The sequence below is a fragment of the Colwellia sp. MB02u-10 genome (assembly GCF_014077185.1).
Lineage (GTDB): Bacteria > Pseudomonadota > Gammaproteobacteria > Enterobacterales > Alteromonadaceae > Cognaticolwellia.
In genome coordinates, this window is the sequence record NZ_JACGVK010000117.1 from 1 (window position 1) to 115,343 (window position 115,343).

The following is a 115,343-nucleotide window of genomic DNA, read 5'->3' on the forward strand; positions in this document are numbered from 1 at the left end:
AAAGTGGACGATGCCGATAAGAAATTGGAAAACGGCCTTGAATCGTTTTATGATTGAATTTGAAGACCGTTTGAAAGATGTTATTTAAACCTGGCAGTTACACAAAATCTGTTACAGGGTCTGATTCCGCTTTGAATTTATGACCGCTTACTGCCCCTCAACTGTCGTTATAGTACTAATTCCTAAGGTCTTCTTTGTATATGGACTCCTCCTTTTCATCAAGCATTTCTTTATTAGGTTAAGGCGCGTACGTATATTCGGTTTTTATTTGGAGAAGCTATCTCCTAACCCTCAATGTATGCGCATCTCGATTCCTATATGTGGCAGCGGGTTTTTAATCCCTCAAAGCAGAACAGGTTTTCTCAAGATGGATATCTTTATCTAATAATGGCTTACTTGGTGAAACTCTTTTTAAACTGTTTTAATGCAATAGATAACGGTAATTTAAACGATTAATTCTTTTTTATATTCAGTTCCCTGGGTTAATAAAGCCCATGCAGTTCGAACGTTTTTATTAGCCAGTGCTACGGCTGCTTTGCCATAACCAGCACGTTCGATTAAATTGACTAACCACACATCTTTTTTTGTGGTGACTGATTTCATGCGATGTACATAGGCACGAGCACCTTGTATTAATACCGACCTGAGCCGTTTATTGGCAACGAATTTACTGATACCCATCAAGCTCGCTTTACCGCCACTACTGTGCTGCTTGGGTGTTAAGCCAATATAAGCCGAGAACTCACGACCATTTTTAAACGCTTCGCCAGTACCTAATGTCGAAAATAGTAGGATGGCGCTAATTGGTCCAACACCTTCCATTTTAGTGAGATTCGAGCATGCTTCGTTGTTTTTTACTAATTGTTTAACTTGTTCATCCAACAATCCAACATCATCACGAAGGTCAAGTAAGCGTTGATACATTAGATTAAGTGTAGCTCTGAACATATCTGGTATATCATTTTCACCGTCTTCCAAAATGTCAGGTATATTTTTAAAAAGAGAAGCGAAACCTTTAGGAACAAATACGCCAAATTCCATTAATAATCCACGAAGATGATTAGATAAACACGTCTTATTTTGAACCAATAATTCTCTTGAACGTTGAATTGATTGAATGCCTTGTTGTTCAAGCTCTTTTAGTGGAGCTTCTTTTACATTAGGTCTGTTAGCGGCTTCAGCGACAGCAAGTGCATCGTTTTTATCGGTTTTGTGACCTTGGCGAAATGATGAAACAACCTTTGCTGGTAATATTTTTACCTGGTGCCCATAACCTCTAGCTGCTCTGGCCCAATGATGAGCTGTTGAGCAAGCTTCGAACGCCACAAGACTTATAGGCTGTTTAGCCAGGAACTCGGCGAACTTTGTTCTAGGAAGCTCTTTGTTTGTTAGCTCTTTATTTAAAGGCGAAAGAACAGAAACTTGAATAACATTTTTGGCTAAATCTACGCCAATAGTATTAACTTTGTTCATGTATGAATCCTTAATTTGTGTTTGGTAGACACTAATAAACCTAGCTCATAGGTTGGAGGAGTCCATACATTGTGGCATAAGTGATCGAAGAGGTTAAATCTAGTAAACACAACATCTAGTGGTCGGTTGGGCCAAGTGGATAGCCCTTAAAGCCAGCCGCTTTTTTGCGGATATATTGTCGGGCTTACGAGTCGACTATCGAATTAACTTAATGTTGCATTCTTGGGGCTAGTGATGATTTTAAAGTAGTCACTAGCGAAGGCTAAATCTGTGAACCTTGAAATAAATGCCATCATTTTTTAGGTTTATACATGATGTTTTAAATTAATGTATCACTTTGTCTAGATAGCTAAATATTGGCATAAGGTTGTTTTTAACACTACTTGTATTTATGTAATATCTGCTTAGGAATATGACAATAATCATCGGGAAAGCGAGTTAATCTTTCTTGGTGTTCTTCATCGCTTTTCACATAATTAAGCAGCGGTAAAACTTCAACCACCATCTTATCGCCATCGTCGTGGCGGGCAATATACTCGATAGCCGTTTTTAGGTGACTAGTGTGTTGACTGTATATGCCGGTGCGGTATTTTTTGCCAATATCTTCGCCTTGCTTATTGACGCTGTAAGGGTCAATTATTTCAAAAAAGTAACCTATTAGTTCATCAAGATTAACAACGCTTGGGTAGAAAGTTACTTTCACACACTCTGCATAGCCATCATAACGACTTTTGGTGCAATCGGTTAAGCCATTAGCTCGACCTGCTTCTGTGGCAAAAACTCCAGGTAAGTGCTTCATAAATTCTTGCACACCCCAAAGGCAACCGCCGGCGAAATAAATAATTTCTTGCGTCCTGTTAGCCTGCTTATTATGTTGTTGTGTTTGTATCAATTGTTAGCCTTTATAAGAGGTGAATTAAGTTTTATGCGTGATGTTATTGATTATGGTAAAGCGAGTAAACTTTTATTGCTCTGTTTTTTACTCATATGCTTTTGAGTAATATTTTTTTACTACTCTATTTTTTACGGCCCTGTTTGTTTTAAATGTGTTTGTTATGCATCCAGTTGTAAACTGTTATTGATTGAGCATGGTTACCATGTGTAATATTTTACCCGCTAAGATATAATACTGATTCACGTAACGATTACTACCTTTCAAATAAACCTCAACTTTATCTTACGATATTTTCGTTTGGTTGTTCCCATATGTTTAATCCCATTGTTAGCACAAAGATGAGACATGGCTCTTTCTGCTACTGGGTTATATGGTTGGGTGAGTTGGGAAATACATAAAATCGTTTTTACTTAAAGATCAAACAGTGTAAATAGAGAAGATTAACATGATTCGAGTTGTACCAATTGCTTTGCCCGTTTTATTATTTAGCCTATCAAGCTTTTCATCGGCAGCCGACGATACTCATGATGTAAGTAATGATTTAACTCATGATGTAACTAACGATGTAAGTAAAAAAGTCAGTAATAATATTGAGCGAATTACGATTGAGGCTTCAACCACGGCTAATACTAAACCTGTGGGCACCTTTGGTTCGCCAGTTTCAAATCTAGAATATGATCCGCGCGTTGACCTACAGTCGCGCAATATGGCAGAAGCTCAAGCCGATGTAACTATTCGTGGTGGTATTTTCGAAAATACTGGCTTTAGGGTCGGCAGCGCGACCTTACTTGATCCGCAAACCGGACATTACTTTGCCGAAATTCCTATTGCTCAGGAAATGTTATCTAACGCTAATATACTGACCGGTGCAGACAATGCTCTACTCGGTGTTAACAGCTCGGTAGGCACGGTTTCTCGCGACTGGACAGTCATAAAAACCGCAGGTAGTGCTTCAATTGGCGCAGGTAATAATAACTTTAATCTACAACGCGTACACAGTGGCGTTAGTATGGCATTGGCTGATTATACCGATTGGACTATCGGTGCTGAAGCTGAATACTCTCGCTCTGAAAGTGACGGTACAATAGAAAATGGCGACCACGACTTTCAACGTGCTTCTGGTCGTATTCAGTTAGTTGGACCATCATCACAGACTGATCTATTTTTTGGCTCTCAAGAAAAGTTCTTTGGCTGGCCAAATATGTACACGCCATTTAATGTTAATGAAACTGAAGACATTAAAACGCGATTATTAATTCTTAATCATCAACAGCAGTATGCACAAGACAGCAGCTTTGAAATTTCCACTTATTTTCGTCGTAACAATGACCATTATGTTTTTTCGCGTGAAAACCCTGATGTATTTCAAGCCTTTCATGAAACTGAGGTTAAATCGATAGCAGTTTCTGGTCGCCATGCACAAACAGCATCATTTGCCCTGAATTACTCAAGCCAATTTATAGCAGACAGCATTGAATCAACTACGCTTGAAAATAACTTTACCTCTCGCCATTATTACAAACTCAGTGTTTTGCCTGAATATCGAATGGATCTACAAGAGGATCAACAGTTAACCGTTCGTCTTGGTGCTGCTTTTGACGACACTAACCGCGACGACTCACAAGTATCACTAATTGGTGATATAACGTGGAATATCATCAATGCTGATGACAGCTCACAAACACTTTATTTCTCTTATGCAGAAGCGAGTCAAGTGGCCGGTTATACTGCTATAGGGGGCAGTAATAAAGGTGGATTATTTAGAAGTAACTATGATCTTGAGCGAGAAACCACTAAAAATATTGAATTAGGCTTGGCATTAGATCGAGAAACTTGGCGTCTTGATGCGGCTATTTTTTATCGACAAGATGATGATTTAACCGATTGGACTTATAGCTTGAGTTCAAGCTCTGCGCGTTCTGCAAATCCGGTCGATATCGATACGCTAGGTTTAGAGTTATTGGCGGTAAAGCGTTTTGAGCATGCAGAAATTATCACTAGCTATACCTTCTTTGACAAGTCTGAAAATTATGGTGCTGCGGATATCGATGCTAGCTTTTATGCCTTGAACTACCCAGATCACCGCGTAACCTTAGGGCTTATTTGGCACCCAACCGACATTGTTGAAGTTCGCGTTGATAACGAGTGGCGCAAACAAGAAGAAAATATCCTTAGAAACGGTGATGACGATGCTTTATTTACCCACCTTACGGTAAAGATTTCTCCTACGCAGTTTGACGGTTTGGATATTGTGCTTGCAGCAGATAATCTTTGGGATGAATCTTTTGAAGAAGTACCAGGTACGCCTGGACGCGGAGAGCAATACACGCTTAGTGCTACCTACCACTGGTAACATGGTTAAAAGTATTTGCATCGACCCCAGCTTATTGGCTGGGGTCAAATTATTACTCAGTAGCATTTGAACAAAAGCTATTGAATAAACTAACCTTAATTATTAGAGACCTTGAATGATTTATCTCGTGATACCTACGCTGATTTGGGCTTTTTCTTTTGGTCTTATAGGCAACACACTCAAAGGTCTTGACCCACTTCAAATAGCAGATACCCGACTATTATTTGCGCTGATTGCTTTTCTGCCCTTTATAAAACTGGCGAACACCAACCGGCAGGAAAAATGGCAACTGATACTGCTTGGCGCACTGCAATACGGAGTTATGTATACCTGTTATCTTTCCGCTTTTCGTTATATACCCTCACATTTAGTGGCGCTATTTAGCGTGTTTACGCCACTTTATATTGTTATTATCAACGATCTTCGACAGCGTTGTTTTACACCTTGGTATTTAGTGGCGACACTACTTTCTGTTTTTGGCGCCGCGGTTATAAAAATGGACGATATAGACTCAAGCGAAATTTGGTTAGGGTTTTTCCTGATGCAAATAGCCAATATGGCTTTTGCTTTTGGCCAAGTTTATTATCGCGATTGGAAACAAGACAGACCAGATATTAGTGACAGCTCTGTATTTGGTTTTTTATACCTAGGTGCGGCGGTTTTTACTAGCATAGCTACCCTGTTAATTTCTTCGCAGCCTCCCATTCCTTTAGACGCGACACCAACGCAGTGGTTGGTTTTAGTTTATATGGGCTTCATTGCTTCAGGGCTTGGTTTCTTCTTTTGGAATAAAGGCGCAACCCAAACCAGTGTCGGGGTATTAGCCACGTTTAACAATGCGGTTGTGCCACTGGCTATGTTTGCCTCCTTATTTATTTTTGGTGAAGCTAAGGGCGGATCACCAGAAGAACTGCTCAGGCTTGCCATAGGATCACTGTTAATTGTGGCGGCACTCTTGATCGCAAAACGAAAATAAATTCTAAACTCTAAACTCTAAATTCTAGGTACTAGGTATTTGTGGGATATTTATAGCTAAGCTGCTTGAATATCCCTGCATCCTTCTATTATTGGGGGGTAAGTGATATGAGTCGTGCGAAAATAAGCATGAAATTAAGTATGAAATCAAGCCGACACTCACTGATAAAAACAGCTAGGTTGTTAGCGCAAATTTAGGGTGAGTGTCAGAGTAAACTTTCAACTATCGCCCATCTATGCGTTAGGCTAAATTAGGCTATTTTGTCGAAAAATTTGCCAACAAAATAGTTGCTATATTTCAAATCAGCACCTGAAGCGTTAGATTTAATTTCAGGTGCTTTGAACCGACAGATTTTCAAGTAGCTAATGTATCTACCGATAACCCACTGACCGGCTAAGCTTTGTCATGCTCGGTAATGCTATACAAATCATGACGTCTATCTCGCATAGTATGCACAGAGCCATGATTATGTAACTGCTTTAATAAATCTAAATTTACGTCTACGATAACGGTCATTTCTGAATTTGGTGTTGCTTCCGCTTTAATACCTGTAGTAGGGAAAGCAAAGTCAGACGGCGTAAAGACGGCAGATTGCGCATATTGAATATCCATATTATTCACTTTGGGCAAATTACCTACTGCGCCAGCAATGGCGACATAGCACTCATTTTCAATCGCTCTTGCCATCGCACAGTGACGTACTCGCGTGTAACCATTTTGGGTGTCGGTTAAGAAGGGCACAAACAAAATATTCATCCCTTGATCGGCCAGTATTCTCGAGTACTCTGGAAATTCGACATCATAACAAATCATGATACCAATTTTGCCACAGTCAGTATCAAACACCTTAAGATTTTTACCACCCACCATAGACCAGCTACGCACTTCTGCTGGCGTTAAATGAATTTTATCGTAACGTTCCCATGAGCCATCACGACGACACAAAAAACCTGAGTTATAAAGATTGCCATCAACAAAAAACGGCATACTACCGGTAATAATATTAATATTGTAACTAATGGCAAATTCGATAAATTTGTCGCGAATTTGTTCAGTATATTCCGCTAACCGGCGAATACTTTCAGTTAAACGTAAGTGATTAAACTCGGCCATTAAAGGCGCATTAAACAATTCAGGAAACAAGACAAAGTCACTTTTGTAATCTGAGACTGCATCAACATAAAATTCCATTTGTTCAAATAAATCATCAATGCTTTTCATGGAACGCATTTGCCATTGCACTAAACCTAAACGCACTTCTGAGCGTGGGGCATTGATCAGTTTTACCGATTTAGTATAAAAAATATTGGGCCATTCAAGTAAAGTGGCATATTCCATTGATTCCTTATCACCCGATAAGTAACCGGTCAGTAACTTGCGGACATAAAAGTCATTGGCAAGCTGAAAACTTAATACCGGATCATATAATTCTTTAATTTTAACTTTTTCAATGTACTGCTTTGCACTCATTTTGTCAGCATGCTGTGCATAGTTAGGCATGCGACCACCCGCGACAATAGCGCGCAAATTCAAGTTTTCGCAAAGTTCTTTACGCGCATCGTACAAACGTCTAGCCAAACGTAAACCACGATAACTAGGGTGGATAAAAACCTCAATACCATACAAAGAATCACCTTTGGGATCATGATTATCAAAGGTCATGTCGCTCGTAATTTCAGCATAAGTATGGTCATCACCAAAATCAGCATATTCGATTATTAATGAAAAGGCACAACCGACTACAACGCCATCAACCACCACACAAATTTGACCCTCTGGAAATTTAGTTAATAAAGCTTTTACCGTAGATTCATTCCAGGTGGCTAATTCTTTATTAAGGTAAACTGATTCACTCGCCTGTCGAAGCTCTGTCATATCTTGTAAAGTTAAATGACGGACGGTAACGCTATTTGCTTCCATTTATATTCCTAATCGATATTGGTAATAATCATTCCTTTCTCTCATCGTAGAGTGCAAAAAGACGATTATTGTGATTTGTATACCAAAAAATCAACTTATACAAGCATATTAAAAAAATGTAGCACAGCCAAACATCAGCCCAGATAGCACTTAGGAACTTATCAGAGAAACTTATCAGGCCAACCATAATAACTTGTGCATATTTCCCGCAATAAACTCAACTAAAATTCAACGGCTTGGTAAGTAGGGTGGAAAACGTCTAGCTAGGATCACTTTATTAATAAAGGGTTATTATAATAAATCAGCAAGACACCAACTAGCAGGTTATTACTGCTAGATTAAAATGACGGCCTGAGTCAGGAGCATGCTAAAGGGTGTGTATTACATGCTTTCTAACATCTTGCTACTCTTAGGGTTAAATCATAAATAGGACGTAGAATAGATGGGATAGGGGAGTTTATTGGTATTAATGCAACACTTCTAGCATTCGACTATTTTATAGCGACAAAAAAGCCCTAACCTAGGTTGGGGCTTGATGCTTACGGCGAAGGCATGGTGTCGTAAGCCTTGCTTATTTGAACTACTGATTTAATCAGTGTCAGTTTATTTTAGGCAATAAAAAAGCCTCAACATTGCTGTTGAGGCTTCGTTATGAATGGTGCCGACTGCCGGAGTCGAACTGGCGACCTACTGATTACAAGTCAGTTGCTCTACCAACTGAGCTAAGTCGGCACACGAAGAACGTGTGCGATAATTATATTCTATTGAACTAACTATCTTGGCACCGAATCAACATCGGAACTTGTTGATTCTACATTTAACTTAATAAAAGCTAAAAGTGTAAATGGTGCCTCGACCCGGAATCGAACCAGGGACACGAGGATTTTCAATCCTCTGCTCTACCGACTGAGCTATCGAGGCACATTAACAATCATAATGATTGCTCTGTACATTGTCTTCTTGGCTGTGCCTTGAAGACGGGGCGTATTAAACTGTTTTTCGTTTACCCCGTCAACCCTTTTTTTTAAATAAATGTTTGTTTGCCGTTTTTTTCAACGTATTGTGCTTTTATGGAGCAATTCAGGCTGAATCTTTCTATTTCTAACCGGTAATATCGTCATTAATTTGTTTATGCAGTGTCATGAGTAATCAGGATAAATGCTGTTGAGCTGCGATAAAAAAGTTGTTTATCAATATAGACGAGTAAATAGGCTAGTGGACTATTCAGCAGTAAAGCAAAAAATATAAGCAGTAAATCAAAAAAATACATTAATAGTGGCGGTAACCATTAACTTTGTGGCGAAAGCCGGCATTAAAAAATTTATCAGTAAGGTGTTAAATAAAAAACGGCAGAAAAAAAGGGGATATATTTTAACTTATCCCCTTATTCGATCATTATTTTTAGATATTATTTTTTCTCTGGTGTGAAACCTTCGATTTCAGGCTCTTTACCTTCAAAGAGATAGGCGACCATGGCTGATTCTAAAAATGCGCGGTCATCAGGGTCCATCATATTCATTTTCTTTTCGTTAATTAGCATGGTTTGCTTTTTTTGCCAGTGACCCCATGCTTCTTTACAAATGTTATCAAAAATACGTTTGCCTATTTCGCCCGGATAAAGTTGAAAGCCAAGGCCTTCGGCTTCTTTTTGTAAATTTTGGCAAAAAACGGTACGGCTCATAATAAGGTCTCTTTTTGTCTAAGGGATGAATAAATGCATATAAAAATTAAACAGGAAGTTGTTCAAGCTGTTTAATTAATTTTTGTGTCGATGCGGCTAAACCAACTGATGCGACTGTGGCTAAATTGTACCATTGCAATGTGCTATTTTCGCTAATTTCTTTTGCCGGTAACATTTCACAATCTATCACTATGGCTTCTATGTCGAGATGAAAGTGGCTAAAGGTATGGCGAAACTTATCTAAAGCAAATGTTGCTGTTTGCTTTAGGTTTAACTCGGCTAATAAATGCGGTAACTGGTCAAGGTCCGATAACTCTAAGAAGCACCATAAGCCGCCCCAAATTCCTGCTGGAGGGCGTTTTTCCATCAATACTTGTTGGTCAACACGTGGTATCACCATAATAGTGTGTTTTTCTGGTATGGTTTTTTTCGGTTTCTTTTGTGGATAATTTGCTTGTTCATCGCTAGCTTGAGCTAAACAACTGCTTTTTAGTGGACAAATGTCACACTTGGGCTTAGAGCGTGTGCAAACCATAGCGCCTAAATCCATCATGGCTTGGTTGAACTGCGCCACGCCAAGCTTTGGTGTTAATGCATCGGTAATGGGCCATAAGGTTTTTTCATAAATGGCTTGGCCAGTATGCCCTTGTACTTTATAGCAGCGGGCTAAAACCCGTTTTACATTGCCGTCTAAAATGGCGTGATGTTTGTTTAAGGCTAAGCTTAATACTGCGCCTGCCGTGGAGCGTCCGATACCAGGAAGCGCGATTACCTTGTCAATATTTTCAGGAAATTTACCTTGATAATCGTCACGAATTTTTTTTGCTGTTTTGTGTAAGTTTCGTGCTCGTGCATAGTAGCCAAGCCCGGTCCAGTGATGTAGCACGCTATCTTCATCGGCATTGGCTAAATCAATAATGTTAGGAAAGCTTTCCATAAATCTTAAATAGTATGGGATCACGGTTGCTACTTGCGTTTGCTGCAGCATAATTTCTGAAATCCAAACTCGATAAGGTGTTTTGTCTTGCTGCCACGGCAAGTGTTTTCTGCCTTGCAACTGAAACCATGATAGTACTTGGTCGCTAAATTGTTGCGCAGATTTGGCTGAGATAGTAGTTTTATTTGTCATATTCGCGACAGTGTAGCGAATAAAGCTGAAATTTTCATTGCAAAAATTTCTATTGCCTCTATCCTCTCGCAGTTAGTTAATATATACCCGCTCCACTTCAAGCTGTAGATTTCAGCAAATTGAGAAAGGGTTAGCTACCTGGCATGGATTGAAGAGAATAGTGGTTATATTGTCGAAATCCATAAGGCCAGAGATTACCTTTATCGGCTTGCCCGTAGAGAGCTTAGCTCTGAAACTGCACCTTAAAGTGAAACGGCTATCGTGTTTGCTTTAAACCTAACTGTAAGGAATGAAAGATGAAAATAGATGCAAAAAATCGTAGTGATCGTTTACGTAAAAAATTACGTGTTGATGAGTACCAAGAACTAGGTTTTGATATTGCTTGGCAACTAGATGAAGGCGCTGACAATGAAACAGTTGATGCATTTTTAACTAAATTTTTCGATGAAACCATAGATCCAAACGGCTTAGGTTTTGGCGGAGAAGGTGATACTTTGTGGCATGGTTTAATTTGTACTCAAAAATTGGGTAAATGTACTGAAGCACATCGCCAATTAGTAGAAAAGTGGTTAACGGATAATGGCGCAAGCTCAGTTACTGTTGGCCCATTATACGACGTTTGGTGGGCAGAGTAGTCCTTAACAAACGATATTAACCCGAACTAAGGTTAAATAACTTTACGGGCGTACAATTAGATCTTGATAGGCATTATGCGGTGATTGAATTTTAGTCATTAAACAAGGATAATATGCGCCCCAATTTTGATGACGCAATTAAATAATAGATAGCATTATGATAGACAGAAGCCATAAAACCGTTGAACAAGCAGAACAAGAAGGCAAGTACATTAGAAAAGTACGAAGCTTTGTTAAGCGCGAAGGCCGCCTTACTAATGGCCAAGCAAAAGCGTTAGAGCAGTTTTGGGATACGATGGGATTGAAACATCAAGACGGATTGATTGATCCTAAAGTTTTGTTTGGTAATGACAACCCTATTGTGCTCGAGATTGGCTTTGGCATGGGTAAATCTTTAGTTGAAATGGCTAAAAATGCTCCTGAGCTTAACTTTATTGGTGTTGAAGTTCACCGTCCAGGTGTTGGCGCTTGTATTGGCTTAGCCCAAGAAGAAGGTGTTAATAACCTAAAAGTTTATGAGCACGATGCTATCGAGGTTTTAGCCGATTGTATTCCTATTGAGTCGTTAACGACCGTACAATTATTTTTCCCTGATCCTTGGCACAAGAAAAAGCATCACAAACGCCGTATTGTGCAAGCCAGTTTTGTTGAAGCTATTCGTCAAAAGCTGAAAATCGGTGGTGTGTTTCACATGGCAACTGACTGGGAAAATTATGCACAGTGCATGTTAGAAGATATGACATCTTCGCCTGGCTTTAAAAACTTATCAGTGAACAATGATTATGTACCACGACCAGACTCTCGTCCGTTAACTAAGTTTGAAAACCGCGGTCAAGACCTAGGCCATGGTGTTTGGGATCTACAATTTACCAAACTTGATTAATTTTGATGAGTTGGTTATTAGACTGAGTTAGTGATTACTTCGAGTTAGTTAGAACAATGCCAGTGAAAAAAAAGAGCGAATACGCTCTTTTTTTGTGGGTGATCTATAAAGTTCAGTTTGGCTGACGTTTAAGGCTGATGGACTAAAGTCCACCCTACATAGGACTTACGGGTAATCATATAATTTTGGGCAGTTTTGTAGGTCGGACTTTAGTCCGACAACCGCACAGCAAACGCATAACGTGATATTCAAAAAGTAAACAGACAGGTGTTTCTTTGAACTTAAAGCTGAAAGCTGAAAGCTATTTTCACTAACAACTACTGATAGCTGAACTTTAAAAGCTGATGGACTAAAGTCCAACCTACATCGAGCCTACGGGTGATAATGTAATCTTGGGCAATTTTGTAGGTCGGACTTTAGTCCGTCAACCGCACAGCACACGCATAAGGTGATGTTCACAAGATAAACAGACAGGTATTTCTTTGAACTGAAAGTTGATAGCTATTTTCACTGACAACGACTGATAGCTGAACTTTAAAAGCTGATGGACTAAAGTCCAACCTACATCGAGCCTACGGGTGATAATGTAGATTTAGGGCAGTTTTGTAGGTCGGACTTTAGTCCGTCAACCGCACCGCACACGCATAAGGTGATGTTCACAAGATAAACAGACAGGTATTTCTTTGAACTGAAAGCTGAAAGCTATTTTTACTGACAACTACTGATAGCTGACGTTTAAAAGCTGATGGACTAAAGTCCAACCTACATCGAGCCTGCGGGTGCTAATGTAATCTTGGGCAGTTTTGTAGGTCGGACTTTAGTCCGACAACCGCACAGCGCGCACAATAAGGTGATGTTCACAAGATAAACAGACAGGTATTTCTTTGAACTGAAAGCTGAAAGCTATTTTCACTGTCAACTACTGATAGCTGACGTTTAAAAGCTGATGGACTAAAGTCCAACCTACATCGAGCCTGCGGGTGCTAATGTAATCTTGGGCAGTTTTGTAGGTCGGACTTTAGTCCGACAACCGCACAGCACACGCATAAGGTGATGTTCAAAAAGCAAACAGACAGGTGTTTTTTAACTGAAAGCTATGTTCTAGCGGTGTAGTTTATCTTGTTCAATATGAAATAAATGCTGACTGTTACGCAAATTACCGCTTTCTATTAACCATTGCTGGTTAATGATTTCTCGCATTAATGCCGCTTGTAATATTCTGCCGGCAGAAGCGCTCCAATAACTAATAGTTGCTGCTTGATGGGCTGTGGTATTAGGATGTAGCTCTGAACGTGTTTCGGCCATTTCCTCAATAATATTGGCAATAACTTTTGGTTTTAGCTCTTGTATTATTTGACGTTTAAATTTGGTGAAGTGCTTAGCCCGCCGAAGCTGCCAAATTAGCCAAGCTAAAAATAAAACCGCGATAAGTGCAATTATTTCCAAAACTATACTCTAGTATCTCTGTTAAATATCAGCGACATCATAACAGTAAATAGGCTCACGGTTAAATTTTTAATCGCGCTATTTCTTCCGCTGTTTATTTAACAAAAAGGCTATAAATTACGTTGACGTTTTTAGCATTTTCAATATGAAAAAATAAAAATAGCAAGCGGTTAAGCTTCCTATTTTTATCTACAGTATGTCGGTTATGTCGCGATCATATGGATGTGAAGGAGCCGCAATTTGCTAAGCATTAGAGTTTACTCTAATGCTATTGGTGCTGTGCTATTAAGTAAGCCTAATCCTGACCGCTGATACTGCTGTTTAAACTTGGCGACATCTTGCGCTAAAAAGTCATTTACCTGTGTTATCCCGGTTTTTAAAGCGGCTTTACCTCTAATTAAGTGAAGCTCAGCAGTAGGTGAAGATTTACCGTCGCGACTGCCTGCATAACCCCAAGCGGTAAATGTTTTTGCGCTAACTTTATAGCTTTCATCAACAATACTGTTGGTTTTAGGAATAGCGCGTAGGTTTTATCTAGATCGGTTATTGCTTTAAATAATATTAAAATGATAGATGCGTTAAGTGGATGGTTAAATGCGTCATATAGAATAACACTAGACAAAAAAATGCTATTTGTTCCTAAATGGTTAGCAAGCTTTGGCTTAGCCATTAACATAATAGACTTGTGTCACCTATATCATACCTTTTAAACCTACTATAGAAGCATTTTATTTATCTTGTTAATATTGAGACGCTACCTGCTATTTTTCAGTGAGTTATTTTCAATCACAGTATTGAATTCGACTATCTTAAGGCCTTTTATTTGGCTATCATGCGAAAAAAAATGAGTTTTCATGGACGCTTCCTTTGAATTTTTACGTCAAAAATTAAACAATTACAGTCCGCTTTCAGATAAGACATGGCAAGCCTTTAAAAAGTGCTGTCAATTGCGCCCAGTGTCCAAAGGTGAAGTGCTTTATCCTATTGGTGAGGTGCCGAGCAGCTATTGCTTTGTAGTTTCTGGTTTGTTTCGCTCTTATATACTCGATGAACAAGGCAATGAGTTTAATAAAACCTTTTTTAATGAAGGGCGATTTCCTGGGGTGATGACGGCACTACTTAAACAAACACCCATTAACTTAGCAGTACAAGCGATTGAATCATCAATGATTATCGACATCAATTTCAGCCAATATCGTCAGCTGATGTTTACTAATTTAGACTTGTGTCATTTCCAAATTCATTATTTAGAAACTCATTGGTTGCTCGAAAAAGAACAAAAAGAAATGCAAACGCTGCCATTTGAAGCAAAAGAGCGTTACCTTCGTTTTATTGATGAACACGCTAATATTGTTGCTCGTTTACCTCAATATCATATTGCTAGTTATCTCGGTATTACCCCAACACAATTGAGTCGTATTAAAAAAGAATTATAAAACTGAGCCGTTATCAACATATGTAAAGGAAATGAGCAAAGCAAATGGATAACCTGTGTGCATTGAAGCAGCAAGAGGTTCCCCATGACATTATTGCAAGCATTAAACTGGCGCTATGCAGTCAAAGCATTCGACTCACAACGGCTTTTAGATGAACAAATTAATCAACTTATCGAAGCCGTTAGACTTTCACCAGCGGCTTACGGTCTCCAGCCTTATAAATTATTGGTCATAGAGAGTTTAGCCGTTAAACAAGTATTAAACCAGACGATATAAAACAGTTTATTACTGAGCTTGCTAATACCCAAGGTGTTAAAATAGAGCAACTGAGTGGCTATCAACAGGCGATTGAGGCTGATTTATTAAATCTTTCTATATCTGCCGGCACAGCATGGGCAAAAGAGCAAAGTTTTATTGCTTTGGGTACCTTGCTAGCGAGTGCTGCGATTTTAAATATTGATACTTGCCCAATAACTGGCTTCGACGTGACGGGTATTGATAAGGTTCTAAACCTTAGCGAGCAAGGATTAACGGCAACTGTGTTAATTCCTGTCGGTATTCGCTCGACCAGTGATCTTAGTGCATATCGACCTAAACATCGGGTTTCTCAAGCACAGTTGGAGATCAGGTTATGAACACCTTTGCTTTGCTAGCTGTTATTGCCGGTGCGAGTATCGCCTTGCAAGCTTCTATGAATGCGCAACTTGGCCAATTGCTTGGTAGTAGTTTGCTCGCCACCAGTTTTGCTTTTTTCAGTAGTTTTATTCTGGTCGGAGTGGTAAGCGCTATTAATAGCAAGGGTGTGTCAATATCCAGTATTAACCTCTTACAAGTGCCTTGGTATTTATGGGCTTCAGGTCTTTTTAGTGTACTGGGTGTGGCAAGTTTTTATTTTTTAATTCCAAAAATGGGCGCGGGTAATGTCATGAGTTTTGCACTGACAGGACAGTTAGCTATTAGCATTATTATCAGCCACTTTGGTTTCTTTGATAGTCCAGTCAAGCAAGTTGATTGGCAAAAATCATTTGGGATTGTCATGATGATTGCTGGTTTAATTTTAATTAATAAGGAAGCAAAATGAAGGCCTTAATTAGCACAAACATTGCGAATCTAGATAGTTTTTTGTTAACCATGCCTTATAGCATTGAGGGTGACTATGTTTTTCATACCCGTTGGCCTAATAAGTATTGGCAAGCTGGCTTTGGTGCTACTGCTGAGCTTACTCCTAATCAGCTAGGTAAAAAAATATGGCTCAGTATAGATAATATTAAAACCGAGCAGTTTACTCGTTCTCACCTAACATTGATGAATTTAAAGCTAGATACTATCTTAACTGCTAGTTTATCGCCACGGGTAGCGCTTGAAACTGATTCTACTCGCTGGGCTTTTGCTTGTGGATTAGGTTTTAATTATGAGATTGATGCTAATGTGATCAAAACACTGGCTGAAAATGTCAATAATACTCTGTTATCGCTAAAAATTGGCCAAGACATTGCCGTGACTGCCATTCTACATAAAACTGGTGATACCATGGGTTTACACCAAATGACGACGCTACCTGCTTTTCGTGCTCAAGGTTTAGCGAAGGAGATGATGCAGCACCTGATTGCCTATGCTAAGCAAAGCGGTGCGCACTTTTTCAGCTTACAAGCTTCTCAGGCGGGTTTACCTTTATATGAAAAGTTAGGATTTGAAGCCGGGATCCCTTTGTATATGTATCGTAAAAAAGATTAAATTTTTAATCTGTATCAAACCTTAAATTGAGCCCCTTCATGCATTAATAATTTTGCCTTTAATGCCAAACCACCGGCATAACCGGTCAATTTGCCGTTGCTACCAATAACACGATGACAAGGCACGATTAACGCAATGGGATTTGCGCCATTTGCGCTACCGACCGCGCGAACCGCTTTTTCATTATTAATACGCTTGGCAATCCAGCCATAACTTTTGGTTTCGCCACAGGGTATTTGAATTAAGGCTTGCCAAACTTGCTGTTGAAAATTGGTACCACTAGGCGCTAGCGGTAGATCAAAGTGTTTTCTGTCACCGTCAAAGTATTCAGTTAATTGTTGGATGACTTGCTTAAATTTACTTTTATCTTCAGTCAAACCGGCCAGTGTAATTGGTGACTTTCCAGTTTGAAAAGCCAGTGCGCTTAAGCCATTGTCGTTTGCCGTTAAGGCAATTTCACCTAAGGGTGATTGATAAGTACAGTAATACATTTAAAGCTTCCTCAGTGTTAGTGCTGACATTTAGGGCTAGTATTTAGTGATGATATTGAGTAATGACATTTAGTTATGATATCGAGTGCTTAAATGGTGTCATTAGCTTTGAGTTGCCAGCGACTGCCATAAATATATTGCCGCATAAGCGCGCCAAGGCCGCCAACTTTCAGCTAAGGCTAATATATCTTTATTTTTGGGTTTTATCTCATCAGCAGTCAAGGCTTTAATGATGCCTAAATCTGCACTTGGAAAGGCATCAGGGTCACTTAAACCCCGCATGCCAATATAATTTACTGTCCACGGGCCAATGCCTTTTAGTTTTGTTAATTCAGCTTCTAACGCTTCAATCGTTAGGCCTTTGGCAAAAATGCTGTCATGGCTTTCAAAATAGCCGACCCAAGTTTGCAAGGTGGCAATACGAGCACGGGTTAATCCTATATCTTGGTAATCAAGGTTGATTAACGCGGCCACCTTGGGGAAGTATTTTGTCACCTTAATATTGTCAGGCTGCTCAATATCAAGGGCATTATCGCCATATTTCTCCACAATGCGTTGTGCCAGTATTGTCGCGCCTTTGACTGAAATTTGCTGGCCTAATATGGCGCGAATTGAAAATTCAAATATATCCCAACAACCGGGTAAACGTAAGCCGGGAAATTGCTCAATAACTGACGCTAATTTTGGCTGTTTTACTAACTGTTGATGAATTAAGTGCATATCGGCGTCTAAGTCGAACATACGACGAACGCGGGTTATTATTTGATGCAAATAACTATAATCGCTTAACTTAACCGTTAAGTTTAACGCGCTTTTATCTTGATGATGAGTAACTTTTATCCAGCCACGGCAATCGTCAAGCTCGAGCGTACGAAAATAATGTTTTGTACTAATATCTTCAATATTACTGATTTTTCTTGAGTGGAAAAAGCTCAACATTAATGGCCAATCAAAAGGGGCTTTATAAGGTAATAAAATGGTGACTGGCTGCTCAGATAAGCTTGTTTTTTTGCCTCGAATATCACTGGGCGTGGTTTGATAGCTTTGCATGATAACTTCATTAAAACGACGTATGCTATTAAAACCAGCGGCCAAGGCCACATTAGTGATGCTTAATGATGTTGAAACCAGTAGCTTATGCGCGAGTAATAAGCGTTGCTGATGAAAAAACTCACTTGGCGGTAAACCGTAATATTGTATAAACAAACGCCGTATTTGTCGGTCACTGATATCAAGCTGTTTGGCACATTTTTGCAGACTGTAATTATTTTCGTAGTAGGCCTGGGTAATTTGCTTTATTTTTCTGGGTAAAGGCAGGTTGGGTGCTAATTGAGGGAAGCAGCGCTTACACGGACGAAAACCTGATTGTTGAGCTAGTTCAGCACTTGCATAATATGTGACGTTCTCAGGCTTTGGTGCTCTGGCAGGACATATGGGTCGACAGAAAATACCTGTGGTGATAACCGCAGTAAAAAACCTGCCATCAAAGCGCGCATCACGACTTAAGCGCGCACTTTCACATACCTCAACACTTAACATATTTGTCCTATTACTCTGGTTACACTGGTGAGTGATATTTTTTGATAATACGCTAGCTAAGGTAAATCACTGGCGGTAATCGGACAAGACCTAAAATATAAACTTGTGTGTTTATGTTAAAAAAAGTTGGCAATAGGACAATTGCTTTAACGTTATTAGTTCAGCTTAAAGCAACTTAACTAGCTCAGGTTTAAGCTGCTTTGAATGCCAAAGGCTAGCCCATTAGTCTTCACCTAATAAAGTCAGTACCATGTTGGTATAATTGACTAAGCCGAGTATTTGCTGGTCTTTAATGACAGGGGCGGTATTAATACCAAAATTCTCAAATAGGCGTGCACAATAACGCACGTCCATATCGGGTGAAACTGATAGTAATGGCTTAGCCATAATTTCGTATAAATTTACCCGTTCAGGTGATCTATCTTTTGCGATAACTTGCTTCGCAATATCTGACAATAACACTAAGCCATATTCGTCATTCTCATGGCGTTTGTTAATAATTAACGCGGAAACATTATGTGCTTTTGCCAGTTTTATTCCTTCAGCTACTGTGACCATGCCGTCGGTAAACTGATAACTGTCAGTGGTCATCGCATCTTTTACTTGCACTAATTTAGAGTTCATAGTTCTTCCTCAATTTTACCTTTTAAACGCTCAACTTGGTGGGCAACCCCTACGGCATCTTCAATATCAATTTGTATGGCAATACCTTTACCGGGTTCTTCATCAAAACCTGCGATTTTAGCGATACGCTCTAAAATTTTTCGAGACAAATGCTCTTCAACAACAAATAATAATACATCGCGTTGGGACTCTAGTTGCAGACCAAAAAATGTTCTTTGGCGGTTAATACCTTCTCCACGGGCATGATTAATTATTGTCGCACCCGTAGCACCAGCCATACGAGCTTCTTTCATTACCTTTTCGGTAACCTCATCTTCAATGAATGCAATGATCAATTTAAAGTGCATTACTTATTCTCACTTTCAGTTAGTTTTTTGGTTTGTATTTGGCTAATCTGTGCATAGGCCATGACTGCAATTATTGGAAATAAGCTGGCAAAGGCAATTAGGCCAAAACCATCTATTAAAGGGCTTCTGCCAGGTATGGTACTCGCTAAACCTAAGCCTAAAGCCGCGACTAGTGGCACGGTAACGGTTGATGTAGTGACGCCACCCGAGTCATATGCTAAGGGTACAATCATTTTTGGACAGAAAAATGTTTGAATAACCACCACGATATAACCCGATATAATGTAGTAATGTATGGGGTGCCCAACAACAATGCGATAGCTGCCTAAAGCGATACCAATGGCAACACCTATAGCTACCGCAATACGTAAGCTGTTAGCCCGAATGCCGCCACCAGAGACTTCTTCTGCTTTTAATGCCACGGCAATAAGTGAGGGCTCGGCAATGGTGGTACTAAAACCTATGGCAGCGGCAAAAATGTATACCCAAGTATAGTCAGTCCAACTGATGACAGCGCCCGCATTAATAAATTCGCTAGCGGTTAATTGCTCAGCCATTATTTTTCCTAGTGGAAACAAGGCTTTTTCTAAGCCTAATAAGAAAAACGCTAAGCCAATTAAGACGTAGAAAAAGCCAAAGCCAACTTGTTTTATGTTGGGAATAGGGCGGCGTATCACCAATAATTGAAAAATAACAATAATCGATAAAATAGGTAATACGTCAATGACGGTTGATTTTAATATGTCGAAGAACTCTATCAGTAAATTCAAGCTAGTGTGCTCCGAGCTGAAGCAATAAATTTATTGCGCTCATTAGCTTAATACCATGCCGTATAGCATGACAAAAATCATCGGGGTAAGTGAGGCAAAGGCAATTAAACCAAAACCGTCTATCATAGGGTTTCTGCCTTTAATTGCTGATGCTAAGCCGACACCCAGTGCGGTGACTAAAGGAACGGTAATAGTTGAGGTTGTTACACCGCCTGAGTCATAGGCAATGCCGATGATCCAGGTGGGTGCAAATGAGGTCATGATAACCACTAACACATAGCCACCTAAAATAAGGTACTGTATTGGCCAACCACGAAGAATACGTAAAACCCCAAGAACAATCGCTAAGCCAACAGCAAAGGCTACGGTATAACGCAGACCATTAGCGTATTCGTTTTGTGCAATGTCTGTTGCGCCAATAATACCGCCACTAGCAGCAACAGTTGCTGCTTCACTGGCAACCGCAATCAGGGCAGGCTCGGCAACTGTGGTGCCAAAGCCTAAACAAAAAGCAAATATTAGCAGCCAAGTTGTACTGCCTTTTTGCGCAAACGCTTTTGCCATAGACTCGCCAATAGGAAATAAGCCCATCTCTAAACCATAAATGAAAAAGGTTAAACCCAATATCACTAAAATCAAACCAACAAAAATATCACTGAGGTTTGGCATAGGTTGTTGTAACACGGCAAATTGAAAAAATGCGATAACTAGCACTATGGGCAGTAAGTCTTTACAGCTACCAAAAAGCGCTTTGAGGAAAATAATTAACTGTTGTTTCATATCGCTAGTGAAAAATACCAAGGTAAAATTTTATTATACTGAGCGTGGTGAAACAAAGTTTGATCCAAAACAAGCTAGCAGCTCATTGTTAATCAACTGAGCTTTAAATCAGCAGCTTTGCACAACTGAATTGGTATGATATTGATTAAACTGTGATTTTAATAACGAAGAATTTAATAACGAAATTTTTCTGGGTATGAAAGTATTGGTCTTTAGGTATTGGGGTATTGGGGTATAAAGGCAAGGGTAGCCAGTAATAAGTTATTACTGGCTACCCACAAGACTGATATGCGCTAAGAAAGCGTTGCTAGATAAAATAGCTTATGCGCAGTTCAGGCTAAATCAAGAATGACCTAGCTGCTTCAGTTTTTTTGCTAAGGCAAACGGCGTTATTATTACTTTTGCAATAGCCAATAAACTTAAGCAATAATCCATGAGCAATGACCTATGAGTAATGGCCTATGAGTATGAGCTATGTCATATGACTAATACCTTATCCCTAGAAGATTAATTAGGCGAAAAAGTAAGCGGTTAGAGTCCATAGCACTCCTGCTAATGAGGCTGCCAGTGTTGCGGGGACTAATTGAGACTTCACATGGTCCATTAAATCACAGCCTGTGGTCATGGCACTGAGAATAGTGGTATCAGAAATTGGCGAGCATTGATCGCCAAAAACACTGCCATTGAGCACAGAGGCAAAACAGAGCATCATAAATAGCTCAGGATCAGCTACCCCTTGGCTTTGACAAATAGCCCAAGCTAATGGCATGGCTAAAGGAAATGCGATGGCATAAGTGCCCCAACTTGTGCCAGTAGAAAAAGCAATGATCATAGTCATCAGTTGTAAAATAACGGGTAAAATCCAAAAAGGCAGTTTCTCGCCAAGTAAAGACACCAAAAATAAGCCACCACCGGTTTCTTTACTGATACTGCCAATAATCACCGCTAACATTAAAATGACCGACGCGAACACTACGCCCTTTAATCCGTTACCAAAACCATCAACCACATGATTTAACGACATCCCTTTTATTAAGGCAATAACCGCAGAAAGTACTAAAGCCGCACCAAAAGCCCAATTAATTTTAGGTGAGCCCAGCATAACAAAACTGCCAATGGCAATTGTTGTTAAGGTGACTAAAGGTAAAATAAATTCAAGCACATGAGGTTTATAACCCTCAGGTATATCAGTGCTTTGTAATTCTTTGGCACTTAAAGGTTTGGCACTAGGGGCATCTAGTTGATGGGTTGTTTCAGCACGTAGCTTTGCTGCTCGTATACGTTTACCAGAAAAAGTGGTGATATTAAGACTTAAAAGCAAAGTCCCAGCAACCGCAAACATACTGTAAAAGCTAAAGGGAATGCTTTGAAAGAAAAAGCTGATCCGGTCTGCTTCTGTGGCTAAAAAAGAAACACCAGGAATAAATATCAAGGCTTGAACATAGGCGGGCCATGCATTGAAGGCTAATATGGAGGCGATAGGTGATGCGGTTGAATCGACAATGTAACTCATTTCTTCGTGACTCACTTTCGCCTGGTCTGCTAAGGGTCTAACGGTAGTGCCAACTAACACAGTACTCATAGTGCCACCTTGGAAAAATAATATGCCCAAGAACCATGAAACCAGTTTTGCCGATTTTTTGCCTTTAACAAAATGTTTGGTCATAAAATTGGCAAAAGCTTGTGCTGCCCCCGTTTTAGACCAGATACCTAATAAGCCACCCAGCAGCCATAAATACAGTAATAGTAGTGCTGCCGTGCCTTCTTTAGCAAGATTAGGAATAATAACTTTGTCGGTTAAGTCGTAGCGCCCTAACATAATGGCACCCACGACTACGCCGCCGAGTAATGCGGTTAGTGGCTCACGGGTTAATAAGCATAATGCAATGGTTATAAAGGCGGGCAGGAGTGACCAAACACCAAAATGAAAGGCTGGTTTGAGTAGTTTTAATTGCTGTTTTTCATCTCGAACCCATTGTTGTTCAAGTGTGGGTGAATTTGCTGAATTACTCAGGTTACTTTGGTTAAGTGGTGAACTTTGATAGTCAACAACCTGTTCAATAATAACTTTTTGACCTTTATAAATATAACTCGAAACAGCGTTGTTGTTGGTAGTGACATCATAAACATAACTTTGTTCTACCCATTGTGGCGCGATAAATTGTTTAATATAAATTGCGGATAAAATGGCAAAAATAAAGGCCACTAAGGCGATGCTATTGTTTTTTGGCATACAGGTACTCTTTTATTTTTATTGTTATTTGGTTGAGACTTTTTGTTTTTACTTACCTTAGCCAAAGGCAATAGCAAGTGAGTTTAAGGGGCATAATTTCAAGTTTACGATAACAGAATTTTTAGGGTATAAAAGAAAATTAAGCGCAAAATTAACCGAGTAATGAATAAAAACACTCATGCTATTTAGTTTATTGCCAATTTAATGCGCTACAAGCGTGTTTGAAGCACTCAAAAAAAAGCATTTAATAGACGAGATATTGCGCTATTATTTTGTGTTTAACCTGCGGATCTTTATAATAGCGGTAATATTTTTAGGAAGCCCAATATGAGCATTGTATATAAAACTAGAACTCAATTAGTTGTTGAAACACTAAGAGAAAAAATATTAAGTGGCGAGATTAAAGCGGGTCAGCCTTTAAGACAAGCCGCGCTTGCCGCTGAGTTAAATGTGAGTCGAATTCCTGTGAGAGAAGCATTGCTGCAGCTAGAAGGTGAAGGCTTAGTTGATTTTGAGCCTCATAAAGGTGCCACCGCAACTGAGCTCAATGCCGATCAAGTAGATGAGCTTTTTGAATTACGCGCCATGTTAGAGGCTGATTTATTAGCTTATTCGCTACCACAAATTAGCAATGAAAAGCTGGAAGAGGCGACGCAGTTATTGCACAAACTCAATAAGGCCCTAGGTAAAGAAGACGCGGTTAATACTTGGAGTAAGCTCAACTCAGATTATCATCATTGCTTATACTCAGGAGCTGAACGCCCACAAACACAAGCTTTGGTTAGTACCCTGAACAAAAATGCTGACCGTTATATTCGTATGCACTTGCTGTGGGCCGGTGGTATTTCTAAAGCAGAATCTGAACACAATGAAATTTTAGCGCTCTGCAAAGCTCGTGATGTTGAAAAAGCGGTGGCATTATTAAAGCAACATATTCTCGGTTCTCGTGATGAGATCAAAGCTTTTTTAAATGAACGTGAAGCGATAATTAACCGTTAACTATCGCTGTTAAATCCTTAATAAAACAACGCTTTCAAATTTGAGATCGCCCCGTTAACTTTGATGTATTTTTGAGCGAATATTGACTTTTCACCTATGTATCTATAGTATACCCGCGCCTTCAAACCCCAAAAAATAGCGATTTTCGTTTATTTTTCGCTTGAATTGCCGACCATTAAGGCCTTTTGGGGAAACCAAAGTATTTAAATACAAGCTAATTTTGAAAACCAAGCTCGATTGTAAAATTACGCTTGTATTTTTGATGTTCTAATCAAAGTAGAGAAAATAATGTTTGAACTACACGCCAGTAAAGTGGCAAATTTAAAAAATGATGTTTTATCAGGTTTAACGGTATCTTTAGCGTTAGTACCTGAAGCCGTAGCATTTGCCTTTGTTGCCGGTGTTGGACCCCTTGTTGGTCTATATGCCGCCTTTATCGTGGGTTTAATCACGGCTATATTCGGTGGTCGTCCAGGGATGATCTCTGGTGCTACCGGTGCAATGGCCGTTGTGATGGTAAGCTTAGTCGCTATTCATGGTATCGAATATTTATTTGCCACGGTAGTGTTAACCGGGGTGCTGCAAATACTCGCTGGCTTATTTAAGCTCGGTAAGTTTATTCGTTTAGTACCGCATCCGGTTATGCTTGGCTTTGTTAATGGCTTAGCTATTGTGATTTTTCTGGCTCAGTTAGGGCAATTTAAGGTCACTAACGATGCCGGTGTTTTAGCCTGGATGCAAGGCAGCCAATTGCTAGTTATGTTTGGCCTAATCTTGTTAACTATGGCGATTATTCACTTTTTGCCTAAGTTGACTAAAGCCATACCGTCATCATTGGTTGCTATTGTTGTGGTAACACTTTTAGCGCAAGGCCTTGATTTAGATGCTCGTACAGTAGTCGATTTTGTTCGTGATATGACCAATGATCCTGCGGCTTCTATTGCCGGCGGTCTACCACAATTTAGTATTCCAAGCGTGCCATTTAGTTTTGAAACTTTCCAAATAATTTTACCTTTTGCCCTGATTCTAGCGGCTATTGGTTTGATCGAATCATTACTAACGTTAACGCTAATTGATGAATTAACCGGTACACGTGGCCATGGTAATAAAGAATGTATTGCACAAGGCGCAGCAAATACCGTTACTGGCTTTTTCGGTGGCATGGGTGGTTGTGCGATGATAGGTCAATCTATGATCAACGTTAATTCAGGCGGCCGTGGTCGTATGTCAGGTGTTACAGCGGCACTTGCGCTACTGGGCTTTATCTTATTTGGCTCGAGTTTAATTGAACAAATTCCACTAGCAGCACTTGTTGGTGTCATGTTTATTGTCGTTATTGGTACCTTTGAATGGTCGAGTATTCGTATTTTAGGCAAAGTGCCAAAAGCCGATGCTTTCATTATTATTTTAGTATCTGGAGTGACTGTTGCCACTGACTTAGCGATAGCCGTTGTGGTGGGTGTTATTGTTTCCGCCTTAGTATTTGCTTGGGAACACGCCAAGCATGTAGTTGTTCATCGTTCAATAAATGACAAGGGTTCAACGGTTTATGACGTTTCTGGGCCGTTATTTTTCGGTTCTGTTTCTGGCTTTTTAGAGCAATTTGACTTACAAGGTGATAGTGACGACGTTATTGTTGATTTTAAAGATTCACGTGTTGCTGACCATTCAGCCATTGAAGCCATTGATACTTTAGCCGATCGTTATATTAGTCACGGTAAGCAAATGCATTTAAGACATTTAAGTAAAGAATGTACGCAACTGTTAACTAAAGCCGGTAGCTTAGTAGAAATCAACGTTATTGAAGACCCTGAGTACTATATCGCTACTGACAAACTGGGTTAAATGAGCGTTTAGGTTTACATTAAGTAGATACTTAGTAGTATCTACTTAATGGTATCTACTTAATGGTATCTGCCCAATGGCCAAATTTAATTTAATGGGTATTACACAAAGTATTATGAGATGCAGTTAGAATTTTTTGATGTTCCTAGCCCTTGTATTGGTGTTTGTCAGTCTGATGACAAAGGCCAATGTTTGGGCTGTTTTCGTACCCGAGACGAACGCTTAAATTGGCTTTCATTAGCTGCCAATCAGCGTCAAAAAGTCATAAAACGTTGCCAGCAGCGTAAAAACCGTAAAACCAAGCCAGCAAAAATTAAAGTAGTTGAAGTGATTGTGGAAAATAAGCAATCCTCGCTATTTGAACCCCCAAGCCAGTCTCAGATCGATAACAGCAACGATGGTGACTTTGGCGATTTTGAACTTTAAATAGCCACTAGCGCCCATTTATCGCAGATAGTTGGCAGTTCAACGCAATTGCTCAACTCCCCTATATATCCGACTTGTTGTCGAAGACAATTCATCATATCGTAGCTATTAATATTGTGCTAACGCGCTGTAGTTATACCATTAATTTCATTAATTAGGTGGTCTACTTTATAGGCAGGAAAAATGGCCAAATACAAGGCATTTATTTTAATAACTAGTTGTTCTAATTATTAAAATAAATAACGCAGTAGTGGGTTATTTTAACCAGTAAAAATGATCAGGTAATTAGTGATATTGGTATTAACCTCATATTTACGTTAAATCACTTAGACCCAATTATAATAAGCTCATACAAACTCGGCTGAATAACATAATGTTTTTCTACTGTGTGGAGCAAAACAGGATACATTTATGCAAAAATTTCTACCATCGCTAGTGATGGCAGCACTTTCTGTTGCCTTGACCGGTTGTTTGCAAAGCGAACAGCAAGACGAAAAAGTTGTTATTAATAAAAACCCATACCCAAGCACCTATAAAGTATTACCGTTACAAACTACGCTGATTAAAAACGCGACGGTATTAACGGGTACAGGTAGCCGTATGGAAAATGCCGATGTCTTAATGATAGACGGTAAAATTAATAAAATTGGTAACAACCTATCTGCCGAGGGCGCGGTTGAAATTGACGCTAATGGCAAATGGATAACCCCAGGTATTATTGATGTACATTCACACTTAGGAGTATATCCAAGCCCCTCGGTTGAGTCGCATTCTGACGGGAATGAAATGAGTTCGCCTAATACTTCTGAAGTATGGGCTGAGCACAGCGTTTGGCCACAAGATCCTGGCTTTCAAAAAGCGCGCGCTGGCGGCATTACCACCTTACAAATTTTACCAGGTTCAGCCAATTTATTTGGTGGTCGCGGTGTTACATTGCGCAATGTACCTAGTGAGACTATGCAAGGTATGAAATTTCCAGCGGCACCTTATGGCTTAAAAACGGCCTGTGGTGAGAACCCTAAGCGGGTTTACGGTGCGCGTAAAGAATTGCCTTCTACGCGTATGGGCAATATGGCCGGTTACCGCATGGCCTGGGCAGAAGCAACCGAATACAAACGTGCATGGGAGAAATATGATGCTGATTATGCTGCCGGTAAAAACCCTGCCGCCCCTAAGCGTGATATTGAGTTAGATACCTTAAAAGGTGTACTCGATGGTGATATTTTAATTCATAACCATTGTTATAAAGCTGAAGAAATGGCGATGATGATAGATCTAGGTAAAGAGTTTAATTATCAGTCAGGTACTTTTCATCACGCTATTGAAGCTTATAAAATAGCAGATACGCTGGCTGAAAATGGCAACTGTGCAGCAATGTGGCCAGATTGGTGGGGTTTTAAAATGGAAGCCTATGATATGGTGCACGAAAATGCAGCTATTGTTGATGCTGTAAAAAATTCTTGCGCAATAGTACATTCTGACTCGGCTAGTACCATTCAACGTTTGAATCAAGAAGCGGGTAAAGTTATGTATCGTGCCAACGAAAACGGTTTTGATATTGCGCCAGAATTGGCGATAACCTGGATCACGGCGAATGCAGCACAATCTTTGGGTTTAGCGGATAAAACCGGTAGCTTAGAAATGGGTAAAAATGCTGATGTAGTCATTTGGAATCAAAATCCATTTAGTGTTTATGCGCAAGCTGAACAGGTATTTGTTGACGGTGCAAAAGTATATGACCGTTTTGATGAAAAATACCAAGCGAAAAGTGATTTCATGTTGGGTCAAAGAGAAGGTGAATAAAATGAAACAGTTAACATTATTTAAATCATCGCTAATTGCTTTGGCACTAGCGAGTTCAAGCGCAAGTTTTGCACAAAGCTTTGCTATTACTCATGCCACAGTACACACGGTAACAGCGCAAGGTGTACTTGAGAACGCCACAGTAGTCGTTGAAGATGGCAAAGTGATTGCTATTAACCCTGAGACAATTAACGCTGATAGCATTATTGACGCGAAAGGAAAGATTTTAACACCGGGTTTAATTGGCTCAATGAACCAATTAGGCTTAGTGGAAGTTAGCGCGGTTTCACGTAGTCGTGATGCTAGCGATAAAAAAGCTAATATTACTTTTGATGCAAGTTTAGCTTTTAACCCACGTTCTACGGTTATTCCTTATAGCCGTAAAGGCGGTATTACCAGTAATGTTGTTGCGCCTCGCGGCGGTGACGATATGTTTAAAGGCCAAACTTTTGTTGCCGACCTGTCTGGAGAGTTTGATAGCGTTCGGATGAATAACAATAGTGTGGTGATTGACTTAGGCGCGAAAAGTAAAGGTTCGCGCGCATTAAGCTTACAAAATTTACAGTTTAAATTTGAAGATGCTGTTAAGGAATTAGCGAAAGCAAACAAGAAAACTAAAAACGCGAAAGATGAAAAAGAAGCAAAAGAGCCAAGTCGTGAAGCGCAAGTCATTAATGCTCTACTCGCAGGTGAAAAAGCCTTGGTCGCTTATGCTGACCGTGCCACAGATCTTTTAGCTTTATTAAAAATGAAAGAGCAATTTTCACTAGATTTAGTGCTAGTGGGTGCAGCTGATGCCGTATTAATTGCTGATAAAATTGCTGATGCTAAAGTACCTGTTGTGATGACAGCGTTAGATAACTTACCGGGCAGTTTCGATGCTTTACATGCGTCACTTGAAAATGCGGCTAAGTTAACGCAAGCTGGCGTGAGTGTAGTCTTGACGGTAAATGGTGATACCCACAACCTTTATCAATTGCGCTTTCATGTCGGCAATGCGATTGCCAATGGTTTATCACGTGACACTGCACTGGCGTCGGTAACCGCTAATGTTGCCAACGCTTTTAATCTTGACAGTGGTACCATTGCGGTTGGGCAAACAGCTGATTTAGTTTTATGGAGTGCTGATCCATTTGAACTAAGCACCAAGGTTAGTCAGATGTGGATTGATGGGCAAGAATATTCGACTCAAAGCCGCCAAGATGCGTTGCGCGATCGCTATACAACGCCAAGCGATATGCCAAAAGCTTACATAAAGTAATTTGAGTATATAATGTGAATTATCAAAGCCACGTTAATACGTGGCTTTTTTTTGCGTAATTTACGCTTTACTACTGAACAGTTGAACTGCACTACAGAACTAAGCCATTGAAAGTCGATTGGAATACTTTAACGCTTTCCTCCATCTTTTTAATTGTCTAATATACTCATTATTTAAATGCGATAATAAATTTTGTGCTTATCACTCATAGTTAGTTAGTTTCAATAGCTAATGATCAGCTGTAGTTGGGGATTTATGCCGTCAGTTTTGGGTTAACTAACACTTTTCCTGTGCAAGTAGTGCAGAAATATAGGCCATAGCCAGTTAAATGGCGAACATGTAAACCACAAGCATATAAACCACAGACATATAAATTTTAGAGATAAAAAATGCTAGAAGTATTGTTAGAAAATGAATTTGGTCATATTGAGTTGTATGAGTTGGCAAAAGGCCTACAAGCGCTGCGCTTTGTTCATCAAAAGGGTCAAGGCTCGGTAAGTTTGTATGGTGGCCAAGTGCTAAGTTGGCAACCCCACGGCCAACAACCGGTGTTTTGGTTGAGTGAGACTAGTCACTATCGTTCAGGTAAAGCCATTCGTGGTGGTGTGCCACTATGCTGGCCATGGTTTGGTGGTGAGGTGAAATTACCTAATGGTGAGTTACATAAAGTCAGTAATCATGGCTTTGCTAGGCAAAGCCAATGGCAAATCGCTGATATTAAACTGCTAGTGTCTGGCGTTGAAATAACATTATCACTCACCGGCGAGCAACTTTCACCCCATTGGCCGGGCGCTTTTGAATTAACACAAACACTGGTGTTTGATGAGTCGTTTGTGCAAACCTTAACCATGAAAAATTTATCTCAGCAAACGCTAGAATATACCGGTGCATTACATAGCTATTTTTGTGTTGGCAATGCACAGGAGACACAAATTCCAGCGTTAAATGATGTGCTATATGATGACAAACTCAGTGGCAGCAATGGCCAACAATCAGTGTTAAAAAATTGTCTCGGCCCAACTGACCGTATTTATCACAGCAGTAAGAGCATGGTTATTGTTGACCATAAGTGGCAACGAGAGATTGAAGTATCGAGCCAAGGTTGTCAGCAGTGGGTATTATGGAATCCGGGCGAAGAGGCTAAAACCATAGCTGATTTACATGCTGACGGTGAAAATGAATTTATTTGCCTAGAAGCCGCAAATACTCATTGGCAAGCAATAGCGAGTCAAACTAGTGTCAGCATCAGCCAAACCATTAAATTAAAGGTGATAGGATAACTTTTCCTCCACCTTTTTTTACACATTTTCCTGCACTATAGTATCGCGGTGTGATGCACTCAAGCTGATGTTTTGAGCAGTGCTTTTGAAACCACTACACTTGATTTTTATTAGGTAACCTGTTGTTGTTAAAAAGTTTACCTAGCCATATTTTCAGTTGTATTAGTAAAAATAACACTTTTATTTCTGCCATTACTTTTAGCTTGGTATAACGCTTTATCAGCACTTTCAATATAATCTTGGATGGTTTTATTTTTTACCGGTAATTCACAAATACCGAAGCTAATTGTGCTGGTAAATGAATTGCCAGTCGTTGATATAGGAAAAGAAATATCAGCGATATTTTTTCTAATGCGTTCAACAATAATATGTGCCTGTTTGGCGGTTGTTTCAGGTAACAACATCACAAACTCTTCGCCGCCCCAGCGGCCTACCACGTCAACTTTTCGTATGGTTTGGGATAATTGCTCAGCAATAATTCGCAATGTATCATCACCCACTAAATGTCCGTAGGTGTCATTAATATTTTTGAAGTTGTCAATATCAGCTAACACTAGGCAAAGGTTTTCATTGGTTTTAACAATATGATCAAAGCGCCAATGAATATGGCTGCGGTTTGGCAGTTGGGTTAGATGGTCAGTTTCTGCCTGCTTAATTAATCGTGATTTTAAATAATTTATACTATATAAAAGCATCATATAAAAAAGCATGGCGACAAGGAAAAATAGCAGAAAGCGTCCGATAAATATTTTCCAATACTGGCTTTGCTGTTCAGCTGGCGGCGATACAATAAACATGCGCCAATTAAGCTCTTTTATCGGCATTTGAGAAATTAACAAACCTTCATCAGTGGTATAGATGAGTTCTGAGCTTAAGTTTATATCTGTGGCATTATTTTTAAGTAGTGATTGATGCCAAGGTAAATCATTTAATCGCGTCATTAAGTCTTGGCGATGATGGCTTTTTGATTCCAAAATTTTATTGGAGGATAAGGTAATAATATTATTACTATCAACAAAGAATAATTCAAAACCAAAGCGATCACTGTATTCTTGAAATTTACTGGAAAAATAATTTAGGTCAATGGCTACGCCGGTAAAGCCAATAAACTCACCGGCGGTATTGCGAATTTTATTATCAAAATATAAATGTGGGTTTTCAGAATTACCTATGTCAGTAAATTGTTCACCTGGTAATTCTTTGAGGCGATTATACCATTCAGTTTCGTTACTGTTTAATATGGCTTCTCGACCATCAGAGTCGAGCATCAAGTTATGTTTTTCCAAGGCAATAAATGCAACCATATTATATGACTTGGCAATTTTTTCTAGATAAGAAGCAAGGTAGTCTTTTTCTATTTTTTCTTGATTGGCATAATCAATAATAAAATGATTATTCGCCATAAAGTTTGCCACATTTAAAGGGCGAAGTATCTCACTAGCGACTAAAGAAAATAGTGGCGTTATGGCACTTTGTACTTGTTTATTGTGGTTATTAATAACGTCTTTTAAGGTGAAATAAGAGGTTACAATAGCGGTAGCGATTGTAACGAAAAATATTACAGCTATGTAGCGATCAAATTTATTACCAAACTTCATTGGGAGATAATAGTGCCGAGTGTCAATGTTTGAGTGTTTATAACGTGGTTAATCAATTTTAGCTACGAATTTTTACAATTAAATGAGTATTTCAATCGTGTTAGCGATGAGCTTATAGTTAATGCATACCTAATGAATAGCTAGTTAATACGTAAGTACTTATTTAATAGCGCCTGTGTAAAGCTCGTTTTTAAATAAAAGCCACGCGGTAAGGTCATAAAGGGTTGACCAAGACGATTAAATGCTTGGGTTTTCGCCTGGCTATTTGCCGCTTTTGGCCGCAATTGCAAAACTTGCCCATGCTTACCATGAATGTTTTCCACATCCCCTAGCACTATCATATCAGTGAGTTCTTGCCAGTCGAGGGCGAGCAGGTGCTCTTCTTCTGGTGAAGGCGACCAAATAAAAGCTGTGCCAACAATACGATCAGCGATTGCTATGCTACGTTCAGAGATAACTGGTATCCACAACACACGCGCGATTTTATTACGAATATGACTTGTTTGCCATTGGGCGCCGACTAAACCTGTTAACGGGGCAACGCAGACAAAGGTCGTTTCTAAGGGCTTGCCTTGATAATTAATCGGTAATGATTTTAGCTCAATGCCTAAATGTGGAAAGTCGGGCTCTGGTCGAGAACCGGCACTAGCGCCTAATACTTGCTCTAACAATAAGCCTATCCAACCTTTATCACGCTTTAGGTCTTTAGGTACCACAACGTTAATCAATTTTGCAATTTCTCCTAGCGACATACCAGCAAGGTTTTGTGCTCGTGTTAGTAACTCTGCTTCGTTTTTAGGACTTTTATTGCTATTCAAGGCTGGCTCTGTATTAAGGTTGTTTAGCTCATTATCATTCAGTTTTGAGTCTTTGAGCAAGGCAATTATTTTTTGTTACATGTTAAACATGTGAAATGTTATGAACAAACAAGGGTTAATACCGGCATATTGTGCTGCTTTGTGTTAATAAGTGTTTGCCCAAAAGTGCAGAATGTGGAAGAATCAAAGCATTATTAAATGCTGTCAGGAGTTCCTTTGATAGATGCCGAAGGCTATCGAGCCAACGTTGGCATAGTAATAATCAATGACAGAGGACAAGTATTTTGGGCAAGGCGTTTTGGTCAGCATTCTTGGCAATATCCACAAGGTGGCGTTGATGAGGGTGAATCTGCAGAGCAAACTATGTACCGGGAATTAGATGAAGAAGTCGGTTTAAAACCTGAACATGTTAAAATTGTAGCGACCACTAAGAATTGGTTAAGATATAAATTACCAAAAAGATTAATTAGGCACGAAAGTTTACCGGTATGTATTGGTCAAAAGCAGAAGTGGTTTTTACTGCAATTGACCGCACCAGAATCAGCGGTTGATTTATTGCATTCAAATCATCCTGAGTTTGACGATTGGCGTTGGGTTTCTTACTGGTATCCCGTTAGGCAAGTTGTGTCATTTAAACGCGAGGTTTATCGCAAGGTGATGAAAGAATTTGCTTTAGCGGCAATGCCTAGTCATCGTCAAGAGCGTCGTCGACGTCGTGCTTGATTATTGTTCAGCCTAGATTATTATTATGTCTTATAAAATAGCTCACTTCGGTGAGCTATTTAGTTTAAAATTATTGAATGAGTTATGAATATGGATGACATAACAGACTTCATTAATAGCTGCTGAATTAGCATCGGTCACTTCAATCATGCGGCTTTGTATCTCTGTAGCATTGAAGAGTCCAAAACAACTTATCTAAAGGGATGGTAATGCTTACTATTTTGCGTCGAATTGTTCTAGAGTTTAGTCAGGCTTCAGAGCTTGACCAAGCGTTATTACGTTTAGTTAGTCAGGTTAAAAACGCACTCTCCACCCAATGTTGCTCAGTATATTTAGCGGATCATGAGAAGCAGCATTTCATTTTAATGGCCTCTAATGGCCTAGCCGAAAATGCTTTTGGCCGAACTTGTATTGGTTTTACCGAAGGACTAGTGGGTTTAGTCGGGCAACGTGAAGAACCGATTAATATTGCCAACGCTCAGCAACATCCAGATTTTATTCATGCGCCAGAAGTTGAAGAAGAGCATTTTAAAGCTTTTTTAGGTACGCCAATTATTCATCAGCGCAAAGTCTTAGGCATATTAACCGTACAACAAGAACAGGCACGTTTTTTTAACGAAAATGAAGAAGCATTTTTGGTCACGCTATCGGCACAGCTTGCCACCGCATTAGCCAGTGTTGAAGCGCAAGGCATGATTGAATTAAGTTATAGCCAAAATATCGGTAAAAACCTTGCCGGTATAGGCGGCTCACCAGGAGTGGCTATTGGTGAAATGATTGTGGTGCACCCTAAAGCTGATTTATCTAAAATAGCGCTTAACAAAGTCAGTGATAGTCAGCAGCAACTCATGATTTTTGACGATGCAGCAAGTCGCACATTCGCTGAGTTTTCTCAAATGAGTGAAAAACTAAAAGCGATAATTTCAGATAACAGTCTCGATATTTTTGATGTTTATAAGCAGTTGCTTGAAAGTGATAATTTTAAAGCTGAAGTTATTGCTAAAATTAAACTGGCTTGGAATGCACAAAGTGCTTTGAAACTGGTTGTTGATAGCTATGTTATGCAGTTTGAAAGCTTGGAAGATGAGTACTTGCGAGAGCGTGCCTACGATATTAAAGATTTAGGTAATCGATTATTAAATAACATTCAAAACTTGGCAGAGCAGGATCAGCAACTACCTGAGAAATTTATACTTGTTGCAGAAGATGTAAGTGCAGCCATGCTTGCTGAATACCAACATCTTGGGCTGTTAGGCATTGTTTCAATCACAGGCTCAAATAATTCTCATACGGCTATTTTAGCGAAAGCGTTGAATATTCCAGCTATTATGGGCGTTGATTATCTTGCTATTCGTCAGCTGCATAAAAAACAGGCTATTTTAGACGGTTATGCTTGCCAGCTTTATGTTACTCCCGCAGATGCCCTGATTAATGAGTATCGACATATTGTCGCGGCAGAAAATGAATTATACGCGCAAGTAAAAGAGGAAGAACATTTACCAGCATCGACCCAAGATGGTCATCATGTCAGCTTGTTGATTAATGCTGGTTTATCGGCAGGGTTTGAATACTCACAAAATGTTGGTGCCGATGGTGTCGGTTTATATCGTACTGAAATTCCCTTTATGAATCGTAGTTGTTTTCCGTCTGAGTCAGAGCAAACCGTGTTATATCAACAAGTTTTAGCGTCATTTCCAAACAAGCCTGTCACCATGCGAACTTTAGATGTTGGTGGTGATAAGTCGCTACCTTATTTCCCCATTATTGAAGCTAACCCTTTTTTAGGTTGGCGTGGTATTAGAATTACCTTAGATCATCCTGAAATATTTTTAGTGCAAGTGCGAGCAATGATGAAGGCAAATTATGGCCTGGGTAACTTAGCTATTATGTTACCTATGATTTCTAGCATCACTGAAGTGGATGAAGCCAATAGGCTGATTAATCAAGCGTATTATGAGCTTACCTCAGAATTATTTTGTAATGAAAATGACGTTTTAGAACGGCCAAAAGTGGGTGTGATGATTGAAGTGCCTGGCATTATTTTTCAGTTAGAAGATTTAGCCGATAAAGTTGATTTTTTCTCTGTTGGCAGCAATGACTTAACTCAATATTTATTGGCTGTTGATCGCAACAATAGCCGCGTAGCGAGTTTATATGATTTTTATCATCCTGCGGTTTTACGTGCGCTGCACCATATAGCACAAAAAAGTCAACATCGAGATGTGCCATTAAGTATCTGTGGAGAATTAGCCAATGAGCCGACCGGTGCGCTTTTATTGATCGCCATGGGTTACCAAAATTTGAGTATGAGCGCTCATAGTCTTGCGAAAGTTAAATGGGTTATTCGCCATGTTGACTATCAGCAATTAAAACAAATTTTAGTGCGAGTATTGAGCTTCACCAATACCAGTGATGTACATAGTTATATGCATGAGCAATTAGTTCAATTAGGTTTAGGGGACTTTGTGCATGCCAGATTACAATAAGCGTTTCTTAATACTGTTATTGCACCATTATAAAGTAAGTAATTTCGATGTTTATTAGTGTATTTTTAGCCTGCGCCTTGCTGGGTACTGTGGTGGGTTTTTTTGCTGGTTTACTCGGTATTGGCGGTGGGCTTATTATTGTGCCTGTGTTGGTGTATTTATTACCGTTATTAGGCATAAGCGCAGAGCTTGCCTTTCCCATGGCACTTGCCACCTCGTTGGCTTCGATCATATTCACCTCTACTTCGGCGGCTTTCGCCCATCATAAAAACGGTAATATTCCTTGGCCAATTGCGCAACGACTGGTCATAACCGTGGCTATTGGTGCTATGCTCGGCGCCGTTATTGCCGGCATGCTGTCGTTAAAAGCCTTAACGCTAATATTTGCCAGTGCAGTACTTATTTTAGCGGCTTATATGTTTTTATCGATTAAAGTTGAGCGCAGTGTAGCGCTACCTAGCAACTGGGTATTACAATTTATTGGGTTGTTTACCGGTGTGTTAGCAAGTTTGATGGGTATTGCTGGTGGCGCTATATTGGTACCCATTTTAATGTATTACTCATTATCTATGCGCCAAGCAATCGGTGTGGCCACAGCCAGTGGTATTATTGTCGCGTTATTTGGTGCTTTGGGCTATGTTATTATCGGTTTTGGACAAAGCGACTTGCCACCCTGGAGTATCGGTTATATCTATTTACCTGCCTTATTAGGTATTGTATTAACCTCGTCGTTATTTGCGCCACTGGGTGTAAAGGCAGGTGCTAAACTGTCTTTACCTTACTTGAAAAAAGGCTTTGCCATTTTCTTGATGTTAGTTGCCATTAAAATGATGTGGTATTAACCGTTTAGCCTCGCTCATTTTTGTAAAAATAATTGAGCCTAATTGTCGATAATTAGGCCCTGTTGTACCAACAATTTCACGCAAAAAAAGCCAAATACTGATAAACTGACCCTACTGAAATCAGTGGTTAAGTTTATCGCTTTAGCCGTACGGTGTTTGGCATAAACTATTTGTTCTAATTAATAACGTTAAAGGAAAACCTAGTGAAAGCATATCTTGATTTAATGCGCCATGTTAGAGACGAAGGGGTTGAAAAATCTGATCGCACTGGTACCGGCACTAAAAGTATATTTGGTCATCAAATGCGTTTTGATCTTGCGAAAGGGTTTCCGTTAGTAACCACAAAAAAATGTCATCTTAAGTCGATAATCCATGAACTATTGTGGTTTATAAAGGGTGAGTCGAATATCGCTTATTTACAGCAAAATGGCGTGAAAATTTGGGATGCTTGGGCTACTGATGAAGGTGAACTTGGCCCAGTATACGGAGTGCAATGGCGTAACTGGCCGGCACAAAATGGTGAAACTATTGATCAATTAGCACAATTGATTGATGATTTAAAAAATAATCCTGACTCACGTCGCCATATAATTACCGCTTGGAACCCTGCGTTATTACCTGATACCTCGATAAGTCCAGCCGCTAATGCGGCACAGGGAAAACAAGCTTTACCGCCATGCCATACGCTGTTTCAGTTTTATGTCTTAAATGGCAGGTTGAGCTGTCAGCTATACCAAAGAAGTGCAGATATTTTTCTTGGAGTGCCATTTAATATTGCTAGTTATGCCTTGTTTACTATGATGATCGCGCAAGTTTGTGATTTAGAACTGGGTGACTTTGTCCATACTTTTGGTGACGCGCATTTATACTTAAATCATCTTGAGCAAGTCGACGAGCAATTATCGCGCGAGCCTTTGCCATTACCCAATATGTGGATTAATCCTGAAGTAAAAAGTATTTTTGATTTTACTTTCGCAGATTTTGAACTACAAAACTATCAAGCTCACCCACACATTAAAGCTGCTATTTCGGTATAATTGAGTCAATTTTATAGCAAAAGTGTTGTGCACTTTTGCTAACTTTGATTTTCATTTTCCTCATATAATATTACTCTGCCACTGTCTTCATATCTGATTGTATAAAATAACCGCACGAGTAACTGTATTAGTTACTGTATTTCTTAGTTATGCTGCCAATATGAGCAAAAAAATGATACCTGATAATTAGGTTCTGCTTGGGCATTATGGTTAGTTAGCTTGAATTTTGCTAAAGAAAGTTATCAAGGAAAATGAAGGGTTAATATTGATCAGATAAACACCTTGATAGTTGGTAATAAATATCATGTATTTGATGATGTTACTCAGGTATAAGTTAGTTAGAGGTTATTTGACACTATTTTTGTCTTAGCTTTATTGTCAGCCGCCTTTTTAGCTTTCTGCTGGTTATTGTCTGCTTTTTTTATTGGCGTGTTAACTTATTCTTTGGCTTTCTGTTCGTCATTAATTATATTATTTTTCTGCACGTTAACTTCTTTTTTTGCTTTTTTAACACTAGTATCAGTTTGCGCTATGCTCGAGATAAACGCATGTTGATTTTTGGCGAGTAAACTAGGTGAAAAACTCATTATGATGGTAATAACTATAACAAAAGCTATGTACTTCATGTTATTAACAGTTACATGGTGCAGGTATTGATTTAATTACTTGTCCTGAGTAAGTGTTTATTGTTTCATCAAAACAACCTCTACCTTGATATTGCAGACGTCTTAGTAATAAATTTGGACCAATCCACTTTTGACACAATACAACCACACCATTGTTGGATATAGATAAAGTTATATTTATTTTACTCTGGCTAGCCACGGCTTGATTGAATAAATTAAAATGAATAGCGGCTGTTTTAATGCGCGATATTTAATTAATGCTAATTGGACCTATTATTTGCATCTAAGTCTTTATTTAATTGTTTATCAAGTTGTTAATTTAAAATGACAAAAAAGGCGCTAAGTAGCGCCTTTTTAACCCGCTATGTTAGCGATAAACTATGCTTCTAAATAATCACTAGCTTTAAGTGAAAACTCAGCTAACAAGTGATCTATAAAACGGTTTAACTCACCGGTCATTAAAGCAAAGTCGGCATCGAGTTTCGCGACAATATCATCGCTATCAATATCGTCGTTTTGTTCTTGAATAACGTCATAGAATTTAAGACGTTTAACGGCTAAATCGTCACATAATATAAATGACAATGACTCGTCCCACTCTAACGCTACTTTGACAACATATTTATCGGCATCTAAATGTGCTTTGATTTCTTCACTGGTAAGATCTTGGTTTTTAACCCGAACCACTGCGCCGTCATCGCCTAAGGCATTGAATTCAGCTTCCATGCCTAATTGAAAGTTAGCGCCTAAGTTACTTTCGACTAACCATTCGGTCATGACTTCATCAGGGGCTTTTTCTGGTGATGGAGTTGTTACGGGCAATGTACCAAGTGATTTACGTAAAAGTGCTAAAAAGTCTTCGGCTTTACCACGACTACTGGTATCGATAACAATAATGTTATGCACAGCATTAATATAAGCACGAGTATCACTAAAGCGAGAAAATGCTCGCGGTAGTAATTCAAAAATAATATCTTCTTTAAACTGCTCTTTCTCTTTTTTAGTGGCGCCGCGTGATTGCTCTACTTCTAATTGCGCTACTTTTTGTTCGATCATGTCTTTAACAACAGGAGCGGGTAGAATTTTTTCTTCTTTGCGTGCACACAATAAATAATTACCGTTTACCGAGTGAACAGTTGAGTCGCCATGCTTGCCTAATGCATTAACCCAACCAAAATGCGATTGTTCAGTTGAAGCACAGGGGGTAAATAAATGCTCAGATAATTGTTTCTCTAAATCTTCTTCAGAACAATCAAAAGGGCGGGTAAAGGCAAAAAAGTATAGGTTTTTAAACCACATTAAGATAATCCTAGGCCCGATAAAAGTGGGCGAATAATTGAAAAACGAGGGCACTATACCTGTTCTACTTCAAGCTAAAATCAGTATCTTAAAGTTGAACAGGTATGTTAAGCGGGTATATTACCGTACTTGTTTGCATCACGCACGCCTTAGATTAATCTCATTAGGCAAGGAGCACTTAGTGCATATTATCAAACTTGATATCATAACTTAGCCCTTGTTCAAGAGCTGAACTTGCACTAACGCTGCCATTTAAGGTGTCATTTACTAGGTTATTAACGATATAAGTGCCTAAGCCTGTGCCGCCTCTATTTCCAGCGGTAGTATAAAATGGGTCAAAGAGGTGTGTTAATTGTTCGTCAGATAAGCCGTGGCCATTGTCCTTATATGTTATATGCACATGTTCACCGTTGAGTTGTACCAATATGGTAATTACACCGCGCTCTATATCTTTAAAGCCATGGATGATTGAGTTGATGATGAGGTTGGTAAATATTTGAGAAATAGCGCCTGCATGACAATAAACTTCAGCATCTTGCGGGCAATCTACTTCAATCTTGTGTTGGGTGTTTTTAAATTTAGGGTGCAATGAATGGATGATTTCATCAATATATTTTCCCAGATTGACCTGACGAATTTTTTCGCTTATTTGGTCAACCGCCACTTGTTTATAGCTCGTGACCAATTCAGAGGCACGTTCAAGGTTGTTTAACACTAAATTAAGACCTTGTTCTGAATTCTTGGTAAAGTCATTAAGCACTCGTTTCGAAAGTTTATTGTCTTTTATGTCAGCTTTAAGCGCAGTGAGTAAATCTGCCAGATAAGATGTGGAGGTTATACTGACGCCTATTGGGGTATTAATTTCATGGGTCACTTCAGCTGACATACTGCCCAGTACCGCCATTTTCTCTGCGTCAAGTAAGCGCTCTTGCGCTTTGTTTAATTGAATAATAGAACTTTTTAATTCGTGATTTGTTTCAAGCAAAGTTTTTTCTGTGGTGCTTCTGCGAGCATTTTCAGTTTGTAGATTTTTTTGCTGAGTTAATAATTCACGTTGCTGCATTTCCATTTTTAACATCGAAGTACTTAATGATGATGTTTTACGTGCTACCTCTTGTTCAAGTACCAGGTTTTGCTCATCAAGTTTGTTGTTCGCGGATATAATGTTGCTTTGGGCTAGGGCGAGTTTGTCTTTATACGCCACCAGTTCATCAATTAAATTATTATAGGCGTTTTGCAGAATGTTTAATTCGTTATTTTCATAGTTAATTACATGTAATTTAGAGGCTTCAGGGTCATCGATATCAAATTGATTAATTTGTTCGGTTAGTGCGTTAAGTGGTCTGGTCAAAAGGCTTGAAAAAGCTAAGGAAAATAACAACACCAGTGCGGCGGTTTTCACCATTGCATTACCAATAAGAAAATAAATACCTACCTGTATTCGGTTAAAAATGACCTCATTGCTGGATAATAAGGTCACTGAGCCAACTTTAGTGGTGCGACCTGAAAATTCAAAAATTAACGGAAAGCCATGACCAAATAATCCTTCGCTGCGGGAGCTAACATTAAAATACTCAGGGTTGTTAACGTCATGGCCAACTGACTCAATATAAAGCGTTGCTTCGTCAGCTGTTAAGCCTAACTGTGCGATAATGAGATCGTTTTCATCGGTAACCGTGATGCCTTTAATCATTGGAATAGCCACTAAGCCTTCTGCAATAGATATCGCTTGTTGGGTATTTAGCTCCCATACTGCTCGGGTTAAGCTGCCACTAAAGGTTTTCTCTAGTGTGAGTAATTCATTGGCAATGTGATTTTTGGTATTGATGTATTCGGCACCAATTTGTACACAAGTAACAATAAATGTCAGAACAAAATATAATGACAAGACTCGTGTAAGTAACTTTCGTGACAGGCTAGTTGATTTCATTAAAGTTTTCTTTTGTTAGTGTTGCTTTGTTTTGCTGTTTTAAAGTAGCTTAACCTTATTATAAATTCAGCTACTTTAATTAATGATTTGAGTTGTAAATAAGCACTATGCTTTTTTATTTTTAATTTATTTTCAGCATAATTCATTCCACATAAAGGGAACACCATTAATTTACCGCAAAAACACTATAAAAGCTTGATGTAGTGGTTATTAACCATTAATACAAATTATATTTTTTGGCATAATGGTGAAAAATTATTTCTTGATGTCACAAAAATGTCATAAAGGTTAGGCAAACTAAGCGCAATTATTTTTAGCCATACTAATTCTTAAAGGTATCAACATGAAACATACTTACAACAAAATCGCTGTCGTTTTATTGTCTTCTTTATCATTGTCGGCATTTGCAGCTGATGTTGAAGTTTACGGTAAAGCAAATCTTTCACTGCAATCTTCTGATGAAGGTGAAGGGTCATTTACAGAAGTAAAAAGTAATGCGTCACGTATTGGACTTAAAGGTACACATGATCTGGGTGAAGGCTTGTCTGTTATCTATAAAGCAGAGTTTCAGGTTGACTTAGATGGTGATAGTGCAAAAGGTGATAGCATTACTGATCGTAACCAGTATGTTGGTTTAGCCGGTGGTTTTGGTGAGGTTTTATTGGGTAAAAACGACACTATGCTTAAGCAATCGCAAGGTAAAGTTGATTTGTTTAGTGATTTAAATGGTGATATCAAAAGTTTATGGAAAGGTGAAAACCGCATGGCGGACACACTTTCTTATAAATCACCTAAATTTAGTGATTTTCAATTAGGTGTTACTTATATCGCTGAAGATGCTGTTGATGCAGAAGATGGTGTTTCTGTTGCCATATTTTACGGTGATGAAAAATTGAAAAAATCAACTATCTTTGCTTCTGTTGCTGTCGATTCTGACGTTAATGGTTACGATATTACTCGTGCGACTGTGCAGGGTAAAGTCTCTGGTGTTGTGTTAGGCGCCATAGTGCAAAGCCAAGAAAAAATAGATGGTAGCGGTGAAATGGATGGTTTCATGGTATCGGCTAAATATAAAATGGATAAAATAACCTTTAAAGGCCAATATCAAGCGGCTGACTTTAAAGACGGTGATGATAAATCTGGTATTACTCTCGGTGCAGATTATTCACTAGCTAAAAGCACTAAGCTATACACTTTTTACACCACTTTTGATATGGACAGTGGCGAAGACCAAGATTACTTAGCCGCGGGTATCGAATATAAGTTTTAACCATTGTAGTTGTTGATACATTAATGATTAAAAGCCGCTTTGTGCGGCTTTTTTCTTGCCTAATGGTTTGGTATCGATGATCATAACAACAATAACAAACAGATTAATGTTGCTTAGGGCTTAATAAATCAACCCAAGGATAATAATTCTATCGTTGTCATGAAACTGTCACAATAATTTATCACAATGTTTGCTATACGATTAGGCGATTAGGAAGGATACATGAGTAGACAGATTTTGGTTGTTGAAGACGAAGCCGCAATAAGAGAAATGATCATCTTTGTTTTGGAGCAAAATGGTTTTAATGCCATCGAGGCTGAAACGATAGAGCAAGCACAAGCTCAAATTAAAGAACCTTATCCTGACTTAATCTTACTGGATTGGATGTTACCAGGTGGCACAGGGGTAAAGTTAGCAAAATCATTAAAACAAAATGAGTATACCCGTACCATTCCAATTATTATGCTAACCGCTAGAGCAGACGAAGACGATAAAGTTAAAGGCTTTGAAGCCGGCATTGATGACTACGTAACTAAACCTTTCTCACCGAAAGAATTAATTGCTCGCATTAAAGCGGTTATTCGCCGCGTTGCGCCGACAGCTTTAGAAGAGACCATTGATTTTCACGGTATTACCTTAGACCCAGTCGCGCATCGAGTGTCAATAAATAATAAAAATTTAGACCTTGGCCCAACAGAGTTTCGTTTGTTACATTTTTTTCTAACCCATACTGAACGGGTTTATAGCCGAGAACAATTACTAGACAATGTATGGGGCACAAACGTTTATGTTGAAGATAGAACGGTTGATGTCCATATTCGACGTTTACGTAAAGCTATTTCTGGTGACGGCCATGAAGATTTTATTCAGACGGTACGAGGTTCAGGTTATCGCTTTTCGGGCAAAATTCAACCCTCAGGTTAATAACTAATTTATGTTTTTTCGCATTTCAGCTAGAACGCTTTTTACCCGTATTTTTGGCGTAATTATTGTCAGTGGTTTTGTTGGCTATTTGTTTGGCCAAACATTTCTTGCTGTCAGTATTGTCTCACTATGCCTGCTTGCTTGGCATTATAATCATTTGTTTAAATTGATTCAGTGGCTGTGGCAAGGAAAATCAATAGCACCACCACAAGCTAATGGCATTTGGGGCAGAATATACGATGGTCTTTATCGCCGTATTCGCAAACAGCGCTTAAAGCAGAAGCAACTTAATGAACGTATTCGAAAGTTTCGTGATGGCGCTGAAGCCTTGCCTGATGCAGCGTTAGTGCTATCAAATGAACTGATCATTTTATGGGGTAATAAAAAAGCTTCAAAGTTTTTAGGGGTGCGTTGGCCCGAGGATATTGGTTTACGTATTGACAACTTGATTCGATTTCCAGAGTTTTCTAAATACCTAGATGATGGCGATTATAATAGCCCTTGTTTAATTATTTCACCGATAAATAATGAGTTACAGCTTGAGCTGCGGATGATGGCTTACGGTAGTGATCAAATTTTATTATTAGCGCGTGATATCAGTAAAATACAACGGTTAGAGGAAATGCGCCGTGATTTTGTTGCTAATGTATCCCATGAGCTAAAAACGCCTTTAACAGTGGTACGCGGTTACGTTGAAATGGTGCAAGCGAGTGAAACTGCGCTAGACCCACATTGGAAAAAAGCCTTTACCACGATAGAGTCACAAGTGTCACGAATGGATAGGCTAGTTGAACAACTGTTAGTGTTATCACGAATCGAGCATAATGTTGACGCAGATAATCATCAAGAAGTTAATTTGTCGCGCTTAGTCTTAACGATAATTGAAGAGGTGCAGTGGTTAAATCAAGATAAAAATCATATTATTAACAATGATATTGCGCCAAATATAAGTATTAATGGCAATGAACATGAATTAAAAAGCGCCTGCTTGAATTTAATTTCAAATGCCATTGCCTATACTCCGCCTAATGGCATTATTGACATAAGACTGCGTAATGACGGTAATAAAATACGCTTTAGTGTTAAAGATAATGGCCCAGGTATTAAACCTGAGCATGTTAATCGTTTAACTGAACGATTTTTCCGTGTTGATAAGTCTCGTTCACGTAATACGGGTGGCTCAGGGCTTGGTTTGGCGATAGTTAAACATGTGTTGAATCACCACCACGGTGAGCTTTCAATTGAAAGTGAGTGGCATCTAGGCAGCGAATTTATTATCTATTTCAGTCCTGAAATAGCGAATAAATAAGCTTGTTAATATGTCTGCCCGTATGACTAAATCTCATTGTTGGTTATTTTTCTATCTTAAGATTCAAATAACTTATCTAAGCATAATAAAAGTCATTTGTAATTAATTGTACTTTCATTGTCTGTATAGTTTTGGCTACCAAATCTAGCACTTAGCAAGGTTAAAACGCTATATGTTTTGTGCCGATACACTTGTTCAACAAGTCAGTTTTAAACATGAAGCTCACTAGGGCTTTGATATTTTGACGGTAAAATAAAATGTTTAACTTGATACTCAAAAGCCTAATCGTCTGCAAATAAACTTAAAACTAACAGCGATTTTTAAAACAGGGTGGACTAAAGTCCACCCTACAAAGGGCTTGCCGGTGATAATCTAGCCTTGGGTGATTGTTTTTTTAACTGAAAGTTATTTTTAAAACCTGATGGACTAAAGTCCAACCTAAATTAAGCCTACGGGTGACAATGTAAATTTAGGCGATTGTTTTGTAGGTCGGACTTTAGTCCGTCAACCGTACAGCGAATAAAAAACGTAGTGGGATAAAGCGAAACAAACAAGCAATCTGAAAGCTGATAGCTCAAAACATCAAATTAAGAGCTTTCTTTAAAACCTGATGGACTAAAGTCCAACCTACATAGAGCCTACGGGTGACAATGTAGATTTAGGCAATTGTTTTGTAGGTCGGACTTTAGTCCGTCAACCGCACAGCGAATACAAAACGTAGTAGGATAAAGCCAAACAAACAATCTGAAAGCTGTTTCTTATAGCTGATAACTGACAGCTAAAAACATCAAACTGACAGCTGTTTTAAAACCTGATGGACTAAAGTCCACCCTACAAAGGGTTTGCCGGTGATAATCTAGCCTGGGTGATTGTTTTGTTGTTAACTGAAAGCTATTTTTAAAACCTGATGGACTAAAGTCCAACCTACAAAAGGCTTGTCGGTGATGATGTAACCTTGGGTGACTGTTTTGCTTTTAACTGAAAGCTGACAGCTATTGCTTTTCAATTGACAGCTTTTTTAGGTTTGTCATACAAGTGTCACAAACTTTACTTATTATTGTCATATTCACTTTCTATAGTGTTGTCAAATTAATTATAGTTCTCATCGGAGAGTAACATGAGTTTAAAAAGTACATTAGGCGTTATTGGTTTATCAAGTCTTATCAGTTTTTCTGCATTTGCAGTTGATAATGAGTTACCAATCTATAAAAAAGTCAGTGGTGTTTCAGGCAATGTTTCGTCTGTTGGTTCAGATACCTTAGCTAATATGATGACATTTTGGGCGGAAGAGTTTAAACGCATATATCCTAATGTTAATGTGCAAATACAAGCGGCAGGTTCATCTACAGCGCCACCGGCATTAACGGAAGCAACATCTAACCTTGGCCCAATGAGCCGTAAGATGAAGTCAAGCGAAATTGAAGCGTTTCAAAAGCGTTATGGTTACAAACCAACGGCCGTTCGAGTCGCTATTGATGCTTTAGCTGTGTTTGTTCACAAAGACAACCCGATAAAGGGTCTTCGCATAGATCAAGTTGATGCTATTTTTTCAAATAACCGTAAATGTCGCGCTTTAAAAGATGTTGAACGCTGGGGAGACCTAGGGCTAACAGGTGATTGGAGCGCTAAGGATATACAATTGTACGGTCGTAACTCAGTGTCAGGCACTTACGGTTACTTTAAAAAAGAAGCACTATGTAAAGGAGACTTTAAAAATAGTGTTAACGAACAGCCTGGCTCAGCATCGGTTGTACAATCGGTTTCTGCCTCATTAAACGGTATTGGTTATTCAGGCATTGGCTATAAAACCTCAGGCGTTCGCGCATTGCCATTGTCTAGAAAAGGCGAAAACTTTATTGAAGCTAATATGGAAAATGCAATTTCTAAAGAGTATCCATTATCACGCTTTCTATATGTTTACGTTAATAAGCACCCAATCAAGCCTTTAGCACCTATGGAAGCTGAATTTTTGAAAATGGTATTGTCAAAATCAGGTCAAGACATTGTAGAAAAAGATGGTTATATTCCATTACCTGCCTCAGTTGCTGCAAAAGAATTTAAAAAGTTAGGCTTATAAAAAACTAGCGTATAGCAGTTTAGCGCCTAGAAAATTAGCAAATAAAAAAGTCCGCAATCAGCAATGAGTGCGGACTTTTTATGTTTAGGACGAACGGTATGCTGCGCTCACATGGAAGTGAAGAGCAGCGATGTTCAGGACGAACGGTATACTGCCATCACATTGCCATTCTTTGCCATCTTGGTCATTGCGCTATGTATTATGCTACGGACTTACCTTTAGATAAGAACATAGCACTAGGGTATTAATAGAGAGCTTAAGTCGAGATAAAAGAGTAATAATATTTTTATAAAGCAATATGAAAAAGTATAAAAAAAGCTGAGATATTACTAGCGTGTTGGGTCATAGTTATTTTTTTAGCGAGAAATATCTACCATCAAGTCATCAGCGAGGTTTTCAAGCGCATCAATCATAGAGTCGATAGCTTTTTTATTAGTCGAAATAGTGACTTTTGCTTTGAATAGTTCATGGCCGGCATGTGGTGCGCTTTCTTGTGTACTCACCAGTTTAAGTAAATTACCACCATGATGATGAATAGTAGAAGATATTTCTTGAATTATGCCTGCTCTATCGTTTGCCGTTAGTTCTAAAACAAGTAAAGTTTCAGGTACTGAGTCATTAGGTTGTACGTGTTCTATTTGCATTTTAAAGCCGGCTAAGGCGGCGAGTTCACTCGATAATGCTGCTGAACTTTCAGGGGCAACTGCAATGTCGATCACGCCGGCAAAAACACCTGATATCTGATGTAAACTAGACTCTTGCCAATTGGCTTTATGCTTACTGATAAGGTCAGATAATACTTTTACTATGCCAGGACGATCCGCGGTGATGAAAGATATAATAAGATGATTCATAATAAATCCTTTGAAAAATTAGTTGAAGTTGAGCGTATTAATTAAGGTCGAGTTAGCTGTGACAGTTCTTTATTAAATTGCTTATCGTCTGCAAGGTTTAGTTCAATTAAACGCCGTAATAAACTCACACTCTCAATATCAATGCCATTGCATTGCACACCAATTTTATTGCCTTTGTGATGAGCAACGGTGACTTTCATTATGATTTTGGCACCAAAGTCATCTAATTTAACCGATAGTAAACCCAATTTTTTTTCAAGGAATAGGCCTTTAGTATCAACAAAAAGTAAAACACCTTTTAATGATATATCATGAATAGTGACATTAAATACTTGCTGCTCTATTGCTAATTCTGCCGGTATAGAACAAAGAATACGTGTAAATTGGCGTCTATTTTGCATTGAGTTTAATTATCAAAAAGTGATTTACTCAGCATAGCCCGATTTTAATAAAAAGGCACCTTAATTAATTTATTAAGGTGCCTTTTACTTGTTGTTAACTCATTAGTTAACCTATTTTTTTATATTTTATTCTATGTGGTTCAGCGGCTGCTGGACCATAAGTTTTCTTCAGCCATTCTTCGTATTCTGTATAATTCCCTTCATAGAAATTAATGTGGCCTTCATCACGATAATCTAAAATATGGGTGGCGATGCGATCAAGGAACCAACGGTCATGGGAAATAACCATGGCACAGCCTGGAAATTCTAACAGCGCTTCTTCAAGTGCACGCAAGGTTTCAACGTCTAGATCGTTGGTCGGTTCATCGAGCAGTAATACGTTACCACCTGTTTGCACTAACTTGGCTAAATGAACACGGTTACGCTCACCACCAGATAAGTCACCAATGATCTTTTGTTGATCATTACCTTTAAAGTTAAAGCGGCTAACGTAAGCACGACTTGGAATTTCAAAACTACCAATTTGTAAAATTTCATGGCCTTGAGATATTTCTTGGTATACGGTTTTACTGTTGTCCATGTCATCGCGAAACTGATCAACACTAGCAAGCTTAACAGTATCACCGAGTTCTACATTACCGGAGTCTGGCTGTTCAGCACCTGACATTATTTTAAATAAGGTTGATTTACCAGCACCGTTTGGTCCGATAATACCGACAATAGCCCCTTTAGGTACGCTAAAGCTTAAGTTATCAATTAGTACTCTATCGCCAAAAGATTTGGTTAAGTTATTAACATCTAATACTTTATCGCCTAAACGAGGCCCTGGTGGGATGTACAGCTCGTTTGTTTCATTACGTTTTTGATGATCTTGGTTATTAAGCTCTTCAAAGCGTGCCATACGGGCTTTGCTTTTTGATTGACGCGCTTTTGGATTTGAGCGTACCCATTCAAGTTCTTGCTTAATGGTTCTTTGCAAGGCACTTTCAGTTCTACTTTCTTGTTCTAAACGGGCGTTTTTTTGCTCTAACCATGAAGAATAGTTGCCTTCATAAGGAATACCATATCCTCTATCAAGCTCTAGAATCCAGCCAGCGACATTATCTAAGAAATATCTATCATGAGTAATAGCAACGACAGTACCAGGATAGTCATGTAAAAATCGCTCTAACCAGGCAACAGATTCAGCATCTAAATGGTTGGTGGGCTCATCAAGTAGCAACATATCAGGTTTTTGTAATAACAAACGACAAAGTGCAACACGACGACGTTCACCACCACTAAGTACACCAATTTTTTGTTCCCACTCAGGTAAACGTAAAGCATCAGCGGCGCGCTCTAAGACGTTGTCAATATTGTGGCCGTCTTGGCTATTGATAATATCTTCTAATTGCCCTTGCTCCTTTGCTAAAGCATCAAAGTCAGCATCAGGCTCTGCGTAGTCTGAATAGACTTGGTCTAATCGTGCTATGGCATTTTTTACTTCAGAAACGGCTTCTTCAACAATTTCACGGACGGTTTTTTCTTCGTCTAATATTGGCTCTTGTGGCAAATAACCTATGTTAGTCCCTGGAAGTGCTTTTGATTCACCTTCAAATTCGGTATCAAGACCCGCCATAATACGCAGCAAGGTCGATTTACCTGAGCCATTGAGGCCTAGCACACCAATTTTTGCACCAGGAAAGAAAGAAAGCGAGATGTCTTTTAAAATTGTGCGCTTAGGTGGAACTACCTTGGAAACGCGGTTCATCGACATGATGAATTTATCGGGTAATGGTTGTGCCATGAAAAACCTTTTTGAAACAGTGTAAGTAATGTCGCTATTCTAGGTTAATAGTGACCTTGTTGGCAATGAGGTTTTATGGGCTTGATGTCCTTAGGCTAAAAGCTATCTGTATTTGGCATCGCAAATTAATCACTTGAGTTTTAATGCGCTTAAGGCTTTGATGGTTAGTCGATTAAAGATACGTGATTCCTCCCCCGAGACTTAGCTTGATATAAAGCACTGTCAGAGCGGGCATAGAGATCTTGAAAGCAATTGTCGTTGGCTTTTAACACCGAAATCCCAAACTGATTTTATTGATAACATCATATTTGTGTTAATAAGTATTAGGTTTTTATCTAATAAATCGCGCAATTTTTCTGCGGATTGCCGGCTTTGAGACAGGCTGATGTTGGGTAGTAATATTGAAAAATTTTCTCCATCTATTCTGGCATAAATATCTTCCGCTCTAATAATGGAAATAATGAGTTGCGTAATCTTGATTAACACTTGATCGCCAGCAGGGTAGCCATATTGATCGTTAACAGTCTTAAAGTGGTCAACATCTAACGAGATAACAGCTAGTGCTTGTTGGTGTTTTTTCGCTCGGTTGAACTCTCAATTAGCATGGTGAAAAAATAACGACGGTCGTAGATACGGGTCAATACATGGGTATTAGCCAGTTGTTCAAATTTTTCTTTCAGTTGACATGGCTCAGTTACATTGCTGGAAAAGGCTATCATAGTTCTTATATCGCCTTTTAATTGCAAAGGTACTTTTGTGCAGAGGTACTTTTGTGCAGAGGTAATATTGCGTTTTTTGTCAGTTTGCCAAAAGTGATCGGCATAGCTCGGCGAAACACAAAGCTGGTTGTTTGATGTTATCTTCTAGCTGTTAAGTTTCTATAACGGTTTTACTGTTTATTGCACTAGAGTTGGTAATAAAGCTTGGGTATTATTACTTGACGTTGTCTTGATTTTTTCGACGATATTGCTCCGCAATGACCTTGATGATATCGCGCCAAGTAATAACACCAATAGCACATTTATTTTCATCGACAACAGGCAGGCAAGATATTTTGTGATCATGAAATAGCAATACTGCTTCAGATAAGCTGACATCTTCTGTTGTGGTGATCAGATCTCGAGCCATGATTAAATGCACTTTTTTATTCAATATAAAACTATCTTGCGGGGTTTCTTTACGCGTACCTATCGTAGGGCTTAAGTTTTTCCATAAATCACGATCGGTAATAATACCTGTTAAGGTGGTTTTATCTTTGATCAAAATATGATGGATATTATGTTGATCAAACAAGTTTTTAGCACTCTCTAAGCTGTCATCTAACTCTAACGTTATTAAATTACGTTGCATTATTTTATTAATATTCATGTTGTTATATTTTTTCCTTCTGCTCAATGCGCGGTTATTTTAATAGGTTTGGTTATTTCATTGATAACATTTAATAAGTCATAACATAACTAAAAACTAGCAAATTGTCGCTGTTATTTTTAATGGCGGTGTGAGATAAAAAACACCTTGTCACAAAACTGTCATGTTGCTGTCTTACAATAGCCGCAGTTATAAAAATTATCATAGTTGAAGGTGTTTTTAAGTGGCCATTGCTTCTAAATCAGCAAATTATCGCAAGGTGAAAAATTCATTAGCAAAATGGATGATTACCTTAGGCGGTATCAGTGTTTTATTTACGCTAGTATTAATATTCATGTATTTACTCTACGTAATTAAACCTATCTTTGAATCTGCAAAAGTTGATGTAATAGCAAAATTTGTTATCAACGAAGAATATAAAGTACTAGCAACAGGTGTTGATGAATTAAAAGAAGTCGCCTATAGCATTACTGAAGAAGGCAAGATTAACTTTTATCAATTAGTTGATGGTGACGGGCATAAAGCCGGTGACAAAATACTTTCTCAACCATTGGTTGCTGATGGCGAAAGTCTAACGCAGCTGATTAATGTGGGTCAAAAGCAAAAGCTATTAATTGACAGTGCTGGTAATGTTCAGCTTATTGTCCCCAGTTTTACGGCTAATTTTACCAGTGGTAAAAGGGTTATTATTCCTAGTATTCGTTATCCGTTAGGTAAAGAATATTTACCCATTGATGAAAATAATGCAGCAATTACCAAGCTGTCGTTTGCTATGGATGATGAAAAAGCAATTTTCGTTGCTTTTACCCAAGATAAGCGCCTGATTAAAACTACTTTGTCAGCTGAAGATGACTTTAATTACGACACGGCGTATGACGTGCAATATCAAGAAATTGATTATGAGGCAAAGCAGGTTAATGATATTTTGGTATCGTCAGGTTTGTCTATGGCGTTTATTCGCCAAAATGATCAAGTCGCTGTGTTTTCTTTAGATTATGAACCCGAGCTAAAAGCGACCATTATTCCACAACTGGCACAAAATAAATCGACACCTAATCATATTACCAGTATGGCGTTATTATCAGGTGGTAGCTCAATTTTATTGGGCGATGACAATGGTTCAGTCAGCCAATGGTTCGAAGTCGCAACAGATGAAGGGCGTGAGTTTAAAGAAATTCGTCGTTTCAAAGTGAGTGACAATGAACCGGTAACAGCCATATATACCGAGCAATATCGTAAAAGTTTTTATACCGAAACACCGTCAGGTGAAATGGGCATGTTTTATACCACCAGCGAAGCAGATTTATGGCGTGGTAATTTACACCAAGGTAATGCTCAAGCGCTTTCTATTGCACCTCGTGCCGATGGTTTAGTGGTGTTTTCGAACAACGAATTGGCTATTTTCTCTGTCGAAAATGAGCACCCAGAAGTTACTTGGCAAGCACTTTGGCAAGAAGTTTGGTATGAAAGTTATCCTGAACCTGAGTTTATTTGGCAATCTACGTCTGGCTCTGATGATTTTGAAGCAAAATTTTCTTTGGTGCCTATTTCGTTTGGTACCATTAAAGCCGCATCATACGCTATGATGTTTGCCGTACCTATTGCCTTAACTGCCGCCATTTATACGGCTTACTTTATGACGCCTGGTATGCGCAGAAAAGTTAAACCGACTATTGAGATGATGGAAGCCTTGCCAACCGTCATTTTAGGTTTCTTGGCTGGACTTTGGTTAGCACCTATTATTGAAATTTACTTACCGGCTATCTGCTTATTGCTGGTTTTTATTCCATCCTCAGTATTTATTACCGCTTTCTCATGGCACAAATTACCACGAAAATACAAAGCACTTATTCCTGAAACATGGGCACCTATTATTTTAATACCGGCTATTTTACTGGCGTCTTATGCGGCATTCGCGTTATCTCCTGTGCTTGAATTACACTTGTTTGGTGGTGATGTTCGACAATATATCACTAATGATCTAGGCATTAGTTTTGACCAACGAAATGCTTTAGTTGTTGGTATTGCCATGGGATTTGCGGTTATTCCTACGATATTTTCTATGGCTGAAGATGCTATTTTCAGTGTACCTAGGCATTTAACCAGTGGTTCCTTGGCATTAGGCGCTACACAATGGCAAACCTTAATTAAAGTGGTGTTATTGACTGCAAGCCCAGGCATATTCTCTGCCGTTATGATGGGACTTGGCCGTGCGGTAGGAGAAACAATGATTGTGTTAATGGCAACCGGTAATACCCCGATTCTTGATTGGAGTATTTTCCAAGGCATGAGAACACTTGCAGCAAATATTGCGGTTGAAATGCCAGAATCGGAAGTGGGTAGTTCTCATTATCGTATTCTGTTCTTGGCCGCATTTGTTTTATTTGTATTTACGTTTGTAGTCAATACGCTAGCTGAATTTGTACGTCAGCGTTTGCGTGAAAAATATAGCTCATTGTAAGGAAGGCGACATAGCATGAATAATTGGTTTAAGTCTGGCTCTCCTTGGGTGTGGTTGTCAGCAGGTGGTGTTAGCATCAGCCTGATATCGGTTTTAGGTTTACTGGGGTTAATCGCCTGGCGCGGTTTAAGTTATTTTTGGCCAGCAGATATTTATCAGTTTGAAATGACTGATGAGCAAGGTAAAAATTTAACGGTTATTGGTGAAATTTACGAAAGAGAAAGTATACCTGCATCGCAGTTGGTACATCTAAATCTCAATATTGACGAGTCAGCTGAAACTATTGAGCGACTATTAATTAAAACCGGTAACCGTGAATTAGTCAGTTTAGACTTTCGCTGGATTTTAGTACCGCAAATTAATAAAACCTCTTTACCTGAAGAGTTAGTGGTTATTGAGCGTCGCACCAATGGTAATTTCTATGGTTATATCGAGGAAGTTATTCTAGGTGGTCAGGCTGTAGAACAAAATAAAATGTTACAGCTCGTTGAGCGAGTGAGTGACTTTCAAGCTGACATGGAAGACCTACAAAAGTCTGATATTGGCGCCATTAACTATCAAATTGAACGCACGCGTTTAGAAGAGCGCAAGCATATACTTGATGACACGCTTACTGCGCAATTGCAGCAAGAGTTTAAAGATAAAGTGGCAGGCTTAAAGGCTGATTATAGTGTGCTAGAAGAGCAGTTAATGGCTTTACGTGAGAAAGTCTCCCGTGACCAAATTGTTGTGCGCGCTATGGATGGACAAAAAGTTACCATTAACTTTGAAGATGTATTACAGGTTACTTTTAATAATAAACTCAACGTGTTTGAAAAGCTGATAATGTTTTTTAGTCAAATTGGGGCATTTGTTAGCGAAGACCCGCGTGAAGCGAACACCGAAGGTGGTGTATTTCCTGCGATATTCGGTACAGTATTAATGGTGCTGTTAATGACAGTGATTGTTTCGCCATTGGGTGTTGTTGCCGCCATTTATTTGCATGAATACGCCGGTAACAATGCGCTAACAAAACTACTACGTATTGCAGTAATTAACCTTGCAGGTGTACCCTCTATTGTTTATGGGGTATTTGGTTTAGGTTTCTTTGTCTATATGGTGGGGGGTAGCTTAGATGAATTGTTTTATGCTGAAACACTACCTAGCCCGACGTTTGGTACGCCAGGCGTGATGTGGTCAGCGCTTACCTTGGCTATTTTAACCTTACCTGTAGTTATCGTTTCAACTGAGGAAGGCTTATCGCGTATTCCTTCTGCTATGCGACACGGTAGCTTGGCCTTAGGCGCGACTAAAGCTGAAACCTTATGGCGTATTATTTTACCTATTGCGAGTCCGGCGATTATGACCGGCATTATTTTAGCCATAGCACGTGCGGCAGGTGAAGTTGCGCCATTGATGTTAGTTGGCGTGGTGAAAATGGCGCCAAACTTACCCCTGGATGGTAACTTCCCGTTTTTACATTTAGACCGTAAATTTATGCACTTAGGTTTTCACATTTATGATGTTGGCTTTCAAAGCCCCAATGTTGAAGCGGCCAGACCTTTGGTTTATGCCACAGCATTATTATTAGTGAGCATTATTATTGCTTTGAATATTACCGCGGTAACTATTCGTAATCGCTTGCGGGAAAAATATCGTATGTTAGATCAATAAGCTCAGACGATAAAACCAAGCAATTTAAAAAATTAAAAGATGCACGGGAAGTAATTCCTATCTATTGAACAAGATTTAAAGAGAATACTATGATTTCTGTTACCCCAAAAAAATTATCAGAACACAGGGTTAAGCTAGATCTTAATAACCTGTCGCCAGAGCAAGTAGCGTTAGAAATTAAGAACCTAGACTTATATTATGGTAACAAGCAGGCATTGCAAAATATTTCAATGTCGATTCCTAAGGGGCAAGTCACTGCTTTTATCGGCCCCAGTGGTTGTGGCAAGTCAACCTTGTTGCGTTGCATCAACCGGATGAATGATTTAGTCGATATTTGTAAGATAACCGGTGAAATAAACCTTAATGGTGACAATATTTACGATCGCCATACCGATGTGGCTGCCTTGCGTCGTAAAGTGGGTATGGTATTTCAACGGCCAAATCCTTTCCCTAAATCTATTTATGAAAATGTTGTTTATGGTTTGCGGATCACAGGTGTCAACAACCGCCGTGTGCTAGACGAGGCGGTGGAAAATGCCTTGCGAAGTGCGGCGTTGTGGAATGAGGTTAAAGATAGGTTACATGAGAGTGCTTTGGGGCTTTCTGGTGGTCAGCAACAGCGTTTAGTGATTGCTCGCGCCATTGCTATTGAACCTGAAGTGTTATTATTAGATGAGCCAACATCAGCTTTGGATCCTATTTCAACCTTAACCATTGAAGAATTGATTAATGATTTAAAGAAACAGTTTACTGTGGTTATTGTTACCCATAATATGCAACAAGCGGCGCGTGTGTCAGATCAAACTGCCTTTATGTATATGGGTGACCTTATTGAATATAGTGACACCAATACCTTGTTTACGACGCCAGCAAAGAAGAAAACAGAAGATTATATTACTGGCCGTTACGGTTAAATAAAATTGACGATAAACAGAGGGTTATACCGTGGATAATTTAAATATTGGTCGTCATATTTCTGGCCAGTTTAACGAAGACTTAGAACGTATTATGAATCATGTTATGCACATGGGTGGCTTGGTTGAAAAACAGCTAGCTGATGCACTAACATCGGTTTGTGATGCGGATGAAGCGCTAGCGAAAAAAGTGCTCAGCAACGACTATTTGATTAATAACGCCGAAGTGACTATTGATGATGAGTGTACGCGCATCATTGCCAAGCGTCAGCCAGCGGCAGGCGATTTACGTTTAGTGATGGCGATTGTAAAGACCATTACTGATTTAGAGCGTATTGGTGATGAAGCCGGAAAAATAGCTAACGTCACCTTAGAAAGCTTATCAGGTAAGCACAAAGACCTATTATCGAATTTGGATAATTTGGGACGTCATGTGTTAACTTTTTTACAAGCCACTTTGGATGCGTTTACCCGCATGGACGTTGAAGCCGCGATTAAAGTACATAAAAACGATGATAAAATTGATCGCGAATATGAAGCCTTAATGCGCCAACTTATGACTTATATGATGGAAGACCCACGTTCAATTCCACAAGTGATGAGCGTTATTTGGTCAGCCCGAGCGTTAGAGCGTATTGGTGATCGTTGTCAAAATATTTGTGAATACATTATTTATTTTGTCAAAGGTAAATCCGTTCGTCATACCACACCTGAAGATTTCGACTCCTTATCTTAAATCCTCATCTTAAATTAATGTATTTAGTCATAGACATTATTAGCTATTTTACGGCTAATAATGTTTATGATTTTAATTGCACTGATAAACAATAATCATGCTATAAACAGCCGCTGTCTTGTGATAAAACCTTTGAATTCACTTTCAAATGCTTTAATATCCGCTTCGAATAAAAAACAAAGAGCTTAAGCTCCTGGAAATTAATTATGGCCAGAAACTCAATTATTGGCATATTTGCAAAGTCGCCAATTAAACCCTTAGAAAAACATATCCGAATAGTGCACAAGTGTTGTAGTCAGCTTGTGCCTTTTTTTGCGGCAGTGACCGAAGAAGATTGGAGTAATGCAGGAAAAATTCGTAAGAAAATTTCTAAATTGGAATGTGATGCTGACGATTTAAAACGTCAAATTCGCTTAGAACTTCCAGGCGGTTTATTTATGCCCGTCGATCGTGCTGATTTACTAGAGTTATTATCTCAACAAGATAAGATTGCCAATTGCGCAAAGGATATTGCCGGACGTATCTTTGGCCGAAAGTTAACCATTCCTACCGAATTACAAGCGCAGTTTATTGCTTATGTCGCGCGTAGTATCGACGCAGCTGAAAAAGCCGCAGATGCAATAAATGAACTGGATGACTTATTAGAAACTGGATTTCGTGGTCGTGAAGTCGATTTGGTCACTAAGATGATCAGTCAACTTGATGAAATTGAAGATGACACAGATGGTATGCAAATTAAATTACGTAAAGATTTATTAAATATTGAAAAAGATTTAAATTGCATAGATGTGATGTTTTTATATCAAATTATCGATTGGGTTGGCGACTTAGCTGATCTTGCCGAACGTGTTGGCGCACGTTTAGAAATTCTTTTAGCTAGAAAATAAGGCTGACTTATGGAAATTTTACTCTCACATGGCTCTACGTTAGTCATGATCGCCGCTGCTGTCGGCTTTTTTATGGCATGGGGCATAGGTGCAAACGATGTTGCTAATGCTATGGGAACATCAGTTGGTTCAAAAGCATTAACCATTAAGCAAGCGATTATTATTGCAATGATTTTCGAATTTGCTGGTGCATATTTAGCGGGTGGTGAAGTTACATCAACCATACGTAAGGGCATTATTGATCCCGCGTTATTTGTTGATATCCCTGAATTATTAGTCTTTGGTATGATCTCTGCCTTATTAGCTGCGGCAACTTGGTTGTTAGTGGCGTCTGTTTTAGGTTGGCCGGTGTCTACTACTCACTCAATTGTTGGCGCCATTATCGGCTTTGCTGCAATCGGCATAAGCCCTGATACAGTCGCTTGGGGTAAAGTAGGCGGTATTGTGGGTAGTTGGGTTGTTACACCCTTGATCTCGGGTGTTATTGCTTTTGTTATTTTTAATAGTGCACAAAAACTCATTTTTGATACCGACAAACCATTAGAACAAGCAAAACGTTATGTGCCGTTTTACATGTTTTTAGCGGGTTTTGTTTTATCGTTAGTGACCATTAAAAAAGGTTTAAAACATATAGGTTTAGAGAATATAAACTTAGGTTTTTATAACTTTGAAATTGCCGGCGCTGGTGGCTATTACTTAGCGATTATTGTCGCTGCTATTGTTGCTATTATTGGTAAGTATTTTATCACTCGTCTTAAATTTGATGAAAAAGCAGATAAAACTACACATTACGCTAATGTTGAAAAAGTATTTGCTGTCTTGATGATAGTAACCGCTTGTTGTATGGCGTTTGCTCATGGTTCAAATGACGTTGCCAATGCCATTGGGCCATTAGCTGCTGTCGTTAGTATTGTTGATAACGGTGGTGAAATTGCCAAGAAAGCTTCACTAGTTTGGTGGATTTTACCACTGGGTGGTTTAGGTATTGTTGCCGGTCTTGCATTGTTTGGTCATCGTGTTATGGCCACTATTGGTACCGGCATTACACACTTAACACCAAGTCGTGGTTTTGCCGCTGAGTTAGCTGCTGCATGTACAGTCGTTATTGCTTCAGGTGCAGGCCTGCCTATTTCAACCACACAAACATTAGTGGGTGCGGTGCTAGGGGTAGGAATGGCGCGTGGTATTGCCGCGATTAATTTAGGTGTAGTACGTAATATTGTTATCTCTTGGGTAATTACATTACCCATAGGTGCAGGTCTTTCAATTATCTTCTTCTGGATAATGAAAGGTATATTTAGCTAATAGGCTAAGTATGCAAACATAAATCAAGCCAGCAATTATGCTGGCTTTTTTATCTTCAGCCCTTTCCTAGCCATCCCTGACTCCACGGCCTTAGCGCTTAGATGCACGTCGATGTGAAAGCAGGATGATGTTCAGGTTCTTCAGCTATCCTCTTTTTTGCGGCATTTTTTGTGTCATTAGGACTGCTCGGTAATTGCTACGGTATTACTGCATTGACTTAGCTGCTTGTAATAACCTGTTCGTCAATGTGCAAGAGTGATGAGGTGGGTGAGCTAATAGGATTGCTATGAGTTGAGATAATGGCATGACTGCTGTTTTTTTATGCTAATGAAGGTAATTATCAATACAAGTCAATAAAATGGCTTGCGAGCGAGTTTAATTCCCGATACTATGTCGCCTCTTTCGAAGTGAATACGATGTTTATCTGGTTTATTCATTTAAAGACAGTGCCTTGATAGCTCAGTCGGTAGAGCAGAGGATTGAAAATCCTCGTGTCCCTGGTTCGATTCCGGGTCAAGGCACCATATTATATTCTAGTAAAAATATTCTAGTAAAAAATATCTTAGTATCAAATCTAAAACCTTAACATTTATATGTTGAGGTTTTTTTTCGGCTGAAATTTATCTTTGCTCTCTCTTGACGATTTTTTTGTTGATGATGTTGTTATTGTGCCAATAACTATTTGTTATCGGAAATAAAAATGCCCGCTAATCAGCAGGCATTTGATTTAGTTCGTTTGGTATTTTTGCAAAAAACTATTTTTTCTGAGCCTGTTTACTGGCACTTTTAGTGGCTCGACGCTCGGCAATTACTTGTTTTATATCACCGCCAATATGTTCTTCACCACGCGCTTTAGCAAGGTTGATTTGCTTTTCACGCTCCTGAAAACCACTTTTTTGCTCGTCAGTGTATTTATCATAACAACGTGGGCAACTGACGCCTTGAATATAATGCTCGCTGGTTTTTTCTGCTGCTGTGATTGGATAACGACAGGCAAAGCATTGGTCATATTGACCACGCTCTAAATCATGGTTAACGGCCACTCGGCTGTCAAATACAAAGCATTCGCCTTGCCACAGGGTGTCTTGTTCAGGGACTTCTTCAAGGTATTTTAATACGCCACCTTCTAGATGGTAAACTTCTTCAAAGCCTTGCTCTTTTAGATAGGCGGTGGACTTTTCACAGCGTATACCGCCGGTGCAGAACATAGCGACTTTTTTGTGTTTATTTTTATCTAAATTTTTCGCGACATATTCAGGAAATTCACGAAAGCTCTCGGTGTTTGGGTTGATAGCATGTTTAAAGCTGCCAATTTCTACTTCGTAATCATTGCGGGTATCTATCAAGAGCATTTCGGGATCAGAAATAAGGGCATTCCAATCTTTGGGTTTAACATAAGTGCCAACGGTAAGTGTTGGATCTATACCTTCAACACCCATGGTGACAATTTCTTTTTTTAATTTAACTTTCGTGCGAGCAAAAGGGTTGTCTTGATGAAACGAGCATTTAGATGAGACACCAGATAAACGACAGTCACTGTTAATAAAGGCGAGTACGGCGTCTATGCCAATTTGTGATCCAGCGATAGTGCCGTTAATACCTTCAAGCGCTAAAAGTAAGGTGCCTTTAACTGCATTGTCTTCCATCACTTGTAGCAAAGGTGGCTTAATAGCGTCGAAGTTCTCTAAGCGAACAAATTTATATAATGCGCAAACGGTAATGTTATTCATATTTTATTGACCCATTGAGCGAGCCTGATAGTAAGTCAGGAGCTTTAGATTGAATGTTAACCTACCAGTAAGGCAGGCGTACTAATTTTACCATATATTGATAAATCGGCGGCATTCTAGCAAATGTCGATTCTGGCGAATAGTGTTTACATCATTTTTGTTAAAGGCAAATCAAGTGTGGCTGTAAACTTGGCCCTGCCACATATTGTTGACAGCTGTTTATTAAGTATATTTTCTTGGCATAGCCTTTATGACAACGCTTGTTATAATACGGCGCATTGCTATTTAATAGCGTGTATTGTAAACACGTATTTTACCTATTTTCTGGAGTTGTTTAGCCCATGTCTAACACCAATTTACTTAATGAAACGCACAACCCGGCTTTAACTAGCTGGGTAGAGTCTGCCAATGTAGAAAATTGTGACTTTCCAATACAAAACCTACCTTTTGCTAGTTTTAAGCGAAAAGACAGTAAAGAAGACTGTCGAGCAGGTGTAGCCATTGGTGATCAGGTTATTGATTTAAAAGCGCTATTCGCCTTGGATATTTTTGCTGGCGACACACAATTAGCATTGGAGCAATGTTGTCACATTCAGTTAAATGCTTTTATGGCGATGGGTAACCGTTTTTGGAGCGCTTTGCGCCAAGCGTTATCACAAGCATTAACCCAAGGGGCAGCATTACAAACGAAATTAGCATCATGCTTAATTGCACAAACCGATGTTGAATTTGCTTTGCCATGTCAAATTGGTGATTACACTGATTTTTACACTTCGATTCATCATGCCACATCCGTTGGTAGCAAGTTCCGTCCTGATAATCCGTTGTTACCCAATTATAAATGGGTTCCTATTGGTTACCATGGTCGTTCTTCGTCGATTGAGATCTCTGGTAGTAACTTTAAGCGTCCTAAAGGACAAACTAAGGCACCAACAGCAACAGAGCCTTCTTTTGGTCCATGTAAGCGTTTAGATTATGAAATGGAAGTGGGTATATTTATTGGTAAGGGTAATGCTTTGGGTGAGCCTATTAGCATCGAAAATGCCGAAGATCATGTGTTTGGTATGTGTTTATTTAATGATTGGTCAGCACGAGATATTCAAGGTTGGGAATATCAGCCTTTAGGGCCATTTTTGTCAAAAAGCTTTGCATCAACAGTTTCTCCGTGGATTGTAACGTCAGAAGCGTTAGCACCTTACCGGTCAACATGGACACGTGATGCAGCTGATCCTCAGCCTATGCCTTACTTAGAGTCAGAGCACAATCGAGACTTTGGTTCTTTAGATTTAAGTTTACAGGTATTAATTGAAACTGAGACCATGCGTAATGCCAAGCAAGCACCGGTGCAATTGTCACAATCAAATTTTAAAGATTCATATTGGACCGTGGCGCAGATGGTAGCGCACCATACGGTTAATGGTTGTAACCTGCGCTCAGGTGATATGTTTGGTAGCGGCACACAGTCCGGCCCTAAACCAGAAGAAGCAGGTTCAATGCTTGAATTATCGAATGCTGGCTCAGAGCCTATTCACTTGCCTAATGGTGAAACTCGTACTTTCTTAGAAGATGGCGATTGTGTCATTATGAAAGGTTGGTGTGAAAAAATCGGGGCTGCGCGCATAGGTTTTGGTGCAGTAAGCGCTACTGTTTTAGCCGCTGATTAAACTATCCGACTATTGAACTAATAAAGCTCCTAAATTGGAGCTTTTTTTATGTTTGATTCACCCTATTATTTGTGATTGAGCACATTACTGACTTCCCCCCTAGGATTAAAATAAACAAAAATTTTACATTGATAACTTCACTTTAACGAGGCTTTTTACCTCAGTAAATACCGACTTTAGAAAAAGTTCATTTTTTTTATGTTTTTTTTTATTGATTAAATATGCAGATAATATTTAATTTAATACGAAAAGCTTCGCACATACTTCGTTTGTATGTTTTATTATAACTCATAGGGGCTGTAGGCTGCAGCATTATTGCCTGTGCTAATGTTCTTTGCATAAAATCTGACTATAATTGCATATCAATTCTACTTATAGATTTAATGTTAAACCTCAGTGAAAAAGACTACTTGTAAAGTATTTCTAGCTGTTCTATAAATCAGAAAGCTGTTTTGATTGTTTACAACAAGATGATTTTTTGTGATGGGCGAAATGGGTAAAAATAAAATTATAAAATAGATAATTATAAAATAAATAATTATTAAAAACATATTCAAATATATTAGGAAGAAAACAACATGTCTACAACATTTCGTACTGGTACTTTAGCTCTTGCCATTGGCTTAGCGCTAGGAACAGCACCTAGTTTTGCCGCAGGTTTTGCCGAAGAAGCCGTAAAAAAAGAAAGCATTGAACGTATTGCTGTCGTTGGTTCACGTTCAGCTCCGCGTTCAGTAGCTGAATCTCCAGTGCCAATTGATATCATTGGTGGTGATGAGTTAGGTAAAAACGCCTCAAGTGATATGCTTGATATGTTAGTAGGCGCAATTCCTTCATTAAATGCCCGTGCACAACCTATTAGTGATGCTGCATCATTAATTCGTCCAGTAAATTTACGTGGTTTACCTTCTGATTCAACCTTAGTACTTTTAAATGGTAAACGTCGTCACCGTGCCTCTGTTATTGCTTTCCAAGGTGGTGGCATTAATGATGGTGCACAAGGTCCTGATATTTCAGTTATCCCAAGTGTCGCTATAAAGCAAGTTGAAGTGCTTCGCGATGGTGCTGCTGCACAATACGGCTCCGACGCAATTGCGGGTGTAATGAACTTTGTACTTAAAGATGACGCAGATGGCGGTTCAATGTCTGTGAAACAAGGTTCTTATTACGAAGGTGATGGTGATCAAACGATTATAGACGGTAATGTCGGTTTACCATTTACTAAAGATGGTTTTGTTAACTTAAGCTTTCAATTAAAAAATGCTGATGCAACTAGCCGAAGTGTACAACGTCCAGATGCAGCAAACATTGCAAGTCAAGGCAATGCTTCTATTCAGAACCCAGCGCAAATTTGGGGTAATCCAGAAGTTAAAGACGATATTACGTTTTTCGGTAATGTTGGCTTAGATCTTGGTAATGATAAAGAATTTTACATGTTTGGTAACTATTCTGAGCGTGATGTAACAGGTGGTTTTTATTACCGTAACCCGCATAACCGTAGTAATGTTTTCTCGGTTGATGATGGTGAAACCTTACTTGTAGGTGATGTCGGCGAATCAGAAGGTGCAGCGCGTACTTGTGCTGTTGTTAATATTCCAAAAAATAGTGATGGCTCTGACGGTAATGTTTTAGATAGCGTTGACTATCAAGCAATGGTAGCTGATCCAAATTGTTTCTCAATGAACCAAATTATGCCGGGTGGTTATACACCACAATTTGGTGGCAACATCACAGATACCTCATTAACGGTTGGTACTAAAGGCGAAATTAACGAAGGTTTCTTAAAAGATTGGTTTTTTGATGTTAGTGGCTCAGTAGGTCGCAATGAATCTAAATTTAACTTAAAGAATACCTTAAACCCATCACTTGGTTTAGATACACCGTTAGATTTTGATACCGGTAGTTATATCCAAATGGAAAAAACCTTTAACTTTGATTTAGTTAAAGGTTTTGACATGGGTCTTGAAGAGCCAGTTAACGTTGCTATGGGTCTTGAATGGCGTGAAGAAAGCTTTGAAATAGTTTCAGGTGGAGAAGCTTCATGGAAAGCCGGTGCTTATGCAGACCAAGGTTTTAACATTGGCTCACATGGTTTTAAAGGCTTTGGTCCTGAAACTCAAGGTCGTAACGACCGTCGCAATGTTGCCGCTTATATTGATGTTGAAGCCCAAGTAACAGAAGACCTTTTAGTGGGCGCAGCCGTTCGTCACGAAAGCTTTAATACTTTTGGTAGCACAACTAATTACAAGCTAACTGCACAATTAAGACTTAACGATGAGATTTCACTACGTGGTTCTCATAGTACAGGTTTTAGAGCACCAACAGTGGGTCAAGCCAATGTGGTTAATACACAAACATCATTAGTTGCTGGTGAGTTAATTCAAACGTTCCTTGCGCCGCCAACTAATCCATTGTCAGCGTTTTACGGTGGTAAAGAGTTAACGCCAGAAGAGTCAAAAAGTTTTGCTTTTGGTGGTGTTTACCAATATGACGACTTCTTCTTTACTCTTGATTACTACAACATTGAAGTAACTGACCGTTTAGCACAATCAAGTCAAATAGATGTATTAGCAGCTGACTACACAGCGCTTGAAGCATTAGGTGTTGTTAACCCTGAGCTAATTTCAGCGGTTTCGTATTTTTCTAATGATTTTGACACTACCACACAAGGTGTTGATGTTGTTGCAAACTATACAATGGCATTAATGGGCGGCGATACCTTGTTATCATTAGCGTATAACTGGAATGAAACAACGGTTGATCAGTTTAATCCAGAGACGACTAATGAAGGTAAAGTTCATCGTTTAGAAGAAGGTATGCCTGATCATCGCGCTACCTTCACTGTTTCTCAATCTTGGGAAGATGTATCAGCTTTTGTGCGTGTAAACTACTTTGGTGAGTATTTTGCAACGCATGCTGACGATGCTTGTGCTGTGGGTTGTTGGAATGAAATTGCTGACTCAGCGGTTACTGTTGATGCAGAAGTAAGCTACTTCTTAAATGATAGTATTACCTTGTCAGCCGGTGCCAATAACATCTTTGATCAAGAAGCACAAAAGTTACCTGCTGAATCATACGGTCAGTTAGGTGCTGAATACTACGAAAGTGGCCCATTTGATTACAACGGTGGTTTCTACTACGTAAAAGCAACTTATAACTTTTAATGTAAAAGTTAATTAAGTCTAAAAAGCCATATCATTTGATATGGCTTTTTTATGTTCAGGCCTCTCTCATACCTTCTGTATTTTTAAACATTACTGCTGCTCGGAAAATTATCCCGCATGACTCTGTTGACTTATACCAATTTCATTAATTAGGTGGTCTACTTTATGCGCAGGAAAAACAGCCAAATATAAGGCATTTATTTTAATAACTAGTTGTTCTAATTATTAAATAAATAACGAAGTAGTTGGTTATTTTAACCAGTAAAAATGATCAGATAATTAGTGAGATTGGTATTACCTCCTTGTTGGTCACTAATTATCATTTAGTGGTTCAAACAAACAGGCATTGAGTGCGGTGGCTAACTCATCAAGTTTAGCGGTTAGTTACTTTTATTAGATAATATGTTGTTTTGTTTTATATAACTTTGTTGGTATTTATTTAATTCAGCAAGTCTTTGCTCTGCTATTGCCGCTTTAATCTCAAGCCCTTTCAAACCCTGTTCAACAAAAGGCTTGGCTGTTACTCGGTTGAGCATTTTAAAGCCAGTGTAGAGAAATTCTTTTTGTTGGTATTCAGCTATATCCAAGCCATAGCGAACAGTAAAATCTGCTTGGCAACAAAGTAAAAAATCATCAAACTCTTCTGGTTTTCGCCAAACATCTAATTGATTATATAGCTTTAAAATAGTACTAGCTTTTAATTGAAATACCTTATGTGCATGCAGGTGAAACTGACAAACCTTTAGCGCCAAATTTTTGTGTGCTGTTGGCACTCTTAAACGCTTACAAACCGCCTCGATTAAAGCCACCCCGGCTATTTCATGATCAGCATCAGCAGGTATGTTATCTGGTTGGGTTAACGACTGACCTAGGTTATGGCAAACACTGGCAAACCTAACGGTAGTTTTTTCAGAGAGTAAAACCGCTTGTTTGAGTACCATCATAGTCTGTAATCCAGAGTAAATTTTTGCCTGCGATTTTTCTAGCTCTGGCGTGTCCCATAAATTATGTAAATCAGGCCAAAGCGACTTTAGGGCTTGGCATTGATATAACACTTGAAAAAACACTTCAGGGTGAGTGTCGGCTAAGCTGCGCTCCATTTCTTGCCATATTCGTTCAGCAGAAAGACTGGATAATTCACCACTTTCACTGAGTTTGGTCATTAAGGCTAATGTTTCTGGTGCTATGGCAAAACCATAATCGTGATACCTAGCGGCAAAACGAGCAACACGTAAAACCCGTAGTGGGTCTTCAATAAAAGCTGGAGAAACATGGCGTAATACGCGATTATCTAAGTCTATTTGGCCGTTGTAAGGATCAATTATTTTACCATTTTCATCCATCGCCATCGCATTAATACTGAGATCTCTGCGCAGTAAGTCTTCCTCAAGCGTAACGCTTGCTGATGCATCGCAATTAAAGCCGGTATAGCCTTGGCCTGCTTTTTTTTCGGTGCGAGCTAAGGCGTATTCTTGTCTACTTTGTGGGTGGATAAATACTGGAAAGTCTTTGCCTACTTGTAAAAAGCCAAGGTTGAGCATTTCTTGAACGCTAGAGCCGACCACGACATAGTCATTATCAACAACAGGGCGTTTCAGGAGAGCATCGCGTACGGCGCCGCCGACTAAAAAAGTGTTTAGTTGCTGTGTTATATTTGTCATTGAGCGCTATAAACCTCTGAAAATGAGTAATGTATAGGAAATTATATTGATTAACTTTAACATAATAGCGACTGACTTTTGACATATGATTGCGTTCAGGTTAATTTTGCAGGGCCAATTCATCAGTTAAGATTTTCTATGTATACAAGTTATTTTGGTTTAGAAGAAAAGCCATTTTCAATTGCCCCAAACCCTGATTATTTGTTTATGAGTGATCGTCACCGCGAAGCCCTTAATCACTTAACTTATGGCTTAGGTGATACCGGTGGGTTTGTTTTACTTACCGGTGAAGTGGGCACGGGGAAAACCACGCTGAGTCGGCATTTAATGGCAAACTTACCAGAAAATACCCAAGCCGCTTTTATTCTAAATCCCACTTTATCTAGTCAAGAGTTATTAGCGACCCTTTGTGATGAATTAAAAATTCGTTATCGTAAAACAGACGCAACCTTGAAAACCCTCACCGATAAAATACAACAAAAGTTACTCAAAAATCATAGTGATGATCTTAATACCTTGTTGATTATTGATGAAGCGCAACATTTGCAACCTGAAGTGTTAGAGCAGCTCAGGTTATTAACCAATTTAGAAACTAACACCAAAAAACTTTTACAGGTAATTTTGATTGGTCAACCTGAATTACAGCAGTTATTGCAGCGTCGAGATTTACGGCAATTAGCGCAAAGAATTACGGCGCGCTATCATTTATTACCCCTGAATAGGCAAGAAGTTGAGCAATATCTTAAACACCGCCTATCCGTAGCAAAATGTTTTCGTAATATTTTTGATAAAAGTGCCGTTAGCGCCATCCATAAAATTTGTAACGGTATTCCGCGCTTAATGAACTTGTTAGCCGAGCGATCTTTGATAAATGCTTATAACAGTAACAATGCTTTGGTTAACCGTAAAATTGTACTTCAAGCGGCTCATGATGCCTTAGGTGATGAATTTCAGGTAAAACCTTGGTGGCAACATTCGTGGGCAAAAACAGGCGGCCTAGTTACTGCATTAGGCTTAGTTTTAGCGCTAGGCATTTGGTGGGGAGCATATCAACCTCAGGGGTTTGTTGTAGAGACTAAGGTAACTCGTGCGACTATAAATCAGCCAGATCCTATGGCTGAGCAGAAACCGCTAGCTGATCGAGAAGCGCCAGCTGTTGTCACTACAGAACCAGTTCAAGCAGAGGGTGGTACGAGTCATGATATTAACAGCGGTACTAATAATGGTACTAATCTGCTTGCCTTGGCGGTCGATCAAACGACTCAGGCCAAAGCAAGTAACACGAACCTTGAAAATGAGCTTGCGGTAGCAACGACTAAAACTGTTAGTAACCAGGCAGGGTTAACTGATGAACAAGGCGATACGCAACAATATATAGCGAGTGAAAGTAGCTTAGCCGACGCGCAAATTGCTGTGCCAACAAGCGTACAAAGCTCAGCGCTAAAGCCTAAGAAAGTAACGGGTGAAAACTTTGTCGTTAAAGCAGAAGCTGGGGTGTCTGACGAGTTGTTGGCAAGTTTTCAATCGGCTATCGAGCACACCAAACAAAGTGACCATGCTAGCGAAAATGTAGTAGCAGGCGGTAGCGAACTCATACCGCTGGCACAAATGCCAACTTGGGTGCAAGACGGGGTGCCTTCGCTGGCGTTTGAAATGCATCTTTATGCTAGTGATGGGCAAGGTTGGGTAAGGGTGAATGGCCGTGATCGTTATGAAGGCGATTATATTAGTCGCGAATTACTGCTTAATGAAATACTTCCACAACGTGTAGTACTGAGTTTTCGAGGGGAAAAATTCACTATGTCTGCGTTATCTACTTGGAATTAGAATAAAAAATATGCCGCAGTTTTTTCAATGATAACCAAGGTTCACCATCAGCCTTCACAGCTGATGGTTGATCTTTTTACCTACTGCCAAGCTGGCATTTGGGCTTCGTAATCTTCTATCTTAGCAATTTTATTTAACGTCCAACCCACACTGTCAACACCGTTTTCTAAACAGTATTTATGGAAAGGCGCAATAGTAAAATCATATTGTGCACTGGCTGTTTTAACCGTACTGGCGACTAAGTCAACGGTAAGGTGCTGTAAACCCTCTTTTGACTGTTGAAATAGCGTCGCTATAGCTTCTTCCGCTAATATCACAGGTAGAATGCCAATATTGATACAGTTAGCATAGAAAATATCGGCAAAACTAGACGCGATAATAACTTGAAAACCATACTCTTGCAGCGCCCAAGGTGCATGCTCGCGACTTGAGCCACAACCAAAGTTTTCACCAGCGAGTAAAATACTTGCCCCTTGATACTGTGGCTTGTTAAGGACAAACTCAGGATTGTTTTCGTTACCCAGGTTGTCTAAATAGCGACGGTCATGAAATAGGTGCTGGCCAAAACCTGTGCGAGTGGTTTTTTGTAAAAATTGTTTTGGAATGATTTGATCTGTATCAACATTCGCCGTGTCCAATGGCACAACTAAGCCATGATGTTGGTTAAATTTTTCCATGTTATGCTCCTTGAACTTGTGAGTTAATCGAGGTTAAGTCGACAAAGTGACCTGCAATGGCAGAAGCTGCCGCTAATTCAGGGCTGACTAAGTGGGTACGACTGCCGCGGCCTTGTCGGCCTTCAAAGTTTCGGTTGCTGGTAGAAGCGCAGCGATCACCGTGCGTTAACACATCATCATTCATGCCTAAACACATTGAGCAACCCGGTAAGCGCCATTCAAAGCCGGCATCAATAAAAGTTTGTGCTAAGCCTTCAGCTTCGGCTTGTTCTTTAACTCGATAAGAGCCGGGTACAACAATAGCGTTAACCGTAGCTGAAACTTTTTTACCTTTGGCCACTGCAGCAGCGGCGCGTAAATCTTCAATTCTAGAGTTAGTGCATGAGCCAATAAATACTTTATTAATCGCAATGTCGGTAATTTTAGTGCCGGCTGTTAAGCCCATATATTTTAATGCCGCAATGCATGATTCACGCTCAACGGGGTCAGTAAAATCCTCAGGGGAAGGTACAACACTATCAACTTGTGTCACTTGCCCTGGTGTTGTTCCCCAAGTGACTTGGGTTTTAATCTCTTTTGCTTCTAGCGTTAAGTAACTATCGAATTTTGCTTCGCTGTCTGATTTTAGCTGCTGCCAATCTGCAACGGCTTGCTGCCATACTTCGCCTTTTGGCGCGTAGTCTTTGCCTTTTAAGTAGTCAAACGTTTTGGCATCAGGTGCGATAAGCCCAGCTTTAGCGCCAAATTCTACACTCATATTACACACTGTCATGCGCTCTTCCATGGTTAAACGCTCAATGGCTTCACCACAATATTCAACCACATAACCGGTTGCACCCGCACTACCTGTTTTACCAATAATGGCTAAAATAATGTCTTTAGCACTTATGCCTGAGGCAACTTGACCTTTAACTTCAATTCTCATGGTTTTAGCTTTGGTTTGGCGTAATGTTTGGGTGGCGAATACGTGCTCAACCTCAGAGGTACCAATGCCAAATGCTAAGGCACCAAAAGCACCGTGTGTTGAAGTATGTGAATCGCCACAAACAATAACTGTACCAGGTAAAGTTAAGCCTAATTCTGGGCCAATAACATGCACAACACCTTGGTTTTTATGGCCCATGCCGAACAATTCTATGCCAAATTCTTTACAGTTTTTTTCTAGTGTTCTCAGTTGATTTGCAGCGCCTTCACCGGCAGCGTTAATTTCAATAGAGCGCGTTGAAATATTATGGTCCATAGTCGCAATGGTGCGCTCGGGATGGCGCAGTACACGATTATGAAATTTTAAATTAGCAAAAGCTTGTGGCGAGGTAACTTCGTGGATCAAATGGCGGTCAACAAAGATCAAGGGTGTTTCATCCGCTTTTTCTTCAATGATATGACTTTGCCATAATTTTTCGTATAAAGTGGTTGCCATGCTATTTTGCTCCTGAAGGTTTTTGGTTGTTAACGATATATTGACAGATAATATCGCCCATTTCGTTAGTCGATTTAGCGCTATGACGTTGCTCGGCACTTAATAAGTCGCCGGTAAAGTTACCGGCATTTAATGCCTCTGCCACGGCAGTTTCAATCGCGGTAGCGGCTTCTGCCTGATTTAAGCTATGACGCAACATTAATGCTGCTGAAAGAATTTGCGCAATAGGATTAGCAATGCCTTTGCCAGCGATATCTGGCGCTGTGCCACCAGCAGGCTCATACATACCAAAGCCTTGTTCGTTTAAGCTGGCTGAAGGTAATAGTCCCATCGAGCCGGTGATCATAGCGCAGATGTCAGATAAAATATCGCCAAATAAGTTAGAACATAACATGACGTCAAATTGCGCAGGGTTACGTACCAATTGCATAGCCGCGTTATCAACATACATGTGTTCAACTTCAACACTAGGATAGTCTTTTGCCACTTCAATAACGACTTCTCGCCACAATTGAGACGATGCTAGTACGTTTGCCTTATCGATAGATATAACCTTGTTACGACGCTTCTGAGCCGCTTGAAAAGCAAGGTGTGCGATGCGGCTGATTTCTTTTCGAGAATAAATCATAGTATCAAAGGCGGCTTCATCTTCTTGGCCTTGATTTTTTCGACCTTTAGGTTCGCCAAAATAGATACCACCGGTTAATTCTCGTATCACTAAAATATCAAAACCCGCTTGTGAAATATCAGCGCGTAAAGGGGAAAGGTGTGACATGGCGCTTTGCAGTTGTGCAGGGCGCATGTTACAAAACAGCCCAAAATGACCTCGTAAACCCAGCAAAGATGCTCTTTCTGGTTGTTCAGTGGGTGGTAAGTCACTCCACTTAGGGCCGCCAACCGAGCCAAATAAAATGGCATTAGCTTGTTCACAGCCCTTAACTGTACTGTCTGGTAGTGCTTGGCCATGGTTGTCGATAGCGCAGCCACCGACATCATAATGCTCAGTGGTTATTTCGAAATCATACTGTTTGGCAACTGTTGCTAAAACTTTTTCTGCTTGGGCCATCACTTCTGGCCCAATACCGTCACCGGCTAATATTGCAATCTTCGACATAGTGTTTTTAAACCTATAAATATACTAAATTAATGAATCTACTGTTTAACTAAACTTGGTTTTGGCCATCAATAGCGGCTTCTTTCTTGAACTCTGATTTCAGCTCAGTTTTTAGCTCAGCTATGGTAATCGCACGGTGAATGCCATTAAGTGCATTCACTAAGGCATTACCTGACGCTTTAATAACATCGGTATCTAAGCCGTAGCCATGAAAATTTCTCCCTTGCCACGACACCACAATGTCAGCCTTACCTAAACCGTCTTCACCTTCACCTTTATTTGAAATTTTGTAGTCGCTGACTTCAAAGTCAATATCAATAGCTTTTTTAATGGCACGATACAGCGCATCAACAGGGCCATTGCCCGTTGCTGAAACAATTTTATCTTCATCACCTATAGCTAATTTAATGCTTGAGGTAGAAAAGTCACTACCGCCACTTTGTACATTTAAAGTCTGTAAACGATAAAAGTCTTGCTGGTCTTGTTGTTGAATATTAAAAAGTAAAGCTTCTAAGTCATCATCAAATACTTGGCCTTTTTTGTCGGCTAAGGCTAAGAAGTCAGCATAAAGTGTCTCTATGTCATAATCAGACTCTTGATAACCTAAGCTTTCCATACGATGCTTAATCACATGTCGACCGCTACGCGAAGTTAAGTTCAACTTGGTTTTGCTAATGCCGACACTTTCAGGTGTCATAATTTCATAGGTGTTACTGGCTTTTAACATGCCGTCTTGGTGGATACCTGATGAGTGGCTAAAAGCATTGCCGCCGACAATCGCTTTATTTAGTTGTACCGGCATATTACAAAGCTGACTGACTAACTTAGAGGTACGGGCTATTTCTTGATGATTAATACGGGTATGCACGCCTAACAATTCTTGGCGAGTTTTCATGATCATCGCGACTTCTTCAAGTGAGCAATTACCTGCACGTTCACCAATGCCGTTGATGGTACATTCAATTTGTCTTGCACCCGCTTGCACGGCTGACATTGAGTTAGCTACCGCTAAGCCTAAATCATTATGACAATGCACAGAGATAACCGCTTGATCAATATTAGGTACACGATTAAATAACGTTTCAATAATTCCACCAAATTCGTTAGGCAAAGTGTAACCTACGGTATCAGGAATATTGACTGTGGTCGCGCCGGCTATAATGGCTTGTTCAACCATACGGCATAAGTTGTCAATCGGGGTTCTACCCGCATCTTCACAAGAGAACTCGACATCATCGGTAAATCTACGTGCATATTTGATGGCGTGTATCGCCATCGCTTGGACATCAGCAAAGCTTTTTTTCAATTTCTGTTGCACATGGACATCAGAAGTAGAAATGAAGGTATGAATACGAAATTGATCGGCTGGTTTTAAGGCCTCGGCACAAGCTTTAATATCTGCTTCTACCGCACGAGCTAGGGCACATACTCGAGAGTTTTTTACACTGCGCGCTATCTCTTGCACTGACTTAAAATCACCCGGTGACGATACCGGAAAACCCACTTCCATAATGTCGACACCTAAGCGTTCAATCGCATGTGCTATTTGTAATTTCTCATGTACTGATAAGCTGGCGTTCAATGCTTGCTCACCATCACGTAATGTGGTGTCAAAAATAATAACTTTATCGTTAGAAGTGCCCATGTATGTTCCTGATTTTTTTTGTGAAAATTTACGCTAAATGACGAGCATAAAAAAACCCGCGCTTATTAGCGCGGGTTTAGTGTTTTATTATGTTATCTACTTATTCTTTTAAGCAATAAAACCTAGCCGCGCATGGATAATGCGAGGAGGAGGTTAATTCGAATCATGTTAGTGAAGTTTTTCATCGATGCTTTTGCTTAGTATTTTTATTTAACAAATAGTTTATAGCTTATTAATAGCGCAATTCTCTGGTTGATGTCAATAAAAACTTGAGTATTTAAACTAATAATCTACGAAGTCTAATGCTCGCAGATACTTTGTCAAAGCATTGAGATTCTCACTTTGATTTATACTTCACAGTGCCCTATTAGACATTTTTGTAGTAATTAGTCGTTATTCTACTCGCTAAGTTAAGCGTACAGCTATATTTTCCAATAATTGAGTTTTCTTCTAAGCTTAAAGTTACGAAATAAGTTCAGAGGCTTACGCTTATTGGCCAGTTTACCGTTTGTAAATATATTTTCTACCGCGTCCATTATTCTGCAAGAAGATTGACCGTCTTTAAAAGGGTGGAGTTCCTCACAGTAATGGGTAATCGCTTGTTTAAGTTGATCAGATGGCGATAAGGCAGCCACTATTGCAGTTGAAAGTTCAGATGGCGTTTTAATATCAATTAGATAGTCACCAGGTAAGGAGTTATTGTAAGTGACTATGGGTTTACCCAGTAGCGAAAATTCACCAATAACAGAGGAGGTATCAGATAACAGTATGTCGGCACTTTGAAATAATTCATTTATTTCACTCGAATTGACCACTTTTATATGTTCACATTCTAGTTTGCTATATTGCTCTACCCAATACATCGGCATTTTTGGGTGAAATTTAATTAACCAATTATATTTTTTAGATTGAGATAATACTTTAATTTCATTAAATAAATCGCTCGCCGAAGTGAGTTTTGGGGAGAATGTTGGCGCGTATAAAATGGTTGGTTTATGGGTAGAAAAATGTTGCTTAGGAATGGCATTAAATAACGGGTCAACTTTTGGCCAACCGGTTTCTATGACATCAAAATAGCCATGCTTTTTAGCGAGTAACTTAAATCGAGATGTTGTCGACTTGCCATGTGTACAATATAAGTCAAAACAGCCGCGAATTTGAAAGTGACCTTTTTTTTTCCACTCAAGCCCATGAAAAACTTGTACTTTAATTCCGGAAATAAATCTGGGAATATGGTTGCCTGGTACAAAACAAGCTGCAGGTTTATAGCCAACAGCGTCGGCAGCTGAGTTTAATATGACTTCGTTATCACAAAAATTATCAAGATTAATGTGATTACCAGAGACAAACCACTTTACCTCACCACCTCTTGCTAATATTTCTTTTTGTAATGGTCGCAAGATCTCAAAGGAGTAGTTTTCAGAAATATAAAATAGGTGACGTTTCATTACTTTATGGAGTTACCTTTTTGTTTTTACAACTTCAATAATTTCAGTGGTCGAAATGGAAGGAGTTCGAGGTAAGTAAATGACTTTACAGATATCTTCTAGATGATCAAACTTACCTTGCCAATCATCCCCCATAACGAGTATATCGGCATTATAATGTTTAATGTAATGCGCTTTTAACTCAAGAGATTGCTCAAGAAATACTTCATCTGCGCAGCGAAGTGAGCGAATAATATGTTGTCGGTCATCTTCTGAGTATATTGGATATCTAGATTTTTTTTCCATATTTAGTGCATCTGAAGATACGCCTACTATGAGGTGTAACCCATGTAACTTGGCGCGTTCTAAAATATTGACATGTCCGACATGGAATACATCAAAAGTCCCAAAGGTGATTACTCTCATTAATTAGCTCCTGTAACGAGAAAATGTGCAATGCGTTCGCTGCATTTACCATCCACTTTCCCAACCAAATACTCGCAAGTTTTGGCTCTTTCAGCTTCTTTAAGCTGAGGATTATTGATGTGTAATTCTACTTGTTCTATTAACTCTTGTACATTTGTTGTTTTTGCGGCTACTTTTCCAAAGTAGGCTATATCTTTGTCTAACCGACGAGTAAACCTATACTTGAATATGCCACGGTAAGACCAACGTAGTTTATAAAAGTCGCACCAAATCGCTGGCTTATTTAAGGCTGCAAATTCAAATAACGTAGAGGAGGCATCACTAATCATTAATGCTGCATGCTGCATAAAAGGTAAAATAGAGACATCACTAACATCACAAACGTATACATTACTGTAACTTTCCCAATGTTTTAACTTTTTTTGTTGCGCTTTATATTTATTTTTTATTAAAGAAAAAAAGTGTGCTTTTATAATAATATTGTATTTTTTTAAAAGCACCGGAAAATTTTTCGGTAAACGTTCAATGGAGCTAGGATAAAAAGTTGGGGCATAAAGGATTGTTTTTTTGTTTGGATCTAAGGCGAGTGAACCAAGGAAGTCGTTATTTTTACTACTATTCACAATAGGGTCTAATTTTGCATAACCGGTATCAATAAATTTCTTTTCAGGAAAAAGTTTCTTTAATCGTTCAAGTCTATGTTTCCCCTCAACAAACCTGTACATTATTGCTGAGTTAGATACGTCATAATAGCAAGATTTTGGGCCAATTCCGTGCTGCATCAATGCTGTTTTAGAAGCACAGTGTATTTTTTCTAACCCATCTATTGCATTGCCAAATATTATCCATTCAGGTTTTTCTGTCAAATAAATATTATGAGCTTCTGCTTTATCGTTTGCCCAAAAACATGATAATTTATGTGTCTTCACGTATGCATCTAAAATATCGTTTAAGTCTGTTTGTCGATGTAAAATAAACTCACAATCAATGCCCATTTCAGTCAACTCATTATAAACGGGTAAGTATTGTGGTAAATAATATAAATGCTGGACATCAAAAAAAACGCGCATTAGTATCTCTCTTAAATTTTAGTAATGCTGGTAATTCATCCTTTTAAGACCAGTTAATGTTAGCAATAGCACTATGTAGAGTGTCAAATTCCTACCAAATATATGAAACACTGGTACTTAGAAATTTTTCACCTTGCGTATCTTCTCCGAGATTAATTGCTAGGTTGATAAATGCGTTTTTTAATGTTTTTTTGAACTTTAACTCTATTTCATGGGAGCGCTGATAATTCATAGCAGACGATGAATCGACTGTAGCGGTTCGGTATAACAGAGTAATTCGGTCAACTACTTGCGTTTGCCAGTCAATTCTCATACTTGCGGCAGAACCTGCTGCACCATCGTTTGCCGTCTTTAAATTACCCCACCAGTGCCCCATTTTAACTTTATCATTAGCGTAGCCTTCGTCATAAATATGATGGACATACCAGGCTGTATGAAACTTACTATATTCAATATTTAATGACAACGAGTCAGTTAGGTAGGGGAAAAACATACCAAAATTTTGTGCTATGTTGCCTAACTGGTAATTGCTATAATCTTTAGTGTCCTCTCCTGCGTACTCATAATAAATGCTTATTGGAAAATTAAACGGGCTGAAATCGAATTTATTACTAAATGACGCTTGTTGGTTTCCAAATTCTTGTGTGCAATCTACTAAATCAGATTCACCACCGCAGTTGTCGCTACTTAAGGGGTCAATAAATGCGTTCCATACATCCTTAACAGAGACACTTTTGTCACCACCAAACATAAAGGTTCGATTAAAGCCAACAGTCCACCATTTTATAGGTTGTAAGCTTAAGTGCATAGAAAGTAAGTTGGGCTTGCCAGCGACAATATTACTATCTCGTCCAAATTGAATCCCTTGTTGCTTTTCAAGGATACCAACTGACAATTCATATTTAATATTCCAGTCAGTTAATAGTTCAGGGTTACTAATAGTTACATTAAGCGCTGGCTTAGCTTGAGTCGATAATAGTAATGCACCTTCCTGCGTCGGCGATAACCAATGTTCTCGATAACCAACATCTACTTGCAATACATCCCAGCCAAAAGAAACGTAACTATTATTCGGTACTACTTCACCATTGAAAAATGTACCCCCACCATTAAAAATTAGGTGCTCATTGACTTGCCAAAAGCTGCTTGTTGATATTTTGAAAGAATCGTCAACATCAAGGCCTCGCTGATTAGCCATTAAAAAATCATCTTCAAATGAGTGATTAATCTGTGCTGAAAAATGAGTGACAGCTTTTGTTTTTTTATAACGTTTTATATAAGCATTTAGCCTTTGATATAAAACAGGATGGCTAGTTTTAATTTTGTCTAAGTATTTATAGATTGTTGCCGCATGATATGGGCGTGTTAAAATCGGTAATTTGGTTATGGTAGCAAGTTTTTCAAGCTCTAATTCAAGTAGAGGATCGGTTTTTAAGGGTAAATAGGGGGAAACGCCATTTGCCTGAGTGGTAAATGATATCAGACAAATATTGATGACAAGTGTATAAAAAAAAGTTTTCAAAAGTATTATTCCAGTGTTCTTTAATTTTATTAGTTTTTCACGCAAACCATAACGAAATGGGTTTAGTTAACCCCAGTTTTCCATACCTGATTTACGCTTTGAAAATAAACGCGGTAAGATCAAACCAAACAATAAACCAATACTTAATACGATTGCGCCATTAAAAAACCATTGTTTTTTAATGCTAGTATCTTGGTTTTTTAATTGTGATTTAGTTTCTGTTAAATCCATATTGAGTGCTGAAATACTGTTTTGTAGGTCACTACGCTCAGATTTTAATGCGTCAATTTCACCTATTGCTTCGTTGAGTTGCTCAGTAACATCAATTTTGCCTGATTGAAAACTCGCTAATTTTTCATTAAGATCAGCAATAACATAACGCATGCCTGGTTTTGTTGAGACAAGTTTGCTTTCAATCCAGCCAGTGCGTTCATTATCGCTAATGATCTCGCTATAATCATTAGCCGACTTACCGGTTAATTGTATTTTTTCACCCGCGTTTACCGTACCTTGTATACGGTAATTTTTACCTGCACCTGAGTGCATATAAACAATTAAATTTTCAGAAATATAACCGGTAGTGGTTGAATTAGTAGACTCTTCAGCAAAAGAGAATAAAGAAGTAAAAAGTAATAGTGCAACGAATTTTTGTTTTATGTTTATCATGAAATAACCAATAGCGCCATTTAAACAGAGAATGGCAAAGATAGTAGGACGTTGCAGTAATGATAGCAAGTGGAGTCGCTTAGATTTCTAAGATTTTTGATATAAATTATTAATCATGTAAGATTGACACTACTATTAGCTGTAATTGTACAAAAAATATCACTACTGCAGTTAATGGGATTGATTTATAACTAATATTGGAAAAGTATGACAACCGAAATAGAGCTTAAATATTTAGTTTTAGGCAATGACACCGTAGAAAAAATCACCCAAACACTTAATCGTGAAAATATTCACTTTAGCTATCAAGAAAAGCAACTCGCTAATTGCTACTTCGATACCCCAGAGCTAAATTTGCGACAACATGATATGGGCTTGAGGGTTCGCCGAAGCAATAGTCATATTGAGCAAACAATAAAAACCGCTGGACAGGTGGTCGGTGGTTTACATAGTCGCCCTGAATATAACGTTGATATTGAAGGTGAACTGCCGATTTTAAGGCTTTTTCCAGATGACATTTGGCAACCAAGTCAATCGGTTGAAAATATTCAACATGATTTAGTTGCCTTATTCAATACTGACTTTAAACGTTGTACCTGGTTAATCACCGATGCCAGTGGCAATAGGGTTGAGCTGGCTTATGATCAAGGTGAAGTGGCCAGTGCTGAGAAAAAAGAGCGCATTCATGAGCTTGAATTTGAGTTGGTTCAGGGAGATAAATCTGCACTATTTACTTTAGCCTCATTGCTTTTTAAAGAGCTAGCACTGCGCCCAGGCTTAAAAAGTAAAGCGGCACGAGGTTATGCGCTTTGGCGAACCGAGCCAGTAGTAGAAGCTACCCCACAACAAAGTTTTATTTGCAACAAAGGTGGTGATTCAATTGCTAATGCCTTTACCGATGGACTAAGTCATGGGCTTACCCGCCTGCAAAATAGTATTGAGGCTTATTTAGCCACGCCAACTTTGCATGAATTAGTGGCAGTAAAAGCAAACTTAGCGCTTATTCGTCATGGCTTTTGGTTATTCGCAGACTATTTATCGCCGGATGAATTACTGATCAGAGATGAATTAAGTCATTTTGTGCATTTACTTGCTTGGCTTGATAACGCGATATATTTGCAAGAACTGACCAATAAAACCGGTAATTACCGCAAAAAACTTGATTTTAGCAAGCTACTAATCGAACAACTTCAAATAGAAAAACGTCGTTTTCCTGATAGTGATGATATTAGCCAACTGTTACATAGTAGCCGTTTTAACCAACTGCAACTGTCGATATTGCAAGGTTATTTAGCGCGTAGTGAGCATATCGCTGTTGCGAGTAAAGTCGGTGATGATACCCTGATTAAATTTGCTCAAGATAAAATTCAATTGAGCCTAAGTGAAATTAGTGCGCAGATGAAGAACATGGCGAGTTCAGACTGTCAGCAATATATTGCACAAAGCAAACTATTGTATCGCAGCTCATTAACCGGTACTTGGCTTGCCGGCTTATTTGATAATGATTTACGGGATAAATTTCGCCGGCCATGGCTAGACCTACAACAAGGTATCAGCGAATTACAGTCACTGTGGATTATTCAGCTGCAATTAGAAAAACTCTCTGAACCGCCAAAAAAACTGGTGCAGTGGCAGCAGAGTAAAGTACAAGGCTTGTTATTAGCATTAGACAATACTAAAGCCATTGCTATTGCGATGGAGCCGTATTGGCTTGAGTAGCACTAAGAGCCAGAATTTATCATTAAGTGTTTGATGCTTATTAATAGCGGAGTAATAACTGAACGATAACTGAGCGATAAACTCAATAATAGCTTGGTGATCCACTAGGCTATTTTTTAAATATTAAAATCAGTAGAACACGCACTGAGCTTAGCCTTTTAAGTTCAATGCGCTGTAGGCCAATTGTTAAGGCGTTTACGCTGAAGTATTTTTAGCTTGGTTACGCTGTTGTGCTAGTGCTTGTAGCTGTTTTGATTGTTGATGTAAACTATGTCGCACTAAGGCTTCTTGATCTTCTTCACGAATATGATGAAAAATCACCTTGTATTGACTTTCGCTGTCCACTATTTCACTACTGACAATTTCGCCAACACAATATAGCGCGGTATTTTCATCAGCAAAAAATAACTTTAATTCAAGAAAGTCACCCGTGTTAAAGAGGTTAGGTGCCGTGGTTTTAAAAATAATGCCACCACCACCAAAATTAATGGCTTGAAATCTTGTGCTTGCATCGTTTTGTTGACTAAGAATGTAACCTACCAGTAGGTCCATTTTTTTCGCTTGATGATTAAGGTAATCCATTAAATGACTAGCAACCCCAGTCACTGATTGTAGCGAGCGTAGGGCCTTTTTATCGACGGTATTGACTTCTACCGCTATTTTAAAAGGTGCTGGCATGTTTTCAATAAACTGCTGATAATTTGGCAATTGCGCTAAGTCGATAACACTAGCGTTGATGGTAAAAGTATAGTTTATGGAAAAAAACTCATCAAATTGAGCAAGTTTTGTCTGATGGTCAGCGGTTGTCATAAATAAATTACCTTATAATTTGCTCAAGTAGTCTCATTCATTATCTCAATGGCTAGCTATATCTATTGAGATAAATAAACGATTATTCTAAAGTGGATTCAATATCCAATATCTGCGTTAGTTTTAATCCCAATAACCCACTAATACTCAATCAAGCGCCTTGCTCTTGAATATTTAGTCTCACTTATATTAGTCTCACTTATAATGGCTCACTGACTTAATCTAATGGCTATTGTGTGTACTAGCAAGAAACACGTTAACGGCACATTCACACATTTCATCAATCTGGCTATCTTGTGCGTATATACCGTCAATAACCAAACGAGCGATACCGTGCAAAGTAGCCCAAGTTACTTGCGCCAACCTTAAGCTATTTTCCTCTTTGATAATAATGCCTTGTTCTTGCCATAATTTGGTCATTTCAACTTGGTAGTTAAAAGTTGCATAGGCAATTTTCTTTAACGCTTCAGTGCTATTATTTTCTTTCCAAATAACCCGGCCAAACATCAGTTCGTATAATGATGGGTTACTGGTGGCAAAGCCGATATAAGCATGAACAAAATGACGATATTTATCTTCATTAGACAGCTTTTCTTCAGAAAAAATTTCACTTACACGCTGATGCCATTGTGCAAAACCTTGCTCAGCAATCGCACATAACAGATCATTTTTATCGGTAAAGTGATGATAGGCCGCGGTGCGCGAAACACCAATGCGCTCAGCGAGTTTACGTAACGACAAACCTTCAATGCCTGCCTCTGTCACCATTTCTGTTGCGGTAATCACTAACGACTTACGCAAATCTCCATGGTGATATTTTGTTTTGGTTGCCATTAGCTAAGCTGCTCAGTGTTATTACTTATGATCAAAGGACTTTTCTCGATGGAAATACCACATTAGCAAATATTAATCCGGCCACTAATGACATGAAAATTAGAAAGGTTTGTGAGCCGATGTCAGTGGCATTTAGCATAGTTTGCCCCGATACTGCGTTACTTAAACCAATATACACTTTACTTCCTGGTACCAATACCACCAAGCCCATTAATTTAACAATACTTGAGGGAAGATTCATAATGCGTGAAAAAATACTACTGTATATACCTAAAGCAAAGGCACCCACAAAGGCACCCAGGGCAACCCCTAAATATTCAGCGCCAATAATGCTGGCACCAAAAGCAATATAACCTGAAACAATGCCCCAAGGTGCATCTTTTTTGCGGCACTTAAATAAAATAACTAAGCAAATTGATAAGGTGGTCACTGCCGCCCATGAGGTCCAATTAGGTGTGCTAGGTGGCTGAATAAAAGCGACTTCACCCCACATCATTTTTCCCAGAGCGATACCTAAAACACCACCAAAGTAAATCTTAAATAAGATCATTAAGGCATCCATTAGCCTTGCGGTACCCGAGATCAAATTTCTTGCGGCAAGCTCAGATAAAGCTAAGTTTAACGACAAGCCTGGAATAAACGCGATAATACTGGATAAAACCACGAAAGGGATATTAATGCTGGGATCTATTAAGGCAATAGCCGTGGCTAAAATAGCGGTTGTCATCGCGGCAATGGGTTCTAACATATCGGTGACACGGCGCGAGTATTCTGCCCCAAAGGCAAATAAGCAAACCACAAAACCCAACAAGGTGGACCAAAAAACGTCATTCCAACTGGTGTGCATTAGCATGGCAAAAGCACCACTTGAAGCGCCAAAAGCTAGAAAGGTTAAAAATCGACCATAAGGATTAGGTTTGTTGGCAATTTCGTCTAAGCGTTCAATGGCTTCTGATAGTGTTCGTTGACCCGAAGTAAGTTCGTCAACCAATTCGTCGGCACGAGCCAATGAACCTAAATCAAGTTCGCCCGGCGCAACACGCAAAATATGATTGTAGTCTTGGTTTTCGTCATCTTCAGATAAAACAAAGGTTAACGATGTCGGGCTAATCACAAAAGAGCCATAAACATTTAAGCTTTTTGATACATCAGCTAAATGTGCCTCCAATCGATAAGCGGGAGTACCGAATTTATGTAAAGCTTTACCTAAACGAATTATAAATCGACGCTTATCGGTAAAACTATCAGTGTTTGCCATGGGAATTTCGTTAATATTGAAAATAATTTTCTATGGTAAATGATTAATTTTAAAATGAAAGCACAGAAGTCGGATCTTAATAAATTTGTTATCTAAAAGAACATATACATTGTTTAGGAAAGTTTGCAGATAGGTTTAGGAAAGTTTGCAGATAGTGTAAATCTCGGTATGATATCTGAGCTAGCGAGATAGTTTTTTCTTGAAAATTCAACTGCGCTAGTAAAATTTTGCTATTGGGGTAACAAGTGATATGACTTTATTGATTATTTTATTTTGTGTATTTTCGGCAGTTGCCTTGATGGTGATTTTAGGACAACGTTTTGGCAAGCCAATGGTAGCAGAGCAACAGCAAAAATACGCTAAAATACTCTGGGTAGTGGTATTTATTGCCATTATTGCTGCTATTATTCGTCAGATGTTGTAAGACTGCGTTTTTTGCAGAGTTTTTTGCACAGTACTGACATTTTTATCAATACTATTTATCAACACGATTAAAAGTACTATCTAGTAAAAGTACCATTTAGCTTTTCTTACTTGACTCAATATCGAACTTGTTTTGATTTAGTACCTCGCCAGCGCTGTTATAGTTACGTTCGTAAACTTCAATATCACCTGTTTTTGCTTGTAAAATTATGGCTGTCGAGCGTGTGCCATAGTCAGGCGATACGATAAAAATACTACTGAGTAGCGACTCCAACTCTTCACTGATGCCGGTAATCGGTAAATGTTGCGCTTGCGCCAGTTCTTGGTTCATCATCACAGAGAATAATGCGGCAACATTGACCTTGTCAGTGGTAATTAAACCTTCTAAGGTATTTAGGCCTAAGGCCATTTTGGGCCAAATATCATCTAATGCGCCATTACAGACGCTATGAAAGCCAGGTTGAAGGTTGACAAGTTTTTTATTAACACTATCAAATGCCTGCAAATTATTTAAGGGACCAAAGACAAGATTAAAGTCGTTGTATTTATCGGACACTTGCGATAAATTTTGCTGGGTTTTAAGGTCTCCGTTTTGCAATGCTTGTACCACTAAATCACCACGAGAGCGCTTTTTCGTATCAAAACTTGTTGGTCGACGAAAGTTAGTTAAGGCTGAGAAGTCGCCTTCAGGGCTTAGGCCAAGCCAAGTACCTTGTGCCTGTAAATCTTTACCCGCTAATATCTTTTGCTCCGGCCACCAGTGCATGTTTTGTGTTGGGCGTTGATGAAATTCATCACGATTAGCACAGATAATAACCGGGTAGTCAGGGTGTTGTTCAATAGCGATAAATAAGATGCACATAAAAAGGTTTTTTCCAAAAGAGGGTGTATAAATGGTTGTCATACCAATTTCATTAATTAGGTGGTCTACTTTATACGCAGGAAAAATGGCCAAATATAAGGCATTTATTTTAATAACGAGTTGTTCTAATTATTAAATAAATAACGCAGTAGTGGGTTATTTTAACCAGTAAAAATGATCAGATAATGAGTGAGATTGGTATAACTAATAATATCTGGAGCTTTCACTCTATGCCATCATAGGATAAGGTTTATAACAAATATACCCTCGATATTATTTTTCAAGCAAAAGGTAGTAAAGGCTGATGTTAGCAGTTCCCGTAATTGATTTAAAAGACAAAGTATCAGCACAAGAATGGCTACTCAGAGTAGATTTAGCCGCATGTTATCGACTGATTGCCTTGCATGGCTGGGATGACTTAATTTACACCCATGTTTCGGTGCGTATTCCTGGTACAGAGCATGTACTGATTAATGCTTTTGGTTTACGGTTTGATGAAATTACCGCGTCGAATTTAGTTAAAGTAGATATGGCGGGCAAGATAGTTGATGCAGACTGCCCGTTTGAATTTAACCCGGCAGGTTTTACCATTCATAGTGCTATTCACGCTGTTCGCCATGACGATATTTGTGCCTTGCATGTGCACAGTAATGAAGCGATAGCGGTGGCTAGCTTAGAAGCAGGTTTATTGCCTATTAGCCAATATTCAATGTTCGCACTCGCCTCACTTAGTTATCACGATTATGAAGGTTTGGCGGTCAACGACGATGAAAAGTTGCGTATACAGCAAGACCTAGGTGATAAAAACTTCATGTTATTGCGTAATCATGGCGCTTTAACCATGGGCAAAACCATAGGAGATGCTTTTATGCATATGTATGATTTAATACGAGCTTGTCAAATTCAAGTACAAGTCATGTCGATGGGTATGAAGCCACTATTGGTTGACCAAAGTATTGTTGATGGCATTAAAGCGCAGGCAAACATAGTGCATACCGGACAAACGGGTGGGCAAAAAGCTTGGCCGGCGATGTTACGTAGAGTCTATAAAGAAGATCCAAGTTTCGCGCTATAATCTTAAATATCATGGCTGTAGTGATTTTAGAAGCGCATTTAAAAAGAATGTAAAGAGAGCATAATGAAAGTAACTCATGTAGAAATTTTTGATATTGAATGTCCAAAACGTCCAGGTTGGAACCCAGTATTTATTCGTGTACATACCGATGAAGGCATTTCTGGTGTGGGTGAAGCAGGTCTTGCTTATGACTGGGGTCACAGTGCTGCAGCGGCGATGCTAAAAGAAATTAGTGAAGCGATACTGATAGGCTTTAATCCCTTTAATACCGAATTATTGTGGTCTAGAATGCTACGAGAAAGCTTTTGGGGCTTAGGTGGCGGCCCTGTGCTTTATTCGGCTATGAGTGCGATAGATACCGCTTTGTGGGATATAAAAGGTAAAGCACTCGGCTTACCGGTTTATCAATTATTAGGCGGTAAAACTAATGAAAAGTTGCGCACCTATGCAAGCCAATTGCAGTTTGATTGGGATGAGAAAATCACTAAACTTATTGAACCCACACAGTATGCAGAAGCCGCATTAAAAGCCGTTGCACAAGGCTATGACGCGGTAAAAGTTGATCCGATTGTTTACAACCATGATGGCAGTTCTTCATTTGATCGCACTAAATTGTTTACCCCAAAACAAATGCGCTTATTTGGTAATCGCCTGCGCGCTATTCGCGATGCCGTGGGTGAAGACGTTGACATTATTTTTGAATCGCATTCATTAATGGGCGCGGCTTCAGCGATTCAAATGGGGCGAATTGTTGAAGAAGTTGGCTGCATGTTCTACGAAGAGCCAGTGAATTATCTGAACTCGGCCGTACATAAAAAAGTGGCTAACAATGTTAACGTGCCCATTGCGGGTGGCGAGCGCTTGTATCACCGTTGGGACGTAAGACCTTATTTTGAAGACCAAAGTATTGACGTGTTACAGCCTGATATTGGCTTATGTGGTGGCTTTACCGAAGCTAAAAAAGTGTGTGATTATGCCGACGTTTACGACATTCGTATTCAGGCCCATGTCTGTGGAGGGCCAGTGGCTACAGCGGCGTCTTTACATCTTGAAACCGCGATTCCAAACTTTTTAATTCATGAGCATCATACTTATGCGATTAAAGACTGGAACCGTGAGCTATGCCTACAAGACCCACAACCGGTGAATGGTTTTTTTGAAGTATCTGAAACGCCAGGCATTGGTATTGAGCTTAATGACGAAATAGTTAAACGCTCACCTAATGTGACTGTGAATTCTTTGAAATAAATGGTTTAAAAGATTAGTTGAAAAGATTAGTCGAAAAGATTAGCTGTCAGTTTGAAGCTTTCAGCTTTCAGTTAAAAAGAAAGAGCTGTTTGTTTGATTTTACTGGCAGCTCAGCACTGCTAACTTAACCTCTTTGGTATTAGATATAGTCAATGGGTAGCTGTCAGTTGGAAGCTGTCAGCTTTCAGTTAAAAAGAAAGAGCTGTTTGTTTGATTTTACTGACAGCTCAGTACTGCAAACTTATCGCTAACTTAACCTCTTTGGTATTAGATATAGCCCATTGAAAGCTGTCAGTTTGGAGCTGTCAGCTTTTAGTTAAAAAACTAGAGCTGTCTGTTTGATTTTACTGACAGCTCAATACTTCAAACTGATAGCTAATTTAACCTCTTTGGTATTAGATATAGTCAATGGGTAGGGCGGTGGTGTATTTAATTTCTTCCATGGCAAAGCTAGAGCTGATGTCAGCAAAACTTGCCCGTGTGATCAAGCGTTGGTAAAAACTGTCATAAGCTTTCATATCGGGCACCACCACACGCAGCAAATAATCTATCTCGCCACTCATGCGATAAAACTCTAAAATTTCCGGGAAATCTATCGCTACCTTTCTAAACTCACTAAGCCATTTGGGGTTGTGCTGATTGGTTTTAATGGTAACAAATACCGTTAAGCCGACATTAAGTTGCTCTGGATCGGCAAGTGCTACGCGACCCTTAATAATACCAGACTTTTCCATCACTTGAATACGTCGCCAGCATGGGGTTGTTGACAGACCGACTTGGCTGGCAACATCACTTACCGACGCGGTACAGTCATGTTGTAATATGTTCAGTATTTTTTTATCGAATGCATCCATAAGTGTTTAAAACGAAATGGTTTTACCTAGATAGAGATGAATGAGAAATTATTTTGCGGTAAACAAGTCATTATTGCGAGTTATATTTTGTATAAGTGCTACTGCTTGGTTAGCCGTTATAGAAATTTGTAAAAACGCTGCGCATTACTAAAGCATAATTTCTGTAACTGTTCAGTGTTAAAGGCAAATTCAGATTCAGACTCAGACTCTGTTTTTGTAAGCCCAGTACTTATACTTTGAGTATTGGCAAGCCAAGTTTCTTGGTAGCTAGCACGCCATAAGCATAGCGGAAAATTACTGGCTAGCATCACGCGTTCAACACCAAAAATGTCGATGCACTGACGGATGATTTTATATCGCCAACTTAGAGAATAAGCTCTATCGGTTATTTCAAAACCAGAACATTTGATGAAAATATTGTCAAAGCTAGCCAAGCGTTTAAGGTTGTTTAACCAATGGACCTGTTGCATCTTATCTTGTGTTGGCCAACCCGCGTGGTTAATACAAAGCTGTAAATGCGGTGTTACTGATAATATGTTAAGTAAACTATCGACGGCCTGATGGTTTGCTAGTGGCATTTGCAGCTCAAAAATGAGTTTATTTTCGGCTAAGCTTGCTAGGTTATCTTGACTGTTTTTATCGTTAAGAATGGCTAAAACGTCGTCATCTAAAATATAACGAATACCGACCACACTTTGATAGCGCATTAGCTTGTCGACTTGCTGTAAAAACTTCAATTTTGGCAAGGTAATATCTAGCATTGCTATGCTGCGAAATGGCATGTTACAGGTGTTTTCTAACCAAGCGATTTCGCGCCAAGGTTGCTGATTATCAAAACCGGCTTCAATGTGCACAAAACCCGCTAATATTAACGGTGAGGTTAATGTTAGATCATGCTCAGAAAAGTTTTTAGCTATTAGGTGTTTATCGGACCAAAAAGGCGGGTTCTCTGCTCTTAACCATTGATAGTTACCTTCATTAAGAGCAAATAAATGCAGATGGGGATCGATTATTTTCATGGCTATGTATTGTATTGATTCATTTGTAGTTATGGTACTGATTCAGTTGAGTTTAGTGCTATTGCGCTGTATAGCCGCCGTCGATCACTTGCAAACTACCTGTGATAAATTTTGCTTTATCTGAGCCAAGAAAATACACCAATTCGGCCACTTCTTCTGCCTGTCCTAGTCTGCCTAAAGGTTGTAATGCTGCTTCTTCTGCGTGCACTTCAGCTTTGTTCGCCCCTGACCTTGCACAATAATTATTAATGGCTTGATGGTAAAGTGGGGTTTCAATAGTGCCGGGGCAAACGGCATTGGCGCGAATATTATATTGTGCGTAATCAAGTGCAGTGGTTTTTGCCATTGAGGCGAGTGCGGCTTTACTGAGGTTGTAAGCAAACGAGTTATGTTTGGCAATAAGGGCTTGATCTGATGACATCAAAATTATTGCGCCGTTTTTTTGTGTTTTCATGACAGGTAAAACCGCTTTAATAGCCGCATAAGCGCCTTTAACGTTGATATTAAAAACCCGCTCAAAATCTGCTTCACTAGTGTCTTCAATAGAGCCTGAAAAGTGTATGCCGGCGTTAGAAACCAAGACGTCGATAGGGCCTTGTTTGGCAATATTAGCAATGATCAGGCTAACGTCGTTAACCTTGGTGATATCACAAGGGCAAAAATCACCAAAATCTGACGCGGTAATATCAAGATTAAAAACCTGATATTTTTTTGCTAAGAACAGCTTAACAATACTTAAACCAATACCCGAACTGCCACCGGTAACTAAACAAACTTTTTTCATAGCACTAATACCTAAATTATTTTGTGAAATAATATCGCGACAAGTGCTAAATACCAAGCCTATTAGTTTACATAAAGACAAACCAAGGATAAAACCAGCAGAGATTGTTGTACTGAAACTTCAGCCCCTCATCCGGTAAGCGAACATATAAAGCAACGCATAAAAGCCAAGCAAACTGAAAGCTGACAGCTATTAACTGACAGCTTCTAATTAACAGCTATTTTCACATTTATTTAGCTAATTCGACTAACGCCGCGGTATACATTTTTAAATTTAAAACAAACTGTTTCATAGTAATAAATTCATGCTCTGAATGTCCGGTGTATTCGGCATTGGGCATAGACGGGCCAAAACTAACCGCATTGGGAAATAAGCGTGAATTTGTCCCACCACCAATGGCAATAGGTTTCGCATCTTTAATGCCAGTAAAGTGGGTAAACACCGCTAATAAGGTATTAATATGTGGCACCTCTTTTTGCATAAAAGGGTCACCAATATCATGCGCTAACTCTTTAACATCCGCATCAAATTTGTTATTCCAGTTTTGTACTGCTTGATGTATTTCATCGTTAAGTTGCTGTTTACTCTTGCCTTGTGGACGGCGTAAGTTAATGTTTAGCTCTATGCTTTCATCATGTTGTTTTATTACGGTAGGGGAGACGGTCATTGGGCCCATAAAATCATCTTGATAAGCAATGTTACCAAATTTTTCACCTGTTAAACCTAGGCCAATATTGTCATTAATAAAATTAACTAAAGTACCTGGACCATTATTGACCCAACGCGTATTAGACAATAAATCGGCAAGGTAGGGAATCGCATTGACGCCTTCATCAGGTTTTGAAGAATGTGCTGACTTACCTAACGCTTTAATGGTTAAGGTGCTGTCTTTTAGTTCAAGATCAAAACTGACACCTTGGTAACTTAGTGCTTTGCGCATTAACCTTTCAAGTAGCACAATATTGGCATTTTCAATGGTCGCACTGGCATCTTCAGGGATTTGGCTACCAAAGAAACCACCGCCAAATTCACTCACATAAGGAGAAATTGTTGGCTTTTCTTGCTGGTTAAAAACTAACTTAATAGTGCCGTAACCTTTTTCTGCGGTTACCACCGGGTATTCGGCGTCAATGGTGATATTGGTTTGTGGTAAGTCATGGGTTTTGATATAAGCTTTTAGTGGCTCCCAGTCTGACTCTTCCGCCATGTAAATGTATAACTCAATACGTTTATTCAGTGCTAATTTTTTATCTTTAATCGCCTTCATGGCATATAACGCGGTTGAAATTGGGCCTTTATCATCTTCAGTACCACGGCCAATTAATCGGCCCGGCTCTGAGGTGATATCAAGTTCAAAGGGTGATTTTTGCCATTTTTTTGGGTTAGCGGGTTGTACATCGCCATGAGTAATAATACCCACTCGTTCTTTTTGGTCACCTAAGCCAATAATAACCACATAGCCATCGTCGATATAATCGAAGCCGAGTGTTTGCGCTTGTTTTTTCAATTCTTTTTTAAAGGCAATGTGAGCCGGATTGTCATTAACTGACACTCCTTCTTTGGCAACAGTATTGTGCTTAATCAGCGCACGTAAGCTATTTAGCATATCATCTTGGTAGGTCGTTACAGCATAGTCAGCGGTTATTTGCGCGACACTACTTACGGGCGCAGTTTTCGCTGTAGCCAAGAGACTGATGGTTAATGATAAAAGATAAGTTGTTATGATTGTTGCCGATAAAAGCGTAAGTTTTTTAAGCAAAAGGTGCTCCAGTAATTTGCGATTAAGAAATTTTCAGGGTTACATACCTATTTTACTTCACTATTCAGCCCTGAAATTGCATCTTGAAGTAGGGCCGGTATATTAACGTAAGTTAAATTGATGTGATAGCAGACCACTAAAAATTATACCCGTTCCATTAAGTTTAATTAGTACAAGCGGGCAATAATTTAATGATGTGGTGAGTTAGGTGTATTTTCTTTTGCTTTTCACTTTTGTATGACAAAATAATCCGCGTTTTTGACTAAACTTAACCTGATTGAAGTTTAGTCACTGTTAGCATTCTCACTATCAGCATTCTCTATATTAGCGCAAGGTTAGGTTATCTGTGATGTTGATAGAAATATTATGAATTAATTATCAACCTCAATTGTGATTGAGGTTATACCCTGTGAAACATTCTTACAGGTGTGTCGTTGGCATGGAATTGCGGCGATATTTTACATTAGGAAAGCGTTATGAAATTAATCCGTTGGTTTATTGTTATTGTTATTGTGTCTGCTGTTGTTGGTGGCTTGTTTTATTATAAAGCGTCATTGTCAGGTGGCCAAAAAATGCAATCTGGACCTGAGCCTAGTGCGAAAGTACAAGCTTTTCGAGCGCAAGGCGCTACTTACCAAAAACAAATATCTGTCATTGGTGAAGGGCAAGCGGTTAAATATATTGTTTTGCAAAACGAACTGGCTGGCAAGGTTAGCAAACTTAATATGGCCTCAGGCGATAGGGTTAAAAAAGGCCAAGTGTTAGTTGAATTAGATCACAGTGAAGAGTTAGCGTCATTGGCCTCAGCTAAGGCAACGATGAAATTGAAAAAACGCACACTGCAGCGTTATATCACGCTAGAAAAAGCAAGTCGCATCAGTAAAGAAAGTGTCGATTTAGCACAAGCAGAATATAGCATTGCTAGCGCGGACATGACGCGTTTAGAGGTCATTATTGCAAAAAAAATCATTACAGCACCTTTTGATGCCAATGTCGGTATTCATAATATTAATCTTGGCCAGTTTATTGATGAAAACACTGACATTACCGATTTACTCGGTCTTGAAAACTATATTTGGGTGGATTTTAAGGTACCACAAATCTATGCACAATTACCGGTAAATAGTAGCGTTGAAATTACCGTTAATGCTGATGCTGCTTCAATCGGCGCTAGCAGTGAAGCCATGATCAGTTCAGTAGCGTCTTTATATAGCAAAGACTCTCGTCAACTTAAGTATCGAGCTAAGGTGTTTAATTCAGCGCTGGACATTAAACCCAATCAATTAGTTAAAGTTGCCGTACCCATTATGCCGGTCCAATCTGTCATCACAGTGCCAAACTTGGCGATTGTACGTGATCAGCTGGGCGATTATGTTTTTAAATTGATTAAAGACGAACAAGGCGATTATCGCGCGAGCAGAGAGAAAATTGTCTTAGGCGATAGAATCGACGAGCAAGTTATTGTGATTAAAGGACTCAAGGTAGATGATTTGATCGCCGCTAAAGGAGCATTTAAATTGCGCCAAGGGTTAAAAACTTACTTTGATCAAGACAACTTAGGCGGATAGGAATAGTCATGCTAAAAGAATTATCTTCGCCGAAACATCTTATGGATGTTTTTGTTCGAAAACCTGTAGTCTCCACCGTATTATCGATATTTATTTGTTTAGTGGGTTTATGGGCGGTTAATGCGATATCGGTATTACAATTTCCTAAAATTGAAGGGGCTTCACTGGAAATAACCACTAACTATACCGGCGCCTCTGCTGATGTGGTTAAAGGTTTTGTTACCGACCCAGTAGAACGAGTAGCGTCAACCGTTCCTGGGGTTGATTTTGTCGAATCAAGCACTAGCTCAGGCCAAAGTAAAGTAACCGCCTGGCTTAAGCTTAATCAAAATAGCACCGATGCGCTATCTGAGCTAAACACTCGCCTTAATCAAATAAAATTTGAGTTGCCGGCGGGTGCAGAAGACCCTTTTGTTACCGTAACAAGAACTGATAGACCTTTCGCCGTATTTTATCTTAATGTGGCATCAGAAGGTTCAACACTCGCGCAAATTACCGACTACCTTACACGAGAAATTAATCCGATTATTAACAATATTGACGGTGTACAAAAGGTGGGTATTGAAGGCGCCCGAACTCCAGCTATGAGGGTTTGGCTTGACGCTGACAAATTAAATATTTTCAATCTTAGCGCTGATGAAGTCTATCAAGCCTTGGCGGATAATAACCGTATTTCAACGTTAGGTTATAGTGAAAATGCGCGGCAAAAAATCGATATTGTAGCCAATACACAAATGTCGTCGGTGAGTGAGTTTGAACAGTTAATTGTTGAGCAAAGCGATAACGCTGTTGTGTATTTAAAAGATGTTGCCCGGGTTGAGTATAGTGCGGAACAAGCCACGGCTACCGCGCGCTTTAATGGTAAAGATACCGTTTATATTTCGGTTTGGCCTTTACCGGGTGCGAATGAAATTTCCATCGGCGATGAACTCTATAAAGTGCTTGATGAAATCAATGCCGCCTCACCGCATATTAAAATAGATATTGCCTACGACGGCACACTTTATATGCGAGACGCGTTACAAGAAATTATCACCACACTCATGGAAACCATAGTGTTAGTCGGTATTGTTGTTGTGGTGTTAATGGGGTCATTTAGAGCGGCCTTAGTGCCTTTAGTGACCATTCCTATTTCTATTTTAGGTGCCATTGCGGCTATTTGGTTGATGGGCTTTAGTTTGAACTTACTCACCGTATTAGCCATCGTTTTATCGGTTGGCTTGGTGGTAGATGACGCTATTGTGGTGGTTGAAAACGTTGCCCGACATATGCGAGCTGGTGTGCCGCGTATACAAGCGGCTCTGATGAGCTCTCGACAACTACTGGTGCCAATTATCGCCATGACCTTAACCTTGGCCGTAGTTTATATACCGATTGGCTTTTTATCAGGCTTAACCGGGGTTTTATTTAAAGAGTTTGCTTTTACCTTGGCTATCGCCGTACTCATTTCTGGCTTGGTTGCCGTTACCTTATCACCGATAATGAGTGCTTATGTATCAAGTGAAGGCGGTAAAGAAAGTAAATTAACCGTTAAGGTTAACCACGCATTTGAGCATTTACAAAATTTTTATGGTCGACTATTAGCAAAAACTTTTCACTGGCAAGGACAGTTGTTCTTTTTTGCCCTGATTGTTTCGTTATTAATTGTGCCTTTTTACCTCATGTCAGCCAAAGAGCTAGCGCCGACTGAAGATCAAAGCAGCGTTTTCATTATTGTACAATCCCCACCCGATGCCTCATTAAAATACAGTGAAGATAATGTCGCCAGTGTCGCTAAAACCTTACTAGAAACAGAAGGCAGCAAAGAGATATGGCAGATAATATTTAGTAGCGGTGGTTTTAGCGGTCTTGAATTTGTCAGTAATGATAAACGAGATAAAAGCATTCAAGCAATGCTGCCTGAAGTTTATGGGCGTCTACAGAGCTCTGAAGGTTTAAACTTGTTACCTATTTTACCTTCACCACTGCCTACCGCCGGGCAGTTTGATGTTGAGCTGGTGGTTAAGTCTTCATCGCCCTACAGTGAAATGAAATTGTACGCTGACAAACTTGTGGGTGCGGCATTTCAAAGTGGCGAATTTCTTTATGCCGATACAGATTTAAAAATCGACTTACCGCAAGTTGAACTAAAAATAGACCGAGATAAAATTGCTGACCTAGGTATGACGGTGGCTAACGTGAGTAGCCAGTTATCAACCTATCTTTCCAGCAATTATGTCAATCGCTTTGATGCTAATGGCAAGGCCTATCGGGTTATTCCAATGGTCGCTGATAATATCAGCTCACAACCTGAAAAAATATTAAACCTAACCGTGAAAACACCCGCGGGTGAGTTAATACCGGTATCAGCATTTACTGAAATTAAATATCGCACAGTGCCCAGAACCTTAGGCTCGTTTGGTCAACAAAATTCGTTTAGGGTCTATGGTGGAATATTACCAGGGGTAACAAAAGAGCAGGCATTACAAACCTTAGAGTCAGCAGCGGCTAATATGTTACCCAATAACTACAACTTAGATTATGCCGGTGAGTCGCGTCAAATTCGTGCTGAAGGTAATAGTTTAATCACAGTTATGGCAATATCTTTAGTCATTGTTTTTTTAGTATTAGCGATTCAATTTAATAGTTATCGTGACCCGTTAGTGATATTACTCGGCTGTGTGCCATTAGCCTTGTCGGGGGCATTATTACTACCCTTTTTGGAGTTAACTACGATAAATATTTACTCGCAAATTGGCTTAGTTACCTTAGTGGGACTCATCGCGAAAAATGGTATTTTAATTGTCGAATTCGCTAATCATTTACAAGCAGCAGGCAAAAGTAAATTTGACGCCGTTATTGAGTCAGCAACGACACGTTTACGACCCATATTAATGACCACAGCGGCAACCATACTGGGCCATTTCCCGCTAGTATTAGTCACTGGCGCTGGTGCAGAGGCAAGAAATAGTATAGGTATTATTTTAGTTGCCGGTATGGCCATTGGCACATTTTTTACCTTGTTCGTGTTACCGGTATTTTATTTGTGGATAGCCGAAAATCGCAGTGCTAACAGTGAAGATTTATTAACAAATGATGTATTAACAAATGATGTATAGATAACTGAAAGTAAATACTAGTTAAAGCTTCTGCTTGGTTTTTGTATATTGGCGTTTATGCCGTCAAACGCCAAGCTAAGACTTGGCAAGTTGTGGCTCAATAGGTCAATTAAAACCCAGAAGTTAAGGCTGTTGGCTAAAAAATAAGTTATAAACTTTATAAGTTATGCAAATTTTTTATTGTGTTATTAACTGCTTGTCGTGCATGCTATAGACAGTTTTAGAGACCAAAGCGCTAGCTAAATCATTCAAAAAATTAGCTAGCGCTCTTGGTGTTTTTGTTCAATTAAAAAGGAAAATTAAATGTTTAGTCATATCATGATAGGTGCGAACGACGTAAAAGCATCAAAAGTATTTTACGATGCCATTTTAGGTGAACTAGGCCATAAACCGGGTGTAATGGATGAAAAAGGTCGGTGCTTTTATTTTACTGATAACGGAATTCTCGCCCTAACTAAACCAATAAACGGTGAAGAAGCCGGTCATGGCAATGGCAGTACTATTGGTTTTTCTGCTACGTCTCCTGAGCAAGCCGATGCATGGCAAGCGGCGGGTGTTGCTAATGGTGGTGTTGCTTGTGAAGACGCACCAGGTGTTAGAAGTGCGCCGGTTGGTAATATTTACCTTGCTTATTTACGTGATCCATCAGGTAATAAAATTTGTGCCCTGCATCGTATGGGGTAAAAAGTTAGCTTGGTAAAATAGGCTAATTGAACGTTTTAGAGAGCAATAATAGATAAAAAAAGACACGTTTTAGTGTCTTTTTTTTGTGAAAATATGACTTCTAACAAACAGTATATATCCCCTAAATATCAATCGACTGGCGCTCTTCTTAGTAGAAATTAAAAGTTGACCAATCGGCTAGTAAATTAATTGTTGTATCAGTTTCCGGCAGCATATAGCCTAATGCGATGCTGGCAACTAACATCATAAATGTTGCACCTTTACTTTTAAAATAGGCTATTTTCAGGGCTGTGCCAAAGGAGCGTTTAATGCGGATATTACTTAAATCAACACTGTATATTTCATCTAAAATTAAATGAATAAGTCCGCCAAAGAAAACAAACCCACCTGAAAGTAAGGCAAGAATAGCCGACTTAGTGGCATATTCGTTATTAAATATCCAAGTTAGCTGCGTTGTTAGTAGGCCGCATAAAATAAGGAATAACAGAGAATGACAGCTACCTCGGTGAACCGTCACTTTTTCAAATAACGGTCTTATCAGCCATTTCATTATGCTATAAACGGCTAAAGGTATTACCAGCAACTCAATAAAACGGATCTCTCTAAAGTGCTCTCCGGTAATATAGTGCAAAACCATCAGCAGAATGACGGCGGTAAATATATTGAAAATAATATCAAGTGATGTTGAGTTGTCGGAATCAATATCAGGTAACAATCCCCCAATAGTGCCTAAAAACCACAACCATAATGCTGTATTGATGTCAGTATGACCTGCTGATAATAGCACTGCAGAGCTAATACCTGTACAAGCCGCCGCTATATTGAAGTGAGTCTGAAAATTTGCCATTATTGCTTTTAAGTAGAATATTTTGCCACTATTTTACCTTATATTTCATAGTATAAGCGACATATCTAGGTTTATTACTCGCTTTTAGCTTGTTCTTTAATTTATGCAATCGATGGTGGGCTAATCAAAGGGTCAGAGTCATGGATATTTTGAGTGCAGGTTGTTTTGTAAATTTTAGACATAAAAAAACCGCCATTAAGCGGTTTTTTTTATCATAGCCTGTTGCCAGACTATGGCCAAATCTAAAAGTTACTAGGTATAACTAATAGACTAAAAACGGTCTTTATTTTGGTGGAGCGGGGGGGAATCGAACCCCCGTCCGAAAAGCCTACATCCTTGGTACTACATGCTTAGTCGATCATTTATTTAACCACTTGGACGCCAACCGACAGGCTTCGTCATGGTGAGCTTAATACTATTTCGCGGTTCAGCCTTAAGCGTGCTTCCCTCGCTATCCTATTTGGGGTGACCATCGATCCTCTAAACAATAGGAGAATTTTTGAGGCGATGGCTAGCCTAAGCGGCTAGTGCGAACGTTTCGTCGTTTGCAATTATAGTTTTGCGGCTTTTTACCAGGCAAACCGCCCCTGGGCATGCACCTCGGGTTTCATGAATCTCGTCGAATCCTAGATCCGCCCCAAAGCTTACTCTTTACTTCTTTTCTACTGCTATAGACTATATAAGTCTATGCAGCGCATTATACAACGCTTAGTTTAAATAGACAACGTGATATTTTTTAATCAACTATCTATCTAGGTTTCTATTTTTCATTAATCGGCCTTTATCTACTGCCCATTCTCGATCTTTGATGTCAGCACGTTTATCGTGATCTTTTTTACCTTTGCCCAAATAAAACTCTAATTTAACCCAACAAGCTTTCCAATACATGGCGGTGGCGATTAAGGAATAACCATCACGCTCTACAGCGGCAATAATTTTCTCTAGCTCTCGACGGTTTAATAGTAATTTCCGGTCACGATTAGCATCACAAACCACGTGACTAGAAGCGGCGTTAAGCGGCATTATTTCAGCGCCAAGTAAATAGGCCTCACCATTTTTTATGTGTACGTAACAGTCAGATATATTTACCTTACCGCTGCGTATACTTTTAATTTCCCAACCCTGTAAGCTCATTCCGCCTTCAAACTTATCAGTGAGGGTATAGTTATGACGTGCTTTTTTATTTAGAGCAATAGTATTGCTGCTTGATTTCTTTTTCTTTGCCATTATATTTCCATTTTGTTTGCTACCAAAAATAGCAATCTTCAACATTATACGGAGTATTGCTGTTATTTAAATGGCTTATTTATCATTTTTCACTTTAATGCGTTTTTAAAAGACATTTGCTATGATAGCGCACTTGAGAATTGGAGGGTGAATGCCAAACATAAGCCGTAGTGCATTAGTGATGCACAGTGTAGAAGATATGTATTATTTAATTAATGATGTGATTGCCTACCCGAAGTTTTTACCTAATTGCAGTGATAGTAAAATAGTTGCCCAAGACGAACATAGTATGACCGCCGCGATATTAGTGTCTAAAGGTGGTCTGAAAAAATGGTTCACCACGCAGAATGTGCTCATTAGCAACCAAGAAGTTAAATTGAGTTTAGTTGATGGGCCTTTTAAGTATCTTGTGGGTGGTTGGCAATTAAAAGCCTTATCTGACGATGCCTGTAAAATCGAATTGACCTTAGATTATGAATTTTCTAATAAAATGTTTGATTTAGCTTTTGGTCGAGTATTTAATAATTTAGCCAATAATATGGTGCAAGCGTTTACTCAGCGAGCAAAAGAAGTATACGGTTAGTGGTATAAGCTGCGTATTAATAGAGTTTACATTAAGATGAGCGAATAGGTTATGAGTGAAGAAATTAGTGAGCAAGCCCCATTCGCGATTGAGGTGGTTTACGGCACACCGACACGACAAGAGATTATTAGCTGTACTGTTGAGCCTAACACTACGTTAGAGCAAGCCATTTTAGCTTCTGGCATCGTTGAAGAGTTTCCTGAAATAGATTTAGCCGTTAATAAGGTGGGTATTTGGAATCGCTTAGCTAAGTTAACCGATACGGTGAAAGACTTAGATCGTATTGAAATTTACCGTCCACTGCTTGCTGACCCGAAAGAAGTGCGTAAACGCAGAGCAGAAAAAGCCAAAGAAGAAGGCCGGGCTAATAAAATTACTGGCGGTCGGGTTTAGCCACACCGAGGTAATACTGGCTAGAGTTAATTTACTCTTTTGATATATGACTTAGTCTGACTCAATTAGGTTATTTATTGAAAATTTAGCAATAAAAAAGCATGTCCTAAAATAGACATGCTTTATCTTCAGGATGAACCTTATATCAAGATCACATGGAAGTTGCTCGCCATTAAAGTCATTAATGGCTGCAATGCATCAGTACATTCCTGGACGCCAATGTGAAAGAGTGATGATGTTCAAAAAACAACTAACCGCTAGTTAACCCTAGTTAATCATGGGCACGTTATAGCTTTCGGGTAATTCAAAATCACCTTCAGCATTAACAACCTTATTGTTATCAAAAGTAATGGTAAATTGTTTTTTTGCGTTGAATTCGTCGCTTCGACCTGATTTGAAACTATAAACATAATGCCAAATATCTTTATTAAACGCGCCTTGAACAACAGGGCTACCTAATACAAACTTAACTTGTTCTTTTGTCATACCAATTTGAAGTTTGTCGATATCTTTTTGCTCTAAATAGTTTCCTTGTGGAATATCTATACGATAAACCCAGCTAGAACAGGCAGAAACAGACAAGGCGATTACAATAGCTAATACTCGAAAAAACATGTTAATTATAATTATCCTTTATAGTTTGAATGGGGATAATAGCGAAGCGGGCTAACAGATACAAAATAATTTTTAGTTTATTTTACCCGCTTGTTGATCTTTGCTTTATCCGGCCAGTAATTCTTGCGCGTTAGCTAGGCTATTTTCGGTAATTTTATCACCAGCCAGTAAGCGAGCAATTTCTTGGACGCGGCCATTGCTAGAAAGTTCAGTTACTGTGGTTTCTGTATGTTCACCATCGGTTAATTTAGCGACAAATAATTGTTGATGACCTTTACTGGCCACTTGCGGTAAATGAGTTACACAAATAACCTGAGTATTTTTTGCTAGTTGTTTCAACTTGCTACCTACCATAGCGGCGGTTGGGCCACTGATGCCCACATCAACTTCATCAAATATTAAGGTAGGGGTAATAATTTTATCCGCCAGAATAACTTGCATCGCTAAGCTAATACGAGAAAGTTCGCCGCCTGAGGCAACTTTATTCATCGCTTCTAACGCTTGCCCTGGGTTTAAACTCGCTAGATAACTAACGCTGTCATTGCCATTAACAGATAAGCTTTCGCTTTTATCTTGGCAAATATCGATGAAAAATTTGCCATACGGCATGTTAAGTTCAGCCATGCTTTTGGTGATCATCTTACTTAACTTAGTGGCTGATTTTTTTCTTGAATCAGACAAAATCAGTGCAGCGTGTTGATATTTTTGTTTTGCGGCCTCTATATCATCTTTAATTTGATTTAAACGTGTTTCATCAGAGCTAAATAATTGTAGCTCTTGTAATAGCTGCTGATGAAAGTTTGCTAATGAGCTTGCCGACACTTGATGTTTTTTCGCTAGCAGCACAGCGGTTGAATAACGCTCTTCTATTAAAGTATAAGCTTGTGGATCAAGCTCTAAACTTTCGTAATAATGCTTAATTTCTTGGCTAGCGTCTTCAACTTGAATTAAGGCTTCGTTAAGCTGTTCTGCTATGGCTTTTAATGTCGGGTCATAGTTACCTAAAGTGGTAATTTGCTCGGTACTGTGCCGTAGGCCATCAACGACGTTAAATTGTTCATCTTCAGATAATTGTTGTACAGCAATTAAGGTTTCATTGAGGATGTGCTGACCATTACTTTGGCGGTTATAGTCAATTTCCAAGCTTTCAAATTCATCAAGTTGTAATGAAAACTCATCTAATTCGTTTACTTGGTACTGTAATAACTGCTGTTTGGCTTCACGTTGTATTTTGCTTTCTTGCAACAGTTTGGCTTCTTGGCTAAGTTCACGCCATTGATGGTAATAATATTTAACTTCATCTAATAAGTGCTGGTGGCCAGCATAAGCGTCAAGAATATTGCGTTGTTCAGCGGGTTTAACAAGGAGTTGATGGTTATGCTGACTGTGGATATTAATCAGTAGTTGTCCAATTTCTTTTAGTTGCGTTAAAGGCACTTGGCTACCATTAATATAGGCTTTAGAGCGGCCTTCAGCAGAAATAACCCGCCGCAGAATACATTCATTTTCGAGCAACATGTCATTGTTTTTTAGCCATTTTTTTGCTCTTTTGTTATTACTAGTATCAAAAGTGGCGGCTAACTCGGCTTTCGCGCAATTAGGTCTAACGACGTTGGTTACCGCCCTATCACCTAAGCAAAGCCCTAAGGCGTCAATAGCAATAGACTTACCTGCACCGGTTTCGCCGGTAATGGTAGTCATGCCTTGTTGCCAATCAATGTCGAGTGAACGCACAATGGCAAAATTTTGAATGTTGAGCTGCAATAACATAGTAGCCTCACTGTCTTTATCGCAACGTTATATTGGACAAAGTGTTATACCAATTGATATGGTAACTAAAAAACCAGATACTGTTAATTTATACAGTATCTGGTTTTTATTCAAGCTATGTTTGCAACTTTATTTATATTTCGACATTCTACTCATCGCAGGTTTAAGCAATATTAGTAGAGTTTATGACCCCAACCTAATTTATTTCTTAGTACATTAAAGTAGTTATGATCAAGTGGGTGTATTAGGCGTAGGGTAAATTCACTTTTTTTAATAATCACTTCATCACCGGGCATAACAGCTAAAATTACATGACCATCGCAGCTAACTTGCAAGTTTTCATAGTTTTCATTGGCCAGTTTTAGTTTAATTTCGCTATTGCCATCAACCACAATAGGTCTACTGGTTAACGTATGAGGAAACATAGGCACCAAGGAAAGGGCATTTAAATTGGGGGTTAATATCGGGCCACCCGCTGACATAGAATACGCGGTTGAGCCGGTAGGCGTTGAAACAATTAAACCATCAGAGCGTTGACTAAACATAAAGCTGCCATCGATATAAACTTCAAATTCGATCATGCTGGCGACTTTACCTGCATGCAGTACCGCTTCGTTCACCGCACTGTTTGAGCTTTTAAGTTTGCCGTGGCGATAAACTTCAGCTTCGATAATAAAGCGTTGTTCAGCGCGAGATTCACCTTTTAAAATGGCTTCAAGCGGGGTAATTAAATCATCAGGAGATAAATCGGTAAGAAAACCTAAATTGCCACGGTTAACCCCAATAACACCAATATTGTAACAAGCTAAAACTCTAGCTGCTCCTAACATATAGCCGTCACCACCAATAACAATAGCCAGATCAGCCTGCTCACCAATACGGGTAAGTGACGCCATGACAACATTTTCAATATTAACGGTTTTGGCCACAGAGTCTTCTACCAGCACTTGATAGCCTTGCTGCGACAAATATTGATGTAAAGCTTGTATGGTTGAACTGGCACCTTCATGGTTAGGTTTACCAATTAAGCCAATAGTGCGGTATAAATTACTCATACGGTGCTTATAAATATGTAATATAATTAAGGACTATCAGCAGTTTCGCGCTATTTTGCTTGCTTGTAAAGTTGACTTTTTTTTAAATGATTCACTTTTGTGCTTGAATCATAAAAACAAACCCCCATAATTAGCATTATTATATTTACCTATTTTGAAATTTAAGAACTACTTTGGAGTTTTTCATGGCTAACGAGTCAACAGAGAATAAAAGTGCTGAAGATATTTTAGCAGAAAAATTATCCGCTGAAATTATTGAGGATGCAGAAGAGCAAGTTGAAGTTCAACTTGACGCTGCAGCTGAAAACATCAGTGTTGAGCAAGAAAAAATAAACGAACTTGAACTCGCCTTAGCTACCGCTAAATCAACGGTTGCCGATCAAAAAGATTCAGTTATTCGTGCGAAAGCAGAAGTTGATAATGTTCGTCGCCGTGCGTCACAAGATGTTGAAAAAGCCCGTAAGTTTGCTTTAGAAAAATTTGCTGCTGAAATGTTAACAACAGTAGACAACTTAGAGCGAGCATTACAAAATATCGATAAAGATGACGAAAGTAATACTGCTATCATCGAAGGTATTGAGTTAACTTATCAAGGTTTATTAGCTTCGTTAGAGAAATTTTCGATTCAAGCGATTGATCCACAAGATCAACCATTTAATCCTGATTTGCATCAAGCGATGTCAATGCAAGAAGTTGAAGGTGTTGCGCCTAATACCGTTATTGCCGTTATGCAAAAAGGTTATGAGTTAAACGGTCGTTTAATTCGCCCAGCTATGGTGATGGTGTCAAAAGCTAAGCCGAGTGTAGATACCACCGCATAATTTTATTATTCGGTAATTTTGCACGACAAGAAAAGCCAGACAAATGTTTGGCTTTTTTATGTGCAAGATTTGATCTTTTTAAGTACAAAAAAATCGCCCCAAGTCACACTATCACCATGCAAAACCCACACTATCACCTGGCTAAATTCACATTATCACTGTAGGCCCTTGTAGGGTGGACTTTAGTCCATCAAGTTAAATGAAATTTAACCGTCTTCAGCATAAACACCGAAAAAAAAATAATACCCGCGATAGCTGTTTGTTAACCCATCAGATTAATTGCTAGCTTAAGGGGTGTCAGACTAAAGTCCGACCTACAAAACCTACAAAACCCACAAAAACAATTGCCCAAGGCCAAGTTACTACTTGTAGGGTGGACTTTAGTCCACCAAGTTAAATGAAATTTAACCGTCTTCAGATAAATGCCCATCAACAAAGCAAAATTATGGTTAATGCCATTAACTAATGAGTATTTATTTAATGACCATGTTCTTGCTATGTTTTCTAAACTATATTTTTGCATAATCATTGTGTAGCTCTTTACTACTAATGGTATAGACCGCAAATGCTTAATTGTTAGTAATAAAAAGCAGAGCAAATAAAAACGGATGTTTTTTACTTATTTCGATAAAAATAGTTGAAAAAACTTTTTCCTGCCCCCACTAACTGTTCATCGAAAGATTTAATCTTTATTTTTAACGTAATAAGTATTCGGAGATCCTCAAGATGGGCAAAATAATTGGTATTGACCTAGGGACAACAAACTCTTGTGTTGCTGTTCTAGATGGCGGTAAAGCACGTGTAATTGAAAATGCAGAAGGCGATCGTACAACTCCTTCAATCATAGCTTACACAGAAGAAGGCGAAACGTTAGTGGGTCAACCTGCTAAACGTCAGTCAGTAACAAACCCTAAAAACACATTGTACGCCATTAAGCGTTTAATTGGTCGTCGTTTTGAAGATGAAGAAGTTCAACGCGATATAAAAATTATGCCATTTGGTATTGTTAAAGCCGACAACGGTGATGCTTGGGTAACGGCGCGTGATAAAAATATCGCTCCACCACAAGTTTCTGCTGAAGTTTTAGCAAAAATGAAAAAAACAGCTGAAGACTATTTAGGCGAGAAAGTCACTGAAGCCGTTATTACGGTTCCTGCTTACTTTAACGATGCACAACGTCAAGCAACTAAAGATGCGGGTCGTATTGCCGGTCTTGAAGTTAAACGTATCATCAACGAGCCAACTGCTGCTGCCCTTGCTTACGGCATGGACAAGCAAGAAGGTGACAAAGTTGTTGCGGTATACGATTTAGGTGGTGGTACATTTGATATCTCTATCATCGAAATTGATGAAGTTGAAGGCGAGCACACGTTTGAAGTACTAGCGACTAACGGCGACACTCACCTAGGTGGTGAAGATTTTGATAACCGTTTAATCAACTACCTAGTAGCTGAATTCAAGAAAGATCAAGGCATGGATTTAACCACTGATCCTCTTGCTATGCAGCGTTTGAAAGAAGCGGCAGAAAAAGCAAAATGTGAGCTTTCTTCAGCACAACAAACCGATGTTAACTTACCTTACATCACTGCTGATGGTTCAGGCCCTAAGCACATGAACATCAAAGTTACGCGTGCTAAATTAGAGTCTTTAGTTGAAGACATGGTTAAAGCCACTTTAGGTCCGCTTAAACAAGCACTTAAAGATGCTGACCTTTCAATTAGTGACATTAACGACGTTATCATGGTAGGTGGTCAAACACGTATGCCTATGGTACAAAAAGTTGTGACTGAATTCTTTGGTAAAGAACCTCGTAAAGATGTTAACCCTGATGAAGCTGTAGCTGCAGGCGCTGCGATTCAAGCGGGTGTACTTTCTGGTGATGTAACTGACGTACTATTATTAGACGTTACGCCATTATCATTAGGTATTGAGACTATGGGCGGCGTGATGACGAAAGTTATCGAGAAAAACACCACTATCCCAACTAAGCAATCTCAAACATTCTCTACCGCAGACGACAACCAAGCGGCAGTAACAGTACATGTTGTGCAAGGCGAGCGTAAGCAAGCTTCAGCAAACAAATCTCTTGGTCAATTTAACCTTGAAGGTATTGACGCTGCACCACGTGGTACGCCACAAATTGAAGTAACTTTCGATTTAGATGCTGATGGTATCTTGCACGTAACAGCGAAAGATAAGAATACTGGTAAAGAGCAAAAAATCACCATTAAAGCCTCTTCTGGTTTATCAGATGAAGAAGTAGAGCAAATGGTACGTGACGCGGAAGCAAATGCTGACGAAGATGCGAAATTTGAAGAGCTTGTACAAGCTCGTAACCAAGCTGATGGCATGGTTCACGCAACGCGTAAGCAAATTGAAGAAGCAGGCGACGATTTACCAAGCGAAGACAAAGAAAAAATTGAAACAGCATTAGATGAACTTAACGTTGCCATTAAAGGCGAAAGTAAAGAAGAGATCGATGCCAAAACTCAAGCGGTTGTTGAAGCTTCAGCTAAGTTAATGGAAATTGCTCAAGCTAAAGCTCAAGCACAAAGTGGCGCACCTGAAGGCGAAGCTCCTGAAGCTGATGCACCAGGCGGCGACGATGTAGTTGACGCTGAGTTTGAAGAAGTTAAAGACGACAAGTAGTTAATTGTTAGCTTGCCACTATATTGCTCAATAGCAGCGCGGACATGCTCACATACATTGTATGCTTGGCGTGTTCACCTTGTTCTAGAAGGATACAGTGACAACAAAAAACAATTAAACTTTGTGGTTTAGTTACCATAAATAAAGCGCTGATAGTTATCAGCGCTTTATTATGTAAAGTAACAACGAAAAATTAATTATTACCTGATGTTAATTTGCTTAGATTTTTAAGGTGTTAAAGTGAACGCTACAGCGTCTAAGAAAGAAGTTAAACAAATTAGTATCCATAAATTTAGTATCCATAAATAGAAGTAAAGAAATCAAACCTATGTCAAAACGCGATTATTATGAAGTGCTTGAAGTGTCTAAAGATGCAGCTGAGCGCGATATCAAAAAAGCTTACAAACGTTTAGCAATGAAATATCACCCAGATAGAACACAAGGTGATAAATCAAAAGAAGAACAGTTTAAAGAAGTTAAAGAAGCTTATGAAATATTAAACGATGATCAAAAACGTGCGGCGTATGATCAATACGGCCATGCGGCGTTTGAACAAGGCGGACACGGCGGCGGCGGTGGCGGTTTTGGCGGCGGACAAGATTTTGGTGATGCCTTCGGTGATATTTTTGGCGACATTTTTGGTGGCGGTGGCGGTGGTCGCGGTCGTGGTGGTCAATCTCGCCAGCGTCGTGGCTCAGATTTACGCTACAACCTTGACCTTAGTCTTGAAGAAGCCGTTAAAGGTAAGACCTTAGAAATTCAAATCCCCACATTTGTTAGTTGTGACCCTTGTGATGGCAGTGGCGCTAAAAAAGGCACCAGTGCGAAAACGTGTTCAACCTGTCATGGTCATGGCCAAGTACAAATGCGTCAAGGCTTGTTTGCTGTGCAACAAACCTGTCCAACCTGTTCTGGTAAAGGTAAAGTTATTACCGACCCTTGTACTTCATGTCGTGGTCAAGGTCGTGTTGAAAAAGAAAAAACCTTATCTGTTAAAATTCCACCGGGTGTTGATACCGGCGATAGAATACGTTTGTCAGGTGAAGGTGAAGCCGGTGAACATGGCGCACCCGCAGGTGACTTATATGTGCAAGCGAATGTTCGAGATCACAAAATATTTGTTCGAGATGAAAATCACTTATTTTGTGAAGTACCGATCAGCTTCACAACAGCTGCTTTAGGTGGCGACATTGAAGTACCAACGCTTGAAGGTAAAGTTAAGCTGAAAATACCAAAAGAAACCCAAACAGGCAAAATGTTCCGTTTGCGTGGCAAAGGTGTCAAGTCAGTACGCAGCCATTCAGTGGGCGACTTAATGTGTAAGGTAGTGATTGAAACGCCGATTAGTTTATCGGGCGATCAAGCCGACTTACTTCGCCAATTAGAAGAAAAAATGGGTAAAAGCACCAGCAAGCATAGCCCAAAAGAAACCGGTTTTTTTGACGGTGTGAAAAATTTCTTCGATGATCTTAAAAGCTAAGATAACTCGAATATAGCTCGAATACAGTTCGATAATAACTCAACACTAAAATCCCGCACTATGTTGCGGGATTTTTATGTGCAGAATGTAGGGCAGTTTTTTTGTTCTCGACAAAAATTAAGTACCTACATTATGTAGGCTATATTTAGGCAATGTCGCGAGTGCATGGATACACGTGTATTTACAGGATGCACTATTCATCATCAAAAATGGGTAATACGCCGCTGCGGCTATGCTCAAAAATAAGTGAAGTTTCTACTGTGGTGACTTCTTCGCGAGAAGTAATGGCATTGAAAACAAATTGACGTAGGTGTTCACTATCTTTTACCGACATATGAATAAAGTAATCATAGCTTCCGCCCATGTGATATAAGCTGACAATTTCAGGTAGCTTAAGTAGATCATCTCTCAGTTTATTGACAATTAACTCTGAATACGGTTGTAGCTTTATTGCTGCTATTGCTTCAATGTTGCCACCAATACTCTTGAAGTTGATATCAATAAAAGCGTTATTGATTACGCCATTATTTTTCATGCGTTTAACACGCTCTAAACAAGTTGAGGGCGCTATACCTATCTGCGATGCTAACTCTTTGTTGGTAATATCTGCGTCTTTATAAAGCAAGGTGAGAATACGTAAATCTATATCATCAAGTTTTTTCATTTATACATTAGCCTTTGGGAAATATTTGCTGGGTTTTCTTTTCATCTATTTACATATTACACTTATTAAATGCAATATTACCAGTGAGCGGACTATAAAGATGAATTATTTTCGATATTAATGCATCTTTCCGAATTTTTGTCATTAATGGCTGCCGATGTAAATTAAAACGTTTACAAATTAACAGCTTAACAAATTTGTAAAAACACGCTATGTGACATATTATGTCATGCGGTCAATAAATTGATGAGAACAAATGATGATTAAAAGTGTTAATGATTTCTTAAATCTTGAAGCGGCCAGTGGCATTATTTTAATGTTTGCTGCCGTAGCGGCGATGATTATCGCCAATTCGCCGTTTATGGTCTACTACGACATGCTGTTGAACATTCCCGTTCAGGTTGCGGTTGGCAGTTTTGAAATAGCTAAACCACTATTATTGTGGATAAATGACGGCCTAATGGCGTTGTTCTTCTTTCTTGTGGGTTTAGAGCTTAAGCGAGAATTTATAGAAGGAGATTTATCACAACCAGGACAAGTGACATTGCCGGCCATAGGCGCTTTAGGCGGAATGTTGATACCTGCCTTATGTTATGTCGCCTTTAATTATAATGATCCAGATGCGATTAATGGTTGGGCAATTCCAACCGCTACCGATATTGCTTTTGCCTTAGGTATTTTGTCGATTATCGGTAGTAAGGTACCGTTACAACTCAAGGTGTTTTTAACCTCGTTAGCTATATTTGACGATTTAGGCGCTATTATTGTTATTGCTTTATTTTATACCGATCAACTTTCATTATTATCCTTAGTGGTTGCCGCCAGTATCATCGCTATATTATTTGCTATGAATAAACGTGGCGTCACCAATACCGCACCTTATATTTTCTTAGGTGTTGTACTTTGGATAGCGGTATTAAAGTCGGGTGTACATGCGACATTAGCTGGTGTTGTGTTAGCGTTTTTTATTCCTATCAAAGGTAAAGAGGGTGAGGCATCACCGCTGAAGTCTTTAGAGTATAATTTGCATTCGTTGGTTGCCTTTATTATCTTACCGGTATTTGCTTTTGCTAATGCGGGAATAAGCTTTGCGGGTGTTGGTATTGAGCAAGTGATGGCACCTGTACCCTTAGGCATTATTGTGGGCTTGGTTGTTGGCAAGCAACTTGGGGTGTTTGGTTTTTGTTTTATTGCTATAAAGTTGGGTTGGGCAAAAATGCCCGCTAAGGTAAATTGGCGCTTGCTTTATGGTGCGGCCATATTATGTGGCGTGGGTTTTACCATGAGCTTATTTATTGGCTCTTTAGCCTTCGAGCAAGGCAATGGCGTTAACCTTATGTTTCAAGACAGGTTAGGCATTGTGATTGGTTCACTGATATCAGGTGTTTTTGGTTACTTCATTATTAAAGGTGGTGTTGACAGTCTTGAAGAAAGTGACGATATAAAAGAATAAATGCAGATAATAAATACTATACAAAATAAAAAAGGTTTACTCATGAAAATAGAAAAATTTAATATCCCAGTAAAATCGCTTGTCGTTGTTGCAGCAGTTGTTGTTGCTGGCATTGGCTCTGTGTATACGGTTAACGAAGGTCATATCGGCATTGTAAAACGCTTTAGTGAAGCAAAAGAGCAGGTAAATCCGGGTCTACATTTTAAAGTTCCTTTTATTGATAGCGTTGAAGAAATAGAAGTGCGAACCCGTAAAAATGAAGAAAAAATGGCCTCAAGTACCAAAGAGCAAATGCCGGTCACTATTAGCGTATCAGTGAATTGGACAGTCGATAAAGCCGCGGCATTGGAGTTATTTAGACAATATGGTGGCTTGTCACAATTTGAAAACCGAATTTTAGATCCCCGCTTTAGATCAGCGACAAAAGATGTTATTCCACAATATGACGCGGAAAAGCTTATTCAAGACAGAGCGGGTGCGATTCAAGCGATTGAAGCTAACTTCATTGAAGAAATGAAAGAGTTTCCGGTAACTGTCGATAATATTCAAATTGAAAATATTCAACTTCCTGCGAAGTATTTAACCTCAATTGAAACTAAACAAACCGAGAAAAATCTAGCTGACGCCGAAAAGCACAAGTTAGCCAGACAGAACCTTGAAGCACAGCGTGATGTAAACACCGCTAAAGCCAAAGCGGATGGTATTAAATTAGTCGCGATTGCTGAAGCTGAGTCTATTCGAATTAAAGGTTTGGCAGAAGCCGAGGCTATCACGGCTAAAGCGAAAGCACTGGGTAATAATCCGTTAATTGTGAAGCTGACTGAAGCGCAAAATTGGGATGGTAAATTACCTGCAACCATTTTAGGCAGCAGTAATATGCCGATTTTAGATATGAGAAGCACTAAAGATTAGGCTACATTTTAATACTAGATTTTAAATGATGATTTTAAACGGCGAGGTAACAATCGCCGTTTTTCGTTAAAACTATGTTTAATTGATGCTATCGGACTGGAATTTCTCTGGCTTAGTGGTTCCTGAAATGCTCTATATCTAACATTCTTTATATCTGACATTAAGCTTTAACGGGCGATACTCTGCCTAGCAGGGTAACTGAGCTTTTTATAATAGCGGTTGTCGCCATAATACCAGAGAGTATGGGGCGATATGTTAGTAGATGAGTTTTTTAGTTAAAGGGAAAAATAAAAGGGCTTCTAGTTTACTAGAAGCCCTTTTTGCAGGTTAAACAATAATGCTTAGAAGTTTACGGTTACTTCATTTGAACATGCTGTTGATGCATCGCATATTTGGTAAATAAACTGACTCTCCGTAGTGCGACGTTCGCGGTCACGGTAAATTCCAGCATTTTCAACTGTGTCAATTTTAATACCATTACGGAAAATATCTACCATATCAGCGGAAGTACCTTCCCATGTAATATCAACACGTAAGCGACCTAAACGAGATTTATATGCTCGTTTAACGGCAGCTTCAATATTGGTTGATGAAACAGTAACAATGACAGTTTCACTGCTGCTTAAGCCTTCAGCGTCTGTTACGGTAAGCATAACATCATAGTTGCCTGTTTCTGCGAAGGTATGAATAGGGTTTTGTTCGCTCGATACTACACCATCACCAAAGCTCCAGTTCCAACTCACCATATCGTCATTTCTGTCGGTACTGTTGTCAGTAAAGGTAGCTGTAAGGCCATCTGCTTCATAAGCAAAGCTAACTTCTGGTGCGCTAGGCAGTACTTCACCAATACCGGTAATAGTAATTGCCCAGTTGTTTAATGAGCCCGTATCCGCTGCTGCATTATCTGCAACACTCAATATCCAATCGCCGGTTGTTACTTCACCATTGAACGCATCAGAGCTAAAGGTTTTGTCAATGTTCTGTTCGTTACCACCTGATGCATTGTGTAACACAGCAGAAGTACCTGCAGGAGAGGTTAACATTACCGTTAAGTCACCAATCCAAGTGTGAGTGATATTGACATAAATATCTGATGCAAATACTGTGAGCTCATCTGCAACATTAATGACTGAAGTTATGCCGGTAGCATCGTTATCTGGAATGCTCATAACTTCATCATTAGTGTAAGTTAACTCAATCAAACCTTGTGGGTTAACCATTAAGAGAACGCTTGCTGTTTTCACTAGTTCGTCACTGGTTGCTGTTACCGTAAAGTCATACTCCCCCCATGGTGTTTCGCTGGTGGTTGATACAGTCAATTCAAATGTTGTACCTGGTGTCGCTGTGTCAGTTGACAATATCGCGCCAGCAAGTGAGCCAACTAATGTTAAGCTAACTTCACCATCCCATTCAGCAACAGAACCGATGTCAAAACTATAAGTTGCTGTTTCGCCAGCTTCAATTGTAGTCGAATTTGGTGTCGCTTTAAGCGTAAACCCTGGAGATGGATCTGCGTCAAGTAAAGCGGTATGTATATTCAAGCGTTTACCCGAAACTGTTTTGCCTTCCGTTGCTGGGTTAGCATCACCAGAATTCATTAATAATTCTTTTAACTCGACCGCAGATAACTCAGGGTTAACTGATAATACTAATGCTGCAGCACCTGCTACATGTGGTGTAGCCATTGATGTGCCGGTAAAAGAAGAATAGCCGCCACCAGGTACAGTCGACAGTATATTACGCGCAGGAGCGGCAATATCGACGGAGGTTAAACCGTATTGTGATGATGTGTACATAGCATCAGTATGGTTAGTTCCCGCGACGGCAAGAACGCTGTCGTGATCATAGCTTGCCGGGTAGCTAGGGCTAGCATCATTATCATAGCCGCCATTACCAGCCGCTGCGACAAATAAGATATTGGCATCTGAAGTTGCCGTTATTGCGTCGTATAACGTTTGGCTAAAACCACCACCACCCCAACTGTTATTTAAGGTACTGATGTCAACGTTATGGTTATTCTTTAAGCCAACAAAATAATCGAGACATGTCAAAGCATCTGAGGTTGAACCACTGCCTGCCGAATCCAAAAACTTGCAACCAATAATAGATACATTGTGGTTAACACCAACAACCCCTATACCATCATTACCTGTTGCGCCAATGGTGCCCGATACATGAGTACCATGGCCATTGTCATCCATGGGGTCACCACTATTGGTAATAGCGTTAATACCATGAATATCATCAATATAGCCATTGTTATCATTATCGATGCCATCTCCTGCAATTTCGCCAGGGTTTACCCAGATGTTTGCTGCTAAGTCTGGGTGCGTATGATCAACACCTGTATCGATAACACCAACAATGACATCGCGGCTACCGGTAGAAATATCCCAAGCTTCAGGCGCATCAATATCAGCATCATCTACGCCGCCTGTTTGTCCTGTGTTATGCATGCCCCAAAGTTCATCAAATCGTGCATCATCTGGAATACCAGCGATGCTGACAATGTAGTCAGGTTCAGCATATAAAACCGCTGAGTTTTTGCGTAACTCTTTTAGTGCATTTTTCACTGACATATTACTATTGAGTGAAAATTTTGC

At 39.2% G+C, this 115,343-nt stretch carries 96 protein-coding genes, 3 tRNA genes and 1 other RNA gene (1 of these 100 running past the window's edge); 47 read left to right on the plus strand and 53 right to left on the minus strand.

The window, feature by feature from the left end:
- Window positions 1-444: 444 nt before the first annotated feature.
- A complete protein-coding gene (locus H4J59_RS09070; RefSeq protein WP_182238714.1) occupies window positions 445-1,473 on the minus strand; it encodes an IS110 family transposase in 1,029 nt (342 codons plus the stop codon).
- Window positions 1,474-1,852: 379 nt separating this feature from the next.
- On the minus strand, window positions 1,853-2,362 hold the full coding sequence (locus H4J59_RS09075; RefSeq protein ID WP_182238940.1) for a peptide-methionine (S)-S-oxide reductase: 510 nt from the start codon (window positions 2,360-2,362) through the stop codon (window positions 1,853-1,855).
- Between the two features lie 451 nt (window positions 2,363-2,813).
- Here H4J59_RS09075 and H4J59_RS09080 point away from each other — a divergent pair, with 451 nt between their 5' ends.
- Complete coding sequence (locus H4J59_RS09080; RefSeq protein WP_182238716.1) at window positions 2,814-4,721, plus strand: TonB-dependent siderophore receptor; 1,908 nt, start codon at window positions 2,814-2,816, stop codon at window positions 4,719-4,721.
- 115 nt (window positions 4,722-4,836) lie between these two features.
- The gene (locus H4J59_RS09085) at window positions 4,837-5,697 is read left to right on the plus strand and encodes an EamA family transporter (protein WP_182198703.1); all 861 of its coding nucleotides are present in this window, start codon (window positions 4,837-4,839) and stop codon (window positions 5,695-5,697) included.
- A gap of 393 nt (window positions 5,698-6,090) precedes the next feature.
- Here H4J59_RS09085 and H4J59_RS09090 read toward each other — a convergent pair whose 3' ends face one another.
- The 5 genes from H4J59_RS09090 to mutY all read right to left on the minus strand — a co-directional run bounded on the left by H4J59_RS09090 (window position 6,091) and on the right by mutY (window position 10,427).
- Entirely contained in the window at window positions 6,091-7,617 is a 1,527-nt protein-coding gene (locus H4J59_RS09090; RefSeq protein WP_182238718.1) for a carbon-nitrogen hydrolase family protein, read from the minus strand.
- Window positions 7,618-8,273: 656 nt separating this feature from the next.
- A tRNA-Thr gene (locus H4J59_RS09095) sits at window positions 8,274-8,349 on the minus strand.
- A gap of 113 nt (window positions 8,350-8,462) precedes the next feature.
- Window positions 8,463-8,538, minus strand: a tRNA-Phe gene (locus H4J59_RS09100).
- Window positions 8,539-9,025: 487 nt separating this feature from the next.
- A complete protein-coding gene (locus tag H4J59_RS09105) occupies window positions 9,026-9,298 on the minus strand; it encodes an oxidative damage protection protein (RefSeq protein ID WP_182189849.1) in 273 nt (90 codons plus the stop codon).
- Window positions 9,299-9,344: 46 nt separating this feature from the next.
- Complete coding sequence (gene mutY, locus H4J59_RS09110) at window positions 9,345-10,427, minus strand: A/G-specific adenine glycosylase (protein ID WP_182238720.1); 1,083 nt, start codon at window positions 10,425-10,427, stop codon at window positions 9,345-9,347.
- Window positions 10,428-10,723: 296 nt separating this feature from the next.
- On the opposite strand from mutY, the gene H4J59_RS09115 reads away from it, so the two are divergent.
- Together H4J59_RS09115 and trmB are read left to right on the plus strand one after the other, a co-directional pair.
- Complete coding sequence (locus H4J59_RS09115; RefSeq protein ID WP_182136560.1) at window positions 10,724-11,062, plus strand: YggL family protein; 339 nt, start codon at window positions 10,724-10,726, stop codon at window positions 11,060-11,062.
- A gap of 157 nt (window positions 11,063-11,219) precedes the next feature.
- On the plus strand, window positions 11,220-11,945 hold the full coding sequence (gene trmB, locus H4J59_RS09120) for a tRNA (guanosine(46)-N7)-methyltransferase TrmB (RefSeq protein WP_182238722.1): 726 nt from the start codon (window positions 11,220-11,222) through the stop codon (window positions 11,943-11,945).
- 1,101 nt (window positions 11,946-13,046) lie between these two features.
- On the opposite strand, the gene H4J59_RS09125 is transcribed toward trmB, so the two are convergent.
- Window positions 13,047-13,391 (minus strand): hypothetical protein, encoded by a 345-nt coding sequence (locus H4J59_RS09125; protein WP_182238724.1) that lies wholly within the window; start codon window positions 13,389-13,391, stop codon window positions 13,047-13,049.
- Window positions 13,392-14,245: 854 nt separating this feature from the next.
- Between H4J59_RS09125 and H4J59_RS09130 the strand changes: the two genes are divergently transcribed.
- The 5 genes from H4J59_RS09130 (at window position 14,246) to H4J59_RS09145 (ending at window position 16,561) form a co-directional block, all read left to right on the plus strand.
- Window positions 14,246-14,827, plus strand: coding sequence for a Crp/Fnr family transcriptional regulator (locus H4J59_RS09130; protein WP_182238726.1), 582 nt, complete (start codon window positions 14,246-14,248; stop codon window positions 14,825-14,827).
- Window positions 14,828-14,911: 84 nt separating this feature from the next.
- Window positions 14,912-15,103, plus strand: coding sequence for a nitroreductase family protein (locus H4J59_RS19410; RefSeq protein ID WP_259369459.1), 192 nt, complete (start codon window positions 14,912-14,914; stop codon window positions 15,101-15,103).
- A 143-nt stretch (window positions 15,104-15,246) separates the two neighbouring features.
- Window positions 15,247-15,462, plus strand: coding sequence for a hypothetical protein (locus H4J59_RS19415; RefSeq protein ID WP_259369460.1), 216 nt, complete (start codon window positions 15,247-15,249; stop codon window positions 15,460-15,462).
- Window positions 15,459-15,908, plus strand: coding sequence for a DMT family transporter (locus H4J59_RS09140; RefSeq protein ID WP_182238728.1), 450 nt, complete (start codon window positions 15,459-15,461; stop codon window positions 15,906-15,908). Before H4J59_RS19415 ends, H4J59_RS09140 begins: the two co-directional genes overlap by 4 nt.
- Entirely contained in the window at window positions 15,905-16,561 is a 657-nt protein-coding gene (locus H4J59_RS09145; RefSeq protein ID WP_182238730.1) for a GNAT family N-acetyltransferase, read from the plus strand. Before H4J59_RS09140 ends, H4J59_RS09145 begins: the two co-directional genes overlap by 4 nt.
- A gap of 14 nt (window positions 16,562-16,575) precedes the next feature.
- Here the strand turns inward: H4J59_RS09145 and H4J59_RS09150 are convergent, their stop codons facing one another.
- The 7 genes from H4J59_RS09150 to H4J59_RS09180 form a co-directional block, all read right to left on the minus strand.
- Complete coding sequence (locus H4J59_RS09150; protein ID WP_182238732.1) at window positions 16,576-17,052, minus strand: methylated-DNA--[protein]-cysteine S-methyltransferase; 477 nt, start codon at window positions 17,050-17,052, stop codon at window positions 16,576-16,578.
- Between the two features lie 102 nt (window positions 17,053-17,154).
- Window positions 17,155-18,591, minus strand: a complete 1,437-nt coding sequence (locus H4J59_RS09155) for a DNA-3-methyladenine glycosylase 2 family protein (RefSeq protein WP_182238734.1) — start codon at window positions 18,589-18,591, stop codon at window positions 17,155-17,157.
- Between the two features lie 222 nt (window positions 18,592-18,813).
- Window positions 18,814-19,215 (minus strand): CBS domain-containing protein, encoded by a 402-nt coding sequence (locus H4J59_RS09160; protein WP_182238736.1) that lies wholly within the window; start codon window positions 19,213-19,215, stop codon window positions 18,814-18,816.
- Window positions 19,212-19,562: a P-II family nitrogen regulator gene (locus H4J59_RS09165; RefSeq protein ID WP_182136553.1), complete on the minus strand. Its 351-nt coding sequence runs from the start codon at window positions 19,560-19,562 to the stop codon at window positions 19,212-19,214. The genes H4J59_RS09160 and H4J59_RS09165 overlap by 4 nt, the downstream gene beginning before the upstream one ends.
- Window positions 19,562-20,332: a DUF1538 domain-containing protein gene (locus H4J59_RS09170; RefSeq protein ID WP_182238738.1), complete on the minus strand. Its 771-nt coding sequence runs from the start codon at window positions 20,330-20,332 to the stop codon at window positions 19,562-19,564. The genes H4J59_RS09165 and H4J59_RS09170 overlap by 1 nt, the downstream gene beginning before the upstream one ends.
- 42 nt (window positions 20,333-20,374) lie before the next feature.
- Window positions 20,375-21,112, minus strand: a complete 738-nt coding sequence (locus H4J59_RS09175; protein WP_182238740.1) for a DUF1538 domain-containing protein — start codon at window positions 21,110-21,112, stop codon at window positions 20,375-20,377.
- Window positions 21,113-21,623: 511 nt separating this feature from the next.
- Window positions 21,624-23,345, minus strand: a complete 1,722-nt coding sequence (locus H4J59_RS09180) for a Na+/H+ antiporter NhaC family protein (protein ID WP_182238742.1) — start codon at window positions 23,343-23,345, stop codon at window positions 21,624-21,626.
- Window positions 23,346-23,672: 327 nt separating this feature from the next.
- Here H4J59_RS09180 and H4J59_RS09185 point away from each other — a divergent pair, with 327 nt between their 5' ends.
- The 6 genes from H4J59_RS09185 to H4J59_RS09210 all read left to right on the plus strand — a co-directional run bounded on the left by H4J59_RS09185 (window position 23,673) and on the right by H4J59_RS09210 (window position 30,959).
- Window positions 23,673-24,344, plus strand: a complete 672-nt coding sequence (locus H4J59_RS09185; RefSeq protein ID WP_182238744.1) for a GntR family transcriptional regulator — start codon at window positions 23,673-23,675, stop codon at window positions 24,342-24,344.
- 288 nt (window positions 24,345-24,632) lie between these two features.
- On the plus strand, window positions 24,633-26,189 hold the full coding sequence (locus H4J59_RS09190; RefSeq protein WP_182238746.1) for a SulP family inorganic anion transporter: 1,557 nt from the start codon (window positions 24,633-24,635) through the stop codon (window positions 26,187-26,189).
- A gap of 120 nt (window positions 26,190-26,309) precedes the next feature.
- On the plus strand, window positions 26,310-26,615 hold the full coding sequence (locus tag H4J59_RS09195) for a DUF1289 domain-containing protein (RefSeq protein ID WP_182238748.1): 306 nt from the start codon (window positions 26,310-26,312) through the stop codon (window positions 26,613-26,615).
- A 411-nt stretch (window positions 26,616-27,026) separates the two neighbouring features.
- On the plus strand, window positions 27,027-28,418 hold the full coding sequence (locus tag H4J59_RS09200) for an amidohydrolase (RefSeq protein ID WP_182238750.1): 1,392 nt from the start codon (window positions 27,027-27,029) through the stop codon (window positions 28,416-28,418).
- Between the two features lies 1 nt (window position 28,419).
- Window positions 28,420-29,679 (plus strand): amidohydrolase family protein, encoded by a 1,260-nt coding sequence (locus tag H4J59_RS09205; RefSeq protein WP_182238752.1) that lies wholly within the window; start codon window positions 28,420-28,422, stop codon window positions 29,677-29,679.
- A gap of 389 nt (window positions 29,680-30,068) precedes the next feature.
- Window positions 30,069-30,959: a D-hexose-6-phosphate mutarotase gene (locus H4J59_RS09210; protein ID WP_182238754.1), complete on the plus strand. Its 891-nt coding sequence runs from the start codon at window positions 30,069-30,071 to the stop codon at window positions 30,957-30,959.
- A 137-nt stretch (window positions 30,960-31,096) separates the two neighbouring features.
- Here the strand turns inward: H4J59_RS09210 and H4J59_RS09215 are convergent, their stop codons facing one another.
- Both H4J59_RS09215 and mutH read right to left on the minus strand, forming a co-directional pair.
- The gene (locus H4J59_RS09215; protein WP_182238755.1) at window positions 31,097-32,557 is read right to left on the minus strand and encodes a sensor domain-containing diguanylate cyclase; all 1,461 of its coding nucleotides are present in this window, start codon (window positions 32,555-32,557) and stop codon (window positions 31,097-31,099) included.
- Window positions 32,558-32,697: 140 nt separating this feature from the next.
- Entirely contained in the window at window positions 32,698-33,375 is a 678-nt protein-coding gene (mutH, locus tag H4J59_RS09220) for a DNA mismatch repair endonuclease MutH (protein ID WP_182238757.1), read from the minus strand.
- A 216-nt stretch (window positions 33,376-33,591) separates the two neighbouring features.
- Here mutH and rppH point away from each other — a divergent pair, with 216 nt between their 5' ends.
- The 4 genes from rppH to H4J59_RS09240 all read left to right on the plus strand — a co-directional run bounded on the left by rppH (window position 33,592) and on the right by H4J59_RS09240 (window position 38,463).
- Window positions 33,592-34,098, plus strand: a complete 507-nt coding sequence (gene rppH, locus H4J59_RS09225) for an RNA pyrophosphohydrolase (protein ID WP_182189832.1) — start codon at window positions 33,592-33,594, stop codon at window positions 34,096-34,098.
- A 209-nt stretch (window positions 34,099-34,307) separates the two neighbouring features.
- The gene (gene ptsP, locus H4J59_RS09230; protein WP_182238759.1) at window positions 34,308-36,584 is read left to right on the plus strand and encodes a phosphoenolpyruvate--protein phosphotransferase; all 2,277 of its coding nucleotides are present in this window, start codon (window positions 34,308-34,310) and stop codon (window positions 36,582-36,584) included.
- A 47-nt stretch (window positions 36,585-36,631) separates the two neighbouring features.
- On the plus strand, window positions 36,632-37,426 hold the full coding sequence (locus H4J59_RS09235; protein ID WP_182198717.1) for a sulfite exporter TauE/SafE family protein: 795 nt from the start codon (window positions 36,632-36,634) through the stop codon (window positions 37,424-37,426).
- Window positions 37,427-37,629: 203 nt separating this feature from the next.
- Window positions 37,630-38,463: a thymidylate synthase gene (locus H4J59_RS09240; RefSeq protein WP_182238761.1), complete on the plus strand. Its 834-nt coding sequence runs from the start codon at window positions 37,630-37,632 to the stop codon at window positions 38,461-38,463.
- Between the two features lie 437 nt (window positions 38,464-38,900).
- Here the strand turns inward: H4J59_RS09240 and H4J59_RS09245 are convergent, their stop codons facing one another.
- The 3 genes from H4J59_RS09245 to H4J59_RS09255 all read right to left on the minus strand — a co-directional run bounded on the left by H4J59_RS09245 (window position 38,901) and on the right by H4J59_RS09255 (window position 42,318).
- Window positions 38,901-39,050: a hypothetical protein gene (locus tag H4J59_RS09245; RefSeq protein ID WP_220469780.1), complete on the minus strand. Its 150-nt coding sequence runs from the start codon at window positions 39,048-39,050 to the stop codon at window positions 38,901-38,903.
- A 417-nt stretch (window positions 39,051-39,467) separates the two neighbouring features.
- Window positions 39,468-40,388 (minus strand): recombination-associated protein RdgC, encoded by a 921-nt coding sequence (gene rdgC, locus H4J59_RS09250; protein ID WP_182238765.1) that lies wholly within the window; start codon window positions 40,386-40,388, stop codon window positions 39,468-39,470.
- 178 nt (window positions 40,389-40,566) lie between these two features.
- Window positions 40,567-42,318, minus strand: a complete 1,752-nt coding sequence (locus H4J59_RS09255) for a sensor histidine kinase (protein ID WP_182238767.1) — start codon at window positions 42,316-42,318, stop codon at window positions 40,567-40,569.
- A 343-nt stretch (window positions 42,319-42,661) separates the two neighbouring features.
- Here H4J59_RS09255 and H4J59_RS09260 point away from each other — a divergent pair, with 343 nt between their 5' ends.
- From H4J59_RS09260 to H4J59_RS09275, 4 genes are all read left to right on the plus strand, one after another.
- Window positions 42,662-43,588, plus strand: coding sequence for a porin (locus H4J59_RS09260; RefSeq protein ID WP_182238769.1), 927 nt, complete (start codon window positions 42,662-42,664; stop codon window positions 43,586-43,588).
- Between the two features lie 222 nt (window positions 43,589-43,810).
- On the plus strand, window positions 43,811-44,512 hold the full coding sequence (phoB, locus tag H4J59_RS09265) for a phosphate regulon transcriptional regulator PhoB (protein WP_182136532.1): 702 nt from the start codon (window positions 43,811-43,813) through the stop codon (window positions 44,510-44,512).
- A gap of 10 nt (window positions 44,513-44,522) precedes the next feature.
- The gene (gene phoR / locus H4J59_RS09270) at window positions 44,523-45,821 is read left to right on the plus strand and encodes a phosphate regulon sensor histidine kinase PhoR (RefSeq protein WP_182238771.1); all 1,299 of its coding nucleotides are present in this window, start codon (window positions 44,523-44,525) and stop codon (window positions 45,819-45,821) included.
- Window positions 45,822-46,938: 1,117 nt separating this feature from the next.
- Window positions 46,939-47,898: a PstS family phosphate ABC transporter substrate-binding protein gene (locus H4J59_RS09275; RefSeq protein ID WP_182238773.1), complete on the plus strand. Its 960-nt coding sequence runs from the start codon at window positions 46,939-46,941 to the stop codon at window positions 47,896-47,898.
- Window positions 47,899-48,254: 356 nt separating this feature from the next.
- Here the strand turns inward: H4J59_RS09275 and H4J59_RS09280 are convergent, their stop codons facing one another.
- The 6 genes from H4J59_RS09280 to H4J59_RS09305 form a co-directional block, all read right to left on the minus strand.
- Window positions 48,255-48,752, minus strand: a complete 498-nt coding sequence (locus H4J59_RS09280; RefSeq protein ID WP_182238775.1) for a glycine cleavage system protein R — start codon at window positions 48,750-48,752, stop codon at window positions 48,255-48,257.
- Window positions 48,753-48,793: 41 nt separating this feature from the next.
- Window positions 48,794-49,153 carry a PilZ domain-containing protein gene (locus H4J59_RS09285; RefSeq protein WP_182238777.1) on the minus strand — a complete coding sequence of 120 codons (360 nt, stop codon included), beginning with the start codon at window positions 49,151-49,153 and terminating at the stop codon, window positions 48,794-48,796.
- A 106-nt stretch (window positions 49,154-49,259) separates the two neighbouring features.
- Window positions 49,260-50,939, minus strand: a complete 1,680-nt coding sequence (ettA, locus tag H4J59_RS09290) for an energy-dependent translational throttle protein EttA (protein ID WP_182238779.1) — start codon at window positions 50,937-50,939, stop codon at window positions 49,260-49,262.
- Between the two features lie 222 nt (window positions 50,940-51,161).
- A complete protein-coding gene (locus H4J59_RS19825) occupies window positions 51,162-51,491 on the minus strand; it encodes a GGDEF domain-containing protein (RefSeq protein WP_182238942.1) in 330 nt (109 codons plus the stop codon).
- Between the two features lie 5 nt (window positions 51,492-51,496).
- Window positions 51,497-51,658: a hypothetical protein gene (locus H4J59_RS09300; protein WP_182238781.1), complete on the minus strand. Its 162-nt coding sequence runs from the start codon at window positions 51,656-51,658 to the stop codon at window positions 51,497-51,499.
- Window positions 51,659-51,872: 214 nt separating this feature from the next.
- Window positions 51,873-52,307: a CBS domain-containing protein gene (locus H4J59_RS09305; protein WP_182238783.1), complete on the minus strand. Its 435-nt coding sequence runs from the start codon at window positions 52,305-52,307 to the stop codon at window positions 51,873-51,875.
- A 283-nt stretch (window positions 52,308-52,590) separates the two neighbouring features.
- Here H4J59_RS09305 and H4J59_RS09310 point away from each other — a divergent pair, with 283 nt between their 5' ends.
- From H4J59_RS09310 to H4J59_RS09340, 7 genes are all read left to right on the plus strand, one after another.
- Window positions 52,591-54,768 (plus strand): ABC transporter permease subunit, encoded by a 2,178-nt coding sequence (locus H4J59_RS09310; protein WP_182238944.1) that lies wholly within the window; start codon window positions 52,591-52,593, stop codon window positions 54,766-54,768.
- Window positions 54,769-54,783: 15 nt separating this feature from the next.
- Window positions 54,784-56,421 (plus strand): phosphate ABC transporter permease PstA, encoded by a 1,638-nt coding sequence (gene pstA, locus H4J59_RS09315; protein WP_182238785.1) that lies wholly within the window; start codon window positions 54,784-54,786, stop codon window positions 56,419-56,421.
- A gap of 89 nt (window positions 56,422-56,510) precedes the next feature.
- Complete coding sequence (gene pstB / locus H4J59_RS09320; protein ID WP_182238787.1) at window positions 56,511-57,335, plus strand: phosphate ABC transporter ATP-binding protein PstB; 825 nt, start codon at window positions 56,511-56,513, stop codon at window positions 57,333-57,335.
- Window positions 57,336-57,366: 31 nt separating this feature from the next.
- On the plus strand, window positions 57,367-58,071 hold the full coding sequence (gene phoU / locus H4J59_RS09325; RefSeq protein WP_182189816.1) for a phosphate signaling complex protein PhoU: 705 nt from the start codon (window positions 57,367-57,369) through the stop codon (window positions 58,069-58,071).
- A gap of 206 nt (window positions 58,072-58,277) precedes the next feature.
- Window positions 58,278-58,958 carry a TIGR00153 family protein gene (locus H4J59_RS09330; protein WP_182238789.1) on the plus strand — a complete coding sequence of 227 codons (681 nt, stop codon included), beginning with the start codon at window positions 58,278-58,280 and terminating at the stop codon, window positions 58,956-58,958.
- Window positions 58,959-58,967: 9 nt separating this feature from the next.
- Entirely contained in the window at window positions 58,968-60,263 is a 1,296-nt protein-coding gene (locus H4J59_RS09335) for an inorganic phosphate transporter (protein WP_182238791.1), read from the plus strand.
- Between the two features lie 448 nt (window positions 60,264-60,711).
- A tRNA-Phe gene (locus tag H4J59_RS09340) sits at window positions 60,712-60,787 on the plus strand.
- A 231-nt stretch (window positions 60,788-61,018) separates the two neighbouring features.
- On the opposite strand, the gene H4J59_RS09345 is transcribed toward H4J59_RS09340, so the two are convergent.
- On the minus strand, window positions 61,019-61,993 hold the full coding sequence (locus H4J59_RS09345; protein WP_182238793.1) for a rhodanese-related sulfurtransferase: 975 nt from the start codon (window positions 61,991-61,993) through the stop codon (window positions 61,019-61,021).
- A 341-nt stretch (window positions 61,994-62,334) separates the two neighbouring features.
- Between H4J59_RS09345 and fahA the strand changes: the two genes are divergently transcribed.
- Window positions 62,335-63,657: a fumarylacetoacetase gene (fahA, locus tag H4J59_RS09350; protein ID WP_182238795.1), complete on the plus strand. Its 1,323-nt coding sequence runs from the start codon at window positions 62,335-62,337 to the stop codon at window positions 63,655-63,657.
- A gap of 578 nt (window positions 63,658-64,235) precedes the next feature.
- A complete protein-coding gene (locus H4J59_RS09355) occupies window positions 64,236-66,821 on the plus strand; it encodes a TonB-dependent siderophore receptor (RefSeq protein ID WP_182238797.1) in 2,586 nt (861 codons plus the stop codon).
- A 380-nt stretch (window positions 66,822-67,201) separates the two neighbouring features.
- Here H4J59_RS09355 and H4J59_RS09360 read toward each other — a convergent pair whose 3' ends face one another.
- Window positions 67,202-68,482 carry a multifunctional CCA addition/repair protein gene (locus tag H4J59_RS09360; protein WP_182238799.1) on the minus strand — a complete coding sequence of 427 codons (1,281 nt, stop codon included), beginning with the start codon at window positions 68,480-68,482 and terminating at the stop codon, window positions 67,202-67,204.
- A 138-nt stretch (window positions 68,483-68,620) separates the two neighbouring features.
- Between H4J59_RS09360 and H4J59_RS09365 the strand changes: the two genes are divergently transcribed.
- Complete coding sequence (locus H4J59_RS09365; protein ID WP_182238801.1) at window positions 68,621-70,309, plus strand: AAA family ATPase; 1,689 nt, start codon at window positions 68,621-68,623, stop codon at window positions 70,307-70,309.
- An 80-nt stretch (window positions 70,310-70,389) separates the two neighbouring features.
- Here H4J59_RS09365 and leuD read toward each other — a convergent pair whose 3' ends face one another.
- From leuD to H4J59_RS09410, 9 genes are all read right to left on the minus strand, one after another.
- Complete coding sequence (leuD, locus tag H4J59_RS09370; protein WP_182238803.1) at window positions 70,390-70,986, minus strand: 3-isopropylmalate dehydratase small subunit; 597 nt, start codon at window positions 70,984-70,986, stop codon at window positions 70,390-70,392.
- Between the two features lies 1 nt (window position 70,987).
- On the minus strand, window positions 70,988-72,406 hold the full coding sequence (gene leuC, locus H4J59_RS09375) for a 3-isopropylmalate dehydratase large subunit (RefSeq protein ID WP_182238805.1): 1,419 nt from the start codon (window positions 72,404-72,406) through the stop codon (window positions 70,988-70,990).
- A gap of 1 nt (window position 72,407) precedes the next feature.
- Window positions 72,408-73,520, minus strand: a complete 1,113-nt coding sequence (gene leuB / locus H4J59_RS09380; protein ID WP_182238807.1) for a 3-isopropylmalate dehydrogenase — start codon at window positions 73,518-73,520, stop codon at window positions 72,408-72,410.
- A gap of 49 nt (window positions 73,521-73,569) precedes the next feature.
- Complete coding sequence (leuA, locus tag H4J59_RS09385) at window positions 73,570-75,165, minus strand: 2-isopropylmalate synthase (protein WP_182238809.1); 1,596 nt, start codon at window positions 75,163-75,165, stop codon at window positions 73,570-73,572.
- 422 nt (window positions 75,166-75,587) lie between these two features.
- The gene (locus H4J59_RS09390) at window positions 75,588-76,613 is read right to left on the minus strand and encodes a CDP-glycerol glycerophosphotransferase family protein (RefSeq protein WP_182238811.1); all 1,026 of its coding nucleotides are present in this window, start codon (window positions 76,611-76,613) and stop codon (window positions 75,588-75,590) included.
- 12 nt (window positions 76,614-76,625) lie between these two features.
- Window positions 76,626-77,018: an adenylyltransferase/cytidyltransferase family protein gene (locus H4J59_RS09395; RefSeq protein ID WP_182238813.1), complete on the minus strand. Its 393-nt coding sequence runs from the start codon at window positions 77,016-77,018 to the stop codon at window positions 76,626-76,628.
- Window positions 77,018-78,088, minus strand: a complete 1,071-nt coding sequence (locus H4J59_RS09400; RefSeq protein ID WP_182238815.1) for a CDP-glycerol glycerophosphotransferase family protein — start codon at window positions 78,086-78,088, stop codon at window positions 77,018-77,020. Before H4J59_RS09400 ends, H4J59_RS09395 begins: the two co-directional genes overlap by 1 nt.
- 91 nt (window positions 78,089-78,179) lie before the next feature.
- Window positions 78,180-79,610, minus strand: a complete 1,431-nt coding sequence (locus H4J59_RS09405; protein WP_182238817.1) for a capsule assembly Wzi family protein — start codon at window positions 79,608-79,610, stop codon at window positions 78,180-78,182.
- Window positions 79,611-79,676: 66 nt separating this feature from the next.
- Window positions 79,677-80,276, minus strand: a complete 600-nt coding sequence (locus H4J59_RS09410) for a TIGR04211 family SH3 domain-containing protein (protein WP_182238819.1) — start codon at window positions 80,274-80,276, stop codon at window positions 79,677-79,679.
- A gap of 207 nt (window positions 80,277-80,483) precedes the next feature.
- Here H4J59_RS09410 and H4J59_RS09415 point away from each other — a divergent pair, with 207 nt between their 5' ends.
- A complete protein-coding gene (locus H4J59_RS09415; RefSeq protein ID WP_182238821.1) occupies window positions 80,484-81,995 on the plus strand; it encodes a CYTH and CHAD domain-containing protein in 1,512 nt (503 codons plus the stop codon).
- Between the two features lie 195 nt (window positions 81,996-82,190).
- On the opposite strand, the gene H4J59_RS09420 is transcribed toward H4J59_RS09415, so the two are convergent.
- From H4J59_RS09420 to H4J59_RS09430, 3 genes are all read right to left on the minus strand, one after another.
- On the minus strand, window positions 82,191-82,805 hold the full coding sequence (locus H4J59_RS09420) for a PilZ domain-containing protein (protein WP_182238823.1): 615 nt from the start codon (window positions 82,803-82,805) through the stop codon (window positions 82,191-82,193).
- Between the two features lie 222 nt (window positions 82,806-83,027).
- Window positions 83,028-83,639 (minus strand): TetR/AcrR family transcriptional regulator, encoded by a 612-nt coding sequence (locus H4J59_RS09425; RefSeq protein WP_182238825.1) that lies wholly within the window; start codon window positions 83,637-83,639, stop codon window positions 83,028-83,030.
- Window positions 83,640-83,670: 31 nt separating this feature from the next.
- Window positions 83,671-84,897: a threonine/serine exporter ThrE family protein gene (locus H4J59_RS09430; RefSeq protein ID WP_182238827.1), complete on the minus strand. Its 1,227-nt coding sequence runs from the start codon at window positions 84,895-84,897 to the stop codon at window positions 83,671-83,673.
- Window positions 84,898-85,147: 250 nt separating this feature from the next.
- Between H4J59_RS09430 and H4J59_RS09435 the strand changes: the two genes are divergently transcribed.
- Window positions 85,148-85,321 (plus strand): hypothetical protein, encoded by a 174-nt coding sequence (locus tag H4J59_RS09435; protein ID WP_182238829.1) that lies wholly within the window; start codon window positions 85,148-85,150, stop codon window positions 85,319-85,321.
- Between the two features lie 96 nt (window positions 85,322-85,417).
- Here the strand turns inward: H4J59_RS09435 and H4J59_RS09440 are convergent, their stop codons facing one another.
- Window positions 85,418-86,224, minus strand: a complete 807-nt coding sequence (locus H4J59_RS09440; protein ID WP_259369463.1) for an NRDE family protein — start codon at window positions 86,222-86,224, stop codon at window positions 85,418-85,420.
- Window positions 86,225-86,486: 262 nt separating this feature from the next.
- Here H4J59_RS09440 and H4J59_RS09445 point away from each other — a divergent pair, with 262 nt between their 5' ends.
- Window positions 86,487-87,257 (plus strand): class II aldolase/adducin family protein, encoded by a 771-nt coding sequence (locus tag H4J59_RS09445; RefSeq protein ID WP_182238831.1) that lies wholly within the window; start codon window positions 86,487-86,489, stop codon window positions 87,255-87,257.
- Between the two features lie 63 nt (window positions 87,258-87,320).
- Entirely contained in the window at window positions 87,321-88,505 is a 1,185-nt protein-coding gene (locus H4J59_RS09450; protein WP_182238833.1) for a mandelate racemase/muconate lactonizing enzyme family protein, read from the plus strand.
- Between the two features lie 395 nt (window positions 88,506-88,900).
- Here the strand turns inward: H4J59_RS09450 and H4J59_RS09455 are convergent, their stop codons facing one another.
- From H4J59_RS09455 to H4J59_RS09470, 4 genes are all read right to left on the minus strand, one after another.
- Window positions 88,901-89,359 (minus strand): Lrp/AsnC family transcriptional regulator, encoded by a 459-nt coding sequence (locus H4J59_RS09455; RefSeq protein WP_182238834.1) that lies wholly within the window; start codon window positions 89,357-89,359, stop codon window positions 88,901-88,903.
- Between the two features lie 116 nt (window positions 89,360-89,475).
- Window positions 89,476-90,378 carry an amidohydrolase gene (locus H4J59_RS09460; protein WP_182238836.1) on the minus strand — a complete coding sequence of 301 codons (903 nt, stop codon included), beginning with the start codon at window positions 90,376-90,378 and terminating at the stop codon, window positions 89,476-89,478.
- A 58-nt stretch (window positions 90,379-90,436) separates the two neighbouring features.
- A complete protein-coding gene (locus tag H4J59_RS09465) occupies window positions 90,437-91,162 on the minus strand; it encodes an SDR family NAD(P)-dependent oxidoreductase (protein ID WP_182238838.1) in 726 nt (241 codons plus the stop codon).
- Window positions 91,163-91,391: 229 nt separating this feature from the next.
- Complete coding sequence (locus H4J59_RS09470; RefSeq protein WP_220469781.1) at window positions 91,392-92,921, minus strand: dipeptidase; 1,530 nt, start codon at window positions 92,919-92,921, stop codon at window positions 91,392-91,394.
- A 476-nt stretch (window positions 92,922-93,397) separates the two neighbouring features.
- Here H4J59_RS09470 and H4J59_RS09475 point away from each other — a divergent pair, with 476 nt between their 5' ends.
- From H4J59_RS09475 to H4J59_RS09485, 3 genes are all read left to right on the plus strand, one after another.
- Window positions 93,398-94,489, plus strand: coding sequence for an efflux RND transporter periplasmic adaptor subunit (locus H4J59_RS09475; RefSeq protein WP_182238840.1), 1,092 nt, complete (start codon window positions 93,398-93,400; stop codon window positions 94,487-94,489).
- A gap of 8 nt (window positions 94,490-94,497) precedes the next feature.
- The gene (locus H4J59_RS09480) at window positions 94,498-97,587 is read left to right on the plus strand and encodes an efflux RND transporter permease subunit (RefSeq protein ID WP_182238842.1); all 3,090 of its coding nucleotides are present in this window, start codon (window positions 94,498-94,500) and stop codon (window positions 97,585-97,587) included.
- A gap of 303 nt (window positions 97,588-97,890) precedes the next feature.
- Window positions 97,891-98,271, plus strand: coding sequence for a VOC family protein (locus H4J59_RS09485; RefSeq protein ID WP_182238844.1), 381 nt, complete (start codon window positions 97,891-97,893; stop codon window positions 98,269-98,271).
- 148 nt (window positions 98,272-98,419) lie between these two features.
- Here the strand turns inward: H4J59_RS09485 and H4J59_RS09490 are convergent, their stop codons facing one another.
- The 3 genes from H4J59_RS09490 to smpB form a co-directional block, all read right to left on the minus strand.
- A complete protein-coding gene (locus H4J59_RS09490; RefSeq protein WP_182238845.1) occupies window positions 98,420-99,118 on the minus strand; it encodes a metal-dependent hydrolase in 699 nt (232 codons plus the stop codon).
- Window positions 99,119-99,407: 289 nt separating this feature from the next.
- Window positions 99,408-99,757: a transfer-messenger RNA gene (gene ssrA, locus H4J59_RS09495) on the minus strand.
- Between the two features lie 105 nt (window positions 99,758-99,862).
- Window positions 99,863-100,345, minus strand: a complete 483-nt coding sequence (gene smpB, locus H4J59_RS09500; protein ID WP_182238847.1) for an SsrA-binding protein SmpB — start codon at window positions 100,343-100,345, stop codon at window positions 99,863-99,865.
- Window positions 100,346-100,496: 151 nt separating this feature from the next.
- On the opposite strand from smpB, the gene H4J59_RS09505 reads away from it, so the two are divergent.
- Window positions 100,497-100,928 carry an SRPBCC family protein gene (locus H4J59_RS09505; RefSeq protein WP_182238849.1) on the plus strand — a complete coding sequence of 144 codons (432 nt, stop codon included), beginning with the start codon at window positions 100,497-100,499 and terminating at the stop codon, window positions 100,926-100,928.
- Window positions 100,929-100,979: 51 nt separating this feature from the next.
- Entirely contained in the window at window positions 100,980-101,321 is a 342-nt protein-coding gene (locus H4J59_RS09510; protein ID WP_182238851.1) for an RnfH family protein, read from the plus strand.
- A 267-nt stretch (window positions 101,322-101,588) separates the two neighbouring features.
- On the opposite strand, the gene H4J59_RS09515 is transcribed toward H4J59_RS09510, so the two are convergent.
- From H4J59_RS09515 to nadK, 3 genes are all read right to left on the minus strand, one after another.
- The gene (locus H4J59_RS09515) at window positions 101,589-101,936 is read right to left on the minus strand and encodes an outer membrane protein assembly factor BamE (protein ID WP_182238853.1); all 348 of its coding nucleotides are present in this window, start codon (window positions 101,934-101,936) and stop codon (window positions 101,589-101,591) included.
- Between the two features lie 105 nt (window positions 101,937-102,041).
- The gene (recN, locus tag H4J59_RS09520) at window positions 102,042-103,706 is read right to left on the minus strand and encodes a DNA repair protein RecN (protein ID WP_182238855.1); all 1,665 of its coding nucleotides are present in this window, start codon (window positions 103,704-103,706) and stop codon (window positions 102,042-102,044) included.
- A gap of 173 nt (window positions 103,707-103,879) precedes the next feature.
- The gene (gene nadK / locus H4J59_RS09525; RefSeq protein WP_182238857.1) at window positions 103,880-104,761 is read right to left on the minus strand and encodes an NAD(+) kinase; all 882 of its coding nucleotides are present in this window, start codon (window positions 104,759-104,761) and stop codon (window positions 103,880-103,882) included.
- A 185-nt stretch (window positions 104,762-104,946) separates the two neighbouring features.
- On the opposite strand from nadK, the gene grpE reads away from it, so the two are divergent.
- The 3 genes from grpE (at window position 104,947) to dnaJ (ending at window position 109,711) form a co-directional block, all read left to right on the plus strand.
- Entirely contained in the window at window positions 104,947-105,582 is a 636-nt protein-coding gene (grpE, locus tag H4J59_RS09530) for a nucleotide exchange factor GrpE (protein ID WP_182238859.1), read from the plus strand.
- Window positions 105,583-106,308: 726 nt separating this feature from the next.
- Entirely contained in the window at window positions 106,309-108,231 is a 1,923-nt protein-coding gene (gene dnaK / locus H4J59_RS09535; RefSeq protein WP_182238861.1) for a molecular chaperone DnaK, read from the plus strand.
- A 328-nt stretch (window positions 108,232-108,559) separates the two neighbouring features.
- The gene (dnaJ, locus tag H4J59_RS09540) at window positions 108,560-109,711 is read left to right on the plus strand and encodes a molecular chaperone DnaJ (protein ID WP_182238863.1); all 1,152 of its coding nucleotides are present in this window, start codon (window positions 108,560-108,562) and stop codon (window positions 109,709-109,711) included.
- Between the two features lie 193 nt (window positions 109,712-109,904).
- Here dnaJ and H4J59_RS09545 read toward each other — a convergent pair whose 3' ends face one another.
- Entirely contained in the window at window positions 109,905-110,375 is a 471-nt protein-coding gene (locus H4J59_RS09545; protein WP_182136577.1) for an Lrp/AsnC family transcriptional regulator, read from the minus strand.
- Window positions 110,376-110,631: 256 nt separating this feature from the next.
- Between H4J59_RS09545 and nhaA the strand changes: the two genes are divergently transcribed.
- Both nhaA and H4J59_RS09555 read left to right on the plus strand, forming a co-directional pair.
- Window positions 110,632-111,828, plus strand: coding sequence for a Na+/H+ antiporter NhaA (nhaA, locus tag H4J59_RS09550; RefSeq protein ID WP_404852016.1), 1,197 nt, complete (start codon window positions 110,632-110,634; stop codon window positions 111,826-111,828).
- A gap of 42 nt (window positions 111,829-111,870) precedes the next feature.
- The gene (locus H4J59_RS09555; RefSeq protein WP_182238865.1) at window positions 111,871-112,740 is read left to right on the plus strand and encodes a prohibitin family protein; all 870 of its coding nucleotides are present in this window, start codon (window positions 111,871-111,873) and stop codon (window positions 112,738-112,740) included.
- A gap of 341 nt (window positions 112,741-113,081) precedes the next feature.
- Here H4J59_RS09555 and H4J59_RS09560 read toward each other — a convergent pair whose 3' ends face one another.
- Window positions 113,082-115,343 carry the 3' portion of a S8 family serine peptidase gene (locus tag H4J59_RS09560; RefSeq protein ID WP_182238867.1) on the minus strand. It continues 240 nt past the right edge of the window, so the window shows 2,262 of its 2,502 coding nt (coding positions 241-2,502); its start codon lies beyond the right edge, outside the window; the stop codon is at window positions 113,082-113,084.

Bases quoted from the DNA above. Each gene is read 5' to 3' on its own strand.
- H4J59_RS09070 (WP_182238714.1), bottom strand. From the start codon at position 1,473: ATGAACAAAGTTAATACTATTGGCGTAGATTTAGCCAAAAATGTTATT.
- H4J59_RS09080 (WP_182238716.1), top strand. From the start codon at position 2,814: ATGATTCGAGTTGTACCAATTGCTTTGCCCGTTTTATTATTTAGCCTA.
- H4J59_RS09085 (WP_182198703.1), top strand. From the start codon at position 4,837: ATGATTTATCTCGTGATACCTACGCTGATTTGGGCTTTTTCTTTTGGT.
- H4J59_RS09090 (WP_182238718.1), bottom strand. From the start codon at position 7,617: ATGGAAGCAAATAGCGTTACCGTCCGTCATTTAACTTTACAAGATATG.
- H4J59_RS09105 (WP_182189849.1), bottom strand. From the start codon at position 9,298: ATGAGCCGTACCGTTTTTTGCCAAAATTTACAAAAAGAAGCCGAAGGC.
- mutY (WP_182238720.1), bottom strand. From the start codon at position 10,427: ATGACAAATAAAACTACTATCTCAGCCAAATCTGCGCAACAATTTAGC.
- H4J59_RS09115 (WP_182136560.1), top strand. From the start codon at position 10,724: ATGAAAATAGATGCAAAAAATCGTAGTGATCGTTTACGTAAAAAATTA.
- trmB (WP_182238722.1), top strand. From the start codon at position 11,220: ATGATAGACAGAAGCCATAAAACCGTTGAACAAGCAGAACAAGAAGGC.
- H4J59_RS09130 (WP_182238726.1), top strand. From the start codon at position 14,246: ATGGACGCTTCCTTTGAATTTTTACGTCAAAAATTAAACAATTACAGT.
- H4J59_RS19410 (WP_259369459.1), top strand. From the start codon at position 14,912: ATGACATTATTGCAAGCATTAAACTGGCGCTATGCAGTCAAAGCATTC.
- H4J59_RS09140 (WP_182238728.1), top strand. From the start codon at position 15,459: ATGAACACCTTTGCTTTGCTAGCTGTTATTGCCGGTGCGAGTATCGCC.
- H4J59_RS09145 (WP_182238730.1), top strand. From the start codon at position 15,905: ATGAAGGCCTTAATTAGCACAAACATTGCGAATCTAGATAGTTTTTTG.
- H4J59_RS09150 (WP_182238732.1), bottom strand. From the start codon at position 17,052: ATGTATTACTGTACTTATCAATCACCCTTAGGTGAAATTGCCTTAACG.
- H4J59_RS09155 (WP_182238734.1), bottom strand. From the start codon at position 18,591: ATGTTAAGTGTTGAGGTATGTGAAAGTGCGCGCTTAAGTCGTGATGCG.
- H4J59_RS09160 (WP_182238736.1), bottom strand. From the start codon at position 19,215: ATGAACTCTAAATTAGTGCAAGTAAAAGATGCGATGACCACTGACAGT.
- H4J59_RS09165 (WP_182136553.1), bottom strand. From the start codon at position 19,562: ATGCACTTTAAATTGATCATTGCATTCATTGAAGATGAGGTTACCGAA.
- H4J59_RS09175 (WP_182238740.1), bottom strand. From the start codon at position 21,112: ATGAAACAACAGTTAATTATTTTCCTCAAAGCGCTTTTTGGTAGCTGT.
- H4J59_RS09180 (WP_182238742.1), bottom strand. From the start codon at position 23,345: ATGCCAAAAAACAATAGCATCGCCTTAGTGGCCTTTATTTTTGCCATT.
- H4J59_RS09185 (WP_182238744.1), top strand. From the start codon at position 23,673: ATGAGCATTGTATATAAAACTAGAACTCAATTAGTTGTTGAAACACTA.
- H4J59_RS09190 (WP_182238746.1), top strand. From the start codon at position 24,633: ATGTTTGAACTACACGCCAGTAAAGTGGCAAATTTAAAAAATGATGTT.
- H4J59_RS09195 (WP_182238748.1), top strand. From the start codon at position 26,310: ATGCAGTTAGAATTTTTTGATGTTCCTAGCCCTTGTATTGGTGTTTGT.
- H4J59_RS09200 (WP_182238750.1), top strand. From the start codon at position 27,027: ATGCAAAAATTTCTACCATCGCTAGTGATGGCAGCACTTTCTGTTGCC.
- H4J59_RS09205 (WP_182238752.1), top strand. From the start codon at position 28,420: ATGAAACAGTTAACATTATTTAAATCATCGCTAATTGCTTTGGCACTA.
- H4J59_RS09210 (WP_182238754.1), top strand. From the start codon at position 30,069: ATGCTAGAAGTATTGTTAGAAAATGAATTTGGTCATATTGAGTTGTAT.
- H4J59_RS09215 (WP_182238755.1), bottom strand. From the start codon at position 32,557: ATGAAGTTTGGTAATAAATTTGATCGCTACATAGCTGTAATATTTTTC.
- ptsP (WP_182238759.1), top strand. From the start codon at position 34,308: ATGCTTACTATTTTGCGTCGAATTGTTCTAGAGTTTAGTCAGGCTTCA.
- H4J59_RS09235 (WP_182198717.1), top strand. From the start codon at position 36,632: ATGTTTATTAGTGTATTTTTAGCCTGCGCCTTGCTGGGTACTGTGGTG.
- H4J59_RS09245 (WP_220469780.1), bottom strand. From the start codon at position 39,050: ATGAGTTTTTCACCTAGTTTACTCGCCAAAAATCAACATGCGTTTATC.
- rdgC (WP_182238765.1), bottom strand. From the start codon at position 40,388: ATGTGGTTTAAAAACCTATACTTTTTTGCCTTTACCCGCCCTTTTGAT.
- H4J59_RS09255 (WP_182238767.1), bottom strand. From the start codon at position 42,318: ATGAAATCAACTAGCCTGTCACGAAAGTTACTTACACGAGTCTTGTCA.
- H4J59_RS09260 (WP_182238769.1), top strand. From the start codon at position 42,662: ATGAAACATACTTACAACAAAATCGCTGTCGTTTTATTGTCTTCTTTA.
- phoB (WP_182136532.1), top strand. From the start codon at position 43,811: ATGAGTAGACAGATTTTGGTTGTTGAAGACGAAGCCGCAATAAGAGAA.
- phoR (WP_182238771.1), top strand. From the start codon at position 44,523: ATGTTTTTTCGCATTTCAGCTAGAACGCTTTTTACCCGTATTTTTGGC.
- H4J59_RS09275 (WP_182238773.1), top strand. From the start codon at position 46,939: ATGAGTTTAAAAAGTACATTAGGCGTTATTGGTTTATCAAGTCTTATC.
- H4J59_RS09280 (WP_182238775.1), bottom strand. From the start codon at position 48,752: ATGAATCATCTTATTATATCTTTCATCACCGCGGATCGTCCTGGCATA.
- H4J59_RS09285 (WP_182238777.1), bottom strand. From the start codon at position 49,153: ATGCAAAATAGACGCCAATTTACACGTATTCTTTGTTCTATACCGGCA.
- ettA (WP_182238779.1), bottom strand. From the start codon at position 50,939: ATGGCACAACCATTACCCGATAAATTCATCATGTCGATGAACCGCGTT.
- H4J59_RS09300 (WP_182238781.1), bottom strand. From the start codon at position 51,658: ATGATAGCCTTTTCCAGCAATGTAACTGAGCCATGTCAACTGAAAGAA.
- H4J59_RS09305 (WP_182238783.1), bottom strand. From the start codon at position 52,307: ATGAATATTAATAAAATAATGCAACGTAATTTAATAACGTTAGAGTTA.
- H4J59_RS09310 (WP_182238944.1), top strand. From the start codon at position 52,591: ATGATTACCTTAGGCGGTATCAGTGTTTTATTTACGCTAGTATTAATA.
- pstA (WP_182238785.1), top strand. From the start codon at position 54,784: ATGAATAATTGGTTTAAGTCTGGCTCTCCTTGGGTGTGGTTGTCAGCA.
- pstB (WP_182238787.1), top strand. From the start codon at position 56,511: ATGATTTCTGTTACCCCAAAAAAATTATCAGAACACAGGGTTAAGCTA.
- H4J59_RS09330 (WP_182238789.1), top strand. From the start codon at position 58,278: ATGGCCAGAAACTCAATTATTGGCATATTTGCAAAGTCGCCAATTAAA.
- H4J59_RS09335 (WP_182238791.1), top strand. From the start codon at position 58,968: ATGGAAATTTTACTCTCACATGGCTCTACGTTAGTCATGATCGCCGCT.
- H4J59_RS09345 (WP_182238793.1), bottom strand. From the start codon at position 61,993: ATGAATAACATTACCGTTTGCGCATTATATAAATTTGTTCGCTTAGAG.
- fahA (WP_182238795.1), top strand. From the start codon at position 62,335: ATGTCTAACACCAATTTACTTAATGAAACGCACAACCCGGCTTTAACT.
- H4J59_RS09355 (WP_182238797.1), top strand. From the start codon at position 64,236: ATGTCTACAACATTTCGTACTGGTACTTTAGCTCTTGCCATTGGCTTA.
- H4J59_RS09360 (WP_182238799.1), bottom strand. From the start codon at position 68,482: ATGACAAATATAACACAGCAACTAAACACTTTTTTAGTCGGCGGCGCC.
- H4J59_RS09365 (WP_182238801.1), top strand. From the start codon at position 68,621: ATGTATACAAGTTATTTTGGTTTAGAAGAAAAGCCATTTTCAATTGCC.
- leuD (WP_182238803.1), bottom strand. From the start codon at position 70,986: ATGGAAAAATTTAACCAACATCATGGCTTAGTTGTGCCATTGGACACG.
- leuC (WP_182238805.1), bottom strand. From the start codon at position 72,406: ATGGCAACCACTTTATACGAAAAATTATGGCAAAGTCATATCATTGAA.
- leuB (WP_182238807.1), bottom strand. From the start codon at position 73,520: ATGTCGAAGATTGCAATATTAGCCGGTGACGGTATTGGGCCAGAAGTG.
- leuA (WP_182238809.1), bottom strand. From the start codon at position 75,165: ATGGGCACTTCTAACGATAAAGTTATTATTTTTGACACCACATTACGT.
- H4J59_RS09390 (WP_182238811.1), bottom strand. From the start codon at position 76,613: ATGAAACGTCACCTATTTTATATTTCTGAAAACTACTCCTTTGAGATC.
- H4J59_RS09395 (WP_182238813.1), bottom strand. From the start codon at position 77,018: ATGAGAGTAATCACCTTTGGGACTTTTGATGTATTCCATGTCGGACAT.
- H4J59_RS09400 (WP_182238815.1), bottom strand. From the start codon at position 78,088: ATGCGCGTTTTTTTTGATGTCCAGCATTTATATTATTTACCACAATAC.
- H4J59_RS09410 (WP_182238819.1), bottom strand. From the start codon at position 80,276: ATGATAAACATAAAACAAAAATTCGTTGCACTATTACTTTTTACTTCT.
- H4J59_RS09415 (WP_182238821.1), top strand. From the start codon at position 80,484: ATGACAACCGAAATAGAGCTTAAATATTTAGTTTTAGGCAATGACACC.
- H4J59_RS09420 (WP_182238823.1), bottom strand. From the start codon at position 82,805: ATGACAACCGCTGACCATCAGACAAAACTTGCTCAATTTGATGAGTTT.
- H4J59_RS09425 (WP_182238825.1), bottom strand. From the start codon at position 83,639: ATGGCAACCAAAACAAAATATCACCATGGAGATTTGCGTAAGTCGTTA.
- H4J59_RS09430 (WP_182238827.1), bottom strand. From the start codon at position 84,897: ATGGCAAACACTGATAGTTTTACCGATAAGCGTCGATTTATAATTCGT.
- H4J59_RS09435 (WP_182238829.1), top strand. From the start codon at position 85,148: ATGACTTTATTGATTATTTTATTTTGTGTATTTTCGGCAGTTGCCTTG.
- H4J59_RS09440 (WP_259369463.1), bottom strand. From the start codon at position 86,224: ATGACAACCATTTATACACCCTCTTTTGGAAAAAACCTTTTTATGTGC.
- H4J59_RS09445 (WP_182238831.1), top strand. From the start codon at position 86,487: ATGTTAGCAGTTCCCGTAATTGATTTAAAAGACAAAGTATCAGCACAA.
- H4J59_RS09450 (WP_182238833.1), top strand. From the start codon at position 87,321: ATGAAAGTAACTCATGTAGAAATTTTTGATATTGAATGTCCAAAACGT.
- H4J59_RS09455 (WP_182238834.1), bottom strand. From the start codon at position 89,359: ATGGATGCATTCGATAAAAAAATACTGAACATATTACAACATGACTGT.
- H4J59_RS09460 (WP_182238836.1), bottom strand. From the start codon at position 90,378: ATGAAAATAATCGATCCCCATCTGCATTTATTTGCTCTTAATGAAGGT.
- H4J59_RS09465 (WP_182238838.1), bottom strand. From the start codon at position 91,162: ATGAAAAAAGTTTGTTTAGTTACCGGTGGCAGTTCGGGTATTGGTTTA.
- H4J59_RS09475 (WP_182238840.1), top strand. From the start codon at position 93,398: ATGAAATTAATCCGTTGGTTTATTGTTATTGTTATTGTGTCTGCTGTT.
- H4J59_RS09480 (WP_182238842.1), top strand. From the start codon at position 94,498: ATGCTAAAAGAATTATCTTCGCCGAAACATCTTATGGATGTTTTTGTT.
- H4J59_RS09485 (WP_182238844.1), top strand. From the start codon at position 97,891: ATGTTTAGTCATATCATGATAGGTGCGAACGACGTAAAAGCATCAAAA.
- H4J59_RS09490 (WP_182238845.1), bottom strand. From the start codon at position 99,118: ATGGCAAATTTTCAGACTCACTTCAATATAGCGGCGGCTTGTACAGGT.
- smpB (WP_182238847.1), bottom strand. From the start codon at position 100,345: ATGGCAAAGAAAAAGAAATCAAGCAGCAATACTATTGCTCTAAATAAA.
- H4J59_RS09505 (WP_182238849.1), top strand. From the start codon at position 100,497: ATGCCAAACATAAGCCGTAGTGCATTAGTGATGCACAGTGTAGAAGAT.
- H4J59_RS09510 (WP_182238851.1), top strand. From the start codon at position 100,980: ATGAGTGAAGAAATTAGTGAGCAAGCCCCATTCGCGATTGAGGTGGTT.
- H4J59_RS09515 (WP_182238853.1), bottom strand. From the start codon at position 101,936: ATGTTTTTTCGAGTATTAGCTATTGTAATCGCCTTGTCTGTTTCTGCC.
- recN (WP_182238855.1), bottom strand. From the start codon at position 103,706: ATGTTATTGCAGCTCAACATTCAAAATTTTGCCATTGTGCGTTCACTC.
- nadK (WP_182238857.1), bottom strand. From the start codon at position 104,761: ATGAGTAATTTATACCGCACTATTGGCTTAATTGGTAAACCTAACCAT.
- grpE (WP_182238859.1), top strand. From the start codon at position 104,947: ATGGCTAACGAGTCAACAGAGAATAAAAGTGCTGAAGATATTTTAGCA.
- dnaK (WP_182238861.1), top strand. From the start codon at position 106,309: ATGGGCAAAATAATTGGTATTGACCTAGGGACAACAAACTCTTGTGTT.
- dnaJ (WP_182238863.1), top strand. From the start codon at position 108,560: ATGTCAAAACGCGATTATTATGAAGTGCTTGAAGTGTCTAAAGATGCA.
- H4J59_RS09545 (WP_182136577.1), bottom strand. From the start codon at position 110,375: ATGAAAAAACTTGATGATATAGATTTACGTATTCTCACCTTGCTTTAT.
- nhaA (WP_404852016.1), top strand. From the start codon at position 110,632: ATGATGATTAAAAGTGTTAATGATTTCTTAAATCTTGAAGCGGCCAGT.
- H4J59_RS09555 (WP_182238865.1), top strand. From the start codon at position 111,871: ATGAAAATAGAAAAATTTAATATCCCAGTAAAATCGCTTGTCGTTGTT.